At 69.7% G+C, this 114,601-nt stretch carries 94 protein-coding genes and 1 other RNA gene; 53 read left to right on the top strand and 42 right to left on the bottom strand.

Annotated features, from left to right (window positions below; all coding sequences use genetic code 11):
- Positions 1–238: 238 nt before the first annotated feature.
- On the top strand, positions 239–886 hold the full coding sequence (locus CSC64_RS00475; protein ID WP_162433354.1) for a response regulator: 648 nt from the start codon (positions 239–241) through the stop codon (positions 884–886).
- A 113-nt stretch (positions 887–999) separates the two neighbouring features.
- Here the strand turns inward: CSC64_RS00475 and CSC64_RS00470 are convergent, their stop codons facing one another.
- Positions 1,000–4,173, bottom strand: coding sequence for an Rne/Rng family ribonuclease (locus CSC64_RS00470; RefSeq protein WP_162433353.1), 3,174 nt, complete (start codon positions 4,171–4,173; stop codon positions 1,000–1,002).
- Between the two features lie 432 nt (positions 4,174–4,605).
- Here CSC64_RS00470 and CSC64_RS00465 point away from each other — a divergent pair, with 432 nt between their 5' ends.
- On the top strand, positions 4,606–5,574 hold the full coding sequence (locus CSC64_RS00465) for an RluA family pseudouridine synthase (protein ID WP_162433352.1): 969 nt from the start codon (positions 4,606–4,608) through the stop codon (positions 5,572–5,574).
- 139 nt (positions 5,575–5,713) lie between these two features.
- Here CSC64_RS00465 and zupT read toward each other — a convergent pair whose 3' ends face one another.
- From zupT to CSC64_RS00450, 3 genes are read right to left on the bottom strand one after another with little or no spacing between them, the layout of a single operon-like run.
- The gene (zupT, locus tag CSC64_RS00460; RefSeq protein WP_162433351.1) at positions 5,714–6,523 is read right to left on the bottom strand and encodes a zinc transporter ZupT; all 810 of its coding nucleotides are present in this window, start codon (positions 6,521–6,523) and stop codon (positions 5,714–5,716) included.
- Positions 6,524–6,551: 28 nt separating this feature from the next.
- Positions 6,552–6,974, bottom strand: a complete 423-nt coding sequence (locus CSC64_RS00455; protein ID WP_162433350.1) for an energy transducer TonB — start codon at positions 6,972–6,974, stop codon at positions 6,552–6,554.
- Positions 6,971–7,321 (bottom strand): 4a-hydroxytetrahydrobiopterin dehydratase, encoded by a 351-nt coding sequence (locus CSC64_RS00450; RefSeq protein ID WP_162433349.1) that lies wholly within the window; start codon positions 7,319–7,321, stop codon positions 6,971–6,973. The genes CSC64_RS00455 and CSC64_RS00450 overlap by 4 nt, the downstream gene beginning before the upstream one ends.
- 78 nt (positions 7,322–7,399) lie before the next feature.
- Between CSC64_RS00450 and CSC64_RS00445 the strand changes: the two genes are divergently transcribed.
- The 6 genes from CSC64_RS00445 to CSC64_RS00420 all read left to right on the top strand — a co-directional run bounded on the left by CSC64_RS00445 (position 7,400) and on the right by CSC64_RS00420 (position 16,111).
- A complete protein-coding gene (locus CSC64_RS00445; RefSeq protein WP_162433348.1) occupies positions 7,400–7,996 on the top strand; it encodes an NfuA family Fe-S biogenesis protein in 597 nt (198 codons plus the stop codon).
- Between the two features lie 13 nt (positions 7,997–8,009).
- Complete coding sequence (locus CSC64_RS00440; protein WP_162433347.1) at positions 8,010–9,776, top strand: hypothetical protein; 1,767 nt, start codon at positions 8,010–8,012, stop codon at positions 9,774–9,776.
- Positions 9,777–9,820: 44 nt separating this feature from the next.
- Positions 9,821–10,949 (top strand): peptide chain release factor 2 gene (gene prfB / locus CSC64_RS00435; RefSeq protein WP_202922291.1). Its coding sequence is split into 2 segments (ribosomal slippage): positions 9,821–9,895 and positions 9,897–10,949, totalling 1,128 coding nucleotides; the frame shifts between segments, so codons are not numbered across the junction.
- A gap of 135 nt (positions 10,950–11,084) precedes the next feature.
- Positions 11,085–12,614 carry a lysine--tRNA ligase gene (lysS, locus tag CSC64_RS00430; RefSeq protein ID WP_162433346.1) on the top strand — a complete coding sequence of 510 codons (1,530 nt, stop codon included), beginning with the start codon at positions 11,085–11,087 and terminating at the stop codon, positions 12,612–12,614.
- Positions 12,615–12,855: 241 nt separating this feature from the next.
- Positions 12,856–13,923: a cyclic di-GMP phosphodiesterase response regulator RpfG gene (gene rpfG / locus CSC64_RS00425; protein ID WP_274381596.1), complete on the top strand. Its 1,068-nt coding sequence runs from the start codon at positions 12,856–12,858 to the stop codon at positions 13,921–13,923.
- Positions 13,916–16,111 (top strand): ATP-binding protein, encoded by a 2,196-nt coding sequence (locus CSC64_RS00420; RefSeq protein WP_162433344.1) that lies wholly within the window; start codon positions 13,916–13,918, stop codon positions 16,109–16,111. The genes rpfG and CSC64_RS00420 overlap by 8 nt, the downstream gene beginning before the upstream one ends.
- A 45-nt stretch (positions 16,112–16,156) precedes the next feature.
- Here the strand turns inward: CSC64_RS00420 and CSC64_RS00415 are convergent, their stop codons facing one another.
- Positions 16,157–17,857: a long-chain fatty acid--CoA ligase gene (locus CSC64_RS00415; protein WP_162433343.1), complete on the bottom strand. Its 1,701-nt coding sequence runs from the start codon at positions 17,855–17,857 to the stop codon at positions 16,157–16,159.
- Positions 17,858–18,018: 161 nt separating this feature from the next.
- On the opposite strand from CSC64_RS00415, the gene CSC64_RS00410 reads away from it, so the two are divergent.
- Positions 18,019–18,423 (top strand): nuclear transport factor 2 family protein, encoded by a 405-nt coding sequence (locus tag CSC64_RS00410; protein WP_238389689.1) that lies wholly within the window; start codon positions 18,019–18,021, stop codon positions 18,421–18,423.
- Between the two features lie 64 nt (positions 18,424–18,487).
- Here CSC64_RS00410 and acnA read toward each other — a convergent pair whose 3' ends face one another.
- Positions 18,488–21,241 carry an aconitate hydratase AcnA gene (acnA, locus tag CSC64_RS00405; RefSeq protein WP_162433342.1) on the bottom strand — a complete coding sequence of 918 codons (2,754 nt, stop codon included), beginning with the start codon at positions 21,239–21,241 and terminating at the stop codon, positions 18,488–18,490.
- A 247-nt stretch (positions 21,242–21,488) separates the two neighbouring features.
- Here acnA and CSC64_RS00400 point away from each other — a divergent pair, with 247 nt between their 5' ends.
- The 5 genes from CSC64_RS00400 (at position 21,489) to CSC64_RS00380 (ending at position 26,166) form a co-directional block, all read left to right on the top strand.
- Positions 21,489–21,785 carry an AbrB/MazE/SpoVT family DNA-binding domain-containing protein gene (locus tag CSC64_RS00400; protein ID WP_162433341.1) on the top strand — a complete coding sequence of 99 codons (297 nt, stop codon included), beginning with the start codon at positions 21,489–21,491 and terminating at the stop codon, positions 21,783–21,785.
- Positions 21,782–22,189 carry a type II toxin-antitoxin system VapC family toxin gene (locus tag CSC64_RS00395; RefSeq protein ID WP_162433340.1) on the top strand — a complete coding sequence of 136 codons (408 nt, stop codon included), beginning with the start codon at positions 21,782–21,784 and terminating at the stop codon, positions 22,187–22,189. The genes CSC64_RS00400 and CSC64_RS00395 overlap by 4 nt, the downstream gene beginning before the upstream one ends.
- Before the next feature lie 39 nt (positions 22,190–22,228).
- Positions 22,229–24,832 carry a bifunctional aconitate hydratase 2/2-methylisocitrate dehydratase gene (gene acnB, locus CSC64_RS00390; protein WP_162433339.1) on the top strand — a complete coding sequence of 868 codons (2,604 nt, stop codon included), beginning with the start codon at positions 22,229–22,231 and terminating at the stop codon, positions 24,830–24,832.
- A 233-nt stretch (positions 24,833–25,065) separates the two neighbouring features.
- Positions 25,066–25,329, top strand: a complete 264-nt coding sequence (locus CSC64_RS00385; RefSeq protein WP_162433338.1) for a hypothetical protein — start codon at positions 25,066–25,068, stop codon at positions 25,327–25,329.
- Positions 25,330–25,482: 153 nt separating this feature from the next.
- Positions 25,483–26,166 (top strand): murein L,D-transpeptidase, encoded by a 684-nt coding sequence (locus tag CSC64_RS00380; RefSeq protein WP_162433449.1) that lies wholly within the window; start codon positions 25,483–25,485, stop codon positions 26,164–26,166.
- 22 nt (positions 26,167–26,188) lie between these two features.
- On the opposite strand, the gene CSC64_RS13860 is transcribed toward CSC64_RS00380, so the two are convergent.
- The 10 genes from CSC64_RS13860 to asnS all read right to left on the bottom strand — a co-directional run bounded on the left by CSC64_RS13860 (position 26,189) and on the right by asnS (position 37,197).
- Positions 26,189–28,849 carry an N-acetylmuramidase domain-containing protein gene (locus tag CSC64_RS13860; RefSeq protein WP_202922290.1) on the bottom strand — a complete coding sequence of 887 codons (2,661 nt, stop codon included), beginning with the start codon at positions 28,847–28,849 and terminating at the stop codon, positions 26,189–26,191.
- A gap of 88 nt (positions 28,850–28,937) precedes the next feature.
- On the bottom strand, positions 28,938–29,624 hold the full coding sequence (locus tag CSC64_RS00370) for a DUF2461 domain-containing protein (protein WP_162433337.1): 687 nt from the start codon (positions 29,622–29,624) through the stop codon (positions 28,938–28,940).
- Positions 29,621–31,060: an exodeoxyribonuclease I gene (gene sbcB, locus CSC64_RS00365; RefSeq protein ID WP_162433336.1), complete on the bottom strand. Its 1,440-nt coding sequence runs from the start codon at positions 31,058–31,060 to the stop codon at positions 29,621–29,623. The genes CSC64_RS00370 and sbcB overlap by 4 nt, the downstream gene beginning before the upstream one ends.
- A 52-nt stretch (positions 31,061–31,112) precedes the next feature.
- Positions 31,113–32,507, bottom strand: a complete 1,395-nt coding sequence (locus tag CSC64_RS00360) for an FAD-dependent oxidoreductase (RefSeq protein ID WP_238389688.1) — start codon at positions 32,505–32,507, stop codon at positions 31,113–31,115.
- Complete coding sequence (kynU, locus tag CSC64_RS00355) at positions 32,497–33,765, bottom strand: kynureninase (protein ID WP_162433334.1); 1,269 nt, start codon at positions 33,763–33,765, stop codon at positions 32,497–32,499. Before kynU ends, CSC64_RS00360 begins: the two co-directional genes overlap by 11 nt.
- Positions 33,766–33,805: 40 nt before the next feature.
- Entirely contained in the window at positions 33,806–34,369 is a 564-nt protein-coding gene (locus tag CSC64_RS00350; protein ID WP_162433333.1) for a 3-hydroxyanthranilate 3,4-dioxygenase, read from the bottom strand.
- A gap of 46 nt (positions 34,370–34,415) precedes the next feature.
- Positions 34,416–35,081, bottom strand: coding sequence for a carbonate dehydratase (can, locus tag CSC64_RS00345; protein WP_162433332.1), 666 nt, complete (start codon positions 35,079–35,081; stop codon positions 34,416–34,418).
- Positions 35,082–35,193: 112 nt separating this feature from the next.
- Positions 35,194–35,490 (bottom strand): hypothetical protein, encoded by a 297-nt coding sequence (locus tag CSC64_RS00340; RefSeq protein ID WP_162433331.1) that lies wholly within the window; start codon positions 35,488–35,490, stop codon positions 35,194–35,196.
- Positions 35,487–35,789, bottom strand: coding sequence for a hypothetical protein (locus tag CSC64_RS00335; RefSeq protein WP_162433330.1), 303 nt, complete (start codon positions 35,787–35,789; stop codon positions 35,487–35,489). The genes CSC64_RS00340 and CSC64_RS00335 overlap by 4 nt, the downstream gene beginning before the upstream one ends.
- Positions 35,790–35,796: 7 nt before the next feature.
- The gene (asnS, locus tag CSC64_RS00330; RefSeq protein WP_162433329.1) at positions 35,797–37,197 is read right to left on the bottom strand and encodes an asparagine--tRNA ligase; all 1,401 of its coding nucleotides are present in this window, start codon (positions 37,195–37,197) and stop codon (positions 35,797–35,799) included.
- A 167-nt stretch (positions 37,198–37,364) separates the two neighbouring features.
- Between asnS and CSC64_RS00325 the strand changes: the two genes are divergently transcribed.
- The 9 genes from CSC64_RS00325 to ssrA all read left to right on the top strand — a co-directional run bounded on the left by CSC64_RS00325 (position 37,365) and on the right by ssrA (position 44,652).
- Positions 37,365–37,697, top strand: a complete 333-nt coding sequence (locus CSC64_RS00325; protein ID WP_162433328.1) for a HesB/IscA family protein — start codon at positions 37,365–37,367, stop codon at positions 37,695–37,697.
- A gap of 177 nt (positions 37,698–37,874) precedes the next feature.
- Entirely contained in the window at positions 37,875–39,671 is a 1,797-nt protein-coding gene (locus CSC64_RS00320) for a DUF885 domain-containing protein (RefSeq protein ID WP_162433327.1), read from the top strand.
- Positions 39,672–39,907: 236 nt separating this feature from the next.
- The gene (gene rpsF / locus CSC64_RS00315) at positions 39,908–40,336 is read left to right on the top strand and encodes a 30S ribosomal protein S6 (protein ID WP_162433326.1); all 429 of its coding nucleotides are present in this window, start codon (positions 39,908–39,910) and stop codon (positions 40,334–40,336) included.
- A gap of 11 nt (positions 40,337–40,347) precedes the next feature.
- Positions 40,348–40,578: a 30S ribosomal protein S18 gene (gene rpsR, locus CSC64_RS00310; RefSeq protein WP_052633502.1), complete on the top strand. Its 231-nt coding sequence runs from the start codon at positions 40,348–40,350 to the stop codon at positions 40,576–40,578.
- Positions 40,579–40,741: 163 nt separating this feature from the next.
- Positions 40,742–41,191 (top strand): 50S ribosomal protein L9, encoded by a 450-nt coding sequence (gene rplI, locus CSC64_RS00305; RefSeq protein ID WP_162433325.1) that lies wholly within the window; start codon positions 40,742–40,744, stop codon positions 41,189–41,191.
- 253 nt (positions 41,192–41,444) lie between these two features.
- Positions 41,445–42,842 (top strand): replicative DNA helicase, encoded by a 1,398-nt coding sequence (locus tag CSC64_RS00300; protein WP_162433448.1) that lies wholly within the window; start codon positions 41,445–41,447, stop codon positions 42,840–42,842.
- 126 nt (positions 42,843–42,968) lie between these two features.
- A complete protein-coding gene (locus tag CSC64_RS00295) occupies positions 42,969–43,661 on the top strand; it encodes a YiaD family glycine zipper/OmpA-like lipoprotein (RefSeq protein ID WP_162433324.1) in 693 nt (230 codons plus the stop codon).
- A 13-nt stretch (positions 43,662–43,674) separates the two neighbouring features.
- Entirely contained in the window at positions 43,675–44,157 is a 483-nt protein-coding gene (locus CSC64_RS00290) for an MgtC/SapB family protein (RefSeq protein WP_162433323.1), read from the top strand.
- Positions 44,158–44,298: 141 nt separating this feature from the next.
- Positions 44,299–44,652, top strand: a transfer-messenger RNA (tmRNA) gene (gene ssrA, locus CSC64_RS00285).
- A 206-nt stretch (positions 44,653–44,858) separates the two neighbouring features.
- On the opposite strand, the gene CSC64_RS00280 is transcribed toward ssrA, so the two are convergent.
- Positions 44,859–45,899: an AraC family transcriptional regulator gene (locus tag CSC64_RS00280; protein ID WP_162433322.1), complete on the bottom strand. Its 1,041-nt coding sequence runs from the start codon at positions 45,897–45,899 to the stop codon at positions 44,859–44,861.
- 152 nt (positions 45,900–46,051) lie between these two features.
- On the opposite strand from CSC64_RS00280, the gene CSC64_RS00275 reads away from it, so the two are divergent.
- From CSC64_RS00275 to CSC64_RS00245, 7 genes are read left to right on the top strand one after another with little or no spacing between them, the layout of a single operon-like run.
- Entirely contained in the window at positions 46,052–47,032 is a 981-nt protein-coding gene (locus CSC64_RS00275; RefSeq protein WP_162433321.1) for a quinone oxidoreductase family protein, read from the top strand.
- Between the two features lie 11 nt (positions 47,033–47,043).
- Positions 47,044–47,892 (top strand): TauD/TfdA dioxygenase family protein, encoded by an 849-nt coding sequence (locus CSC64_RS00270; RefSeq protein WP_162433320.1) that lies wholly within the window; start codon positions 47,044–47,046, stop codon positions 47,890–47,892.
- 40 nt (positions 47,893–47,932) lie between these two features.
- The gene (locus tag CSC64_RS00265; protein ID WP_162433319.1) at positions 47,933–48,988 is read left to right on the top strand and encodes a beta-keto acid cleavage family enzyme; all 1,056 of its coding nucleotides are present in this window, start codon (positions 47,933–47,935) and stop codon (positions 48,986–48,988) included.
- A 27-nt stretch (positions 48,989–49,015) separates the two neighbouring features.
- Positions 49,016–50,341: an MFS transporter gene (locus CSC64_RS00260; RefSeq protein ID WP_162433318.1), complete on the top strand. Its 1,326-nt coding sequence runs from the start codon at positions 49,016–49,018 to the stop codon at positions 50,339–50,341.
- Positions 50,338–50,997 carry a DsbA family oxidoreductase gene (locus tag CSC64_RS00255; protein WP_162433317.1) on the top strand — a complete coding sequence of 220 codons (660 nt, stop codon included), beginning with the start codon at positions 50,338–50,340 and terminating at the stop codon, positions 50,995–50,997. The genes CSC64_RS00260 and CSC64_RS00255 overlap by 4 nt, the downstream gene beginning before the upstream one ends.
- Complete coding sequence (locus CSC64_RS00250) at positions 50,994–51,989, top strand: YeiH family protein (protein WP_162433316.1); 996 nt, start codon at positions 50,994–50,996, stop codon at positions 51,987–51,989. The genes CSC64_RS00255 and CSC64_RS00250 overlap by 4 nt, the downstream gene beginning before the upstream one ends.
- 34 nt (positions 51,990–52,023) lie before the next feature.
- Positions 52,024–52,587: an RBBP9/YdeN family alpha/beta hydrolase gene (locus CSC64_RS00245; RefSeq protein ID WP_162433315.1), complete on the top strand. Its 564-nt coding sequence runs from the start codon at positions 52,024–52,026 to the stop codon at positions 52,585–52,587.
- Between the two features lie 69 nt (positions 52,588–52,656).
- Here the strand turns inward: CSC64_RS00245 and CSC64_RS00240 are convergent, their stop codons facing one another.
- The 7 genes from CSC64_RS00240 to smpB form a co-directional block, all read right to left on the bottom strand.
- Complete coding sequence (locus tag CSC64_RS00240; protein ID WP_162433314.1) at positions 52,657–54,294, bottom strand: 3-(methylthio)propionyl-CoA ligase; 1,638 nt, start codon at positions 54,292–54,294, stop codon at positions 52,657–52,659.
- Between the two features lies 1 nt (position 54,295).
- Complete coding sequence (locus tag CSC64_RS00235; protein ID WP_238389687.1) at positions 54,296–56,704, bottom strand: efflux RND transporter permease subunit; 2,409 nt, start codon at positions 56,702–56,704, stop codon at positions 54,296–54,298.
- A 24-nt stretch (positions 56,705–56,728) separates the two neighbouring features.
- Entirely contained in the window at positions 56,729–57,832 is a 1,104-nt protein-coding gene (locus CSC64_RS00230; protein WP_162433313.1) for a WD40/YVTN/BNR-like repeat-containing protein, read from the bottom strand.
- 82 nt (positions 57,833–57,914) lie between these two features.
- Positions 57,915–59,273, bottom strand: a complete 1,359-nt coding sequence (locus tag CSC64_RS00225; RefSeq protein WP_162433312.1) for a DUF1329 domain-containing protein — start codon at positions 59,271–59,273, stop codon at positions 57,915–57,917.
- Positions 59,274–59,305: 32 nt separating this feature from the next.
- Positions 59,306–61,180: a DUF1302 domain-containing protein gene (locus CSC64_RS00220; protein WP_202922289.1), complete on the bottom strand. Its 1,875-nt coding sequence runs from the start codon at positions 61,178–61,180 to the stop codon at positions 59,306–59,308.
- Positions 61,181–61,573: 393 nt separating this feature from the next.
- Positions 61,574–63,811, bottom strand: coding sequence for a patatin-like phospholipase family protein (locus CSC64_RS00215; RefSeq protein ID WP_238389686.1), 2,238 nt, complete (start codon positions 63,809–63,811; stop codon positions 61,574–61,576).
- Positions 63,812–64,017: 206 nt separating this feature from the next.
- Complete coding sequence (gene smpB / locus CSC64_RS00210) at positions 64,018–64,533, bottom strand: SsrA-binding protein SmpB (protein WP_162433310.1); 516 nt, start codon at positions 64,531–64,533, stop codon at positions 64,018–64,020.
- A 46-nt stretch (positions 64,534–64,579) separates the two neighbouring features.
- Between smpB and CSC64_RS00205 the strand changes: the two genes are divergently transcribed.
- Together CSC64_RS00205 and CSC64_RS00200 are read left to right on the top strand one after the other, a co-directional pair.
- Positions 64,580–65,008 (top strand): type II toxin-antitoxin system RatA family toxin, encoded by a 429-nt coding sequence (locus CSC64_RS00205; RefSeq protein ID WP_162433309.1) that lies wholly within the window; start codon positions 64,580–64,582, stop codon positions 65,006–65,008.
- Positions 65,005–65,277 carry an RnfH family protein gene (locus CSC64_RS00200; protein WP_162433308.1) on the top strand — a complete coding sequence of 91 codons (273 nt, stop codon included), beginning with the start codon at positions 65,005–65,007 and terminating at the stop codon, positions 65,275–65,277. Before CSC64_RS00205 ends, CSC64_RS00200 begins: the two co-directional genes overlap by 4 nt.
- Positions 65,278–65,283: 6 nt before the next feature.
- On the opposite strand, the gene CSC64_RS00195 is transcribed toward CSC64_RS00200, so the two are convergent.
- Positions 65,284–65,688, bottom strand: coding sequence for an outer membrane protein assembly factor BamE (locus tag CSC64_RS00195; RefSeq protein WP_162433307.1), 405 nt, complete (start codon positions 65,686–65,688; stop codon positions 65,284–65,286).
- Between the two features lie 142 nt (positions 65,689–65,830).
- On the opposite strand from CSC64_RS00195, the gene fur reads away from it, so the two are divergent.
- Positions 65,831–66,241 carry a ferric iron uptake transcriptional regulator gene (gene fur / locus CSC64_RS00190; protein WP_162433306.1) on the top strand — a complete coding sequence of 137 codons (411 nt, stop codon included), beginning with the start codon at positions 65,831–65,833 and terminating at the stop codon, positions 66,239–66,241.
- Positions 66,242–66,397: 156 nt separating this feature from the next.
- On the opposite strand, the gene recN is transcribed toward fur, so the two are convergent.
- Positions 66,398–68,122: a DNA repair protein RecN gene (gene recN, locus CSC64_RS00185; RefSeq protein ID WP_162433305.1), complete on the bottom strand. Its 1,725-nt coding sequence runs from the start codon at positions 68,120–68,122 to the stop codon at positions 66,398–66,400.
- Between the two features lie 216 nt (positions 68,123–68,338).
- Between recN and hrcA the strand changes: the two genes are divergently transcribed.
- From hrcA to CSC64_RS00155, 6 genes are all read left to right on the top strand, one after another.
- A complete protein-coding gene (hrcA, locus tag CSC64_RS00180; protein WP_162433304.1) occupies positions 68,339–69,391 on the top strand; it encodes a heat-inducible transcriptional repressor HrcA in 1,053 nt (350 codons plus the stop codon).
- 93 nt (positions 69,392–69,484) lie between these two features.
- Positions 69,485–69,991, top strand: a complete 507-nt coding sequence (grpE, locus tag CSC64_RS00175; RefSeq protein WP_162433303.1) for a nucleotide exchange factor GrpE — start codon at positions 69,485–69,487, stop codon at positions 69,989–69,991.
- Positions 69,992–70,131: 140 nt separating this feature from the next.
- Positions 70,132–72,060 (top strand): molecular chaperone DnaK, encoded by a 1,929-nt coding sequence (gene dnaK, locus CSC64_RS00170; RefSeq protein ID WP_162433302.1) that lies wholly within the window; start codon positions 70,132–70,134, stop codon positions 72,058–72,060.
- A gap of 107 nt (positions 72,061–72,167) precedes the next feature.
- On the top strand, positions 72,168–73,292 hold the full coding sequence (gene dnaJ, locus CSC64_RS00165; protein ID WP_162433301.1) for a molecular chaperone DnaJ: 1,125 nt from the start codon (positions 72,168–72,170) through the stop codon (positions 73,290–73,292).
- Positions 73,293–73,391: 99 nt separating this feature from the next.
- A complete protein-coding gene (gene pdxY, locus CSC64_RS00160; RefSeq protein ID WP_162433300.1) occupies positions 73,392–74,300 on the top strand; it encodes a pyridoxal kinase in 909 nt (302 codons plus the stop codon).
- Positions 74,297–75,454, top strand: a complete 1,158-nt coding sequence (locus tag CSC64_RS00155; RefSeq protein ID WP_425501632.1) for a prephenate dehydrogenase — start codon at positions 74,297–74,299, stop codon at positions 75,452–75,454. Before pdxY ends, CSC64_RS00155 begins: the two co-directional genes overlap by 4 nt.
- Positions 75,455–75,520: 66 nt before the next feature.
- Here the strand turns inward: CSC64_RS00155 and CSC64_RS00150 are convergent, their stop codons facing one another.
- Positions 75,521–75,709, bottom strand: a complete 189-nt coding sequence (locus tag CSC64_RS00150; RefSeq protein ID WP_162433299.1) for a hypothetical protein — start codon at positions 75,707–75,709, stop codon at positions 75,521–75,523.
- Positions 75,710–75,865: 156 nt separating this feature from the next.
- Here CSC64_RS00150 and CSC64_RS00145 point away from each other — a divergent pair, with 156 nt between their 5' ends.
- Together CSC64_RS00145 and CSC64_RS00140 are read left to right on the top strand one after the other, a co-directional pair.
- Positions 75,866–77,065 carry an aminotransferase-like domain-containing protein gene (locus CSC64_RS00145; protein WP_162433298.1) on the top strand — a complete coding sequence of 400 codons (1,200 nt, stop codon included), beginning with the start codon at positions 75,866–75,868 and terminating at the stop codon, positions 77,063–77,065.
- A 32-nt stretch (positions 77,066–77,097) separates the two neighbouring features.
- Positions 77,098–77,799: an MOSC domain-containing protein gene (locus tag CSC64_RS00140; protein ID WP_162433297.1), complete on the top strand. Its 702-nt coding sequence runs from the start codon at positions 77,098–77,100 to the stop codon at positions 77,797–77,799.
- A gap of 160 nt (positions 77,800–77,959) precedes the next feature.
- Here CSC64_RS00140 and CSC64_RS00135 read toward each other — a convergent pair whose 3' ends face one another.
- From CSC64_RS00135 to CSC64_RS00120, 4 genes are all read right to left on the bottom strand, one after another.
- Entirely contained in the window at positions 77,960–80,515 is a 2,556-nt protein-coding gene (locus CSC64_RS00135; RefSeq protein ID WP_162433296.1) for a sensor domain-containing protein, read from the bottom strand.
- A complete protein-coding gene (locus CSC64_RS00130; RefSeq protein WP_162433295.1) occupies positions 80,512–81,405 on the bottom strand; it encodes a hydroxymethylglutaryl-CoA lyase in 894 nt (297 codons plus the stop codon). The genes CSC64_RS00135 and CSC64_RS00130 overlap by 4 nt, the downstream gene beginning before the upstream one ends.
- Positions 81,402–83,453 carry an acetyl/propionyl/methylcrotonyl-CoA carboxylase subunit alpha gene (locus CSC64_RS00125; RefSeq protein WP_162433294.1) on the bottom strand — a complete coding sequence of 684 codons (2,052 nt, stop codon included), beginning with the start codon at positions 83,451–83,453 and terminating at the stop codon, positions 81,402–81,404. The genes CSC64_RS00130 and CSC64_RS00125 overlap by 4 nt, the downstream gene beginning before the upstream one ends.
- An 87-nt stretch (positions 83,454–83,540) precedes the next feature.
- A complete protein-coding gene (locus tag CSC64_RS00120) occupies positions 83,541–84,329 on the bottom strand; it encodes an enoyl-CoA hydratase-related protein (RefSeq protein ID WP_162433293.1) in 789 nt (262 codons plus the stop codon).
- Between the two features lie 148 nt (positions 84,330–84,477).
- On the opposite strand from CSC64_RS00120, the gene CSC64_RS00115 reads away from it, so the two are divergent.
- Genes CSC64_RS00115 through CSC64_RS00105 form a run of 3 tightly spaced genes read left to right on the top strand, consistent with a single transcriptional unit; the run spans position 84,478 to position 86,867 of the window.
- Positions 84,478–84,744 (top strand): FeoA family protein, encoded by a 267-nt coding sequence (locus CSC64_RS00115; protein WP_162433444.1) that lies wholly within the window; start codon positions 84,478–84,480, stop codon positions 84,742–84,744.
- Positions 84,741–86,600 (top strand): ferrous iron transporter B, encoded by a 1,860-nt coding sequence (feoB, locus tag CSC64_RS00110; RefSeq protein ID WP_162433292.1) that lies wholly within the window; start codon positions 84,741–84,743, stop codon positions 86,598–86,600. The genes CSC64_RS00115 and feoB overlap by 4 nt, the downstream gene beginning before the upstream one ends.
- An 18-nt stretch (positions 86,601–86,618) precedes the next feature.
- A complete protein-coding gene (locus CSC64_RS00105) occupies positions 86,619–86,867 on the top strand; it encodes a DUF6587 family protein (RefSeq protein ID WP_162433443.1) in 249 nt (82 codons plus the stop codon).
- A 145-nt stretch (positions 86,868–87,012) separates the two neighbouring features.
- Here CSC64_RS00105 and CSC64_RS00100 read toward each other — a convergent pair whose 3' ends face one another.
- From CSC64_RS00100 to CSC64_RS00080, 5 genes are all read right to left on the bottom strand, one after another.
- A complete protein-coding gene (locus CSC64_RS00100; RefSeq protein ID WP_162433291.1) occupies positions 87,013–88,389 on the bottom strand; it encodes a family 8 glycosyl hydrolase in 1,377 nt (458 codons plus the stop codon).
- A 6-nt stretch (positions 88,390–88,395) separates the two neighbouring features.
- Positions 88,396–89,172, bottom strand: coding sequence for an SDR family NAD(P)-dependent oxidoreductase (locus CSC64_RS00095; protein WP_162433290.1), 777 nt, complete (start codon positions 89,170–89,172; stop codon positions 88,396–88,398).
- Positions 89,173–89,236: 64 nt separating this feature from the next.
- Entirely contained in the window at positions 89,237–90,844 is a 1,608-nt protein-coding gene (locus tag CSC64_RS00090; RefSeq protein ID WP_162433289.1) for a carboxyl transferase domain-containing protein, read from the bottom strand.
- A 153-nt stretch (positions 90,845–90,997) separates the two neighbouring features.
- Positions 90,998–91,351, bottom strand: coding sequence for a hypothetical protein (locus CSC64_RS00085; protein WP_162433288.1), 354 nt, complete (start codon positions 91,349–91,351; stop codon positions 90,998–91,000).
- A gap of 124 nt (positions 91,352–91,475) precedes the next feature.
- A complete protein-coding gene (locus CSC64_RS00080) occupies positions 91,476–92,651 on the bottom strand; it encodes a thiolase family protein (RefSeq protein WP_162433287.1) in 1,176 nt (391 codons plus the stop codon).
- Positions 92,652–92,849: 198 nt separating this feature from the next.
- On the opposite strand from CSC64_RS00080, the gene CSC64_RS00075 reads away from it, so the two are divergent.
- Positions 92,850–95,666, top strand: a complete 2,817-nt coding sequence (locus CSC64_RS00075; protein WP_162433286.1) for a S8 family serine peptidase — start codon at positions 92,850–92,852, stop codon at positions 95,664–95,666.
- A 180-nt stretch (positions 95,667–95,846) separates the two neighbouring features.
- Here CSC64_RS00075 and CSC64_RS00070 read toward each other — a convergent pair whose 3' ends face one another.
- Positions 95,847–97,019: an acyl-CoA dehydrogenase family protein gene (locus tag CSC64_RS00070; RefSeq protein ID WP_162433285.1), complete on the bottom strand. Its 1,173-nt coding sequence runs from the start codon at positions 97,017–97,019 to the stop codon at positions 95,847–95,849.
- Positions 97,020–97,106: 87 nt separating this feature from the next.
- Positions 97,107–98,207: a Glu/Leu/Phe/Val family dehydrogenase gene (locus CSC64_RS00065; RefSeq protein ID WP_162433284.1), complete on the bottom strand. Its 1,101-nt coding sequence runs from the start codon at positions 98,205–98,207 to the stop codon at positions 97,107–97,109.
- Between the two features lie 459 nt (positions 98,208–98,666).
- On the opposite strand from CSC64_RS00065, the gene CSC64_RS00060 reads away from it, so the two are divergent.
- Genes CSC64_RS00060 through CSC64_RS00050 form a run of 3 tightly spaced genes read left to right on the top strand, consistent with a single transcriptional unit; the run spans position 98,667 to position 105,078 of the window.
- Positions 98,667–102,278, top strand: coding sequence for a methylmalonyl-CoA mutase family protein (locus tag CSC64_RS00060; RefSeq protein WP_162433283.1), 3,612 nt, complete (start codon positions 98,667–98,669; stop codon positions 102,276–102,278).
- 18 nt (positions 102,279–102,296) lie between these two features.
- On the top strand, positions 102,297–104,081 hold the full coding sequence (locus CSC64_RS00055; protein ID WP_162433282.1) for an ATP-dependent nuclease: 1,785 nt from the start codon (positions 102,297–102,299) through the stop codon (positions 104,079–104,081).
- Positions 104,074–105,078 (top strand): DNA cytosine methyltransferase, encoded by a 1,005-nt coding sequence (locus tag CSC64_RS00050; RefSeq protein ID WP_162433281.1) that lies wholly within the window; start codon positions 104,074–104,076, stop codon positions 105,076–105,078. The genes CSC64_RS00055 and CSC64_RS00050 overlap by 8 nt, the downstream gene beginning before the upstream one ends.
- Before the next feature lie 254 nt (positions 105,079–105,332).
- On the opposite strand, the gene CSC64_RS00045 is transcribed toward CSC64_RS00050, so the two are convergent.
- Together CSC64_RS00045 and CSC64_RS00040 are read right to left on the bottom strand one after the other, a co-directional pair.
- Positions 105,333–106,622 carry a restriction endonuclease gene (locus CSC64_RS00045; RefSeq protein WP_238389685.1) on the bottom strand — a complete coding sequence of 430 codons (1,290 nt, stop codon included), beginning with the start codon at positions 106,620–106,622 and terminating at the stop codon, positions 105,333–105,335.
- Between the two features lie 141 nt (positions 106,623–106,763).
- Positions 106,764–107,153: a hypothetical protein gene (locus CSC64_RS00040; protein WP_162433280.1), complete on the bottom strand. Its 390-nt coding sequence runs from the start codon at positions 107,151–107,153 to the stop codon at positions 106,764–106,766.
- Between the two features lie 139 nt (positions 107,154–107,292).
- Between CSC64_RS00040 and CSC64_RS00035 the strand changes: the two genes are divergently transcribed.
- Positions 107,293–108,606 (top strand): aminotransferase class V-fold PLP-dependent enzyme, encoded by a 1,314-nt coding sequence (locus tag CSC64_RS00035; protein ID WP_202922288.1) that lies wholly within the window; start codon positions 107,293–107,295, stop codon positions 108,604–108,606.
- 23 nt (positions 108,607–108,629) lie between these two features.
- Here the strand turns inward: CSC64_RS00035 and CSC64_RS00030 are convergent, their stop codons facing one another.
- Complete coding sequence (locus CSC64_RS00030) at positions 108,630–109,061, bottom strand: VOC family protein (protein ID WP_162433279.1); 432 nt, start codon at positions 109,059–109,061, stop codon at positions 108,630–108,632.
- Positions 109,062–109,261: 200 nt separating this feature from the next.
- Here CSC64_RS00030 and CSC64_RS00025 point away from each other — a divergent pair, with 200 nt between their 5' ends.
- The 4 genes from CSC64_RS00025 to CSC64_RS00010 all read left to right on the top strand — a co-directional run bounded on the left by CSC64_RS00025 (position 109,262) and on the right by CSC64_RS00010 (position 112,475).
- Positions 109,262–109,423: a Cif family virulence factor gene (locus CSC64_RS00025; RefSeq protein ID WP_162433278.1), complete on the top strand. Its 162-nt coding sequence runs from the start codon at positions 109,262–109,264 to the stop codon at positions 109,421–109,423.
- A 104-nt stretch (positions 109,424–109,527) separates the two neighbouring features.
- Positions 109,528–109,818: a HigA family addiction module antitoxin gene (locus CSC64_RS00020; RefSeq protein ID WP_162433440.1), complete on the top strand. Its 291-nt coding sequence runs from the start codon at positions 109,528–109,530 to the stop codon at positions 109,816–109,818.
- 11 nt (positions 109,819–109,829) lie between these two features.
- Positions 109,830–110,804, top strand: a complete 975-nt coding sequence (locus CSC64_RS00015; RefSeq protein WP_238389684.1) for a DUF4344 domain-containing metallopeptidase — start codon at positions 109,830–109,832, stop codon at positions 110,802–110,804.
- Between the two features lie 93 nt (positions 110,805–110,897).
- On the top strand, positions 110,898–112,475 hold the full coding sequence (locus CSC64_RS00010; RefSeq protein ID WP_162433277.1) for a M20/M25/M40 family metallo-hydrolase: 1,578 nt from the start codon (positions 110,898–110,900) through the stop codon (positions 112,473–112,475).
- A gap of 91 nt (positions 112,476–112,566) precedes the next feature.
- On the opposite strand, the gene CSC64_RS00005 is transcribed toward CSC64_RS00010, so the two are convergent.
- Positions 112,567–114,438 carry an acyl CoA:acetate/3-ketoacid CoA transferase gene (locus CSC64_RS00005; RefSeq protein ID WP_162433276.1) on the bottom strand — a complete coding sequence of 624 codons (1,872 nt, stop codon included), beginning with the start codon at positions 114,436–114,438 and terminating at the stop codon, positions 112,567–112,569.
- Between the last annotated feature and the right edge of the window lie 163 nt (positions 114,439–114,601).

Genomic DNA, 114,601 nt, shown 5'->3' with positions numbered 1-114,601 from the left:
CTCGGTTGGGAGAACTAAGAAGAGGCGCGGACATAGCCTGGCCGACCGAGCCTTTCTCCGTCATCCCCGGGATCGGTACGGGCCCCGGAGCCCTGCGGACTGCAAGCGCTTCTGTACGGATCGCTGCCAGTGTTGCTTGCAGGCGGCCAAAACGGCCGTTTTGGCGCCGTTGGCGGCTTGCTGCTGCCTGTGGCGCTCGCTAGTCTGCCGCGCAGGGGAGGCATACCGAGGGAGTGGCATGACCATCCGAGTTTTCCTGGTGGACGACCATGCGCTGGTGCGTGCCGGCCTGCGCATGATCCTGTCGGTGGAGACCGACATCGAAGTGCTGGGTGAGGCGGAGAGCGGCGAGGATGCCCTGCCGCTGATCCGCAGGCTCAGGCCGGACGTGGTCCTGTGCGACCTGCACCTGCCCGGGATCAGCGGGCTGGAGGTGACCGAGCGCATCGTCCGCAGCCAGCTCGACTGCAAGGTGGTGATCGTGTCCGTGCTCGAGGACGGGCCGCTGCCCAAACGCCTGCTCGACGTCGGCGCGCACGCCTACGTCGGCAAGGGCGGCGATGCCCGCGAACTGCTCAACGCGGTGCGCGACGCGGCGCGCGGCAAGCGTTACCTCGGCACCAGCATTGCCCAGAACATGGCGCTGGCCAGCGTGGTCGGCGAGCGTTCGCCGTTCGACCTGCTGTCGCCGCGCGAACTTGAAGTGGCGATGCTGCTGGTGCAGGGCCTGCGCCAGGATGCGATCGCCAAGCGCCTGAGCCTGAGCGCGAAGACCATCAACACGCACAAGTCGCGCCTGTTCGAGAAGATCGGCGTGCAGGACAGCATCGCGCTGGCGCGCCTGGCGACGCGCTACGGGCTGATGGATCCGGGGAGTGCGCTCTAGCTTCCGGCGGGCTGTTCTTCCGGCTGCTGGAGGCGAAAACACGAAAAGCGGGGCAAGCCCCGCTTTTCGTGTCGTTTTCCTCCCCCCGCGCAGTGCGGGGGGAGGTGCCATGGTCAGGCGTGCCGGCGCGGTTCGGCGTCGTCGTCCGTGGCAGTCTCGCCATCATCAGCAGCGGTCGCATCGGCTTCTGCCGCGTCGGCCGCTGGCGGCAGCGCGTCGAACAGGCTGCGGGTGGTGGTGAACGGCGGCACCGGTGCGGCGGACGGACCGGCGTCGGTCGCAGTCGTGGCATCGGCCGTCGCGGTGGTGTCTTCGCCTGCGTCGGCGGCTTCTGCCACCGGCTCGACCAGCTTGACGGCGTCGACCGCTGCGACGGTGACAGTCTCGACCGGCTTGGCCTGGACCGCCGTGACGGCGGTGGCCTCGACCGGCTTCGTGGCTTCCGCTGCGGCCGTGGCGGCTTCGACCGCGCTGGCCGGCTCGGCGACCACCGCCGGCTCGCCGGCGCTGGCCTGCACGGCGGCAGCGGCCGGTTGCAGCGTCGCGGTTTCTTCCAGCGTCACCACCGCCGGCTCCACTTCGGGCGAAGGCGCCGCGCGGGGCGCGTCGATCGCAGTGGCGGCGGCGGCCGGCTGCGGCGCCGGCGCAGCTGGTGCCGGTGCGGCTTCCGCGGTGCGGGCGACGGGTGCCGGCACGGCTTCGACCGGCGCGGTTTCCGGCGCGGCGGCGGCAGCCGGCGTGGCCTGCTCCTGCGACGCCTGGTCCTGCCTGGCCTGTTCCGGCGCGGCGATGTCGTCGAAGTCGAACTCCGGCTGGTCGCGGGTGGCCTGCGGGGCGTTGGCAACGGTCACGGGCGCTTCGTCGGCTTCATCGAAGTCGCCTGCATCGGCATTGCCGGCCTCGTCGACGCCCTCGGCCAGCACGCCGGCGGCTTCGCCACCGCGACGGCGGCGACGGCCACCACGGCGACCGCGGCGACGGCGGCTGCCGCCTTCGCCGGTGCCTTCCTCGCCCGGAGCCGGCGCGGCGCCGGCTTCGGTGGACGCGTCCACGACCGTGCCTGCCGCAGCGACATCATCGGCCACGGGTGCGACCGGTGCGGCCGCGGCCACGGCGACCGCAGTCGTCGCGGCGATCGCGTTCTCGGCATCGGCGGGAGCCTGCGGCGCGCGTGCGGCTTCCTCGTTGCGCGGCCGCGACGCAGCCTGCGGCTGCGTGGCCTTGGCTGCGGTTTCGGTCGCGACGGATTCGCCGCCGGTCTTCGGCTGCCGTGGCTGCTTCGGCTGTTGGCGGCCGCCGGCCTGCTGCGACTGGCCGCTGCCCTGGCCCGGCTTCTGCTGCTGGCGCTCCTGCTTCTGCGACGGCTGCTGTTGGCCGTTGCCGCCCTTGCCCTGCTGCGCGTTGCCACCGCGCTGCTTCTGCTGCGCGTCGCGGTTGCCTTGGCCCTGCTGCTTGCCATCGCGGCGACCGCCGCGGTCGTTGCGGTCGTTGCGGTTGCCGCGGCCTTCGTTCTGCTGCGGGCGCTGCGGTGCCGGCGCGGCGGGGGCTTCACCGGTGCCGAACAGGCGCTTGAAGAAACCGACCACGCCACCGGAAGCCGGTGCGGCCGCGGCCGCACGCGGGGCAGCGGCGGGCGCGCCGGCCACCGGCGCCGGCGCTTCCTCGCGCCCCTCGCGCACCGGGGGCGGGCGCGGCGGGGCCACGCGGGTGACCGCCGGCGGCGGCGGGATGTTGAGCTGGGCCTTGGTCAGCGCGTGCACCGGCAGCTTGCGGGGGGTGCCGCGCTGGTAGCTGGGCTTGCCGCTTTCCTCGCCCAGTTCGTTCTCGCGCAGGCGGGTGACTTCGTAGGGCGGGGTCTGCAACTGCTCGTCGGCGACGATGATGATCGGGGCGTCGTGGCGGGGCTCGCTCTCGCGCCGCGCGCCGCGCTTCTCGTTGAGCAGGAAGTTGGCGATCTCCACCGGGGCCTGGACCAGCACCTGCCCGGTGTTCTCCTTCATCGCGTGCTCCTCGGCGACGCGGATGATGGACAGCGACAGCGACTCGACGCTGCGCATGCGGCCGTGGCCCTCGCAGCGCGGGCAGACGATCTGGCTGGATTCGCCCAGGCTGGCGCGGAGGCGCTGGCGGCTCATCTCCATCAGGCCGAAGCGCGAGATGCGGCCCAGCTGCACGCGGGCGCGGTCGTACTTGAGCGAACCCTGCAGGCGGTCCTCGACCGCGCGCTGGTGCTTGGACGAGGACATGTCGATGAAGTCGATCACCACCAGGCCGCCCAGGTCGCGCAGGCGCAGCTGGCGGGCCACTTCCTCGGCCGCCTCCAGGTTGGTGTGGAACGCGGTCTCCTCGATGTCGCCGCCCTTGGTGGCGCGCGCGGAGTTGACGTCGATCGCGGTCAGCGCCTCGGTCTGGTCGATCACCAGCGCGCCGCCGGAAGGCAGGCGGATGGTGCGCTCGTAGGCGTTCTCGATCTGCGACTCGATCTGGAAGCGGTTGAACAGCGGGATGTCGTCCTTGTAGTGCTTCAGCTTGCGCAGCGTCTGCGGCATCACCTGTTCCATGAACTGGCGTGCGTCCTGGTACATCTCCTCGGTGTCGACCAGGATTTCGCCGATGTCGGCGCGCAGGTAGTCGCGCAGGGCGCGGATGATCAGCCGCGACTCCTGGTAGATCAGGAACGGCGCCGGCTTGCTCAGCGCGGCCTCGGCGATCGCGCGCCAGGTGGCCAGCAGGTAGTCCAGGTCCCACTGCAGCTCTTCGGCGTCGCGGCCGACGCCGGCGGTGCGGATGATCACGCCCATGTCGTCGGGGATGTTCAGCGCGTCCATCGCGCGCTTGAGCTCGGCCCGGTCCTCGCCCTCGATCCGGCGCGAGACGCCGCCGGCCGACGGCGAGTTGGGCATCAGCACCATGTAGCGGCCGGCCAGCGAGATGAACGTGGTCAGGGCCGCGCCCTTGTTGCCGCGCTCGTCCTTGTCGACCTGGACGACCACTTCCTGGCCTTCGCGCAGCAGTTCGCGGATGCCGGCCTTGTTCGGGTCGACGCCGCTCTGGAAGTAGTCGCGGGAGATCTCCTTCAGCGGCAGGAAGCCGTGGCGCTCGGCGCCGTATTCGACGAAGGCCGCTTCGAGGGAGGGTTCGAGCCGGGTGATGCGGCCCTTGTAGATGTTGGACTTCTTCTGTTCCTTCGACGGCTGTTCGATGTCGATGTCGTACAGGGTCTGGCCGTCGACGATGGCCACGCGCAGTTCTTCGGCCTGCGTGGCATTGATCAGCATTCGCTTCATTGTGGCGTTCCTCGCGCGCTCTACCGCGCGGAACGCCGGGCGTTCGCTCTCTGGAATCCCGGCCGGCCTGCCGTGCACGGGGGTGCGGGGGCAGGGGCGGGTTTCGCCGTCCGTTCGCGCAGGCGCGTCGGGACGGATCCTGGTTTCCAGCGCTGCAACACCACGGCGGACCGCGGGAGCGCTTTGCTGTGTTTCTTGGAATGGTGGTGCGGGGCCGGCGGCCTGGGCCGCGCGGGACATGTTCAGCATCCGGTGCTCTGACCCACCGGGCCATGGCCGGGTCTGCCTGCAAGCCGCTAACATGGCCGCTCCGGGAGCGGTGGCCGCGCACTGTGCCGGGATCGCGGGAAGCCCGGGCTTTCGGCCCTGCAGCTTCTTCCAGCGGAATCAAACCCTTACATCGCCGGCCGAGTCTAGCAGAATTCATTCCCCATGACCCCATCCCCCCCGGAGGCCCCGGCCCGGGCCGGCGCACGCACCGTAAAGGTGCCGGACGACCGCGACGGCCAGCGCCTGGACAATTTCCTGCTGGGCCAGCTCAAGGGCGCCCCGCGCAGCCTGGTCTACAAGCTGGTGCGCAGCGGCCAGGTCCGGGTCAACGGCGGCCGGGCCAAGGCCGAGCGCAAGCTGGCCGCCGGGGACGAGGTGCGGATCCCGCCGCTGCGGCTGGAGGGCGAGGCCGAGCGGGGCACCCCGGCGCCGGGCCTGCTGCAGCGGATCGAGGCGGCGATCGTGTTCGAGGACGCGCGCCTGCTGGCGCTGGACAAGCCCTCCGGCGTGGCCAGCCATGGCGGCAGCGGCATCTCCTTCGGCGCGATCGAGACCCTGCGCGCGCTGCGCCCGGGGCAGACTCTGGAACTGGCGCACCGGCTGGACCGGGATACCTCGGGGGTGCTGGTGGTGGCCAAGAAGCGCTCGGCGCTGGCCGAACTGCAGGCGCTGATGCGCGAGGGCGGGGCGGGCGGCGGCATCCGCAAGACCTACCTGGCGCTGCTCACCGGTCGCATGCCCGACGGCACGATGAGCGTGGACGCGCCGCTGCCCGTGGGCCTGCGCCAGGGCGGGGAGCGGCACGTGCAGGTGGACCCGGCCGGCAAGCCGTCGCTGAGCCACTTCAGGATGCTGGAGCGTCGCGGCGGGCAGTCCTACTGCGAGGTGCGGATCGACACCGGCCGTACCCACCAGATCCGGGTGCATGCGCAGCACATCGGCCATGCGCTGGCCGGCGACGACAAGTACGGCGACCCGGAGGCCAACCGCCGGCTGCGCGACAAGGCCGGGCTGCGACGGTTGTTCCTGCACGCGGCCTCGCTGGAGTTCGCGCTGGACGACGGCCGCACGCCCTACGCGATCAGCGCCCCGCTGGCACCGGAACTGCGCGACGTGCTCGACCGGTTGTAGGAGCCCACTTCAGGGGGCGACCCGACATCGCCGGAAGGCGCCGCATTCAACGCGTCTTCTCCGGAGAGGGCGCTGTTGAATGCCGTTTCTCCGAACCGCCTCGGGTCGCCCCCTGAAGTGGGCTCCTACAGGGGGCGGGTCACCACTTGAACAGGACCAGGCTCAGGGCCAGCACGCCCATGCCGCTGACCAGGCCGTAGACGGTTTCGTGGCCCTTGGCGTAGCGCTTGGCCGCGGGCAGCAGTTCGTCGATGGCGAGGAACACCATTACCCCGGCGATGACGCCGAACACGGTGCCGAACACGGCCTCGTTGAGGTAGCGCGCGAGCAGGCCGTAGCCGATGATCGCGCCCACCGGTTCGGCCAGGCCCGACAGCAGGCTGGCGACGAAGGCATAGCCCTTGTTGTGGGTGGCGTAGTAGACCGGCACCGCGATCGCGATGCCTTCGGGAATGTTGTGGATCGCGATGGCGAACGCCAGCGGCAGGCCCACCGCCGGGTTCTCCAGCGTGGCGAAGAACGTCGCCAGGCCCTCGGGGAAGTTGTGCGCGGTGATCGCCACCGCGGTCATCAGGCCGACCCGGCGGATGTATTCGCGGTTGTGCTCGCGCAGCGCCGGGTCGTCGGCGGTCAGGGTGTCGTGCGGGTTGGGCACCAGCATGTCGATCACCATGATCAGCAGCAGCCCGGCCAGGAACGCGAACGTGGCATAAGTGAAGCCCAGCCGCGGATCGAACGCGTTCGAGAACGAGACCACCGACTTGGTGAAGATCTCGGTCAGCGACACGTACACCATCGCGCCGCCGGCGAAGGCCAGGCCGAAGGCGAGCAGGCGCGGGTTCGGCCCCCTGGCGAAGATCACCAGCAGGCTGCCCAGGCCGGTGGCCAGGCCTGCGGCCAGGGTCACGCCGAGCGCGACCAGGACCGCGGAAGTGGAGGGTTCGATCATGCCGTGCTCTCGTCCCTGAGCGCTGGCGTCAGTCCGCCGGGGCGCGGCCCGCGTCCAGCGCGAAGCAGCTGTCCGGGCGCACCGGCGGCGGGGTGAAGCTCACCGGCACCTGGATGGCCTGCGCCACCGGCTCACCGGCGCGAGTCGCAGGCCGGAACTTCCAGCCCTGCACCGCGTCGTGGGCGAGCTGGTCGAGCTGTTCGTTGCCACTGCCGCGCACCAGGGTGATGGCCGTCGGCGTGCCTTCGATGCCCACCTCCACGCCGAGCACGGTCTGGCCGCCAATGCCGGCGCAGGCCAGTTCCAGCGGGTACTGCGGCGGAGGCGTGTCGATCGCGGCGACCGCGGTCGGAGCCGGCACCGGTTCGGCCGGTGTCGCCGGACCGCCGCAGGCGGCGAGCGCGGCGGCAAGGACGGAGAGGGAGAGCAGGGCGGTGGAATGCCGGTTCATGGGCGGTCCTCCAGCAGGGCTGCGGCGCGTGCCGCGCAGATGAAGTCGTTTTCGCTCAGGCCGCCGACATCGTGGGTCGAGAAGCGCACCACGCAGCGGTCGTAGTGCACGCCCAGGTCCGGATGGTGGTCTTCCTGGTGAGCGATCCAGGCCAGCGCGTTCACGAAGGCCATCGTCCGGTGGTAGTCCTTGAAACGGAAGGTGCGCACCAGTGCGCGGCCTTCCTCGGCCAGCTCCCAGCCGGGGACCTGCGGCAGCAGTTCCGCCACGCGCGCCTGGCCCAGGCGGTGTTCGTGGCCCTTGCGCGGCAGGCAGTGGGCCTGCGCCAGCGGGATGAGGTCGGACATGGGGCCTCCGTCTTGCGTGGCTGAACGGCCCGGCGGCCTGTTGCAGGGCGCGCGCCGGGACGCGGCTAGAATACCCGCATGATCAACATCTCCGACAGCGCGCAGGCGCACTTCCGCAAACTGGTCGAACGCGAGGCCATTCCCGGCCTGGGCGTGCGCCTGAGCGCGGTGGAACCGGGCACGCCGCGCGCCGACGCGCGGCTGGAGTTCGCCGAACCGGCGGAACTGGCCGGCGACGAATGGGCGGTGGACTGCGAAGGCTTCACCCTGTACGTGGCCGCCGCCAGCGTGGCCTGGCTCGACGGCGCGGAAATCGACTACGTCTACCAGGGCGCCGGCGCGCAGCTGACCATCCGCGCGCCGAAGATCAAGGGCGAGGCCCCGGCCGAGTCCGCCTCGATGGTCGAGCGCGTGCGCTGGGTGATGGACAACGAGATCAACCCGCAGCTGGCCTCGCATGGCGGCCGCGCGACGGTGCAGGAAGTGTCGGCCGAAGGCGTGGTGCTGTTGCGCTTCGGCGGTGGCTGCCACGGTTGTGGCATGGCCGACGTGACCCTGAAGCAGGGCATCGAGAAGACCCTGATCGCGCGCGTGCCGGGGGTGACCGCGGTGCGCGACGCCACCGACCACGACACCGGCGAGGCGCCGTACATGCCGCGCGGCCGCGCAGGCTGACACGGCGCAGCCGGTGACGCGCGCGGCGGAAATCGTCCAGGCGCTGATCGCGCGCGCACCGCCGCGTACTCCGGTCGAACGCAGTACCGGCATGCCCTACGGCTGGGCGCTGTGGCTGCGCGCGCAGCCGCAGCCGCAGGCGCATCCGCATGCCTCGCCCGGCGCGCTGGTCGAGGTGGTCGCGCAGCGCCCGCCGGCGCCGGTCCCGCGCGGCGAGGAACTGGCGACATGGCCGGCGTTCTTCTCCCTGTTCCGCCAGGGCTGGCTGCCGCCACCGGCCGACGAGCTGCCGCTGCGGGTCGGCCCGCGCGTGGGCAGCGTGGTCCTGCACCTGCTGTTCGTCGCGTTCCTGGCCTGGGTGGCGTGGATGCAGTCGCTGGCGCGGCCGCCGCTGCCGGAAGCCGGTGGTGGCGGCGAACGCATCGAGGTCGGCTTCATCGGCGCCGGCGATCCGGGTACGCCGCGTGCCGCGGAGGAGGGGCCGCCTTCCGACGCGCCGGCAGGCGAGCCGGCGCCGCCGGCCGCTCCGGCGCCCCCTGCGCAGGCGGACGTGGAAGGCGCCAGCGCGGCCATGCCGGAGGTGCCGCCGCTGCCGCAGGTGGAGCCGGCCCCTGCCGCACCGCAGCTGCCTGCACCGGCGCTGCCCGAGGTGGCGGTGCGCGAGGTGCCCGAACCGGTGCAGGAGCCGCAGCCGCCGGCCGAGCAGCCGGTCCAGGTCACCGAAGTCGAGCAGCCGACGATCGACTACGTGCTGCCGCCGACCACGCCGCGCGAACTGCAACCGGTGCGCACGCCGGTGGAGCCGCAGCTGCGCGAGCGCGAAGTGGCCGTGGTCCAGGCGCCGGTGGTCGCCGCACCGCAGGCGCGCCCGGTCGACGTGCCGCTGCGCCAGCCACGCGAGGTCGAGCTGCGCACGCGCGAGGTCGACGAACCCTTGCCGCAGGTCGAAGTCAGGCCGGTCGCAGTGCAGGCGCCGCAGGTGGTGCCACGCCTTCCCGGCGCGCCGGAAACCAGCGTGCGCCAGCGCGAGGTGGCGATGCCGTCGCCACCGTCGCCCGAACCTCCGGGCGCGGCAACGGCCACGCAGCCGTCCACGACGGCGGGTGTGGCGCCGTCGCCCACGCCGGCCACCGGCCAGGCGGGTGCGGCCAGCGCCGCGGCCGGCAGCACCGCCGGGGCGGCGCCGACGGCTACCCCCGGCGTCGCTCCGGGTGCGTCCGCGACCCGTCCAGGCACGGGCAGTGGCTGGGAAAGCCCGCGCACTGGCGACGACTGGGGTCAGGCGGCCAGCGGCGATCGCCGTCCCGGTGGCGCGTCGGGCCTGTTCGACGAGGAAGGCCGCGTTCGCCTGCCCGGCGATGGCAGTGGCACCGGTCCCGGCGCCGGCCCGGGTACCCGCAGCGGCGATCCGGGCGAGGGCGTGGCCGGGCGCGGGGCACCGGGCGGCGACAACGACGACTGGACCCGGGCACGGCTGGCCGAGTCGGGAACCTGGCTCAAGCGGCCGCCCTACGACTACGAACCCACCAGCCTGGACCGCTACTGGGTGCCGAACGAATCGCTGCTGGCCGACTGGGTGCGCAAGGGCATCAAGTCGGTGGCGATCCCGATCCCGGGGACCAGCAAGAAGATCGACTGCGTGATCTCTCTGCTGCAGCTCGGTGGCGGCTGCGGCATCAGCGATCCCAACCTCAACGAGCAGCCAACCGACGGCCGTCCGCCACCGGACGTGCCGTTCAAGCCCGAACTGCAGGAGGACAACGGCAGCGTCAGGCCTTGATCCTGCTAGAATCTGCGGCCGTTTTCAGCCTTGTCGCTCCCGCCATGATCGAGCTCAATCCCGTCCGCCAGCGCATCGCCGACCTCACCGGCCGGGTGGTCTCGCTCCGGGGGTATCTTTGACTACGACGCAAAGAAAGAGCGTCTGGAAGAAGTAAACCGCGAACTGGAACTGCCCAACGTCTGGGACGATCCGGAACGCGCCCAGGGCCTGGGCCGCGAGCGCTCCCTGCTCGAGAAGACCGTCGGTGGCATCGCCTCGGTGCTGGAGGGCCTGGAAGGCTCGACCGAGCTGCTGGAGCTGGCCGAAAGCGAGCAGGACGAGGACACCGCGCTGGCCGTGGTCGCCGATGTCGACCGCTTCGAGAAGCAGATCGAGGCGCTGGAGTTCCAGCGCATGTTCTCCGGCAGGATGGATGCGTCCAACGCCTTCGTCGATATCCAGGCCGGCGCCGGCGGCACCGAGGCCCAGGACTGGGCCGAGATCCTGCTGCGCATGTACCTGCGCTGGTGCGAGTCGCGCGGCTGGAAGACCGAGCTGATGGAAGCCAGCGGCGGCGACGTCGCCGGGATCAAGTCGGCCACGCTGCGGGTGGAGGGCGATTTCGCCTACGGCTGGCTCAAGACCGAGACCGGCGTGCACCGGCTGGTGCGCAAGTCGCCGTTCGACTCGGACAACCGCCGCCACACCAGCTTCACCTCGGTGTTCGTGTCGCCGGAAGTCGACGACAACATCGACATCGAGATCAACCCGGCCGACCTGAAGACCGACGTCTACCGCTCCTCGGGCGCGGGCGGCCAGCATGTCAACAAGACCGAGTCCGCGGTGCGCATCACCCACGTGCCTAGCGGCATTGTCGTCGCCTGCCAGACCGGCCGCAGCCAGCACCAGAACCGCGACAACGCGATGAAGATGCTGGCGGCCAAGCTGTACGAGCTGGAGATCCAGAAGCGCAATGCCGAACGCGACGCGGTCGAAGCGACCAAGTCCGACATCGGCTGGGGCAGCCAGATCCGCAACTACGTGCTCGACCAGAGCCGGATCAAGGACCTGCGCACCGGGATCGAGCGCAGCGACACGCAGAAGGTGCTCGATGGCGACCTGGACGAGTTCGTCGAGGCCAGCCTGAAGGCGGGGCTGGAGGCTGGCGCGAAACGGTCCGACGCGGCGTGATGCGCGGGCGGCCGCCAGGCCGTCGCGCGCCGGGCCCCGCGTCCGCATCCTCCCCGAGCAGATGCCCGGTGCCGTCGAAGCGGACACCGGGATACCCTTGAATCCCACGCGCGGCTCCCGCGTCCTGCCGACACCATGACCCAGCCCACCGAATCCGCTGCCCTGACCGCGCCCGTCGATGAGAACCACCTGATCGCCGAGCGCCGCGCCAAGCTCGCCGCGCTGCGTGCGCAGGGCGTAGCCTTCCCCAACGACTTCAAGCGCGCCGATTACGCCGGCGACCTGCAGGCGGAATTCGCCGACGCGGAGAAGTGGACCGGCGAGGCGCTTGAAGCGCTGCCGCGCACCGTCGCCATCGCCGGCCGGCTGATGGCCAAGCGGGTGATGGGCAAGGCCAGCTTTGCCCAGGTCATGGACGAATCGGGCAGGATCCAGCTGTTCCTGCAGTCCAATGCGCTGGGCGAGGCCTACGAGGCGTTCAAGTCGTTCGACGTCGGCGACATCGTCGCGGTCGAGGGCGGGCTGACCCGGACCCGCACCGGCGAGCTGTCGGTCAAGGCCACTTCGCTGCGCCTGCTGGTCAAGTCGCTGCGGCCGCTGCCGGACAAGTGGCACGGCCTGTCCGACGTGGAGCAGCGCTACCGCCAGCGCTACGTCGACCTGATCGTCACCCCCGAGGCGCGCGAGGTCTTCGTCAAGCGCTCGAAGATCATCCGTGCCATGCGCGAATGGCTCGATACGCGCCGCTTCCTGGAAGTGGAGACGCCGATGATGCATTACATCCCCGGCGGCGCCACGGCCAAGCCCTTCACCACGCACCACAACGCGCTGGACCTGCAGCTGTATCTGCGCGTGGCCCCGGAGCTGTACCTCAAGCGCCTGGTGGTCGGCGGCCTGGAGCGGGTCTACGAGATCAACCGCAACTTCCGCAACGAGGGCGTGTCCACCCGGCACAACCCTGAATTCACGATGCTGGAGCTGTACGAGGCCTACGCCACCTACCACGAGGTCATGGACCTGACCGAGAACGTGATCCGCGACACCGCGCAGTCGGTGCTCGGCACCACCGCGGTGGAGTGGGACGGCCAGCAGATCGACCTGGGCCCGCGGTTCCGCCGCTGGCGCATGGACGAGGCGGTGCGCCACCACAATCCGGAGATCTCCGCGGCCGACTGCACCGACCGCGAGGCGCTGCTGCGCCACTGCGAGCGGCTGCAGATCCGGGTCAAGCCGTCGTACGGGTGGGGCAAGCTGCTGCTGGAGGTGTTCGAGGCCACGGTCGAGCACACCCTGGTGCAGCCGACCTTCATCACCGACCACCCGGTGGAAGTGTCGCCGCTGGCGCGCGCCTCGGACACCGAGCCGGGCTATACCGACCGCTTCGAGCTGTTCATCAACGGCAAGGAGATCGCCAACGGCTTCTCCGAGCTCAACGACCCGGAGGACCAGGCCGCGCGCTTCCAGGCCCAGGTCGAGGCCAAGGAGGGTGGCGACGACGAGGCGATGCATTTCGACGCCGACTACATCCGCGCGCTCGAGTACGGCATGGCGCCCACCGGCGGCCTGGGCATCGGCATCGACCGGCTGGTGATGCTGCTGACCGGCAGCACCTCGATCCGCGACGTGCTGCTGTTCCCCTACATGCGGCCCGAGCAGGCCGGCTGAGGCCGGTACCGGTAGGGCGGGGCGGAGCCCGGTGCTACGGGGCAGGGCGCCATTTCCTGCGCTGCGTCACTGTTTCCGGGCCTGCAGGGGGCGGCGCTGGCATGGTCCCTGCGTCCTTTACCGGCAGAAGCAGGGCCGAATGCCCTGCGATCCGGGAAGGACGAGGGCCATGGCTGCGGGCACGGGCGACAACGCGCTATCCTGCCGACTCGTCACTACGGCGGAACGGGGCGAAGAATTCGTGGATATCGTCATCGTCGACGATCAGGCGTCTGCGCGCACGATGCTGCGCCACATCATCGAGGACATCACCTCCGAGCTGGCCGTGCACGACTTCGGCGATGCGCGACAGGCGCTGGCCTGGTGCGATGCCAACCCCACCGACCTGCTGCTGCTCGACTACCGCATGCCGGGGATGGACGGGCTGGAGTTCGCCCGCCGTTTCCGCCGCCTGCCCAAGCACCGCGACATCCCGATCATCCTGATCACCGTGGTCGGCGACGAACCGGTGCGCCAGGCCGCGCTGGAAGCCGGGGTGATCGACTTCCTGGTCAAGCCCGTGCGCCCGCGCGAACTGCGCGCGCGCTGCCACAACCTGCTGCAGCTGCGCCAGCAGTCCGAGACGGTGAAGCAGCGCGCGCTGTCGCTGGAGCAGCGGCTGCTGTCGAGCATGCACGAGGTCGAGGAGCGCGAGCGGGAGACGCTGTCGCGGCTGGCGCGGGCGATCGAGTTCCGCGACGCCGGCACCAGTGCCTATCTGGAGCGCATGTCGCGCGTGGCCGGCCTGATCGCCGAAGGTCTGGGTCTGGCCGAGGAAGAGGTGCGCACCATCGAGATGGCCGCGCCGCTGCACGACATCGGCAAGATCGCCATCCCCGACGCGGTGCTGATGAAGCCCGGCAAGCTGGACGAGTCGGAGATGTCGGTGATGCGGCGGCACCCGCGCATCGGCCACGAGCTGCTCAGCGGCAGCCAGAACCGCTTCATCCAGGCCGGCGCGCTGATTGCGCTGCGCCACCACGAACGCTACGACGGCAGCGGCTATCCCGACGGCCTGGCAGGCGAGGCGATCCCGCTGGAAGCACGGATCGTGGCCGTGGCCGACGTGTTCGACGCGCTGATCTCGCCGCGCCCGTACAAGGAGGCGTGGACCGTGGAAGCGGCCCTGGCCTACCTGTGCGCGCAGCGCGGGCGCCTGTTCGATCCGGCCTGCGTCGATGCGCTGCTGCGCGGCCGCGAGCGCCTGCAGCAGATCTGCGAGCAGTGCTCGATCGCGCCGGCACGCCCCGGGGGACTGGGCCATGGCTGAGGCCTGGACCCGGCTGCGCGGACGGCTGGCGCAACGGCCCGACAGCGAGCATGCCCAGGGCCTGCTGCGGATCGGCCTGGTGCTGCTGGTGCTGGCCTACCTGCTGCTGCCGTCGACCCGCGAAGGCGTCGATCCGGCGCGGTACGCCACCACGGTATGGATCGTGCTGGCCGGCCTGACGGTTGGCCTGGCCCTGTTCGCCGCGTTGCTGGTCTCCCCGGGGCGTTCGCACGCGCGCCGGCTGCTGGGCATGGTCGCCGACTACGGCCTGATGGCTGCGGCGATGACCAGCCTCGCCGGGTCCCTGGCCTGGGTCTACGTGCTGATGCTCGTGGTGACGGTGGGCAACGGCCTGCGCTACGGCACGCGCTATCTGGGGCTGGCGGTGGCCATGGCCCTGGCCAGCTTCGGCAGCGTGCTGTGGCTGGGCGACTACTGGGCCCAGAACCGCGCCCTGGGCATCGGCCTGCTGGCCGGCCTGGCCGCGGTGCCGGTGTACATGGCGGTGCTGCTGCGGCAGCTCACCCGCGCCACTGCCGAGGCGCGCCGCGCCAGCGAGGCCAAGAGCCTGTTCCTGGCCAACATGAGCCATGAACTGCGCACGCCGCTCAACGGCCTGGCGGGGATGTCCGAACTGCTCGCCGACACGCGCCTGGACCGGGAGCAGCGCGAGTACGTGGCCACCCTGCAGGCCTCTTCGCGCACGCTGATGGCGCTGGTCGAGGACGTGCTCGACATCTCGGTGATCGAAGCGGGCAAGGTCCGCCTGCACTCCGGGGATTTCTCGCCGCGCGAGCTGGTGGCCGGGATCGGCCTGGTGATGCAGGGCCAGGCCCGCGCGCGCAACCTGGACTACCTGGTGGTGGTGGCCGACGAGGTGCCGGAGACGGTCAGCGGCGATGCCGGGCACTTGCGCCAGGTGCTGCTGAACCTGGTCGGCAACGCGGTCAAGTTCACCGAGCAGGGCCGTGTGCGCATCGACGTGTCGGTGCTGGACGAGCCCGCGGACGCCGCGCACGTGCGCCTGCGCTTCGCCGTCTCCGATACCGGCATCGGCGTGCCGGCGCGGATGGCCGGGCGCCTGTTCGATCCGTTCGAGCAGGACGACGCCGGCATGGCCCGCCGCTACGGCGGCACCGGCCTGGGCACGTCCATCGCCAGGGGGCTGACCGAGGCGATGGGCGGGCGGATCGGCTACGACAGCAGGGAGGGGCAGGGCAGCTGTTTCTGGATCGAGGTGCCGTTCGCGCGCGTCGATCCCGCCAGCCAGCCGCCGCTGCCGGCGCCGGTGGCCGACGAAGCCGGCGCTGCCGCTGCGCACGATGCCGGCGACAACGTGATCGCTTTCGGCGATCCGCTGCTGCGCCACCGTGCGCGGGTGCGCAGCATGCGCCTGCTGGTCGCCGACGACAACGAGGACAACCGCGCGGTGCTGCAGCGGCTGCTGCAGAAGGCCGGGCACCGCGCCACCTGCGTGGAAGGCGGCGAACAGGCGCTGGAGGCGCTGGCGGCCACCGACTACGACGCGGTGATCGCCGACCTGCACATGCCCGGGGTGAGCGGCCTGGAGCTGATGCGCCGGGTGCGCGGCGCCCAGGGCGGCAGGCGCATGCGCTTGCCGGTGGTGATCCTCAGTGCGGACGCGACGCCGGAGTCCAGGCAGCGTTGCGAGCGCGCCGGTGCGTTCGCGTTCCTGGTCAAGCCGGCCGCGGTCGGGCGGCTGCTGGAAACGCTGTCCGAACTGGCCGCGCTGCGCGACCGCCAGGCCGGCGGCGGGGCGCCGGCGCCCGCCGCGGCCACGCACGTCGCCGCCGGCGTGCTCGACGCCTCGGTGCTGGACGAACTGGCGGCGATGGGCATGGGCGCGACCTTCGAACGTGAGTTCATCGCCCACTGCCTCGCCGACGCCGACGGCTGCATCGGCGCCATGTCGCACGCGGCCGAGGCCGCCGACTGGGCGCGGTTGCGCGACCACGCGCATGCGATCAAGGGCGTGGCCGCCAACCTGGGCCTCGTGCGGGTCGCCGAGCTGGGCAGTGGACTGATGCGCCTGGCCGACTGGCAGGTGCGCAACGAATGGCGCCAGCGCCTGGCCATGCTCAACGCTGCACTGACCCAGGGCCGCGAGGCGCTGGATGCGCGCCTGGCGGCGCGCGGTGTCCGCGACGGCGGCGGCGAGCCGGGCTGAAGCCGGAACGGACGGGCAGGGCCCGTCCGCCCGGCGGTCAGCCGGTCAGTGCGCGGCGCCCTGGCCGGCGGCCAGCTCGGCGTCGCGCAGTTCCTTGCGCAGGATCTTGCCGACGTTGGTCTTCGGCAGCTCGGTGCGGAACTCGATCTGGCGCGGCTGCTTGTAGCCGGTGAGCGCCTCGCGGCAGAACGCCTTGATCTGCTCGGCGGTCAGCGCCGGGTCCTTCTTCACCACGAACAGCTTCACCGCCTCGCCGGAACGCTCGTCCGGCACGCCGATCGCGGCCACTTCCAGCACCCCGGGCATCGCCGCGACCACGTCCTCGACTTCGTTCGGGTACACGTTGAAGCCGGAGACCAGGATCATGTCCTTCTTGCGGTCGACGATGTAGACGAAGCCCTTTTCGTCGATCCGGGCCATGTCGCCGGTGTGCAGCCAGCCGTCGCCGTCGATCACCTTGGCGGTCTCCTCAGGCTTCTGCCAGTAGCCCTTCATCACCTGCGGGCCCTTGACGCACAGCTCGCCGATCTCGCCGGTGGGCAGTTCGTTGCCGTCGTCGTCCTTGACGCAGACCGTGGTGGACGGGATCGGCAGGCCGATCGAGCCGTTGAACTCGGCGATGTCCAGCGGATTGATGCACGCGGCCGGCGAGGTCTCGGTCAGGCCGTAGGCTTCCACCAGGGTAACGCCGGTGACCTTCTTCCACTTCTCGGCCACCGCGCGCTGCACGGCCATGCCGCCGCCGAGGGTGAACTTGAGCGTGGAGAAGTCCACCTCGTCGAAGCCCGGGGTGTTGAGCAGGCCGTTGAACAGGGTGTTGACGCCGGTGATCGCGGTGAAGCCCGAGCCCTTGAGCTCCTTGACGAAGCCCGGCATGTCGCGCGGGTTGGTGATCAGGTGGTTGAGCCCGCCCAGTTCCATGAAGACCAGGCAGTTCGCCGTCAGCGCGAAGATGTGGTACAGCGGCAGCGCGGTGATGATCACTTCCTTGCCCGGCTCCAGCACTTCGGCGCCGAGCCAGGCCGAGGCCTGCTGCATGTTCGCCACCAGGTTGCGGTGGGTGAGCATCGCGCCCTTGGCCACGCCGGTGGTGCCGCCGGTGTACTGCAGGAAGGCGATGTCGCCCGGATCGATGTCGACCTGGGGCAGGGTGTGGTTCTTGCCGGCGGCCAGCGCGTCGCGGAAGCGCACCGCGCCGGGGATGTCGTAGTCCGGCACCATCTTCTTGACGTACTTGAGCACGAAGTTGACGATCGCGCCCTTGGGGAAGCCGACCAGGTCGCCCAGGCCGGTGGTGATGACCTGCTTGAGCGGGGTGTCGACCAGCACTTCCTGCACGGTGCGGCCGAAGTTGTCGACGACCACGATCGCGGCCGCACCGGCATCCACCAGCTGGTGCCTGAGCTCGCGCGCGGTGTAGAGCGGGTTGACGTTGACCACGGTCATGCCGGCGCGCAGCACGCCGAAGATCGCGATCGGGTACTGCAGGCAGTTGGGCATCATGATCGCCACGCGATCGCCCTTCTTCAGGCCCAGCTCGCCGAGCAGGTACGCGGCGAACTGTTCGCTCGCCGCGTCGATCTCGGCGTAGGTCATGGTCTTGCCGAAGTTGCGGTACGCGGGGCGCCCAGCGTATTTCTTCACCGATGAGGCGAACACCGCGGAGATGGAGCGGTACTCGTCCGGGTCGATGTCGGCAGGCACGCCTTCTGGATAGCTCTGCAGCCAGGGTCGATCCGGATTCATCAGTGCCTCCCTCCCGAGGTGGTCAGTGTCGTGGTACCGCCGGCAGGCTCGCAATCCTCCGGCGTCGATGTGAGCATACCGTTCCGGATGGAAAAGGCGAAGCGATGATGCAGTGCTGGACGCAGCGGCGACGGATTTGGTGGGCCACGGCGGCCCTGGCGATGGCGCTTTCGCTGCTGGCGCTGACGGCATGCTCGCGCACGCCGCCGGAACAGCGCCTGCGCGAGCGGATCGGGCAGATGCAGGCGGCGCTGGAGCAGCGCCAGGCGCGCGGCTTCATGGAGGGCGTGGCCGAGGACTTCGCCGGCAACGGTGGAATGGATCGTGCTGCGTTGCAGCAAATGGTGCGCGCGCAGGTACTGGCCAATGCCGACATCGGGGTGGTCCTGGGCCCGGCGGAGATCGAACTGCAGGGCGACCGCGCCACGGTGCGCTTCACCGCGATGGCCACCGGCGGTGGTGGCCGCCTGGTGCCGGATCGCGCGGGTGGCTGGAAGGTCACCAGCGGCTGGCGCGACGAGGATGGGCAGTGGCTGCTCCATTACGCGGAGTGGGAGCGGTTGTAGCGGTGGTTTGGTCGCCAGGGAACGGGTGGCGGCGTCGAGGATGCCGCCGCCACCAGGCCGTCGCCTACGCCGCCTTCCGCGCCGCCAGCTGCCGCAGCACGTACTGCAGCAGGCCGCCGTGGCGGAAGTACTCCACTTCCTTCGGCGTCAGCAGCAGCACGTGTGCCTGGAAGCGGACCTCGCGGCCGTCGGCCTTGCGCGCGACCACCGTGGCCTGCTTGCTGGCGCCGTCGGCCAGGCCGGTGACGTCGTAGGTCTCGGTGCCGTCCAGTCCCAGGCCCTGCGCGTTCTGGCCCTCGACGAACTGCAGCGGCAGCACGCCCATGCCGACCAGGTTGGAGCGGTGGATGCGCTCGAAGCTCTCGGCGATCACCGCCTTGACCCCGAGCAGGTTGGTGCCCTTGGCCGCCCAGTCGCGCGAGGAACCGGTGCCGTACTCCTGGCCGGCGATCACCACCAGCGGGGTGCCGGTGGCCTTGTACTTCATCGCCGCGTCGTAGATCGACATCTTCTCCGGCGGGGTACTGCCGAAGTACAGGGTGTTGCCGCCTTCCTCGCCGCCGAAGAACAGGTTCTTGATCCGGATGTTGGCGAAGGTGCCGCGCACCATCACGTCGTCGTTGCCGCGGCGGCTGCCGTAGCTGTTGAAGTCCGGCGGCTGCACCCCGCGCGACTGCAGGAAGCGGCCCGCCGGCGAGTCCTTCTTGATGTTCCCGGCCGGGGAGATGTGGTCGGTGGTGATCGAATCGCCGAACAGGCCCAGCACGCGCGCGCCGTGGATGTCGTCGATGCCGCCCACGGCCATGGTCATGCCGTCGAAGTAGGGCGGGTTCTTGATGTAGGTGGAAGCATCATCCCAGGCGTAGAGGTCGCCGTCGGGCGACTCGATCGTGTTCCAGCGGGTATCGCCCTTGAACACGTCGGCGTAGTTCTGCTTGAACATCTCCGGGCCGATGGTCGCGGCGATGACGTCGCCGATCTCCTTGGTCGTCGGCCAGATGTCGCGCAGGTACACCGGCTTGCCGTCGCTGCCGGTGCCCAGCGGCTCGGTGGACAGGTCGATGTCGGTGGTGCCGGCCAGGGCGTACGCCACCACCAGCGGCGGCGAGGCCAGGTAGTTCATCTTCACTTCGGGGTGGATGCGGCCCTCGAAGTTGCGGTTGCCGGACAGCACCGAGGTCACCACCAGGTCGCCTGCCGCGATCCCGGCGCTGACTTCCAGCGGCAGCGGGCCGGAGTTGCCGATGCAGGTGGTGCAGCCGTAGCCGACCACGTAGAAGCCGACCTTCTCCAGCTCGGCCAGCAGCCCGGCCTTCTCCAGGTAGTCGGTGACCACGCGCGAACCCGGGCCCAGCGAGGTCTTCACCCACGGCTGGCGGTTGAGCCCGCGGGCGGCGGCGTTGCGTGCCAGCAGGCCGGCGCCGACCATCACCGCCGGGTTGGAGGTGTTGGTGCAGGAGGTGATCGCGGCGATCACCACCGCGCCGTCCCTGAGCCGCACCGACTGGCCATCGATCTCGACATGGGCCACGCCCTTCTTCAGGCCGTCGTTGCCGACCGCCGCCGCGCCGCCCTCGGCGATGAAGTCGGCCACCTCCGGGCTGCGCCGGTCGCGCGCGGCCGCCAGCGGGGCGACCGCCTCGCGGTAGGCCTGCTTCATGTCGCGCAGCAGGACCCGGTCCTGCGGGCGCTTGGGGCCGGCGAGCGAGGGCTGCACCGTGCCCATGTCCAGTTCCAGGGTGCTGCTGTACTGCGCGGGCGCGCTGCCGGGCTCGTGCCACAGGCCCTGCGCCTTCGCGTAGGCCTCCACCAGCGCGATCTGTTCCTCGCTGCGGCCGGACAGGCGCAGGTAGGTCAGCGACTCGGCATCGATCGGGAAGATGCCGCAGGTGGCGCCGTACTCCGGCGCCATGTTGCCGATCGTGGCGCGGTCGGCCAGCGGCAGGTGCTGCAGGCCGTCGCCATGGAATTCGACGAACTTCCCGACCACCCCGTGCTGGCGCAGCATCTGGGTGACGGTGAGCACCAGGTCGGTGGCGGTGGCGCCCTCGGGCAGTTTGCCGGTCAGCTTGAAGCCGACCACCTGCGGGATCAGCATCGACGAGGGCTGGCCCAGCATCGCCGCCTCGGCCTCGATCCCGCCCACGCCCCAGCCCAGCACGCCGATGCCGTTGATCATCGTGGTGTGCGAGTCGGTGCCGAACACGGTGTCCGGATAGGCCCAGGCCTGGCCGTCCCGGTCGGCGGTCATCACCACCCGTGCCAGGTTCTCCAGGTTCACCTGGTGGACGATGCCGGTGTTGGGCGGCACCACCTTGAAATCGTCGAAGGCCTTCTGGCCCCAGCGCAGGAAGGCGTAGCGCTCGCGGTTGCGCTCGAACTCGATGCGGCCGTTGATGTCCAGCGCGTCGGCGCGGCCGAACGCATCCACCTGCACCGAGTGGTCGATCACCAGCTCGGAGGGGATCTGCGGGTTGATCTGGCTGGCGTTGCCGCCGAGCTTGACCACCGCGTCGCGCATCGCCGCCAGGTCGACCACGCAGGGCACGCCGGTGAAGTCCTGCAGGACCACGCGCGCCGGCATGAAGGCGATCTCGGTGTCCGGTTCGGCCTTCGGGTCCCAGCTGGCGACCGCTTCGATATGCGCGGGCAGCACGGTGGCCCCGTCCTCGTGCCGGGGCAGGTTCTCCAGCAGGATCTTCATCGAATAGGGCAGGCGGGCCAGGTCGAAGCGCTGGCCGAGCTTGGGCAGGCTGGCGTAGGCGTAGCTCTTGCCGCCGCCGTCCAGTTGGCTGCGGGTGGCGAAGGAATCGCGCATGGGGCGGGCTCCTGTGGCTGTGCGCCGCCAGTCCCGGCGGCGTGGAGGGATGGGCGTACCGGCAGGCCGGTCATTGTCCCCGTCATTCGATGACAGGGCCGTCACGCTGGCAACCCGTCTTCGGGGAAGGTACCGGCCGGGCGGGCCGCCGGGCCGGGCCATTGTGGCCCGGAAACCGCCATGCAGGTTTGAGTATGCATGGAAAAGTACGTATCATTGCGTCATACCGTCCACGGAGGAGCGCCCCATGGAAGCCACCGTCGCCGAACGCGGCCAGATCACCCTGCCCAAGGCCGTGCGCGATGCCCTGGGCCTGACCAAGGGCAGCGTGCTCAAGGTCGAGCTGGATGGCGGCCGCATCATCCTGCGCAAGGACGTGAGCGAGGCGCTGCGCAAGGTGCGCGGCAGCGTCAGGCTGGCCGAGGGATTCACCAGCACCGACGAGGCCATGCGCGCCATCCGCGGCCGCGCCCCCGGCGACCCGCTGGAGCCGTTCGAGGTGCTGCGCGATCCGTCCGACTGGAAGCCGGAAGGCCGCAAGTGATCGCACTCGATTCCAACGTCCTGATCGACCTGCTGACCGGCGACAGCACCTTCGCCGAGTCGTCGGAAGCCTGCATCGGCGAGGCCCTGGCGCACGACGACGTGGTCGTCTGCGAAGCGGTGGTGGCCGAGGTGCAGGCCATGCTCGACACCACCGACAACCTCATGGACATGCTCTCGCCGCTGGGCATCCGCTACGAACCGCTGTCGGAGACGGCGGCCATGCGCGCCGGCCACATGGGCCAGCGCTTCCGCGCCCGCGGCGGCAAGCGCGAGCGCGTGGTCGCCGATTTCCTGGTCGGCGCGCACGCGCTGCTGCAGTGCGACGCCCTGATCACCCGCGACGCCGGCTTTTTCCGCGACTACTACAAGGGCCTGAAGGTCATCGTCCCCAAGGCCACCTGAGCAAGCCGTCATTTCCTGTTTTTCCTCCGGAGAACCCCCATGCTGGAAGCCTACCGCCACCACGCCGCCGAACGCGCCGCGCTCGGGATCCCGCCGCTGCCGCTGTCGGCACAGCAGACCGCCGACCTGGTCGAGCTGCTGAAGAACCCGCCGGCAGGCGAGGGACAGTTCCTGGTCGACCTGCTCACCCACCGCGTGCCGGCGGGCGTGGACGATGCTGCCAAGGTCAAGGCTTCGTACCTGGCCGCGCTGGCTTTCGGCAGCGAGACCAATGCGCTGATCAGCCGCGAGCGCGCCACCGAACTGCTGGGCACCATGCTCGGCGGCTACAACGTGCACCCGCTGATCGAGCTGCTCGACGACGCCCAGGTCGGCGCCATCGCCGCCGACGGCCTGAAGAACACCCTGCTGGTGTTCGACCAGTTCCACGACGTCGAGGAGAAGGCGCGCTCCGGCAGTATGCCCGGCAACGCCAACGCGCAGGCCGTGCTGAAGAGCTGGGCCGAGGCCGAGTGGTTCACCAGCCGCCCGGAAGTGCCGCAGTCGCTGACCATCACCGTGTTCAAGGTGCCCGGCGAGACCAACACCGACGACCTGTCGCCGGCGCCCGACGCCACCACCCGCCCGGACATCCCGCTGCACGCACTGGCGATGCTGAAGAACAAGCGCGCCGACGCCCCGTTCGTGCCGGAAGAGGACGGCAAGCGCGGCCCGGTCGCCGAAATCCTCGCCCTCAAGGACAAGGGCCACCTGGTCGCCTACGTCGGCGACGTGGTCGGCACCGGTTCCTCGCGCAAGTCGGCCACCAACAGCGTGCTGTGGTTCACCGGCGAGGACATCCCGTTCATCCCGAACAAGCGCTTCGGCGGCGTCTGCCTGGGCTCCAAGATTGCCCCGATCTTCTACAACACCATGGAAGACGCCGGCGCCCTGCCGATCGAGCTGGACGTGTCGCAGATGAACCACGGCGACGTGGTCGAGCTGCAGCCGTACGCCGGCAAGGCGATCAAGGACGGGCAGGTGATCGCCGAGTTCCAGGTCAAGTCCGACGTTCTGTTCGACGAAGTGCGCGCCGGCGGCCGCATCCCGCTGATCATCGGCCGCGGCCTGACCGCCAAGGCGCGCGAATCGCTGGGCCTGCCGGCCTCGGACCTGTTCCGCCTGCCGCAGCAGCCGGCCGATTCCGGCAAGGGCTTCTCGCTGGCGCAGAAGATGGTCGGCCGCGCCTGCGGCCTGGCCGAGGGCCAGGGCGTGCGCCCGGGCACCTACTGCGAGCCGAAGATGACCTCGGTCGGTTCCCAGGACACCACCGGCCCGATGACCCGCGACGAGCTGAAGGACCTGGCCTGCCTGGGCTTCAGCGCCGACCTGGTGATGCAGTCGTTCTGCCATACCGCCGCGTACCCGAAGCCGGTGGATGTGAAGACCCACCACACCCTGCCGGAGTTCATCTCCACCCGCGGCGGCATCTCGCTGCGCCCGGGCGACGGCGTGATCCACAGCTGGCTCAACCGCATGCTGCTGCCCGACACCGTCGGCACCGGCGGCGACTCGCACACCCGCTTCCCGGTGGGCATCTCGTTCCCGGCCGGCTCGGGCCTGGTCGCCTTCGCCGCGGCCACCGGCGTGATGCCGCTGGACATGCCGGAGAGCGTGCTGGTGCGCTTCAAGGGCCAGATGCAGCCGGGCGTGACCCTGCGCGACCTGGTCAACGCGATCCCGTACTACGCGCTCAAGGCGGGCCTGCTGACCGTGGCCAAGCAGGGCAAGAAGAACATCTTCTCCGGCCGCATCCTCGAGATCGAGGGCCTGCCGCAGCTGAAGGTGGAGCAGGCGTTCGAGCTGTCCGACGCCTCGGCCGAGCGCTCGGCCGCCGGCTGCACCGTGCGCCTGGACAAGGAACCGATCATCGAATACCTCACCAGCAACATCACCCTGCTGAAGTGGATGATCGCCGAAGGCTACGCCGACCCGCGCTCGCTCGCCCGCCGCATCGCCAAGATGGAAGCGTGGCTGGCCAACCCGCAGTTGCTGGAGCCCGATGCCGACGCCGAGTACGCCGCGGTCATCGAGATCGACCTGGCCGACGTGCACGAGCCGCTGCTGGCCTGCCCGAACGACCCGGACGACGTGAAGACCCTGTCCGACGTGGCCGGCACCAAGATCGACGAGGTCTTCATCGGTTCGTGCATGACCAACATCGGCCACTTCCGCGCCGCGGCCAAGCTGCTGGAAGGCAAGCGCGACATCCCCACGCGCCTGTGGGTCGCGCCGCCGACCAAGATGGACGCCTCGGAGCTGACCAAGGAAGGCCATTACGGCACCTTCGGCACCGCCGGCGCGCGCATGGAGATGCCGGGCTGCTCGCTGTGCATGGGCAACCAGGCGCAGGTGCGCGAGGGCGCCACGGTGTTCTCGACCTCCACCCGCAACTTCCCCAACCGCCTGGGCCGCAACTCCAACGTCTTCCTGGGCTCGGCCGAGCTGGCCGCGATCTGCTCGCGCCTGGGCAGGATCCCGACCAAGGCCGAGTACATGGCCGACATCGGCGTGATCAACGAGAAGGGCGAGGAGATCTACCGCTACATGAACTTCGACCAGATCGAGGAATACCAGGACGTGGCGAAGACCGTGGCGGCCTGAGCCGGGGGTAGCGCGTCAGCAGGAATGCCCGGCAATGCCGGGCATTCATGTTTGTGATGACTGTGCGAATGCCACGGTTGCCGTGGGGACCGACGGATCCAGGCCGCAACTCCCGCAAGTTGCCGCGCCTTCACACTCCGCCAACGTACTTCAATGTCAGCTGAAGGCGGGTCATTGCCCCGGCTGAAAGGCCGCTATATTTCCCAGGTCCCAAACGAAGGAGGATTGGAATCATGACCAGACAACATCTGACAACGGCGCGTACGCTCGGAGTGGCGATCGTCGTCGCCCTGGGCCTTGCCAGTTGCGCGACCTATGACGACGACTTTGCAAGGATCAATTCGCGCCTCGACCAGCTCGACACGCAGGTGCAGGGTGCGGCCCGGAGCGCCGAGTCGGCCAACCAGTCCGCGCAGCAGGCCAACCAGCGGCTGGACCAGCTGGAAAGCCGCGTCCAGCAGCTTGAATCGGCACCGCGCCGCTCGCCGCGAGGCTAGTTACTCCTGCACGATCTGTAACGAGTGGTTTGAACCCGGGATCCGGTGGCCTTTGCTGGCCACCGGCGTCCTTTTTTGCCCTGACTCTTTGTTGTGAGGAACCGTCCTATCCGTACGTGCATATTTCCTGCGTTCCGCGCCGCTGGCTGCGCGCTGGTGCTGGCGTTCGCGGGCATCGGCGTGGCCAGTGCCGGGGATGATGCCGCCGCGCAAAAGCCAGTCGCCGTCGATCAACTGCCGGAAGGCCAGGAAGTATCCGACACGGTGATCGCCCTGGCGGGCTGGGTTGTCGCTGCCAGGGACAGCGAAGGCTATCCGTTCGCGGTCATGGACAAGGCCGCCGCCCAGGTCCTGGTGTTCGGCGGCGATGGCCGGCTTCGCGGTGCGGCACCCGCGCTGTTCGGCTCGGCGATCGGCGACCATACGGCCCCGGGCATCGCCGGCCTTGCGCTTCGCGAGATCCCGGGCCGGGATCGCACCACGCCGGCCGGTCGCTTCATCGGCGGATTCGGCCCATCGATCGACGCTGGGCGCGTCCTGTGGGTGGACTACGACTCGTCGGTCTCCCTCCATCCCACGGCTACCGGCGTCCCCTCCGAGAAGCGCGCCGAGCGCCTTGCATCGCCTTCGCCGGACGACAACCGCATCTCCCACGGCTGCATCAACGTTTCGCCCGGGTTCTACGAGCAGGTCATCCAGCCGACGTTCGAGCGGGGCGGGGTGTTCTACATCCTGCCGGAAACGGCATCGCTGGCGGAGACCTTCCCGGAGTTCGCGCAAAGTCGCGTGACTGCGGAACGCAAGAACGGGAAACGCGCGCAGTCCGCCCGCCGGTAAAGGAGCAGGGAAAACCGGCTCCTCACGCCTTCCGTATCAGGTCGAACACCAGCCGCTGCAGCGCCTTGTCGTCGTCCAGGCTGCCGTGGGTGGTCGCTTCCAGCGGGCGGCGGGTGCCGCCCTCCAGCATGCCGGCGCTGGGCAGGCGGGCGATGTCCGAGCCGGGGCTGGATACCGCCATCATCTGCGCGCCCCAGGCCATGGTCGCGCGCGCCGGCACCAGGTCGCGCTCCAGGCCCAGCAGCGGCGTTTCCTTGCGATCCTCGAACGAGCGCGAGACCAGGTAGAGCAGGGAGTGGCCGTAGGGCTTGCAGGTCGGGTCGGCGCGCTCGGCCGCGTCGCTCAGGTGCGCGACCAGCAACTTGGTGCCGGTCCTGAGCACGGCCTTGCCCAGGGTGCGGTCGAATTCGTCCACCCGCACCGCCGGCGCCAGCAGGCTCACCGAGCGCAGGTCGAAGCCGGCGGCGATCGCCGCCGCGCCCAGGTGCGAATGCAGGATGCCGCCGGCCGAGTGCCCGACCAGGTGCAGGCGGAGCTTCGGCAGCCCGTATTCCTTCGCTTTGGCCTTGTAGAGGTCGAACAGCAGCCGCACGCCCGAGTCCGGGTTGGAGCTGATCTTCGCCGCGTTCTCCTTCATCTCGTTCCACAGCGGCCGTCCCAGCGGGCGGGCGATGCCTTCCACGCGCTGGTTCCACCATTCCTTCCAGCGGTCCTTGAACTTCTGCATCGCCCCGGAGGCGCGCGCCTCGTCGCGTGACAGCTTGTCCTCGATCAGGTTGGTGATGGTCTTCATCGCGCCGGTCTCCCACATCAGGAACACCGGGAAGATCTTCTCGTCGTAGAGCTTGGGCACCCACAGCCGCGCCGATTCGGCGGCCGCCTCCTCGTTGTTGAGCCCGCCGTGGGCGTAGATCGCCACGTCCACCGCCTGGTTGGCCTTGATCCCCCACTTGGCACAGGCCTGGGCCAGGTGGATGCGCAGCAGCGCGTCGACGTCGCCGGGCTGGGTGCGGAACTGGCCGCGCTGGCTCAGGCGGCCGTTGTTCTCCATGTTGACGATGAACGGCGACAGCTCGTGCGCGGCCAGCACCGGGTTGCCGGAGACCACGCCCTTGCCGCTGGCGTCGGTGCGCAGCGAGGTGGCGTCGGCGATGGCCTCGTGCTCGGCAGTGACCACGCCCAGCTGCGCCACCCAGCAGTCCATCGCGTTGTCCAGCCAGTCGCCGTAGCGCAGCACGGCCAGGCCGCCCTTGCCCCAGGCCGGGCCCCAGGAGTTGTGGACGATGAAGCCTTCGCGGGTGTAGCCGACGATGGCGATGGCGTGGCCGCCGTCGGGGTTGCCGGTCTTGCGCTTGATCGCCGGCAGCGCGTCCGGATCCTCCGGGCGCGGCACCGCCTCGTCGAGCAGCAGCGCGTCCCAGCCCGAATGGGTGAACACGCTGGCGTACAGGGCGCCGACCTGGTCCAGGGCCACGTGCATGTCGCGCAGCGAGTGCGGGTCGATGCGGTAGTAGGCGCCGAGCGGGCGCTTGATCGCATCGGTCCACCAGTCGTCTTCCGGGCGCGGGCGCGCTTCCGGCATCTCCACCTTCGGCCACAGCCGCGCACTGCTGGCGCCGTGGCGCAGCCAGCCCTTGAGCGCGCCGCGCAGCGAGGAGCCGGTGTCGGCCTCGGGGCCGGCGTCGTCGTCGTTTTCGGCCCATTCGTCGTAGCGGCGGGCCATGCTGTAGAGCATGTGCGGCGAGATCGCCTCGACGTGGCGGCCGGCGCGCACCAGCAGGTATTCGATCACCACCGCAAGGGCGTAGCCGGTGCAGGCGCTGGTGGTGCCCTGGTCCAGGACCGGGCGCACGTCGGGCGGGTAGCGCACGTCGCGCGGGGCCGAGGACACCGGCGGCTGGTATTCCCAGTCGCGCAGGTCCACCGCGTCCGGGCGCACGTTGAACACGCGGCTGCTGCGCTTGCGGGTGGTGCCGGCGGCGGTCTGTTCCAGCATCTCCAGCGGCGCCAGTTGCGGGCGCCCGGGGGCGACCAGGCGGCGCGGCGAGGGCGCGCGCGTGCCGGCGCGGCGGCGGCCGCCGGCAGCGGGCGGGCCGGCGTGGCGGGCGTAGGCCTCGGCGAGCTTGCTGTCGTAGTCGTTCCGGGCGTAGGCCGGGCCGTTGTAGAGGCGGGCGAAGCGGGCCCAGTCGCGGCGGCGCAACGCCGGCAGCAGCGGCGAGCCGGGCCGGCCGAGCAGGTTGGCGAAGGCTTCCAGCTGGCCCTCCGCACCGGAGGCATGGGCCTCGACGAAGCGGCCGACGCTGTCGTGGCCGCACAGCGCGTAGTTGAAGCCCATGATCTGGAACGCGCCCCAGCTGGCCGCCTGCATCGCCGCGGCCGGGTCCAGCTCGGCGGCCTTGTCCAGCCGCTTCCATTCGCCGGCCAGCGAACCGGAATACTTGCTGCGGTCCCACTTCGGATGGCTCAGGCCCGGGTGGCTGGCGCCGTAGCGGCCGGCGGTGAGGCGGTGGAAGACGTGGCCTTCGAACAGGATCCTGGGTCGCGCATCGGGCACGGGCAGGAAACCGCCGCCGCTCGATTCGACTTCGGCCACCGCCCTGAGCGCGGCCTCCTCGACCTGCAGCCGGGTAGCCAGCTGCTTCCACATCGCATCGCCTATCGTGCGCTTCGATTCCGCGTCCATGCCTCACGCTCCTTCGCTGGGGAACAACGGGGGACAACGCAGGCCGCCGCCGGTGCGGGCCAACGCGGCCCGCGGCGCGGCCATGGCTTCAGAACTCCAGGTCCAGTGCCGCGCAGAGATAGTCGACGAACGGGGCCAGCGCAAGCAGGTCGGCTTCCACCTGCCTGCGCAGCCGCGGCCCGGTCATGGTGGCGTCGTCCAGCGGGCGCAGCAAGGCCCAGTTGCGGTGCTTGAGGTCGTCGATGAATTCGAAGTCGGCCGGGAAGCCGCGCGGCGGCCGCACCATGACCTCACTGTCGTCCAGGGCGAAGCGGCGGCGCAGTTTCGGATCGTGCGCGGTGCGCTTCCAGCCGCCGGGATTGTCGAGGATGAACTGGCGCACCTTGCGCTGGGTATGGGTTTCCGGATGCCACAGGCCAGCGCCGACGAAGCTGTTGCCCGGCTGCAGGTGCAGGTAGAACGAAGGCGCGGCCACTTCGCGCCGGCGCTCGTGGAACAGGCGCGCGCCCTGCCAGGGCTTGTACGGCGACTTGTCGTTGGAATAGCGCGTGTCGCGATGGATGCGGAACAGCGAGCCGCCGACCGGGCGCGGATCGGCGCGATAGTGCGGGCTGATCGCCGCCAGCGCCGGCTGCAGGTCGGCGATCAGGCGCAGGAACGGCTGGCGCACCTGTACTTCGTATTCCTGGCGGTGGGCGTCGAACCAGTCCTTGTTGTTGTGCCGGGCCACGCCGCGGAGGAACTTGAACGCGGCGTCGCCGAAATAGCTGCTCATAGCGTGTCCTGCAGTTCCCGGCCCCACTGGTCGAGGTGGTCGAGCAGGACCTGTTTGCCACCGTCGCCGGCATGGCGGGCGCGCAGCGCGGCGATTTCGGCGAAATAGCCGGTGAAGCCGTATTCGGACAGGCCGCTGTCGTCGCCGAGGCGGTGGCGGCGGTAGTCGTCCCAGCGTTCGCGTTCGGAAGGCGCGAGCGTGTCCGGCCAGTTGCGGGCGCGGTAGCGGAACAGCAGTTCCGGCAGGCGCGCATCGCGGAAGTCGAAGGCGCGCGTGCCCAGTTGCGCCGGCGCGGTGGAGCGCACCTGCGCGCACAGGCGCTTGTCGCCGTCGCCGATGAAGCCGGAGTAGATCGAGCCGTCGACGTCCTCCTCGCCGCGTTCGCGTGCGCCGGCGAAGACCTGGCGCGCCTTCTCGGCCAGCGCCGGGCCGTGCGCGCGCAGGGTTCCGGCGCGGGCCTGCAGCGCGTCCGCATCCAGGCCCAGGCGCTGGAAATCGGCCTCGCGCAGGTGCGCCCATGGCACCAGCATCGGCGAGCGGTTCAGGTGTACTTCCTTCAGCGGCACCCGGGCCACGCCCGGCGGCAGGTCGGCGGCCGGCGTGTAGAGGCGGTCGGCGATGTCCCCGGCGTCCTGTTCCAGCAATGCGTCGGGATCGCCGTCCAGGTCGAACACGATCACCCGGTTCGGGATCGACGGATGCACCGCGAGCGGCAGCACCATCGCCGCGCACATCCGGCTGGCCGGATAGCGCTGGGAAACGTGCAGCACCGGCTGCATGGCGAATGTGTCCAGCAGGCCGGCGGCGTGGCGCTTGTCGCGCAGCTTCAGCGTGTAGTCCCACAGCCGCGGCTGGGCGCGCTTGAACAGCCGGGCCAGGCCGATGGTGGCGTACACGTCGGACAGCGCCTCGTGCGCGTCGCCCTCGCGCACGTCGTTGGCCAGGGCCAGGTGTTCGAGCTTGAACGAGGTGGCGCCGTCCTCGCGCTTCGGCCACGCGATCCCGTCCGGGCGCAGGGCATGGGCCAGGCGCAGCACGTCGAGCAGGTCCCAGCGCGAGTTGCCACCGCGCCACTCGCGTTCGTAGGGATCGAAGAAGTTGCGGAACAGGGCATGTCGCACGAACTCGTCGTCGAAGCGCAGCGAGTTGTAGCCCAGGGTGCAGGTGCCCGGGCGCGCCATCTCCTCGACGATGCGTGCGGCCGCTTCGGCTTCGGCCAGCCCTTCGCGCAGCGCGAGCTGCGGGGCGATACCGGTGATCAGGGTGGCGACGGGCGAGGGCAGCAGGTCGTTGGCCGGCTGTACGAACAGGCTGACCGGCTCTTCGACCTGGTTGAGCTGCGCGTCGGTGCGCACCGCGGCGAACTGGGCGATGCGGCTGCGGCGCGGGTCGGCGCCGAAGGTCTCCAGGTCGTAGAACAGGAAGCTGTCGCTCATGCCGGCATTGGAGACGTTGCGGGGCGGCGGGGCAAGCCCCGCTGCTTCCCCGTCACCCGGCCCCTTCCAGCACAGGCAGGCGGGCTTCCACCACCTGCGCCAGCGTCTCCCAGTCGATGCCGGCCAGGTCGCGGCGCCCGCGCGTGGCCAGGACCAGGATGCCACGCTGGATCTCGCTGCGTTCCAGCGCCACCGCGTACGGGATGCGCATGAAGGTGACCATCGTGTAGTGCGGGACGAAGCGCCGCGGGTGGCGCTCCTGCAGCGCCCGTTCGAGCTCCCGCTGGAGCAGGAAGTCCGGGTCGTCGACCAGGTCGCGCATCTCGATGTAGTTTTCCAGCGCCATGGCCTGGATTGCGGCGGCATCCGGCCTGCGTTCGGCCTCGAACGCGGCGAAGGCCGCCGCCAGCGTCGGCTGCCGGTCCATCGCATCGGCCAGCGCCACGCAGTCCTCGAACGCGCAGTTCATGCCCTGGCCGTGGAACGGCACCATCGCATGGGCCGCGTCGCCCAGCAGCACCGCGCGGCCGCCCAGGTGCCAGCGGTCCAGGTACAGGGTGCCGAGCAGGCCGGGCGGGTGGTGCTCCCAGTCCTGCTCCAGGCCAGGGATCAGCGGCAGCGCGTCGGCGAAATCGCGTTCGAACAGCGCGCGCACCTCCGGCCCGCTGCGCACGCTGGCGAAACTGGGATCCGTGCTGCCCGGCGCGGCGTGGTTGGGCAGGAACAGGGTCACGGTGAAGGTGCGTTCGTCGTTGGGGAGAGCAATGCACATGTAGCGGCCGCGCGGCCAGATGTGCAGCGCATGGGGTTCGATCAGCCAGCCGCCGTCCGCGCCCGGCGGGATGGTCAGTTCCTTGTAGGAATGGTCGAGGAACTCGGTGCGTTCGCCGAAACCGGCCTTGCGCACCATCTCGCCGCGCAGCGCCGAACCGGCGCCATCGCTGCCGATCAGCACGTCGAAGCGGATGTCGTGCGGCTGGTCGTCGCGGTCGTCGATCAGGCGCGCGTAGCCGGCGTCGAAATCCACCGTGTGCAGGCGGCGGTGGAAATGGACCGTGGCGCCCGCGCGCTCTGCCGCCTCCAGCAGGTCGATGTTGAGGTCGGCGCGGTGCACCGACCAGATCACCTCGGAATCGTCGCGGCCGTAGCGCTGCAGCTGCACGGAGCCGTCCAGGCCATGGACCATGCGGCCGCGCATCATCACCGCCTTGCGCATCACCACGTCCTCGAGCCCGGCCGCACGCAGCGCATGGCGCCCGCGTTCGGCCAGCGCCAGGTTGATCGAGCGCCCGGACTCGTAGCCCTTGATCCGCGGGTCGCCGCGGCGCTCGTAGACGTCGACCTTCCACCCGCGCCGCGAAAGCAGGATCGCCAGCAGCGACCCGGCCAGCCCGGCACCGATCAGGGTCAGTTCGCGTCGTGCCGGCGCGGCCGGTTCAGACCCCACGCCAGTGCTCCACTTCCTCGACGAAGCGCAGCACGTCGGCATAGCGGTTGTAGAGCGGGGCGGGGGCGATGCGGATCACGTCCGGCTCGCGCCAGTCGCCGAGGATGCCGGTGTCGCGCAGGTAGTCGAACAGTTCGCGGCCACGCTCGCGGCCGCCGGCCACGCGCAGCGACAGCTGCGCGCCGCGCCGCGCCGGCTCGGCCGGGGGGATGATCTCCAGCGTGCCGGCCAGGCGCTGGCGGATCAGCGCGTCGAGGAACCCGGTGATCTTCTCCGACTTGGCGCGCAGCCCGGCCATGCCGCCGGCGCGGTCGAACTGCTCCAGCGAGGCGCGCAGCGGCGCCAGTGCCAGCACCGGCGGGGTGGGCAGCTGCCAGCCCTCGGCGCCGGCGGCGGGCACGAACTCCGGCGCCATGCGGAAACGGGGGGCGGCGTCATGCCCCCACCAGCCCGCCATCCGCGGCAGCCCGGACCGGCCATGGCGCTCGTGCACGAAGCAGCCGGCGACCGCACCCGGACCGGCGTTGACGTACTTGTAGTGGCACCACACCGCGAAGTCGGCGCCGCTGTCGTGCAGCGCCAGCGGCAGGTTGCCGACCGCGTGGGCCAGGTCGAAGCCGGCCACCGCGCCCTGCGCGTGGGCCAGGCGCGTGATTTCCGCCAGGTCGAACGCCTGCCCGGTGCGGTACTGCACGCCCGGCCACAGCACCAGCGCCAGGCGTGGGCCATGCTCGGCGATGGCACGCTCCAGCGCGGCCATCGAGATCGTGCCGCCGGGCTCGTCGGCCTGCACTTCCACCAGCGCGGTGGCCGGATCCAGCCCATGCAGGCGGATCTGCGATTCGACCGCATGCCGGTCCGAAGGAAAGGCACCTTCCTCGATCAGGACCACCGTGCGTCCGGCGGCAGGGCGGTAGAAGCTGGCCAGCATGAGGTGCAGGTTCACCGTCAGCGTGTTCATCGCCACCACTTCGCCCGGCAGCGCGCCGACCAGGCGCGCCAGCGGCTCGCGCACCAGCGCGGGGGAGTTCATCCCGCCGGTGGCGCCGGTGAAGTGGCCCTCGACCGCTTCGCCGGCCCACTTGTCCAGCACCTCGAGCACGTGCGCGCGCGCGCCGCGTGGCTGCAGGCCGAGGGAGTTGCCGACGAAGTAGACCTGCTCGCGGTCGCGGTGCTTCGGGACCAGGAATTCGTTGCGGAACGGACGCAGCGGATCGGCGGCGTCGAGGGTGAGGGCGTGGGTGCGTGCCTGGGTCATGTCGAAGAAGGATGGGTGCGACGGGAGTGGCGGAGGCCGCTCAGGTGAAGTCGGCCAGCGAGCCGGGCTGCGCCTCGTAGCGCGCCGGTCGCGGGTTCAGGTGCCCGCAGTGGCGGCAGGTGCGGTGTTCGACCGAGGCATAGAAGCGGTCGAACACCGGCGGGAAGTCCTGCTCGATGTCGCGCAGGTGGAAGAATTCCGCGTACAGCCTGTGGTTGCACTGTTCGCAGTACCAGAGCAGGCCGTCGTCCTCGTGCGCCAGGCGCCGGCGCTCGACCACCAGGCCGACGCTGCCGGGCATGCGCTGCGGTGAGTGCGGCACGCGCGGCGGCAGCAGGAAGATCTCGCCGGCGCGGATCGGGATGTCGCGCAGCTGGCCCGGGCCGCCGTCCGGATGCTCCTGGATCCGCAGCACCATCTCACCTTCGAGCTGGTAGAACCACTCCGGGCCTTCGTCCCAGTGGAAGTCGGTGCGCGCGTTCGGGCCGCCGACGACCATGACGATGAAGTCGCCGTCGTAGATGCACTTGTTGCCCACCGGCGGCTTGAGCAGGTGCCGGTGTTCCTCGATCCAGGCCTGCAGGTTGAGCGGGGCGGGCAGCATGGCGGTTCCTGCGTGGATGCCGCGGGCGGCGGCGGGGTGGGGCGCTTCAGCGGTTCTCGCGGTCCTGGCGGATGCGTTCCAGTGCGGTGCGGTACTTGCCGGGCAGGCAGCCGGGCGAATCGATGTCCACGCCCAGGTGGTGAACGCGCCCGTCCTTGAGGCTGTAGACCCAGCCGTGCACGGTCAGTTCCTGGCCGCGCGCCCACGCGTCCAGGACGATGTTGGTGTGGCAGACGTTGACCACCTGCTCGAGCACGTTCAGCTCGCACAGGCGGTCGTGCTGCAGTTCCAGGCCGCCGGACTGCTGCAGGCATTCCTCGTGGTGCTCGGCCACGTCGGCGACGTGGCGGATCCAGTTGTCGACCAGGCCCAGGCGCAGTTTCGTCAGGCCGGCGTAGACGCCGCCGCAGCCGTAGTGGCCCACCACCAGGATGTGCCTGACCTTGAGCACGTCGACCGCGAACTGGATCACCGACAGGCAGTTGAGGTCGGTGTGGACCACGACGTTGGCGACGTTGCGGTGGACGAACACCTCGCCCGGCGCCATGTCGATGATCTGGTTGGCCGGTACCCGCGAGTCGGAGCAGCCGATCCACAGGTACTGCGGGGCCTGCTGTCGCGACAGGCGCGAGAAGAATTCCGGATCCTCCGCGCGCACGCGCTCGGACCAGGCATGGTTGCGGCGGATGAGGTCGTTCAGTTCGTCGGCCATGCCGGCATTATCACAGACATGGGTGCGGTTTCCGCGTGCCGGTGCGCATGCGGGCCGGCACGTCGTGACGACGATGGCGGGCCCGGCCGGCGGCGCGGTGCTGCCGGGGAGCTCAGGCCCGGCGGCCGAGGCTCACCGTCATCAGCCCGACCAGGGCGGCGTCGCTGGCCGCGCGCGGCGGGGCGACCTCGTCCAGCGAGAAGCCGCGCTCCAGCGCATCCTCCTCGTCGACGCCGTCGAACTCGACGAAGCCGGCATCGAGCAGCATCGAGCGCGCGGTGTCCTCGCTGTCGTAGGCGTGCAGGTTGCCGTCGTGGTCCAGCACCTCGGCGGTGCCGGCCTCGCGTTCGCGCAGGCGCGCCCAGTGCAGGGTGCGGCCGAGGGTGGCGATCCACCAGGAATCTTTCATGCGACCTCCGCGACCAGCCAGAGCAGCCCCGCCAGCAGCAGGGAAACGATCACCGTCAGCAGCGCGATCCGGGCCGGAGTGGCCAGGCCGCTGAGCGAACGGTCGGGAATGGAACGGTAGCCACCGCCCAGCAGCCAGCGCAGCGCGGCCGGGCTGGCGAAGGCGCCGGCGCCGAAATCGGCCGCGCTGCCGCCGTGGCGGTCGCGCACGTGGATCAGGGTCAGCGGCCAGAAGATCACGAAGGCGCTGGCCCCGGCGATGGCCACGCCGACGAAGCACAGGGCGAAGAACAGGATCATGACGTCCCTAGAACTCCGCGCTGCCCGGCGCGCGCGGGTAGGCGATCGCGTCGCGGATGTTGGACAGCCCGCACACGTACACCACCAGCCGCTCGAAGCCCAGGCCGAAGCCGGCGTGCGGCACGCCGCCGTAGCGGCGGAAGTCGCGGTACCACTGGTAGTGCTCCGGATCCAGGCCGAACTGGGCCATGCGCGCGTCGAGCACGTCCAGGCGCTCCTCGCGCTGGCTGCCGCCGATGATCTCGCCGATGCCCGGCGCCAGCACGTCCATCGCCGCCACGGTGCGGCCGTCGTCGTTCAGGCGCATGTAGAACGCCTTGATGTGCTCGGGGTAGTTCATCACCACCACCGGGCGGCCGACGTGCTCTTCGGTCAGCCAGCGCTCGTGCTCGGTCTGCAGGTCCAGGCCCCATTCGACCGGGAACTCGAACTTCTTCCCGGCCTTCTGCAGCAGGGCGATCGCCTCGCTGTAGTCGATCCGCTCGAACGGTGCGTTGACGAAGCCTTCCAGCCGGGGGACCGCGTCCTTCTGCACGCGTTCGGCGATGAAGGCCATGTCGTCGGCGCGCTCGGCCAGCACCGCGCGGAACAGGTACTTGAGGAAGTCCTCGGCCAGGTCGGCGTCGGCGGCCAGGTCGGCGAAGGCGATCTCCGGCTCGATCATCCAGAACTCGGCCAGGTGCCGGGTGGTGTTGGAGTTCTCGGCGCGGAAGGTCGGGCCGAAGGTGTAGACCTTGCTCAGCGCCAGCGCATAGCCCTCGACGTTGAGCTGGCCGGAGACGGTGAGGAAGGTCTCCTTGCCGAAGAAGTCGCGCGAGAAGTCCACCGCGCCGTCCTTGCCGCGCGGCAGGTTGGCCAGGTCCAGGGTGGAGACGCGGAACATCTGCCCGGCGCCCTCGGCGTCGGAGGTGGTGATGATCGGGGTGCTGATCCAGTAGAAGCCGCGCTCGTGGAAGAAGCGGTGCACGGCCATGGACAGGCAGTGGCGGATGCGGGTGACCGCTCCGAACAGGTTGGTGCGCGGGCGCAGGTGGGCGACCTCGCGCAGGAATTCCAGCGAGTGCGCCTTGGGCTGGATCGGGTAGGTCTCCGGATCCTCGACCCAGCCGACCACCTCGACCGACGAGGCCTGGATCTCGAACGCCTGGCCCTGGCCCTGCGAGGCGACCAGGGTGCCGGTGGCGACCACCGAGCAGCCGGCGGTCAGGTGCTTCACCTCGGTTTCGTAGTTGGGCAGGGCGGCCGGGGCCACCACCTGGATCGGGGCGAAGCAGGAACCGTCGCTGACGTTGACGAAGCTCAGCCCGGCCTTGGAGTCGCGCCGGGTGCGCACCCAGCCGCGGACGGTGACCTCGCCGCCGGCGGGGATCCTGCCCGCGAGCGCATGTTCGACGCTGACCACCGTCATGGCTTGAATCCTTGTGTCGTGGAGCCCATCTGTGAGGGCGGAAGTGTAGCGGCTGCGAGCGCGCGGGTGCGAGGCGCCGCACCGCAGCGTCCCGGTTCCAACGCCAATGACGGCGGCGGCGGGACGGCCGGCGGGCCTATAATCGCGCTGTTATCCAGGAGGTACCGATGGCCGTGACCCTGACCCCCCTTGCCCTGGAGCGCGTGCAGCGCTTCCTGCAGCGCGACCCGGGCGCGCTGGGCCTGCGCCTGGGCGTGGAGCGCACCGGCTGCTCCGGCTGGGGCCACGTCGCCGACCTGGCCCGCGACCGCCGCGACGGCGACGCGGTGTTCGAACAGGAAGGCGTGCGCATCTTCGTCGACGCGCAGAGCCTGCCGCTGGTGGATGGCACCCGGATCGACTTCGCCCGCCAGGGCCTGAGCGAGGGCTTCGTGTTCGACAACCCCAACGCCACCGCCGAATGCGGCTGTGGCGAGAGTTTCACCACCGGGCCGGGCTGAGCCCGGCTGTCCGGACGGGGCGGCCGGGACCGTTCCATCACGTCCGCGCGGTCCGTGGCAGACCGCCATCAGCCAGAACCCCGTCGTCCCGGCTTGACCAGACATTCGTCAGTGAAAAGCCGCCGGGACGATGGGGTACGCGCTAGGCTTGGGTTTTGCCGCCCCCCCGGAGATCCCATGCGCCGCACCCTCCTGGCCGCCGCCCTGGCCGCCTGCTGCTTCCCCGCCATTGCCGCGCCTGCCGCCGGCGAACCGGTCGTGGCCCCGGACAATGCCGCCGCCACCGCGCTGCACCGGCTGTTCGACAGCGAGTGGGAGCGGGGCCTGCGCGAGTCGCCGGAGAATGCGGCCTACCAGGGCGACCACCGCTACGACGACCGCTGGAGCGACATGAGCCTGGCCGCGATCGAACGCCGCGAGGCCGCCGACCGCGACGCGCTGGCCGCGCTGAAGCGGATCGACCGCGCCGCGCTGTCGCCGGCCGACAGGCTCGACTACGACACCTTCGCCTGGCTGCAGGAGCGGGCGGTGGCGCGGCAGCAGTTCCGCGAGTACCTGCAGCCGGTCGGCCACCAGGGCGGGGTGCAGACCGCCGACGGCATCGCCGAGCTGCTGCCGTTCGCCAGCGAGCAGGACTACCGCAACTGGATCGCGCGCCTGGATGCGTTGCCGGTGCTGCTGGAGCAGACCACCGCGCTGATGCAGGCCGGCGTGGCCGCCGGCCGCATGCCGCCGAAGGTGCTGATGCAGCGCGTGCCCGGGCAGATCGCCGCGCAGGTGGTCGACGATCCGGCCGCCAGTCCGTTCTACAAGCCGTTCCTGAAGATGCCCGATTCGATCCCGGCCGCCGTGCAGGAGGCGCTGCGCGGCCAGGCCCGCGAGGCGATCGCCGGCAAGGTGGTGCCGGCCTACCGCGAATTCGGCCGGTTCTTCGACCACGACTACCTGCCGCATGCGCGCGACAGCATCGCCGCCAGCGACCTGCCCGGTGGCCCGGCGTACTACGACTTCCTCGCCGGCTGGTACACCACCACCGAACTGACCGCAGAGCAGATCCACGGCATCGGCCTGCAGGAGGTGGCGCGGATCCGCGCGGAGATGGAGAAGGTCCGCGAGGAAGTCGGCTTCAAGGGCGACCTGCACGCGTTCTTCCAGCACCTGCGCACCGACCCGAAGTTCTTCTACAAGGAGCCGGGCGAGCTGCTGGAGGGCTACCAGGCCCTGTCCAAGCGCATCGATCCGGAGCTGGTGAAGGTGTTCCGCACCATTCCGCGCCTGCCGTACGGCGTGCGCCCGATCCCGGACAACATCGCCCCGGACACCACCACCGCCTACTACCAGCCCGGCGCGGTCGACGGCAGCCGCGCCGGCTTCTATTACGTCAACCTCTACCGGCCCGAGGTGCGGCCGAAGTGGGAGATGCTGGCGCTGTCGCTGCACGAGGCCGTGCCTGGCCACCACTTCCAGTTCGCCCGCGGCGCCGAACTGCCGGACCTGCCGATGTTCCGCCGCACCGCCTATTTCGTCGCCTACGGCGAGGGCTGGGGCCTGTACGCCGAGCGCCTGGGCTACGACATGGGCCTGTACGACGATCCCTACGACCGCATGGGCCAGCTGGCCTACGACATGTGGCGGGCGGTGCGGCTGGTGGTCGACACCGGCATGCACGCCAAGGGCTGGAGCCGGCAGCAGGCGATCGATTTCTTCATGGACAACTCGCCCAAGACCGAACAGGACGTGGTCAACGAGATCGACCGCTACATCGCCTGGCCGGGCCAGGCCCTGGCCTACAAGATCGGCCAGCTGCGGATCTCGGCGCTGCGCGAGGAGGCGGCCCGCGAACTGGGCCCGGCGTTCGACGTGCGCGACTTCCACGATGCGGTGCTGAACACCGGCTCGGTGCCGCTGGAGACCCTGGAGGCGCATATCCGGACCTGGATCGCCGCACGCAAGCAGGGGAAATCGCCGAAATAAACTCTTGAATATCATATAGATGTAGAAGCTATGTGATATTTTGCATTGCATCCGGCGCGGCGCGAGTGGCAGACGCGCTGCCGCCCCGGATCGCCCGGTTTGCACCCGGCGGTCCAGGGCTGCATAATTTTCGGCTCCCTGCGCCCGCGTGCGCCCGGGAGACCTTGCCCCACCGCTTCCATCCGGTCGACGGGGGGCTGCCAGGCCCGCAAGGGCCGCATCCACGAGGAAAGACAATGCGTCATTACGAAGTCGTGTTCCTGGTCCATCCGGACCAGAGCGAGCAGGTGCCCGCGATGATCGAGCGCTACAAGGCGCTGATCGAAGGCACCAGCGGCACCATCCACCGCCTGGAAGACTGGGGCCGCCGCCAGCTGGCGTACCCGATCCAGAACCTGGTCAAGGCCCACTACGTCCTGTTCAACATCGAGGCCACCCAGGCCGCGATCGACGAGCTGGTCGAGACCTTCCGCTTCAACGACGCGATCCTGCGCCACCTGGTCATCCGCCGCGATGGCCCGGATACCGAGCAGTCGCTGATCATGAAGAGCAAGGACGAGAAGGGCGACAAGCCCGAGCGTGGCGAGCGTCGCCGCCGCGACGAGGAAGGCGAGGGCAACACCGCCTCCAACGACACCGACGGCGACAACGCCGAAGCCGCCTGAGGAGTAACGACATGTCCAAGTTCTTCCGCCGCCGCAAGTTCTGCAAGTTCACCGCCGAGGGTGTCAAGGAGATCGACTACAAGGATCTCAACACCCTGCGCCAGTACCTGACCGAGAACGGCAAGATCGTCCCGAGCCGCGTCACCGGCACCAAGTCGCGTTACCAGCGCCAGCTGTCGACCGCGATCAAGCGCGCCCGTTTCCTGGCCCTGATCCCGTACACCGACAACCACGATGTTTGATCCGAGTCCCTCGGAAGAGCCCGCACATCCATGTGCGGACTTTTCACGAAAGGCATCGGGTTACAAACGTAGCTGTTGATTCATTACGTCCAATCCGGACAGCAATCGTTGCGGCGCCCCGGTTTCCCCGGCTGGCGTCGCTAACGGATAGAGGAGCAATACGATGGAACTGATCCTTCTGCAGAAGGTCACCAACCTGGGCAACCTGGGCGACAAGGTCAGCGTGAAGCCGGGCTACGGCCGCAACTTCCTGGTCCCGCAGGGCAAGGCCGTGCCGGCCACCGCCGCCAACGTGGCCGAGTTCGAGGCCAAGCGCGCCGAGTACGAAGCCAAGGCCAAGGCCCAGCTCGACGGCGCCAGCGCGCGCCTGGCCCAGCTGGAAGGCGCCAGCGTCACGGTCACGGCCAACGCCTCGACCGAAGGCAAGCTGTACGGCTCGGTCGGCCCGCGCGACATCGCCGAGGCCTTCACCGCCGCCGGCCTGCCGCTGGAGAAGAGCGAAGTGGTGATGGGCGAAGGCCCGATCCGCCACGTCGGCGAGTTCGACGTGCTCGTGCACCTGCACGCCGACGTCGAGACCACGGTCAAGGTCGTGGTCGTGCCGGAAGCCTGATCGGCCCCGGGAGCAAGCTGTACCGGAGGGCGCCGCAGGGCGCCCTCCGCTTTTTGGCAGAAGGCCACCTCATCTCAGCCGGTGATATTCACCGGTTGTACACAGGGCATGCACAGGTCCGGCACAAGGCCGGCACAGAACTGTCTGCAACGCACGTGTGCCTGAGGCGACTAGGATGGCCAACCCGGTTCCGTTCCCGGTGGCGCAGGCGCTTACCGCCTTCGCCACCCGCCCGCAGGAGTCCACCACCCCGATGTCCGCCCGTCCCGGCTTCCGCAACGACCGCGGCGACGCCCGCATCGAACAGCTCCGGGTGCCGCCGCATTCGGTCGAGGCCGAGCAGGCGGTGCTGGGCGGGCTGATGCTCGCCCCGGAGTCCTACGATTCGGTCGGCGACGTGCTGGTGGAGAACGATTTCTACCGCCGCGACCACCAGCTGATCTACCGCGCCATCCGCGAACTGGCCGAGAAGAGCCGGCCGTTCGACGCGGTGACCCTGGGCGAGTGGTTCGATTCGCAGGGCTTCTCCGAACAGATCGGCGGCGGCGCCTACCTGGTCGAGCTGGCCACGACCACGCCCTCGGCGGCCAACATCCGCGCCTACGCCGAAATCGTCCGCGACAAGGCGGTGCTGCGCCAGCTGATCGAGGTCGGCACCGGCATCGTCAACGACGGCTTCCAGACCGAAGGCCGCGACAGCGCCGCGCTGCTGGCCAAGGCCGAGCAGGAGGTGTTCGCGATCGCCGAGGCCGGTTCGCGCGGCCGCCAGGACTTCACTCCGGTCAACCGCGCCCTGCACGAGGCCTTCGAGGTCCTGCAGACCCGGTTCCAGAGCGGCGGCGGCGTCACCGGCCTGTCCACCGGCTACAACGAATTCGACGAGATGACCGCCGGCCTGCAGCCGACCGACCTGATCATCCTCGCCGCGCGCCCGTCGATGGGCAAGACCACCCTGGCGCTGAACATGGCCGAGTTCGCGGCGATGAAGTCGAAGAAGCCGGTGGCGGTGTTCTCGATGGAAATGTCGGCCTCGCAGCTGGCCCTGCGCCTGATCTCCTCGCTGGGCCGGGTCAACGCCACCCGCCTGCGCACCGGCCAGCTCGAGGACGAGGACTGGAGCCGGGTGACCAGCGCGATCAAGATGCTGCGCGACGTCAAGATCTTCATCGACGACACCCCGGCGCTGTCGCCGGACGTGCTGCGCTCCAAGGCGCGCCGGCTCAAGCGCGAGCACGGCCTGGGCCTGATCGTGATCGACTACCTGCAGCTGATGCAGGTGCCGGGCAACAGCGAGAACCGCGCCACCGAGATCTCCGAGATCAGCCGTTCGCTCAAGGCCCTGGCCAAGGAGCTCAACGTGCCGGTGATCGCCCTGTCCCAGCTCAACCGCTCGCTGGAAACGCGCACCGACAAGCGCCCGGTGATGGCCGACCTGCGCGAATCGGGCGCCATCGAGCAGGACGCGGACGTGATCGTGTTCATCTACCGCGACGATTACTACAACCGCGAGAACTCGCCGGACAAGGGCCTGGCCGAGGTCATCATCGGCAAGCAGCGTAACGGCCCGACCGGTTCGGTGAAGCTGAAGTTCTTCGGCGAGTACACCCGCTTCGACAACCTCAGCCACGACGCGGTCGGCGTGTTCGAGTAGCGCCGGGTCGCTGGCCGGGCGCGGCCAGGGAGGCATGGCGGCCGACTACCCGCCGCTCACGATGGCGGGATTACCATGGAGCCGCCCCGGCCGACCGGCCGGTCGTCCCTGCACAGGAGCGTGACCATGATCCGCAAGCCGACCCTTGCCCGTGCCATCTGCGTACCCGCAACCGCCGCGCTGGTCGCGGTGCTGGCCGCCGCCGGTTGCCAGACCACCGATCCGGTCACCGGGCAGACCCAGCAGAACCGCACCGGTACCGGCGCCCTGATCGGCGCCGGCATCGGCGTGGCCGCTGGCCTGCTCACCGGCAACAGTGCGGTGGAGCGGCGCCAGCACGCCCTGATCGGCGCCGGCCTCGGCGCGCTTACCGGCGGGGCGGTGGGCAACTACCAGGACCGCCAGCAGGCGGCGCTGCGCGAGAAGCTGCAGGGCACCGGCGTGGAGGTCGACCGCAAGGGCGACAACATCACCCTGAACATGCCGGGCAACGTCACCTTCGCCTTCAACAGCGCCAACCTCGACCCGCAGTTCTACCCGGTGCTCAACGACGTGGCCGGCGTGCTGCGCGAGTACAACCAGACCGTGGTCGAGGTCGCCGGGCATACCGACAACATCGGCAGCGAAGCGGTCAACCAGCGCCTGTCCGAACAGCGCGCCAGCGCCGTGGCCCAGTACCTGGCCGCGCAGGGCGTGGACCAGCAGCGCCTGATCACCGTCGGCGGCGGCTTCCGCTACCCGATCGCCAGCAACGACACCGAGGCCGGCCGCGCGGCCAACCGCCGGGTCGAGATCACCCTGGTGCCGGTGCAGTCCTGACCGGGCCGCGGCGATGGACTGGGCCGCCGAGCTGCGCATCCTGCCGGACGTCCTGTACGCGATGGCGCTCGGCGGCGCCATCGGCTACGAGCGCGAACTCAAGGACCGGCCGGCGGGATTCCGCACGCACATGCTGGTGGCCGGCACCGCCGCGCTGCTGCTGGGCCTGAGCCGGATGGTGCTGGAAGACGCGCACTACGCCGGCGCCGGCCTGCGGATCGACCCGCTGCGGCTGGTGGAGGCGGTGGTGGCCGGCATTTCCTTCATCGGCGCCGGCACCATCTTCGCCAGCCGCGGCGGCCACGGGGTCGAAGGCATCACGACTGCCGCCTCGCTGCTGGCCGTGGCCTCGATCGGGATCACCGTCGGCTTCGGTTACCACGTGCTGGCGCTGGCGGTCACCTTGCTCACGCTGCTGGTGCGGACCGTGCTGCGCTGGGTCGAAGGCCGCAAGGCCGGTGCAGCGAAGGGCGGGGCGGGGGCAGGACGGGATTAGGGCATCCGCCGCGCGGTGGGCGGAAGTGCCTGCCGTGCCGGCATGAACGGATGCCCTCCTGCCGTGGCCTGCGCCTTGAAGCGGGGCAGGGGCGCCCCTACACTGGTCCTGTCTGGCGAGATGGCTTCGCCCGAAGTTTCCGGGGGTGTCCTGGTTTCGACGGGGGTCGCGAAATCGACTGGCGCATGCCGAGGGGGCAGCTTTCCTCGTTAATCCAGCGGCAAAACTCTAGTTGCCAACGACGACAACTACGCTCTCGCCGCTTAAGGCGTAGCCCCGAACCCACTTGTGCCTGTGCTCGTGGATGTAGGGTCATTATCACGGGATCGCCGGAGGTGGTTGCCTGTCAGCCTCCGTCCAAAACAAAGCAGGCTGGTCCCTGGGTGCGCTTCGCACGCCGTGCTGCCACGGGACGAGATCCAACGGTGAGCTAAGCATGTAGTGCCGGAGATGGAGTGCCTTCGGACGGCGGTTCGACTCCGCCCACCTCCACCAATCAACCGTCCAGTGGCGGCCAAGAAGGACCCAAAACCCCTGGGAAATCAGGGGTTTTTTCTTGTCCTGCGTGCGAAGTGATCCGATGGGGGGTGAGAACCGGCGGCAACTGGCGGTAGCTCTGGCGGCAAGTCCAATGGCAGCGCGGGTTCCGGCCTTTTCTCCGTCCAGCCCAGGCCCATCCCGGTTATCGCATGCCGGGGCGCTTATGACTTGCCGTGCCCGGAGGGTTGGCCTGTCGGCCCGCGCGCCTGGAATTCCTTGCGCCACGTCCGCGGCGCCTTGCCGAATTCGCCGCTGAACCAGCGCGAGAAGGAGCTGGGCGAGGAGAATCCCAGCAGGCGGCCCACCGCATGCAGCGAGTACTGCCGGTTCTCCATGTAGCGCAGCGCCAGGTCGGTGCGGACCGAGTTCAGCGCGTTGGAGAAGGTCTCGCCGGCTTCCTCGAGCCGGCGTTGCAGCGTGCGCACGTTCATGCCGCGGCCGCTGGCCACCTGTTCGATGGTCGCCTGGCCCATCGGCATCAGGATGTAGAGGTCCTTGCGCACCTCGGTGGTGATGGAGTTGCGCGTCGGCGCCGGCAGCGCTTCCACCAGGCGCTTGACGTGGCGGGCCATCACCGGATCGGCGGAGGGGTTGGGGAACTTCAGGTCGCCGGCATCGCAGACGATGCCGTTGAACTCGCAGTCGAACTCGATGGCGCAGCGGAACACCCGCCGGGGCACCACCAGGTTGGCGGGCGCGCCATGGGTGAAGTTCATGCTGTGCGGTCTCCAGTGCTGGCCCAGCATGAAGCCGCACAGGCGATACAGGGCGCCCAGCGCCAGTTCGATGGCCTGGCGCGAGGCGGTGCCCGCATCCGGCACGAATTCCTCGCGGATGACCACGGTCCGGCCGCGGTCCTCGAAGTGGATGGCCAGCAGTTCGTTGAGCAGGTGCCGGTACTTCATCGTGGTGACCAGCGCGTCGCGCAGGGTCGGCTGGTGGATCAGCAACAGGCTGACCACGCCGAAGTCCGACAGCTGCCGCGACTCGGCCATGCGCAGGCCGAAGGTGTCGCAGCCGCTCTTCAGCGCCGACTCCTCCAGCAGGCGCACGGCGGCGGCGGCCGGGATGCGCCGCTCGGGGTCGGCCAGCATGGTCCGGCTCAGCCCGACCGCGTGCAGCAGCGGCTGCGGGTTGAGGCCGAGCTGCTGGGCGACCTCGAAATAGTTCTTCAGCGTCGCGGCGCGGATCAGGCTGCTCACAGGGTGTTTCCTACGGCGTGCGCCTGTCATGAAATGACAAGTCATTATCGCCGTTTGGCAAGAGTTGTACACCCCTCCTGCCTATAGTCCAAGGCGTCCGGCTCCTTCTGGGGCCATCCGTTTCCCCCGATCAGAGGCTCCAGAACGCTGCCATGGCCCATGCGGTTCGATTCCAGAAGACGGGTGGCCCGGAGGTCCTGCGCTATGAGGCCGTCGAGGTCGGCGAGCCGGGTCCGGGCGAGGTGCGGCTGCACCATGTCGCGGTCGGCCTGAACTACGCCGACACCTACTTCCGCAACGGCACCTATCCGATCCCGCTGCCGGCGGGCATCGGCGTCGAGGCGGCGGGCGTGGTGCAGGCGGTCGGCCCGGGCGTCGACCAGGTCGCCGTCGGCGACCGGGTGACCTACACCGGCTTCGTCAACACCCTGGGCGCCTACAGCACCGAGCGCCTGGTGCCGGCCGCGCCGCTGATCAGGCTGCCCGAGGCCATCGGCTACGAGACCGCCGCGGCGATGACCATGCGCGGCCTGACCTCGGCCTACCTGATGCGCCGGATCCATCCGTTCAAGGCCGGCGACTCGATCCTGTTGCATGCCGCCGCCGGCGGCGTCGGCCTGATCGTCTCGCAGTGGGCCAGGCTGCTGGGCCTGACCGTGATCGGCACCGTCTCGACCGAGGCCAAGGCCGAACTGGCCCTGGCGCACGGCTGCGACCACGTCATCAACTACAGCCACGAGGACGTCGCCGCGCGCGTGCGCGAACTGACCGGCGGCGAGGGCGTGTCGGTGGTGTTCGACAGCGTCGGCAAGGACACCTTCGAGGCCTCGCTGAACTCGCTCAGGCGCCGCGGCCTGATGGTCTGCGTCGGCACCGCATCGGGCCCGATCCCGCCGTTCAATCCGCAGCTGCTGGCGATGAAGGGTTCGTTGTACCTGACCCGCCCGGCGCTGGCCGATTACATCGCCGATCCGGCCGAGAAGGCCGAACTGGCCGCCGAACTGTTCGAGCACGTCGGCACCGGCCGCATCCGCATCGAGATCAACCAGCGCTACGCGCTCGAGGACGCGGTGCAGGCGCATCGCGACCTGGAGTCGCGCAAGACCACCGGTTCGTCGATCTTCGTCATCTGAGGGAGCCTGCCATGCGCGTCGAACGACTCACCTGCGCCATCGGCGCCGAACTGTCCGGCATCGACCTGGCCGACGCCGTGCACGACGACGGCCTGTTCGAGGAACTGCGCGCGCTGCTGCTTCGGCACCGGGTGCTGTTCCTGCGCGACCAGCGCATCAGCCGGGCCGAGCACGTGGCCTTCGCCCGCCGCTTCGGTGAGCTGGAGGACCACCCGGTGGCGGGCAGCGACCCGGAACATCCGGGCCTGGTGCGCATCTACAAGTCGCCCGAGCAGCCCAACGACCGCTACGAGAACGCCTGGCACACCGACGCCACCTGGCGCGTGGCGCCACCGTTCGGCTGCGTGTTGCGCTGCGTCGAGTGCCCGCCGGCCGGCGGCGACACCATGTGGGCGAACATGGCGCTGGCCTACGAGAAGCTGCCCGAACACGTCAAGCAGCAGATCGCCGGCCTGCGCGCCCGGCACAGCATCGAAGCCACTTTCGGCGCCGCCATGCCGATCGAGAAGCGCCTCGCGCTGAAGGCGCAGTTCCCGGACGCCGAACACCCGGTGGTGCGCACGCACCCGGACACCGGCGAGAAGATCCTGTTCGTCAACGCCTTCACCACCCACTTCACCAACTTCCACACGCCGGACCGCGTGCGCTACGGGCAGGACTACACCGCCGGCTCGCAGCAGCTGCTGCAGTACCTGATCAGCCAGGCGCAGATCCCCGAGTACCAGGTGCGCTGGCGCTGGACGCCGGACAGCGTCGCCATCTGGGACAACCGCAGCACCCAGCACTACGCGGTGATGGACTACCCGCCCTGCCACCGCAAGATGGAACGGGCCGGGATCATCGGCGACGTGCCGTACTGACCCGCACGACCGCCCTGCAGAGCCCCTCACGGAGAAGACCATGAATTTCCTCGATGGATCGTTGTTCCCCGAGAACCAGCAGAAGCTGGTGATCACCGTCGCCCCGTACGGCCCGGAGTGGATGCCGTCCGACTTCCCGGAAGACATCCCGGTGACGATGGAGGAGCACATCCAGAAGGCGGTCGACTGCTACAACGCCGGCGCCACGGTGCTGCACCTGCACGTGCGCGAGCTCGACGGCAAGGGTTCCAAGCGTCTGTCCATGTTCAACGAGCTGCTGGCCGGCATCCGCGCCCGCGTGCCGGACATGATCCTGCAGGTCGGCGGCTCGATCTCGTTCGCGCCGGAAGGCGACGGCGAGGTGGCCAAGTGGCTGTCCGACGATACCCGGCACATGCTGGCCGAACTGACCCCGGCGCCGGACCAGGTCACCATCGCCATCAACACCAACCAGATGAACGTGGTCGAGCAGATGTGCGAGGCCGACGTCGCCGGCACCAGCCTGGGCACGCCGGAGGGCTACCGCGCCTACCGCGAGATGACCATCCCGGCCGGCCCGGAATGGGTCGAGGAGCACATCCGCCGGCTGTCGGCCAACGGCATCCAGACCCACTTCCAGCTCGCCAACATCACCCAGCTGGAGACGGTCGAGCGCATGATGCGCAAGGGCACCTGCAACGTGCCGCTGATCCTGACATGGGTCGCGATCGGCGGCGGGTTCGACGCGCCCAACATCTACAACCTGGCCAATTTCGTCCGCGCCTGCCCGGACGGTTCGGTGCTGACGCTGGAGTCCTCGATGCTCAACGTGCTGCCGCTGAACATGATGGCGATCGCGATGGGCCTGCACGTGCGCTGCGGCAACGAGGACAACATCTGGACCCAGCGCCGCGACCGCAAGATGGGCAGCGTCGAGCAGGTCGAGCAGCTGGTGCGGATCGCGAAGGAGTTCGGCCGCGAGGTCGCCACCGCCGCCGAGGCCCGCGAGATCTACCGGATCGGCACCTTCTACCAGGATGCCGAGCAGACCCTGGCGGCGAACGGCTTCGCGCCGAACCGCCGGCCGTTCTGGAAGGGCGTTCCCACGCCCGCCTGAGCCACGATCCACCACCGGCAGCACGACATGGCGTACCACTCCCTCCCGGACCTCGGCGACGACGATCCCGGCGCGCGCATCCCGCGCCGCTACGCCTGGGTCGTGTTCGCGCTGACCTTCGGCCTGCTGCTGTCGGACTACATGTCCCGGCAGGTGCTGAACGCGGTGTTCCCGCTGATCAAGGTGGAGTGGGCGCTGACCGACGCGCGCCTGGGCCTGCTGAGCGGCATCGTCGCCCTGATGGTGGGACTGCTGACTTTTCCGCTGTCGCTGCTGGCCGACCGCTTCGGCCGGGTGAAGAGCCTGGCGATCATGGCCACCGTCTGGAGCCTGGCCACGCTCGCCTGCGCCGTGGCGCAGAACTTTCCGCAGATGCTGGCGGCGCGTTTCATGGTCGGCGTCGGCGAGGCGGCCTACGGCAGCGTCGGCATCGCGGTGGTGCTGTCGGTGTTTCCCAAGCACATGCGGGCGACGCTGACTGGCGCTTTCATGGCTGGCGGCATGTTCGGTTCGGTGCTGGGCATGGCCCTGGGCGGCGCCATCGCCGCCAGCATGGGCTGGCGCTGGGCCTTCGCGGCCATGGCCCTGTTCGGCCTGATGCTGGCGCTGGCCTATCCGATCGTCGTCCGCGAGAAGCGCATCGCGCCGACACCGCCGGCCGGCGAAACCGCTCCGGTCGCCACGGCGCCGGCGGCCAAGGTGCCGCTGAGCCACCTGGTCAACAGCCGCTCGGTGCTCGGGGCCTACATCGGCAGCGGCCTGCAGCTGTTCGTGGGCGGCACCGTCATCGTCTGGATTCCCAGCTACCTCAACCGCTATTACGCGATGGCGACCGATGCCGCCGGCGGCGTCGCGGCGATGATCGTGCTGTCCGCAGGCCTGGGCATGATCGTCTGCGGCATGCTCAGCGACCGCCTGTGCCGGAACGGACCCGAGCGCAAGTTCGGCCTGGCGATCGGCTACAGCCTGGGCAGCTGCCTGTTCCTGTCGCTGGCCTTCGCCCTGCCGCACGGCACCCCGCAGCTGCTGATGATCGCCCTGGGCATGTTCCTGGCGGCCGGCACCAGCGGGCCCGCCGGGGCCATGGTCGCCAACCTCACGCCGCTGCCGATCCACGGCACCGCCTTCGCCATGCTGACCCTGGTGAACAATCTGCTGGGACTGGCCGCCGGACCGCTGGTCACCGGCCTGCTCGCCGATGCCTTCGGCCTGGCGACGGCGTTCCAGCTGGTGCCCCTGGTCAGCCTGGCCGCGGCCACGGTGTTCTGGTTCGCCAAGCAGCATTACCTGGTCGACGTCCAGCGCGTGGGACATCCGCGCGGCCTGCACACCGGTAGGGAGGCGTCGGCTTGAGCGGCGGCAACCGGCTCACGATCGGCATCGATTTCGATCTGGTCTGTCCGTGGTGCTTCATCGGCAAGCGCCAGCTCGATCGTGCGCGCGACCAGTTCGCACGGCAGCACCCCGAGGTCGACGTGGTGGCGGTGTGGCATCCGGTCCAGTTGTTGCCCGACGTGCCGAAACAGGGGCTGCCCTTCGCCGAGTTCTACGAGCGGCGCCTGGGCTCGCCGGAAGCGGTGCGGCAACGGCAGCAGCAGGTCGTGCGGGCGGCCCGCGGTGCCGGCCTCGACATAGACCTGGCCCGGATCGAGCGGATGCCCAATACGGGCCGGGCGCATGGACTGCTGCGCCGGGTCGCGCGCCTGGGCGAGCCTGACCTGCATGAAGCGTTGCTCGAACGTCTCTTCGCCGCCTACTTCCAGCGTGGCGAGGACATCGGCGATGCCGCGACGTTGCTTCGGCTGGCGGGGGAGGTTGGCGTGCCGGTGGACCGGATCGCCGATGCCGCGCCCGGTGCCGCCGTGGCTCCGGCCGGGCGTGCCGCCACCGGCGTGCCCCATTTCGTGTTCAACCAGCGCCTGGCCCTGTCCGGCGCGCAGGATGCCGCCATCCTGGTTGCGGCCATGCGCCGGGCGATACTGGTGCCGGCTCCGCCCGCCGCCGCATGAACCGGTGGCGGACATCCGCCGGGCGCTATCTGCCCGGCCTGCTGGCCAGCGTCGTCGTCGCCATCGCCGCGCGTTCGCTGGCCAGCCAGTACGATGCGCCGGTGATGCTGTTCGCGTTGCTGCTCGGCATGGCGATGAACTTCCTGTCGGCGGACGGCCCCTGCAAGCCGGGCATCGACCTGGCCGCGCGCGGCGTGTTGCGCCTGGGCGTGGCCCTGCTCGGTACGCGCATCACCCTCGAGCAGATCGCCGCCCTGGGCTGGCATCCGGTGCTGGTGGTGGTGGTCTCGGTCGTGGCCACCATCGTGGTGTCGATGCTGGTGGCGCGCGCGATGGGCTTCAACGTCCTGTTCGGGCTGCTGTCCGGCGGCGCGACCGCCATCTGCGGGGCGTCCGCGGCGCTGGCGCTGGCCGCGGCCCTGCCGGCGCATCCGGGCAAGGAGCGCGCGACGCTGTTCACCGTCATCGGCGTCTCGGCGCTGTCGACCGCGGCGATGATCGTCTACCCGGTGATCGTGCGCGCCCTCGGGCTGGACCCGATCGATGCGGGTGTGTTCATCGGCGGCACGATCCACGATGTCGCCCAGGTGGTCGGCGCGGGTTACAGCCTGTCGCACGAGATCGGCGACACCGCCACCGTGGTGAAGCTGCTTCGCGTGGCCATGCTGCTGCCGGTCATCCTCGTGGCGGTCATGATCACCCGTACACGCGGCGGCCACGACAGCGGCGAACGCCCGCCCTTGCTGCCCTGGTTCGCGGTGGCCTTCTTCGGCCTGGCCGTGCTCGGCAGCCTCGGCGTGATCCCGGCGCCCCTGCAGCAGTTCGGCAGCAACCTGTCGACCTGGTGCCTGGTCACGGCGATCGCGGCACTGGGCATGAAGATCCAGATCAGGGAGCTGACCAGGGTCGGCATCAAGCCGGTGCTGCTGATGCTCGGCGAGACCGCGTTCCTCGCGGCCCTGGTGCTGGGGCTGCTGTGGCTGGGGGTCTGATCCCCCGGCATTCCGTTGTGAACAGGGATATTCCATGACCGGCGACACCACCGTCCTCATCGTTCCCGGCCTGCGCGACCACGTGCCGGAGCACTGGCAGACCCTGCTGGCGGCCAGGCTGCCCCGGGTGCGCACCGTGCCGCCGCTGGAGCAGGACAGGCTCTCCCGCGCCGTGCGCGTCGATGCGCTGGACCGGGCGCTGTCCGCGATCAGCGGTCCGGTCATCCTCGTCGCGCACAGCGCGGGGGTGATGATGGTCGCGCACTGGGCGCGGCTGCACGGACCGGCTCGGCCGATCAAGGGAGCGCTGCTGGCGACTCCGGCCGACGTGGAGAGCCCGTTCCCGGCCGGCTACCCGACGACGGAGCAACTGGAAGAGCACGGCTGGTTGCCGATCCCGCGCGGTCCGCTACCGTTCCCGAGCGTGGTCGCGGCCAGCCGCAACGACCCGCTGTGCGCGTTCACGCGGGCGCAGGCGCTGGCGCAGGACTGGGGCAGCGGGCTCGTGGATCTCGGCGAGGTCGGCCATCTCAACCCGGCGGCCGGTTTCGGCGAGTGGCCGCAAGCGCTGGAACTGATCGCCCGGCTCGATCGCTGAGGCCAGTCGCGGCTAGGACACCGATGCACCGCATCAAGGCCGAAGCGCGGCGCGCTCCGGCCTGGCGGCTCAGGCGTCGGCGAACCGGTAGTCGCGGAACTGCTCGCGCAGCGCCGTCTTGAGCAGCTTGCCGGTCGCGGTGTGGGGCAGTTCGCGCACGAACAGCACGTCGTCGGGCAGCCACCACTTGGCGACGCGACCATCGAGGTAGTGCAGCACCGACTCGCGCTCCAACACCTGGCCGGGCTTGACCACCAGCAGCAGCAGCGGCCGCTCCTGCCACTTCGGGTGCGCGATCCCGATCACGGCGGCTTCGGCGACCAGCGGGTGCCCCATGGCCGCGTTCTCGATGGCGATCGAGGAGATCCATTCGCCGCCGGACTTGATCACGTCCTTGGAGCGGTCGGTGATGTGCATGTAGCCATCCGGATCGATGGTCGCCACGTCGCCGGTATCGAACCAGCCCTCGTCGTCCAGGATCGGGCCGCCTTCGTCGCGGTAGTAGGCGCGCGCGACCCAGGGTCCGCGGATCTTCAGGTGGCCGGCCGCCTGGCCGTCGTGCGGCAGGGCCCGGCCCTCGTCGTCGGTCAGCTTCAGGCGGACGCCGAACACGGCGCGGCCCTGCTTGGCCTGCACCTGCAGCCGCTGTTCCAGGGGCAGGGCCCGGTGCTCCGGCAACAGGTTGCAGACCGTGCCGACCGGCGAGGTTTCGGTCATGCCCCAGGCGTGCACGACGAAGGCGCCGAAGTCCCGTTCGAACGCCTCGGCCATCGACCGCGGCGCCGCGGCGCCGCCGATCACGACCCGGCGCAGCGCCAGTTCGGTGGCCGGCTCCAGGCCCGCGGCCGAGACGTGCTGCAGCAGCATCAGCCACACCGTCGGCACGCCCAGTGCCAGCGTGACCTGTTCGTCGCGCAGCAACGCATAGACGCTGGCGCCGTCCAGGGCCGGACCGGGCAGCACCAGCCTGGCGCCGCTCATCGCGGCCGCGTAGGGCATGCTCCAGGCGTTGACATGGAACATCGGCACGACCAGCAGCGCGGTATCGTCGCGGGAAACCGCAAGGCTGTCGACGGTGCAGGCGCCGAAGGCGTGCAGCACGGTCGAGCGGTGCGAATACAGCACGCCCTTGGGCTTGCCGGTGGTGCCCGAGGTGTAGCACAGCGAGGCGGCCGCGCGCTCGTCCAGGTCGGGCCAGGCGTAATCGTCCGATTGCGCCGCCAGCAGGTCCTCGTAGCACAGCAATCCCGGGATCGAGGACTCGGGCATGTGCGCACGGTCGGTCATCAGCACGAAGGCGCGCACGCTTTCCAGTTGCGGCGCCAGCTTTTCCACCAGCGGAACGAAGCTCAGGTCGAAGCACAGAACGCTGTCTTCGGCGTGGTTGACGATGTACTCGAGCTGCTCGGGGAACAGGCGCGGGTTGAGCGTGTGCAGCACGGCGCCCATGCCCGACACGCCGAAGTACAGCTCCATGTGCCGGTAGCCGTTCCAGGCCAGGGTCGCGACCCGGTCGCCCGGCCGCACGCCGAGCGCGGTGAGGGCGTTGGCGGCCTGTTTCGAGCGCCGGTGGACGTCGCGCCAGGTGCAGCGGTGGACCGGGCCTTCGACCGTGCGCGAGACGATCCCGGCGCCGGGATGGGCGGCCACGGCATGCTCGATCAGCGACGAGACCAGCAGCGGGTGTTCCTGCATCAGACCGAGCATGTCAGACCTCCACCTTGCGCAACAGGAAATGCGAGAGCGCCGGAATGAGCACCAGGGCACCGATCATGTTCCACAGGAACATGAAGGTGAGCAGGATGCCCATGTCGGCCTGGAACTTGATCGGCGAGAACGTCCAGGTGACGACGCCCGCCGCCAGGGTGACGCCGACCAGGGCGACGACCTTGCCGGTGAACATCACCGCATGCCGGTAGGCGGCTGCCAGCGGCGCGCCGGCCCGCTGCTGGGCCAGCTGCACGCTGAGCAGGTACAGCGCGTAGTCGACGCCGATGCCGGCGCCGAGCGCGATCACCGGCAGGGTCGCCACCTTGACGCCGATGCCGAGCCCGACCATCAGCGCCTCGCACAGGATCGAGGTCAGCATCAGTGGCAGCACCGCCACGACCACCGCGCGCCAGCTGCGGAAGGCGACGAAGCACAGCAATCCCACCGCGCCGTACACGTACAGCAGCATCAGGCGGCTGGCGCGGCCGACCACCTCGTTGGTCGCGGCCTCGATGCCGGCAGAGCCGGCCGCCAGCTTGAAGGTCACGTCCGCGTCGTTGTGCTTGGCGGCGAAGTCTTCGGCGATGGCGGCCACCCGCTTGAGCGAGGCCGCCTTGTGGTCGGAGAGGTAGGCGATCACCGGCAGCACCGAGCATTCGGTGTTGAACAGATCAGGGTTCAGCACCGTGGCCTGCTGGCCCGAATAGTTGATCACGCCCTGGTTGCGGTTGAGCGTGAGCCACTTCGGGTTGCCTTCGAACGAGCCGGCGGTGATGTTGCGCACCGCGTCGGCCAGCGACACCGTGGTCTGCACCGACGGATCCTGCTGCAGCGCCCAGCCCAGGCGGTCGGCCTGGACCAGGGTCTTGTAGTTGAGGCAGGCATCGTCCGGCGTCTGCACGATCACCGCGAACAGGTCGCTCGACAGGGCGTAGTTCGTGGTGATGTAGGCGTTGTCCCGGTTGTAGCGCGAGTCCTTGCGCAGCTCGGGCGCGCCCGGGTCCAGGTCGCCGATCTGCAGGCCGCGGCTGACCCACAGGCCGCCGGCCGCCAGCACCACCGCGCAGCCGATCGCACCCAGCGCCCAGCGCCGTTCGGTGAAGCGGACGAGCAGGTTCCAGACCGCGCCCAGGCCGCGGCCGCGCGCCTGTTCGGTGTCCTCGCGCAGGCTGCGCGCCGCCGCCGCCGGGCTGACGCCGGTGTAGGACAGCAGCACCGGCAGCAGGATCAGGTTGGTGAACACCAGCACGCCGACGCCGATGCTGGCGGTCAGCGCCAGCTCCTTGATCACCGGGATGTCGATCACCATCAGCACCGCGAAACCGACCACGTCGGCGAGCAGCGCGGTCAGGCCGGCCAGGAACAGGCGGCGGAAGGTGTAGCGGGCGGCGACCAGTCGGTGGGTGCCGCGGCCGATGTCCTGCATGATGCCGTTCATCTTCTGCGCACCGTGGCTGACGCCGATGGCGAAGATCAGGAACGGCACCAGCACCGAGAAGGGATCGAGCTCGAAGCCGAACAGCTGCACCAGGCCCAGCTGCCAGGACACGGCGATCACCGAACAGGCGACCACCAGCAGGGTGCTGCGCACGCAGCGGGTGTACAGGAAGATGATCAGCCCGGCGATCACGGCTGCGGCCAGGAAGAAGCTGGCGACCTTGACCAGGCCTTCGATCAGGTCGCCGACCAGCTTGGCGAAGCCGATCACGTGGATCTTCGTCTTGCCGTCGCTGCCGTCCTCGTACCTGGCGCGGATGCGCTGTTCGAGTTCCTGCGAGAACGCGTGGTAGTCCAGCCGCTGGCCCGTGTCCGGGTTGGTCTCGAGCAGGGGCACGAACACCATGCTCGAACGGAAGTCGTTGGCCACCAGGTTGCCGACGATGTTGGCGCGGCGGATGTTGAGCTTGAGCGCGTCCACGGAAGCGGGCGAGCCGTCGTAGTTGTCGGGCATCACCGGCCCGCCGACGAAGCCTTCCTCGTTGACCTCGCTCCAGCGCACGGCCGGCGTCCAGATCGACTTCATCCAGGCGCGATCGACGTCGCGCATCAGGAACAGCTCGTCGTTGACCTGCTTGAGGACTTCCAGGTACTCCGGGTCGAAGATGTCGCCGTCGACGTTCTCGACCACCACGCGCACCGAATTGCCCAGGCCGCGCAGGCTGCCGCGGTTCTCCAGGTAGTTCTTCACGTATTCGTGGCCGTGCGGGATCATCTTCTCGAAGCCGGCGTTGATCGTCAGCTTCGTGGCCTGGAAGCCGAGCAGCAGGGTCAGCAGCAGGCAGGCGAAGACGATCCAGCGCCGGTGGTTGAAGATCGCGCGCTCGAAGAAGTGGCCCGAGTGGTGGTCGAAGTCCTCGATGGAGCGGACGACCGGCATCTCGTCGGGCAGGGGGTGGGACGTGTTCAAGCGGAATCCTTGCGGGCGAGCGGGTTACTGCGGATCGATGCGGGGCGGCAGGCGTTCGACGCGCACGCCGCGCAGGCCGCTCAGGAGCACGGTGTCGCCGGAGGCGGCGATGCCGGCGTAGGACATCGGCGCTTGCAGCGCGAGCCGGCGGAAGCTCGCGCCGTCGTCGTCGCTGACCAGGACGTCGCCGGCCTGCGAGCACAGCAGCAGGCGGCCATCGGCCAGTACCTGGCCGCCGGTGATCGAGGCGGTGACGCCGGTGGGCGCCGCTTCCCAGGTCTGGCCGCCGTCGAGCGAGCGGTAGGCGGTGCCGCGCAGGCCGTAGGCGAGCACCAGGCCGGGTTTGGCCAGCAGGCCGAACCAGCTGCCGTCGTAGGGCGTCTGCAGCGCGACGAAGCGGCCCGTGGCGGCATCCAGGCGCAGGGCCAGGCCCAGTTCGCCGGCGATGTACACGCCGTCTTCGCTGCCGCGGATGCCGTACAGGTGGTAGAAGCCTTCGTTCTGCGTGCGCTCGACCCACGGTTCCCAGGTCTTGCCGCCATCGCGGGTATGGAAGATCAGGTTGTAGGCGCCGACGATGAAACCCTGTTGCGGATCGGCGAACCAGACGTCGAGGAAGGGCAGGCTCGGCCCCTCCGCCGCCGCGCGCTCGGCCTCGGCCTTCAGCGATTCGGACACGGACGGGTCGGTGCCGGCGGGCAGCTTGGCGACATGCTCGAGCACGAGCGCATTGGCGCGGCGGCCGTCCAGTTGCACTTCCCAGGAAGCGCCGCCGTCACGGGTGTGCAGCACCACGCCCTCGTGGCCCACCGCCCAGCCCAGCTTCGCATCGACGAAGAACAGCGAAGTCAGGTCGGCGCTGACCGGGACGGTGGCCTGTCGCCAGGTCGCACCATCGTCGTCCGAATACACGACGTGGCCGCGTGCACCGGCGGCGACCAGGCGTCGGCCGGCGAAGGCGCTGGCCTGCAGCAGCCGCTGCATGGCCAGCGTACTGTGCCCGGCGGGCTGGTCGAGGACATCGACGAAACGCACTTCCGGTGCGGAGTGTGCGGCGAACAGCGTCGCCACGCCGAGCAGGGCGGCCAGTCCGGACGGGACGGCCAGGCGTCGGGCAGTGGAATTCATGAGCGGTGTATGTCCAGCAGTGGGGCTGCCCGGGTGCGGCACTCCGGCGGCGGCTCGCCGCCGGAGTCCCGGGCGTCAGGGTTCAGCGGATGCCGGCACCGGCCAGGGAGTCGGGCGACCACTGGTTGGCCGGCAGCGGGTCGGTGTAGGTCACGCCGTCGTATGGGCCCATCAGGAAGCTGACGTTGTAGACGCCCGAGGTCAGGTCGTAGAACACCTGGGTTTCGGCGTTCGGCGTCTTCGCGTCGTAGCTCGGGGCCATGTGCGCGAAGGAGGCGCGGTACAGCTGGCCGCTGGCGTCGTACTGGTCGGCCGACAGCGCAGTCCAGCTGTCCTCGTCCAGGTAGAAGGTGCGGCGGGCGTAGATGTGGCGCTTGCCGGTCTTCAGCGTGGCCTCCACGACCCAGACGCGATGCAGCTCCCAGCGCACCAGGTCCGGATTGAGGAAGTGCGGCGTGGTCACTTCGGCGGCCTTCTTGTGCGTGGTCAGCCGGTAGGTGTTGTACGGGACCAGCATTTCCTTCTTGCCGACCAGCTTGAAGTCGAAGCGGTCCATCGCGCCGTTGAAGATCCACGAATCGTCGTAGGTCGCCGAGCCGGCGGTGCCCGGGTTCGGGGTGTCGTAGGAGATGTCGGGCGCGAGCTTGACCCGGCGCTGGCCCGGCAGGTACAGCCAGGCGCGGCGCGGCCGCGCGAGCGGGTTGACCACGTCGACCGCCATCAGCGCCTCGCCGGCGCGGCGGGCCGGGGCGTTGTAGAAGATCTTGGTGCGGAAGTAGACGTCGGTTTCCGCGGCCGGCTGGGTGTTCTTCGGGTCGTAGTACGGGTATTCGACGAACAGCTTGCCGCTGGTGGCCAGCGCCGGCCTGCCGGAGGCGTCCACGTTCCAGTTGTCGTAGCGGAAGTTGCTGGCGACGCCGACATAGCGCAGCAGGTGGTTCCACATCGCCTCGTGGCCGTCCTTCGGGATCGGGAACGGGTAGCCGCCGATGGCGCCGGAAATGCCCAGGCCGCCGTTGCTGGTGCTGGCGCGGGTCGCGTTCGCCGCGGTGGCGTCCAGCACGCGGTCGGGCAGGGCCACCGTGCGGTGGGTCGGATACACGTCGATGCGGTAGTTCGGGTACTTCTTCAGCAGTGCCCGTGCGCCCACCGTCAGCTGCGCCTCGTACTGCGCCATGTTCCTGGAGGTGATGGTCAGTCGCGGCTTTTCGCCGGCGAAGGGGTCGGGACGGATCGTGCTGCCGGGCTTGAAGCTCGCAGGCGGCTTGGTCAGGCCGCCGGTATAGGCCGGGATGGTGCCGTCGGCATTGCCGGCGGCCTCGGCGCCGATGCGGGTCAGGTTCTTGCCCAACTGCCGGGCCTGCTCGGGGTTGACCGCCGCCTGGGCGGTGCCGAGGGCGACCAGCAGCGCGCCGGCCAGGAACGTCTTGGCGTATTTCATTGAGTACTCCTGATGGGATGCCTGGACGTCGGTCACAGGGTGGTCTTGAAGGTCAGGACCACGAAACCACGGTCGGTGAGCAGCGAGTTGGCGCCGCCGCTGGAGGTGATCGCTCCGAGCTGATTGGTGGTGAAGTCGCCCAGGAAGTCCACGTACTTGAGATCGAAGCGGTACCTCGACCGCAGGTCGAGCGCCAGGCCGACGGAATAGCTGCCGGCGCCCTCGTTGCCGCCCAGCAGCACGGCGGAATTGCCGCTCAGGCCGCGGGAGAAGCTGATCGGCGCCGACAGGTCGGCGCCCGGGAAGACCTGGTACGTGGTCGGCGTGAAGTTGATCGCCAGGCCGTAGAAGTCCTTGGTCACCTTGTCGGCCGGGGTCACCGGGGTACCGGCGGGACCGACGACCATGTAGTCGTTGCGGCCCTTGAACACCGCGGCGCCGGAAGTGACGTCGCTCCAGTGGCTCCAGGTCAGCTCGACGATCAGGTTGGCCGAATCCCACAGCGGCGTCTCGCCGAACGTGGTGAAGCTGTTGAGCACGCCGTGCCAGGTATTGCCGCGCGCACCGCCGGTCTCGCCGTCTCCCGGCGGCGCGAACAGGGCGCCCGGCGGCATCAGCGGGGCGAACGCGGCGAACGAGGCGGGCAGCACGCTCACGGTGTCGCTGAGCAGCGGCATGTTGTCGCGGTAGTTCAGGTCGGCGCCGATGCTGGTGCCCCACATGTTCTTGGACAGGCTCAGGCCGTAGATCTTGATGTCGCCGGCATAGGCCGCGGCGTAGCGGCCGATGGTGCCGCGCAGGATCTCGGGCACGGTCGCCGCGTCCGGATTGATGTAGCAGGTGGTCGCGTTCAGCATTACCCGGCCCAGGGCGCTGCACACCGCCGCCGGTGTGTTCGGCCGCACGGCCGGGGTGGCGTTGCCCTGCGGCAGGATGTCGGTGGTGACGCGGTAGTACGCGCCGAGCGTGCCGTCGAGCCAAGCCGGACTCCAGCGCGTGGACAGGCCCCAGTCGCCGGTCGTGTCCGGATCGGCGTCGGTGCCGCGGACCAGGCGGTTGATGCCCCACGGGTTGGCCGGGGTCACCGCCGCGGGTCCGAAGATGAAGGACTCGCCGCCGCGCAGCAGGTGGTCGTTGAAGCCGAGGAAGGAGCCGGCCTCGGGGATGCGCGCCTGTTCCCAGTCGAAGAAGAACTGGCCGGCGAAGGAGAGTTCGGGCGTGACCTGGAGCTGGGCCGACAGCGCTTCGCGCGGCAGGAACAGTTCCTTGGTTTCGGTGCCCGGCACGGAGAACAGCTTGCCCAGGTCCAGCGCCGACTGGCCGTAGCTCAGGCTGTGCACCGGGCTGAGCATGGCCTCGCCCCAGAACACGGTGTGGCGGCCGAGCTTGACGTTGAGCGGCATGCCGCCCATGTCGAGCTTGGCGAACACGAAGGCGTCGAGCAGTTCCCCCGCCGGACCGTGGAAGTACTTGTCGGTCGCCTCGCTCAGGCCCACCGCGGGCTGGCCGTTCTCCAGGTGGTTGGAGGTGGCCGGGCTGCCCCGGTCCAGGTTGGCGTAGGCGGCGTCGTACCAGCCGGCGGCGCTGACGCGGAAGCCCAGGCGGTCCTGCCAGACCAGGTCGAACTCGCTCAGCAGGTCCAGGCGCTGGGACACCGTGCCCCGGCCGAAATTGCGGTTGCCGTCGTCGAAGTTCGGGCTGGCCAGGATCGCGGGATCCTCGTCCTCGACGCGGTTGGCCAGGTTGACGCGGAAGGTGTTGTCCCAGCGCAGGACCAGGTCCGGGTTGCTGGTCTTGATCTCGGCCGCTCCGGCGCTGCCGGTGGCGGCCAGCGCCGCCAGGATCATGGTGCCGAGCAGGTGTTTCGACGTGTTCGGGAACGCCTTTCTGTTGCGCGATGACTTCACTAATCACCCTCCCAGGTGCTTCTAGCCGAGCCTCCTGGAACCGCCGTTCTGTCGCGACGGATTCAGGGTTCAAAAGCCCCTTGCGGGGGCCGTATGCGATCGACTATAGGGACGAAGGGAGCTGCAGTTCTTGCCAAACGGCGATAACAACTTGCCATTTCATGACAGAGGGGTGGCCGGGAGATATGCCTTCGCGCGGGGGTACCTGGCCCGGCGGCGGGCGCTCCTCCATCGCCGCGGTGGCGGCCCGGAAGGCAGGGATCTCTCCCGCCCTCTGGGTGACTTGCCGGGGCTTTCAGGGGGAGAGGCGGCCGGTTCGAGTTGGCCGCGTCCGTTCCCGGCCTCGATCCGGGTCCGGATGGAGGGCAGCCCGGCGGCGGCGGGCCCGCGCGCTCAGAACGGCTTGCCGATCTCCAGGAACAGCACGCCGTTCCCGCCCTCGCGCATGCCGTAGCCGAACAGCATCGGCCCGATCCATGAGTCGAAGCCGATGTAGAGGCTGCCGTTGAAGATGCCGTCGCTCCAGTCCATGTCGCGGCGCAGGTCCCAGGCGTTGCCGTACTCGAAGGTGGAGCCGACCACCGCCGAGCGGCCGAAGACTTCCGCCAGCTGGTAGCTGTAGCCGAGCATCACCACCGCGTAGTTCTGGCCGACCAGCTCGTTGTAGCGGAAGCCGACCAGGCGCCCGCGCCCGCCCATGCTGTGGCGCTCGTACAGCGGCAGGGTGCCGGACAGGGTGGACTGGTAGCTGGCGCCGTACTGGATGGCGTGGCGGCCGAACGGGGTGGCGCCGAGCACGTCGAGCCCGGCCTCTTCGAAATCGGCCTCGCCGCCCAGCCAGCCGGCGGTGCCGCGGTAGTCCAGCCGCGCCCAGTAGCCCCTGCGCGGGAAGTACAGGCTGTCGAGCCGGTCGATGGAGACGAAGCCGAACCAGGCGCCGGTGCCGACCTCGATGTCCGGCAGCGCCGGGTCGCCGACGTCCAGGCCCGCGCGGCTTTCGCTGCGCTCGATGCCGAGCTCGGCCGCGCCGTACAGGCCGAAGGTGCGTCCCAGGCTGGCGCGCGCGCCGCCGACCCACGAGTCGTAGGTGGCGATGCGGTCCCCGACGTCGTTGAAGTACGGCATGCTGCGGTTCTGCACGCCGAGGCGGCTGTAGAAGTACCAGCGCGCCTGCGGGTCGAACGGATGGTAGTACTCGCCCTGCAGGCCAGGTTCGCTGCCCAGTGCCAGCAGCACCCGCGCCTCGGCGCCGTACGGGGTCACCGGTGCGCGCAGCAGGCCCACGCGCAGGCTGGATTCATAGGTGCCGCTGAAGTCGGTCTCCAGGCGGAAGCCGGCCTGGATGTAGTTGGGGCCCTGCGGCTTCTCGCGCGCCTTGAACACCACGCCGGTGCGGCCGTCTTCCTCCACCACCTCGTAGGTGACGCTGGCGAACGTGCCCTGGCTGTAGGCGCGCAGCGTGGCCTCTTCCAGCTCGTCCGGATCCACCGGGCGGCCGACTGGCACGTCGACGATCGCCTTGAGTACCTCGTCGTCGTAGCGGCTGTCGTTCTCCAGCCGGACGAACTCGACCACCGGCGTCGGTGGCGCCTTGAACGGCGCCGGCGGTGCGCCGCGGTAGCGCGGCAGGCCGGCCAGGCTGGAGGTCGCCGCCTCGGCCGCCTCGGCGCCGATCAGCAGCGCTTCCTTGGCCTTGGCGAAATCGCCGGTGGTCACCTCGGTGCCCAGCTCGGGCACGATCAGTACATCGTGCTCGGCCAGCTTCGCGGTCGACGTGCGGGTGTTGCCGACGGTGAGCATGCCGGTCAGCTGCGAGATCACCTGCAGCATGCTGGCGTCGGCATCGAGCTTGGTCAGTGGCGTGCCCACGTCCACGGCGATGACGATGTCGGCGCCCATCCGGCGCACGGTGTCGACCGGTACCTGTTCGGCGATGCCGCCGTCGATCAGCACGCGGCCGTCGATCTGCACCGGCTGGAAGATGCCCGGCAGCGACATCGAGGCGCGCATCGCCTCGGCCAGGCTGCCGCTGCCCAGCTCCACCGATTCGCCGGTGTTGAGGTCGGTGCCGGTGGCGCGGAACGGGATCGGCAGCTTGTCGAAATCGGTGACCGTGCTGACCGCCAGGGTCTTGCGTTCGAACATGGCCAGGATCCGCTCGCCCTGCAGCATGCCCGGGCTGACCTCGAGCTTGCCCTTGCCCAGGCCGACGCCGAGCGTGGCCACGCCGTCGCGGTCGTCCTGCTTGCGCCGGTAGGAGCGCTCCTCGCGCGGGATGCTGTCGTCGAACAGGCGCTTCCAGTCCGTCTCCAGGACCAGCGCTTCCATGTCCTCGATCGGTACCCCGGCCGCGTACAGGCCGCCGACCAGCGAGCCCATGCTGGTGCCGGCGATGCAGTCGACCGGGATCTTCAGCTCTTCGAGCTTGCGCAGCACGCTGATGTGGGCCACGCCGCGCGCGCCGCCGCCGCCCAGGGCCAGGCCGATGCGCGGCCGCGAGGTGTCGCCGTCGCGTTGCGGGCAGGACTGGCCGGGAGGAGTCGCAGCCCAGGCCTGGGCAAGGGAACTGCCGCAGAGCAGGAGGAGGAACAGGCAGATGGAACGGGAACGGACTGGGAGCGGGTTCCGCACGCGGTGGATCCTGGATGGTCTGGGTGTGTGGTCCGGCAGCGCCGATGCCGGGCCCTTCGGGCCGGATGCGGCAGAGCTTATGCCGCCGGCGCCGTCATGGAAACGGGACCTTGGGCCCATGTGCCGCCGATGGTCCGGAACGAACGGATGCCGGCGGGCAGGGCAGCCGCGGGCGCATCCGGCACCGGTGCCGGCCGACGGCGGCCTCAGGCGTCCTTGTTGTGCCGGCGCATCGCGCGCTGCTTCTCGCGCTGCCAGTCGCGCTCCTTGGCCGTATCGCGCTTGTCGTGCTCCTTCTTGCCCTTGGCCAGGGCGATCTCGAGCTTGACCTTGCCCTTGCTCCAGTACATCGCGGTGGGCACCAGGGTGTAGCCGTCGCGCTCGACCCGGCCGACCAGCTTGTCGATCTCGTGCCGGTGCAGCAGCAGTTTGCGGGTGCGGCGGTCGTTGGCGACGACGTGGGTCGACGCCTGGATCAGCGGGGTGATCTGGGCGCCGATCAGGTAGATCTCGCCGTCCTCGATGTAGGCATAGCCGTCAGTCAGGTTGGCGCGGCCGGCGCGGATCGACTTCACTTCCCAGCCCTGCAGGGCAAGGCCGGCCTCGAAGCGGTCGACCAGGTGGTATTCGTGGCGTGCGCGCTTGTTCAGGGCGATGGTGCGGTTGGCCGGTTCGGCCTTGGCCTTGCCCTTTGCCTTATCATGGGCCGGTTGCTTGTTCATCCCGCCATTGTCGCCCAATCCGGGCGTCCGGACACTTCACCGCCGCATGCCCAGCATCCACCGCAGCGCCCTGGTCGAGCACTCGGCCGCGCGCATGTTCGACCTGGTCAACGACGTGGCCGCCTATCCGCGGCGTTTCGCCTGGTGCGAGCAGGCGCAGGTGCTGGAAGCGGACGAGGCCCGCATGCTGGCCCGGCTGGACCTGGGGCTGGGTTCGCTGCGCACCTGGTTCACCACCGAGAACCTGCTCGAGCGCCCGCACCGGATCGACATGCAGCTGCGCGACGGGCCGTTCCGCCGGCTGCACGGGGTGTGGACCTTCCACGTACTGGACGAGTCCTCGTGCAAGGTCTCGCTGACCCTGGACTTCGAACCGCATTCGCGGCTGCTGGCGCCGGTGCTCGCGCTGGGCTTCCAGGGCCTGGCCGACCGCATGGTCGACGACTTCGTGCGCGTGGCCGACCGCGGCGGATGAGCGCGCTGCGGGTCAGGGTGGTGCTGGCCTGGCCGCACCGTTTCCTCGAGCGCGAACTGGTGCTGGACGCCGGCGCCACCGTGGCCGACGCGGTCCGCCATGCGGCGCTGGGCCACGACGGGGAGGTGGCGGGCTATGCGGTGTTCGGCAACGCGGCGGACGCGTCGACGCCGCTGCGCGACGGCGACCGGGTGGAACTGCTCAGGCCGCTGCAGGCCGATCCGAAGGACGCGCGGCGCCGGCGCGCGGCGCGCCAGCGCGGTGGCTGAGCCGGTTCAGCGGCGGCCCTTCTTGTCCTTGTCGCGGGCCAGGTTCGGGCCGAACTTGCGGATCGAACCCTGCGCCAGCTCCAGGTCCTGCTCGGGGAAGTAGTCGCCTTCCCAGCGCACCAGGGTGTCGTTCTCGAAGTGCAGGGTCAGGGTCTTGCCCTCGACGGTGCCGCGGCGGTTGGTGCGCTCGGTGGCCGAATAGTCCCAGCGCTGCGCGTGGAACGGATCGGCGATCGACGGCGTGCCCAGCAGACCGGCGACCTGCTGCTTGCTCAGCCCGGGCTTGAGCTGGTCCACCGCTTCCTTCTCCATCAGGTTGCCCTGGTAGATCGGCTGCTTGTAGAGCACGCCGCAACCGGCGACGGCGAGCGAAAGAGGGGCGATCAGCAGCAGGCGGCGGAAGCTGGGCATTGCGGGCACACGGGACGGAAAGTGGTCCGATGATACACTCCCGGCACGCCGGGAAACCGGTTGCAGCGGCGCTGGCGGTAAACCCGCGGTTCACGCGGGGCGGCTGGCCGGCCACTGCAGGAATGCGTCCACAGGAGAGGCCATGGAAACGTCGAACGACCTGCGCCGCGTCGGCCTGAAGGTCACTCATCCGCGCATGCGCATCCTCGAACTGCTGGAGGAAAAGCAGCCCCAGCACCACCTCACCGCGGAGGACATCTACCGGCGCCTGCTCGACAACGGCGACGAGATCGGCCTGGCCACGGTCTACCGCGTGCTGACCCAGTTCGAGGCCGCCGGGCTGGTGATCAAGCACAACTTCGAAGGCGGCCAGGCGATGTACGAACTGGACCGCGGCGGCCACCACGACCACATGGTGGACGTGGACACCGGCAAGATCATCGAGTTCGAAAGCCCGGAGATCGAGAAGCTGCAGCGCGAGATCGCCACCAGGCACGGCTACGAGCTGGAGGAGCACTCGCTGGTCCTGTACGTGCGCAAGAAGCGGCGCTGACTGCCGGCGCTTTTTGTAGGAGCCCGCATGAGGGCGACCACGCGGCGGCAGGTCACGCGGCGTTCGACGCGACGCCTTGGAGATGCCGCGTTGAACGCTGTCTCCGGACGCGCCATCGGGTCGCCCTCATGCGGGCTCCTACAGGGGGCGTGACGTTCAGCCTGCGGCTGCGCGCCGCGTCCGTCGGGTCGTTGCGGGCGCAGGTGCGTCGGCGGCGGCCGCCTCGTCGAGCAGCCGGCGCGCCGCGGCGTGCGCTTCGGCGCCCACTTCCACCCCGCCCAGCATCCGCGCCAGTTCGCGTTCGCGGCCGGCGTCGTCGAGCCGTTCCACCGCGCTGCGGGTGATGCCCTCCCCCGGCGCCTTGCTGACCCGGTAGTGGGCGTGGCCCTGCGCGGCGACCTGCGGCAGGTGCGTCACGCACAGCACCTGGCGCGCACCGCCCAGCGCGCGCAGCTTGCGGCCGACGATCTGCGCCACCGCGCCGCCGATGCCTGAATCGACCTCGTCGAAGACCATGGTCGGCACCGCGTCAGAACCCAGCGCGGCGACTTCGATGGCCAGCGAGATGCGCGACAGTTCGCCGCCGGAGGCGACCTTGCGTAGTGGCCGTGGTGGCTGGCCGGCGTTGGCCGCGACCAGGAACTCCACGCGCTCGGCGCCGTTGGGATCGGGACGCTCGCCGCCGACCGGTTCCAGTTCGACCAGGAAGCGGCCGCCGCCCATGCCCAGTTCGTCGATCAGGGCGGTGGTGGCGGTGGACAGCGCCTCGCCAGCGGCCAGGCGGGTGGCGCTGAGGGCGGCGGCGGCGGTGCGCCAGGCGACCGCGGCGTCGGCGATCTCGCCATCGAGCCGGTCCAGGCGTTCGCCGGCACCGCGCAGGCGTTCCAGTTCGATGGCGATGCCGTCGCGGTGGGTGGCCAGGTCGGCCGGGGCCAGGCGGTGCTTGCGGGCCAGGTCGTGGACCCGGCCCAGGCGGCGCTCGAGTTCGTCCATGCGCGCCGGATCCAGTTCCAGGTCGTCGCGGATGCGGCCGACCAGAGCCAGCGCTTCTTCGACCTGCACGCCGGCGCCCTCGAGCAGGACGTCGGCTTCGGCCAGGCGCGGTTCGTGCTCCGCGGCCCGGGCCAGGCCGGCACGCACCTGCTGCAGCTGGCGGGCCAGCGATGGAGCTTCGTCGCCGCCGAGGCGGGCGAAGGCGTCGTCGCAGGCGGCGATCAGGCCGGCGGCATTGGCCTGGCGGCGATGGGCCACGGCCAGGGGTTCCAGCGCCGCCGGATCCAGGGCCTCGCGTTCCCGTTCGGCCAGCTGGTGCTGCAGCCAGCCGATCCGGTCGGAGACATCGCCCTGCGCCTGCAGCGCGTCGCGCTCGGCCAGCAGCGCCTGCCAGGCGGCCGCGGCGGCGCGCACCGCGGCGCGTTCGGCCTCGTTGCCGGCGTGGCCGTCGAGCAGGGCCAGCTGGCTGGCGCGCGATAGCAGCGACTGGTGTTCGTGCTGGCCGTGGATCTCGACCAGCAGGCCGGCCAGTTCGCCGAGCTGGGCCAGGGTCACCGGGCGGCCGTTGATCCAGGCGCGCGAACCGCCGTCGGCGCGCAGGATCCGGCGCAGCTGGCACTGGCCGTCCTCGTCCAGTTCATGGTCGCGCAGCCAGTCGCGCGCGGCCGGAGTGCCGGCCAGGTCGAAATCGGCGGCCAGTTCGGCGCGCTCGCTGCCGTGGCGGACCACGCCGCTGTCGGCGCGCAGCCCGGACAGGAAGCCCAGTGCGTCCACCAGCAGCGACTTGCCGGCACCGGTCTCGCCGGAGATCACGGTCATGCCGGGGCCGAACTCCAGTTCGGTGGCGCGGACGACGGCGAAGTCCTTCAGGGCGAGGTGGGTCAGCATGGGCGCATTGTAGGAGGGCGGAGGCGCACGTGGATGCTGCGCGGCTGTAGTCGCATGCCGCGCGACGGGCTAGGGAAGGACGAAGCCCCCCTCCGTCGTCCCGGCGCATGCCGGGACGACGGAGGGGGGCTCGATCGGCGGGCCGCATGCGCACCGCAGTACGCCGCCTGCACGCGCGCGCTTGCGGTGCGGCGGCATGATGGCTATCTATTCGGCATGACCGTGCCCGCGAAGCCGCCGCTCGACCCCCGCGCCCGCCAGTTGCTGCGTACCCTGATCGGCCGCTACATCCACGATGGCGAACCGGTCGGCTCGCAGACCCTGGCCCGCCATGCCGGCCTGGACGTGAGCCCGGCCACGATCCGCAACATCCTCGCCGACCTGGAGGACAGCGGCCTGCTCAGCTCGCCGCACACTTCGGCCGGGCGGGTGCCGACCGTGCAGGGCTACCGGGTGTTCGTCGACAGCCTGCTGCAGGTGAAGTCGCTGGGCGAGCGCGAGCTGGCGCGGTTGCGCGCCGAACTGACCGCCGGCGCCGGCAGCACCCAGGCCCTGCTCGGCAATGCGTCGGAACTGCTGTCGGCGATGACCCATTTCGTCGGCGTCGTGGGTGCGCCGCGGCGCGGCCAGTTCGCCTTCCGCCAGATCGACTTCGTGCCGCTGGGCGGGCGCCGCGTGCTGGCGATCGTGGTGTTCGCCGACGGCGAAGTACAGAACCGGGTGATCGAGCCGCAGCGTGCGTTCGAACCGGCCGAGCTGGAGAAGGTCGCCAACTACCTCAACGCGCACTGCGCCGGGCGCCCGCTGGCGCAGATCCGCGCGACCCTGCTGCACGAGCTGCGCCAGGCCCGCGACGAGATGGAGCAGCTGCTGGCGCAGTCGGTGGAACTGGCCGAGCAGGCGCTGGAGCCGCCCGGCGACGACATGGTCCTGGCCGGGCAGACCCGGCTGATGGGCCTGCAGGACCTGTCCGACGTGGAGCGGCTGCGCGAGCTGTTCGAGGCCTTCGCCCGCAAGCGCGAGATCCTGCAACTGCTCGAACGCACCCAGCGCGCGCCGGGCGTGCGCATCTTCATCGGCGAGGAAACCGGACTGGCGCCGCTGGACGGGGTCTCGCTGGTCACCGCGCCCTACGGCGCCGGTGGCCAGGTGCTGGGCGTGCTCGGCGTGATCGGGCCGACGCGGATGGCCTATGACCGGGTCATCCCGGTGGTGCAGGCCGCCGCCGACGTGCTGGGCGCGGCACTGCAGCCGCCGGGCGAGGGCTGAGCCGCTCTCCGATCGGGGCTCTTGAATCGCTGCGGGGCGATCCCCATTGGGTCGGGGATGGGCGGCCGGGAGCGCCGCCACGGAGCCGACCTGATGACCGAAGAACCCACCCCGATCCCCGGCGACGAAGCCAGCCTGGAGGCGCAGCTGCGCGACGAGATCGAGGCCCTGCGCGGCGAGCTTGAACAGCTGCGCGCCGATTCGCTGCGCGAGCGCGCCGACCTTGAGAACCAGCGCAAGCGAGTGGCCCGCGACATCGAGCAGGCCCGCCGCTTCGCCAACGAACGCCTGCTGGGCGAGATGCTGCCGGTATTCGACAGCCTCGACGCCGGCCTGGCGGCCGCCGCTGCCCAGGAAGGGCCGCTGAAGGACGGGCTGGAGCTGACCTATCGCCAGCTGCTGAAGGTGGCCGCCGACAATGGCCTGGCCGTGGTCGACCCGGCCGGCCAGCCGTTCGACCCCGAGCACCACCAGGCCATCAGCCAGGCCGATCCGGGCCAGGCCGCGCCGGGCAGCGTGCTGCAGGTGTTCCAGAAGGGCTACCTGCTCAACGACCGCCTGCTGCGCCCGGCGCTGGTGGTGGTCGCCCGCCACGACTGAAACGCCGGCCTGAACAGCGCCGGGCCCGGCATCGGGCCTGGCCACCGCGACGGCCACTTGAACGGCGCCGGCGCGACCCTATCTAGCGAACAGGGCCCGGCGTCATGGGGGCCAGCCAAATTCCCGAGGGAGCACACGCAATGAGCAAGATCATCGGCATCGACCTGGGCACGACCAACTCGTGCGTCGCGATCATGGACGGCGGCAAGGCCCGCGTGATCGAGAACGCCGAAGGCGACCGCACCACGCCTTCGATCGTCGCCTACACCAAGGACGGCGAAGTCCTGGTCGGCGCGCCGGCCAAGCGCCAGGCGGTCACCAACCCGAAGAACACATTCTACGCGGTCAAGCGCCTGATCGGCCGCAAGTTCACCGACGCCGAGGTCAAGAAGGACCTGGACCTGGTGCCGTACGGCATCGTCGCCCACGACAACGGCGACGCCTGGGTGGAAGCCAGCGACGGCCGCCGGATGGCGCCGCAGGAGATCTCGGCCAAGACCCGGGAGAAGCTGAAGAAGACCGCCGAGGCCTTCCTTGGCGAGAGCGTGACCGAAGCGGTGATCACCGTGCCGGCGTACTTCAACGACAGCCAGCGCCAGGCGACCAAGGACGCCGGCCGCATCGCCGGCCTGGACGTCAAGCGCATCATCAACGAGCCCACCGCCGCGGCGCTGGCCTACGGCCTGGACAAGGCCGGCGGCGACCGCAAGATCGTGGTCTACGACCTGGGCGGCGGCACCTTCGACGTGTCGATCATCGAGATCGCCTCGGTCGACGGCGAGAAGCAGTTCGAGGTGCTGGCCACCAACGGCGACACCTTCCTCGGCGGCGAGGACTTCGACGCGCGCGTCATCGACTACCTGGTCGAGGAGTTCCAGAAGGACCAGGGTATCGACCTGCGCAAGGACCCGCTGGCCCTGCAGCGCCTGAAGGACGCGGCCGAGCGCGCCAAGATCGAGCTGTCGAGCGCGCAGCAGACCGAGGTCAACCTGCCGTACATCACCGCCGACGCGTCGGGTCCGAAGCACCTGACCATCAAGCTGACCCGGGCCAAGCTCGAGGCGCTGGTCGACGACCTGGTGAAGAAGACCATCGAGCCGTGCCGCACCGCGCTGAAGGACGCCGGCCTGCGCGCCAGCGACATCGGCGAGGTGATCCTGGTCGGCGGCCAGACCCGCATGCCCAAGGTGCAGGCGGCGGTGGCCGAGTTTTTCGGCAAGGAGCCGCGCAAGGACGTCAATCCGGACGAGGCCGTGGCCCTGGGCGCAGCGGTGCAGGGCGGCGTGCTGGCCGGCGACGTCAAGGACGTGCTGCTGCTGGACGTGACCCCGCTGTCGCTGGGCATCGAGACCCTGGGTGGCGTGTTCACCAAGATCATCGAGAAGAACACCACCATCCCGACCAAGGCCTCGCAGACCTTCAGCACCGCCGAGGACAACCAGTCCGCGGTGACGGTGCACGTGCTGCAGGGCGAGCGCGAGCAGGCCCGCTTCAACAAGTCGCTGGCCAAGTTCGACCTCACCGGCATTGATGCGGCGCCGCGCGGCATGCCGCAGGTGGAGGTGTCGTTCGACATCGACGCCAACGGCATCGTCCACGTGACCGCCAAGGACAAGAAGACCGGCAAGGAGCAGAAGGTCGAGATCAAGGCCGGTTCGGGCCTGTCGGACGACGAGATCCAGCGGATGGTCGCCGATGCCGAGGCGCACCGCGAGGACGACCGCAAGTTCCACGAGCTGGTGCAGGCGCGCAACCAGGCCGACGGCCTGGTCCACGCCACCCGCAGCGCGATCACCGAGCATGGCAGCAAGGTGCCGGGCGACGTGATCGGCCGCGTGGAGACGGCGATCGCCGACCTGGAGACCGCGCTCAAGGGCGACGACAAGGGCCAGATCGAGGCGAAGTCCAAGGCGCTGGAAGAGGCCGGGCAGTCGCTGTACGCGGCCGCGGCCGCCGCCGCGCAGGGCGAGGCCGGCGCTGCCGGTGGCGCTCCGGGTACGGGCGGCGCGGCGCAGGACGACGTGGTCGACGCCGAGTTCACCGAAGTCAAGGACGACGACAGCAAGTAAGGCCGCGACGGCGCCCCGGCGCCGGCGGCCCATGCAGCCCGCGCCATCCCCCAGGTGGCGCGGGCTGTCGCATGAAAGTCCCATGGAAACAGCCCGATGAAAGCCCGATGAGCAAGCGCGACTACTACGAAGTGCTGGGCGTGGCCCGCAATGCCGGCGACGACGAACTGAAGAAGGCCTATCGCCGCTGCGCGATGAAGCACCACCCGGACCGCAACCCGGGCGACGCCGCCGCCGAGGCCGCGTTCAAGGAGTGCAAGGAGGCCTATGAAGTCCTGTCCGATTCCGGCAAGCGCCGCGCCTACGACGCGCACGGCCACGCCGCGTTCGAGCACGGCATGGGCGGTGGCGGCGGGCCGCAGCCGGACATGGGCGACATCTTCGGCGACATCTTCGGTTCGATCTTCGGCGGCGCCGGCGGCCCGCGCGCGGCGCGGCGCGGCGCCGACATCGGCTACGTGATGGAGCTGGACCTGGAAGAGGCCGTCGCCGGCATCGAGAAGCGGATCGAGATCCCGACCCTGGCCGAATGCGGCCCCTGCAAGGGCAGCGGTTCGGAGGACGGCAAGGTCGAGTCCTGCAACACCTGCCACGGCCGCGGCCAGGTCCGTTTCCAGCGCGGCATCTTCACCATGCAGCAGGCCTGCCCGGAATGCGGCGGCCGCGGCCAGGTGGTGCGCAACCCGTGCAAGGAATGCCACGGCGCCGGCCGCATCGAGGACGAGAAGGTCCTGTCGGTGAAGATCCCCGCCGGCGTGGACAGCGGCGACCGCATCCGCCTGCAGGGCGAGGGCGAGGCCGGCCCGCCGGGTACGCCACCGGGCGACCTGTACGTGGAAGTCCGCGTGCGCGAGCACGACATCTTCCGCCGCGACGGCGACGACCTGCACTGCGAAGTGCCGATCCGCATTTCCCAGGCCGCGCTCGGCGACATCGTCAACGTGCCCACGCTCGACGGCGAGGCCGAGATCCGCATCCCCGTCGAGACCCAGGCCGGCAAGGTGTTCCGCCTGCGCGGCAAGGGCGTGCGCTCGGTGCGCAGCCGCAGTGCCGGCGACCTGTACTGCCGCGTGGTGGTGGAGACCCCGGTCAACCTCACCGCCGAGCAGCGCGAGCTGCTGGAGAAGTTCGAGGCCACCTTCAGCGGCGAGGAGGGGCGCCGGCATTCGCCGCGTTCGGCCACCTTCCTCGACGGGGTGAAGTCGTTCTGGGGCCGGATGACCTCGTCCTGAGCCGGCGGGGGCCGGCACATTTCCGTTGCAGCTGAAACGCTGCGCGCCGGCGCACGGGCCGCGCGCTAGCATGCGGGGCCCTTTCCCACGGCCGAGCCGATGAGCGACGCGCTGCACAGCCACCTGGTCCACGAACGCGGCAACCGCCCGCGCGGGCCGTCGCCGGTGGACCTGGTATCGGTGCAGTCGCAGCTGGCCTACGGCTATGCCGGCAACAGCGCCGCGGTGCCGGTGCTGCGCATGCTCGGGGTGCGCGTGGCCGAGGTGCCGACCACGCTGCTCAGCAACACGCCCTTCTATCCGACCCTGCGCGGCCGCGTGCTGCCGGCCGACTGGCTGGCCGACCTGCTGCGCGGGCTGGACGAACGCGGGGTCACCGCGCGCGCGCCGCTGCTGCTGTCCGGCTACTTCGGCAGCGTCGCCAACGGCGAGGCTTTCGCCGACTGGCTGGAGGCGCACCACCGCGCCGGCGCCGCGCCGCGCTACCTGCTCGACCCGGTGATCGGCGACACCCACACCGGGGCCTACGTCGAGCCCGGGCTGGAGGCGGTGTTCGCGCAGCGCCTGCTGCCGCTGGCGTGGATGGCCGCGCCCAACGCCTTCGAGCTGGAACGCCTCGCCGGCCAGCCCGCGCTGCGTGAAGCCGATGCGCTGCGGGCGGCACGCACCCTGCTTGGACGCGGCCCCGAGTGGGTGCTCGCGCACAGCGTGGCGGGCACGGACGACGACCTGGTCACCCTGCTGGTGGGGCGCGACGGCGCCTGGCGCCTGCGCTCGCCGCGGCTGGAGGTGGACGTGGCCGGCACCGGCGACGTGCTCTGCGCGCTGCTGGCCGCCTTCCTGCTGCGCGGCGAAACCCCGGTGCGCGCCGCCGAGCGCGCCCTGGCGGGGGTGCATGCGGCACTGGAATCGACTTTGGCCCAGGGCTGGGAGGAACTGGACGTGCAGGCGGCCGCGGCCGCGGCGCTGGCCGACGGCCCGGCGCGTTCCCCGGCGGTGGCGCTGTGAACGCGCCGGCACGCCTGCAGGACGCCACGCCGCCCGTGCCGCCGCCGGCCGAACCGGTGATCGGCCTGGTCGGCAGCGCCGGCGCCTACGGGGTGTGGCTGCGGTGCTTCTTCGAGCAGCGCATGGGCCTGCGCGTGCTCGGCCACGACCCGGCCGACCCGGCCAGCGATGCGCCCGAGGCGCTGCTCGGGCAGGCCGACGTGCTGGTGTTCGCCGCGCCGATCCGGCACACCGCGGCGCTGATCGCGCACTACGTGGCGCAGTCGGCCGGGCGCGAGCGCGGCCGGCTGTGGCTGGACATCACCTCGCTCAAGCAGGCGCCGGTGGCGGCGATGCTGCAATCGCAGGCCGAGGTGGTCGGCCTGCATCCGATGACCGCGCCACTGAAGACGCCCACGCTCAAGGGCCGGGTGGTGGTGGTGTGCGAGGAACGCCTCGACGCCTGGCGGCCCTGGCTGCAGCGGCTGCTCGATGCGCTGCAGGGCGAATACGTGCGCACCACGCCCGCCCACCACGACCGGGTCATGGCCGTGGTCCAGGCGATGGTCCATGCCGCGCACCTGGGCCAGGCGGGGGTGCTGCGCAGCTTCGCCGGCGAACTGGGAGGGCCGGAAGCGCTGCTGCCGTACCGTTCGACCGCGTTCGAGATGGACACCGCGGTGATCGCGCGGATCCTGTCGCTGAACCCGCAGATCTACGAGGACATCCAGTTCGGCAATCCGCACAGCGGCGAGGTGCTGGCACGGCTGGGCGCGGAGATCGCGCGCCTGCAGGCGCTGGTGGCGCGCGGCGACGAGGGCGCGCGGGTGGAGTTCCGTGAACATTTCCTCGCGGCCAACCGCGCGCAGTGGGGCGAGGTGGCGGAGGAGGGCAGCTATACCTTCGAACGCGTCGGCTACCTGCTGGCCGACCTCACCGAGACCCGGTGCCTGAGCGTGCACCTGCCGGAGGACCGCGCCGGTTCGCTGCGCGCGCTGCTGCACGTGTTCGAGGAACACGGCATCAGCCTGTCCTCGATCCACTCCTCGCGCACGCCGGCCGGCGAGGTGCATTTCCGCATCGGCTTCGACGCCGGCGCCGACGTGGACACGCTGCGCGCGGCGGCCGAGGCGATCGACCGCAGCGGGGTGGGGCGGGTGCTGGAGCGGCCGTGAGGGTAGAGCCGGGCTTGCCCGGCTGCGGGGCCTTGCAGGTGTGCAGCGGGGCAAGCCCCGCTCTACTCAGTCGGCGGTCAGGACCAGGGTGGAATCGGCGTTGGTGTAGCGGTCGTCGTGGCGCTGCAGGCGCTGGCCGTCGGCCAGTTCGTAGCGCAGCGCCGGCTTGCCGTCGGGGCCGTGCGCGTCGTGGAACTCGATGATGATGTAGGGGTTGCCATCGTTGCCGGTGGCGGGGAACTGGCGGAAGGACATGCCTGGCCTCCTTCGGGTGGCTGCGCGTTCGCGTGGACGGTTCCGATTATTGGCCCGGCGGCTTAAACAACCGTTTCCACGGCGTGAAGTTTCCATGTGCGGCCGGGCCCGCGAGGCGCGGGGGCAGGCCTGCGCCCGGGCCGGTACAATGGGCCCATGACTACCCAATACACCCTGTCCCGTCGCGCCCAGGCGCTCACCAGTTCGGCCATCCGCGAGATCCTCAAGGTCACCGAGCGCCCCGAGGTCATTTCCTTCGCCGGCGGCCTGCCGTCCCCGGCCACCTTCCCGGTCGAGCGCATGCACCAGGCCACCGAGAAGGTGCTGCGCGAGGCCCCGCACGCGGCGCTGCAGTACGGCCCGACCGAAGGCTTCACGCCGCTGCGCGAGTGGATCGCCGAGCGCCTGAGCCGTGGCGGTGCGCGGATCCCGGCCTCGCGCGTGCTGATCACCACCGGTTCGCAGCAGGCCCTGGACCTGCTGGGCAAGGTGCTGATCGACGAAGGCAGCAAGGTGCTGGTGGAAACCCCGAGCTACCTCGGCGCGCTGCAGGCGTTCTCGCTGTTCGCGCCGCAGTTCGGTTCGCTGCCCAGCGACGAGCAGGGCATCGTCACCGACGCGCTGACCCCCGAGCAGCTGGCGGGCGCCCGCTTCCTGTACTGCCTGCCCAACTTCCAGAACCCGACCGGGCGGCGCATGCCGCTGGAGCGGCGCAAGGCGCTGGTCGCGCTGGCTGACGCGGCCGGGGTGCCGCTGGTGGAGGACGACCCGTACGGCGAGCTGTCCTACGGCGGCGAGGCGCTGCCGAGCCTGCTGTCGATGAATCCGGACGGCGTGATCTACATGGGCTCGTTCTCCAAGGTGCTGGCCCCGGGCCTGCGCCTGGGCTATGTGGTGGCGCCCGAGGAAGTGCTGGCGAAGATGATCCAGGCCAAGCAGGCCGCCGACCTGCATACGCCGTCGTTCTCGCAGCGGATCGTGTACGAGACGGTGCAGGACGGTTTCATCGACCGCCACATCCCCGAGATCCGCACCCTGTATGCGGCGCAGTGCCGGCACATGCTGGCCGCGCTGGAGCGCGAATTCCCGGCCGGGGTGACCTGGAACCGTCCCGCGGGCGGCATGTTCATCTGGGTCGACCTGCCCGAGGGCGTGGACAGCGGCAAGCTGCTGGCCAAGGCGGTGGAGCGCAACGTGGCCTTCGTCCCCGGCGCGCCGTTCTACGCGGTGGAGCCGAAGACCAATACCCTGCGCCTGTCCTTCGTCACCGTGCCGGGCGAGAAGATCGATGCCGGCGTGAAGGTGCTCGGCGAACTGCTGAAGGCCGAGATCGCCGCGTTGCCGAAGGCGGGCTGAAGCCCGGCGCGGCTGCGCCCCGGGCGATCACGATGGCCGTGCGCGTGCTCGCCCGGATCGATGCGGTGCTGACCGGCAAGGCGGTGGCCTACACCCGCCCGGACAGCCGCAGCGCGATCGCCAAGCAGCCGGTGGCCGGCGCGGTGGCCATCGGCGCCGAAGGCCTGCAAGGCGACGAGCAGGGCGACCGCCGCGTGCACGGCGGGCCGGACAAGGCCGTCCACCACTACGCGCGCGAACACTACGTCGCCTGGCGTGGCGAGATCGGTGCGCATCCGCTGCTGGGAGCGCCGGGCGCGTTCGGCGAGAACATCAGCAGCACCGGGGTGACCGAGGCCGACCTGTGCCTGGGCGACCGCCTGCGCCTGGGCAGCGCGGTGGTCGAGCTGGCCCAGGGACGCCAGCCGTGCTGGAAACTTTCCGACCGCTTCGGCATCGCCGACATGGCGCGGCGGGTGCAGGACAGCGGGCGCAGCGGCTGGTACTACCGCGTGCTCGAGCCCGGTACCGTGCAGGCCGGCGACGATCTGGTGCTGCTCGAGCGCCCGCATCCGCAATGGCCGCTGCCGCGGCTGGCCGAGCTGCTCTACCGCCGCACCCTGGACCGCGCCGAACTGCTCGCCGCGCTGGAACTGCCGCTGGTGCCGTCATGGCGCACGCTGTTCCAGCGCCGCCTGGAACAGGATCGGACGGAAGCGTGGGACAACCGCCTGTCCGGCCCCTCCGTCCCCTGACGGCCTTCCTGTAGGAGCCCACTTCAGGGGGCGACCCGAAAGCGCCGGATCGAAGCGACATCCCACGCGATCGCACCGGAGGGTGCGCGTTGACCGCGGCGCCTCCGGGCGGCATCGGGTCGCCCCCTGAAGTGGGCTCCTACAGGGAGCGCGGCGCGGATCAGGCGCCCTGGCTGGTGGCGATGCGGTGGGCCAGTTCGTCGGGGGGCAGGCCGGGGGCGAAGAGGAAGCCCTGGCCGACGGGGACGCCGAGCTCCAGCAGGAAGCGCCGCTGCGCCTCCAGTTCCACGCCCTCGGCGACCAGGCCCAGGCCCAGGCTGCGTGCGATCGCGCTCACCGCCTCGCACACGGCCACGTCCGAGCGGTTCTCCGGCACGCCCTCGACGAACAGCTGGCTCAGCTTGAGCCCGTGGATCGGCAGCCGGCGCAGGTAGTTGAGTGCGCTGTAGCCCTCGCCGAAGTCGTCGATGGTCAGTACCACGCCCATCCGCCGCAGCTCGGCGAAGGTGCGCAGGGTCGCCGGTGCATCCTCGATCAGCACCCGTTCGGTGAACTCCAGCTCCAGCGCCGAGCCGGGCAGGTCGAATTCGCGCAGGGTCTCGCCGACCTTCACCGCCAGGTCCTCGGCGACGAACTGGCGGTAAGACACGTTGATCGCCACGCGCACGACGCCCAGCCCCTGCTCGCGCCACTCGCGCACCTGGCGGCAGGCCTCGCGCAGCACCCAGTCGCCGATGCGGACGATGTCGCCGGTGGTTTCGGCGTGGCTGATGAACAGGTCCGGGCGCAGTTCGCCCAGCTGGTGGCTCTGCCAGCGGATCAGCGCTTCGGCGGCGACGATCTGGCCGTGGCGCAGGTCCACCTGCGGCTGGTACACGAGGCGGAACTCGGCGTTGTCCAGCGCGCGCCGCAGCTGGGTCTCGATCTGCAGCCGGTCCTGCTGCTTCTGCGCCAGGTCCGGGGTGAACACCTGCCAGCCGTTGCGGCTGCGGCGCTTGCAGTCGTACATGGCGATGTCGGCGCTCTGGATCAGCTGCTGTGGCCGGGTGCCGTCGGCCGGGGCGTACGCGATGCCGATGCTGGCGCTGACCGTGAACTCGTCCTCACCGAACAGGAACGGGGGCACCAGCGACTGCAGGATCGCCTCGGCCAGGTGCGGCGCCTGTTCCGGGTCGTTGCCGTCGCACAGGACCAGGAACTCGTCGCCGCCGAAGCGGGCGAGCAGGCCTTCGGTGCCGATGGCGTGGGCGATGCGCTGGCCGGTGCGCACCAGCAGGTCGTCGCCGGCACCGTGGCCGAGCACGTCGTTGACCGTCTTGAAACGGTCCAGGTCGATGTACAGCACCGCCACCGCGGCCTGCGCCGGTTCGCGCAGGCGCGCGTCCAGTTCGCCCAGGATCGCATCGCGGTTGAGGATGCCGGTGAGCGGGTCGGTGCGCGCCTGGATGCGCAGGGTCTCCTCGGCCTGCTTGCGCTCGGTGATGTCCTGCAGGGTACCGGCGATGCGCGGCGAGACATGGTTGCCGGGCTCGACCTCGCCGATGATCCGGATCCAGAAACTGTGCCCGTCGCCGCGCTGGCCCTGCAGTTCCAGGTCGAATGGCGAGCGCCGGGCGAAGGCGTCTTCCAGCGCCTCGTCGAGCAGGTGGCGGTCGCGCGGGCGCAGCCGCTCCATCAGTTCGTCCATGCCGCGCCGGCCCGGTTCCAGGTCGATGATGCGCGAGGCCTCGCCGGTCAGGTACAGGCGCTGGCGGCCGCGGTCCCACTCCCAGCCGCCGATGTGGGCCAGCGACTGGGCGCGGTCGAACAGGGTGCTGTCGCGCTTGAGCTCGGTGATGTCGCTGAACAGCACGAACACGTGGTCGGCTTCGTCGCGCCCGGACGAGAACACCGGCACCGTCGTCGCCGAGATCCAGACCATGCGGTCGCTGGGCAGGTGGTGCAGGCCGATGGTGGTGCTGGGGATGATCTGGCCGGTGGCCAGCGAACGCTGGGTCGGCCATTGGTCTTCGCTCAACACGCGTCCGTGTTCGTCGACGATGGTCCATTCGCGCGGTTGCGCATGCACGTCGGTTTCCACGCCCGGGCCGAGGATGCGGTGCGCGGCCGGATTGGCCGAGAGCAGGTTCAGCTGGCGGTCCAGCAGCAGCACGCCCTTGTCGATCGACTCCATCAGCAGGCGGTAGCGCGACTCGGCCTGCCAGCGGCTGCTCAGGTCGCGTGCCACCGCCACGATGCAGCGCCGTCCGCCGTGCCGGAAGCCGGCCGAATGCACTTCCACCGGGAAGCGGCTGCCGTCGCCACGCATGTTGGTGACTTCGATGACGTAGGTCTCGCCGCGGTTGAGCGTTTCCCAGACCGGCATCAGGTGGTCCGGTGGCAGGTCCGGATTGAGCACCTCGATCGGCTGGCCGACGATTTCCTCGCGCGGTCGGTGGTAGGCGCGGATGCCGGCCTTGTTGAGGTCCAGGACGATGCCGGTCTCGCTGAGGATGCTGACCGGGTCGGGCACCGCGTCGAACAGGGCGTGGTAGCGCAGGCGCGCCGACTCGCCCTCGGCCAGGGCCTGGTGCAGGGTGTCGTGGGCCTGCTGCAGCAGGCGGCGCATGCCAGGCGCCAGCGACGGATCGCGCAGGGCCGCGGCCAGTGCGGCCAAAACCGCCTCCGGTTCCACGCCCTGCGTGGACCCGGAGACGCCCTGGCCGGCGGCGCTCATGCGGCCGCCAGGGCCCGCCCGACCTTGCTGCCGGTGTCCCGGCCCAGGCGCGATGCCAGCCAGCGGCCGGTCGCGGCCAGCGCCTCCAGGTCGATCCCCGTTTCGATCCCCATGCCGTGCAGCATATACACCAGGTCCTCGCTGGCAACATTGCCGCTGGCGCCCTTGGCGTAGGGACAGCCGCCGGTCCCGGCCACGGCCGCGTCGGCCACGCGCACGCCGGCTTCGACGCAGGCGGCGACGTTGGCCAGGGCCTGGCCCCAGGTGTCGTGGAAATGCACGGCCAGCGCAGCCATGGGCACTTCGGTGGCGACCGCGTCCAGCATCGCCCGCGCCTTCAGCGGCGTGCCCACGCCGATGGTGTCGCCCAGCGAGACCTCGTAGCAGCCCAGCGCGTGCAGGCGCGCAGCCACGCGGACCACGTCGGCCAGTGGCACCTGGCCCTGGTAGGGACAGCCGAGCACGGTGGAGACGTAGCCGCGCACGCGCACGCCGTCCTGCCGCGCCTGCGCCAGCACCGGTGCGAAGCGTTCGATCGACTCGTCGATGGAGGCGTTGATGTTGCGCCGGTTGAAGGCCTCGGACGCGGCGGTGAACACCGCCACCTCGTCGGCGCCGGCGGCGCGGGCACGTTCGTAGCCCTGCAGGTTGGGCACCAGCACCGGATAGGACACGCCGGGACGGCGCTGGATGCCGGCCATCACCTCGGCCGCGTCGGCCAGCTGCGGCACCCACTTCGGGCTGACGAAGCTGGTCGCCTCGATGCTGCGCAGGCCGGTGGCCGAGAGCCGGTCGACCAGCGCGATCTTGTCGGCGGTGGCGACCATCGCCGCTTCGTTCTGCAGGCCGTCGCGCGGGGCGACCTCGACGATGCGGACGAAGTCGCTCATGCCTGCTCCTCCGCCGTGCCTGGCGCCGTGCCTGCCGCCGCGCCGTCCGGCGGCGGCGCGACCACCGCCAGCACCGCGTCGGCCTCGACGAAATCGCCGGCCACCGCCCGCAGTTCGGAGACGATGCCGTCGCGCGGTGCCTTGACCGTCAGCTCCATCTTCATCGCCTCCATCACTAGCAGCTCGGCGCCGGCAACCACGGCCTGGCCGGCGCTGGCCTTCACCAGTACCACCCGGCCGGGCATCGGCGCCAGCACCCGGCCGTCGCCCGCGCCGCCGCCGGTGCCTTCGCCGCGCTCGGCCGGCAGCAGGCGCAGCTGCGCGCGGCGGTGGCCGTCGTGCAGTTCGAGCAGGTCGCCTTCCATGAAGACCGCCAGCCTGTGCCCCTGACCGTCGATACGCAGGTCGAGCAGGCCGTCGGCCAGGCGCGCGCCGGCCACCGCATGGCTGGCCTCGGCCACGGCCACCTGCCAGTCGCCGCCATGGCCGCGGGCGTGGAGTTCGTGCACCTGGCCGCCGGCCTGCAGGCGCGGCCGCCGTGGCGCGCGGCCGTGCAGGCGCCAGCCGTCGGCGACCGCCCACGGCGAAGCCGGGTCGCCGCTGCCGCGGGCCGAGCCGGCCTCGCGGGCCTGTGCGCGCAGGAGCAGGGCGGTGCCGGCGGCCGCCAGCAGCGGGGAGGGCAGTGCCGCACCGGTATCCAGGAATTCGTCCAGGTGCCGGTCCAGGTAGCCGGTGTCGATCCGGCCCTCGACCACGGCCGGATGCCGCGCCAGCGCCTCGAGGAAGGCGAGGTTGGTCTTCGTGCCGGCGACATGGCAGCGGGCCAGCGCCGCGCGCAGCCGCGACAGCGCGCGCGGGCGGTCGGCGTCGTGGACGATGAGCTTGGCGATCATCGGGTCGTAGAACACGGTGACCGTGTCGCCGGCCTCCACTCCCGCATCGACCCGCACCCGCGGCGACGGCGCCGGCAGTTCCAGCGCGCGCAGGGTGCCGGAGGCGGGCAGGAAGCCGGCGTCGGGGTCTTCGGCGTACAGCCGCACTTCGATCGCATGGCCTTCCTGCGGCACCTGTTCCTGCCGCAGCGGCAGCGGCTCGCCGGCGGCCACGCGCAGCTGCCATTCGACCAGGTCCAGGCCGGTGACCATCTCGGTGACCGGGTGTTCGACCTGCAGCCGGGTGTTGATCTCCATGAAATAGAAGTTGCCGTCGGCGTCGACGATGAACTCCACCGTGCCGGCGTTGACGTAGCCGATCGCGCGCGCGGCGGCGACCGCGGCCTGGCCCATGGCCGCGCGCAGCTCCGGGGTGAGGAACGGCGAGGGCGATTCCTCCAGCACCTTCTGGTAGCGGCGCTGGGCCGAGCATTCGCGCTCGTTGAGGTGGATCACCTCGCCATGCGCATCGCCGAACACCTGGATCTCGATGTGCCGCGGGGTGGCCACGTAGCGTTCCAGCAGCACGCGGTCGCGGCCGAAGGCGTTGCGCGCCTCGCGTTGGCAGCTCTCAAGCGCCGGCACGAAATCATCCAGGCGGTGGACCACGCGCATGCCCTTGCCGCCGCCGCCGTGGGCGGCCTTGACCATCAGCGGAAAGCCCGTCCGCGCGGCCTCGCGCGAGAGCGTGGCCAGGCTCTGGTCCTCGCCGTTGTAGCCGGGCACCACCGGCCCCCCGGCCGTGGCCATCAGTTGCTTGGCGCCGGCCTTGCTGCCCATGCGCCGCATCGATTCCGCGCGCGGGCCGATGAACACCAGCCCGGCCGCGGCCACCGCCTCGGCGAAATCCGCGTTCTCGGACAGGAAGCCGTAGCCGGGATGGATGGCCTGGGCGCCGCTGCGCACCGCCGCCTCGATCACCGCCTCGCCGCGCAGGTAGCTGTCTGCGGGTGCGTTGCCGCCGATGCGGTGCGCTTCGTCGGCCAGGCGCACGTGCAGCGCGTTGGCGTCGGCGTCGGAATATACCGCCACGCTGGCGATGCCCAGCCGGCGGCAGCTGCGGATGATGCGGCAGGCGATTTCGCCGCGGTTGGCGATGAGGATCTTCTCGAACATGGGGTCCTGGAAGTCGGGCCGGGAGGCGTCAGGCCGGGAGCACGGGCGTGCCGCGGCACAGGCGGGCGAAGCGTGCGGGCATGGGGTTCATTCCCCGGGTGCCCAGGCCGGGGCGCGCTTTTCGAGGAAGGCGCCGATGCCTTCCTGGCCTTCCGCGGACACCCGCAGGCGCGCGATCAGGTCGGCGTTGGCCCGGTCGCAGGCCGCGGCCTCGCCCGGGTGCGCCGCTTGACGCACCAGCGCCTTGGCCAGCCCCGCCGCGTTCGGCGCGGCGCGGCACAGCAGCGCGCCCTGCGCGGCCACCGCCGCATCCAGCGCGTCGGCGGGCACGACCTCGTGCAGCAGGCCTATGCCCAGCGCGGCACCGGCGTCGAACATCTGCGCCGTGGCGAACCAGCGCCGCGCCTGGCGTGGCCCGATCGCGGCGACCACATAGGGCGAAATCACCGCCGGCAGCAGGCCCAGCCGGCTTTCGGTCAGGCCGAAGCGCGCCTGCGGGGTGCCGATGGCGATGTCGCAACAGGCCACCAGGCCCACGCCGCCGCCGAAGGCCGGTCCGTGCACCCGGGCGATGGTCGGCCGCGGCAGTTCGTCCAGGGTGCGCATCAGCCGCGCCAGGGCCAGGGCGTCGGTGCGGTTCTCGTCCTCGCTGGCGGCGGCCATGCCGCGCATCCACTGCAGGTCGGCGCCGGCGGAGAAGGAGGCGCCTTCGCCCTCCAGCACCACCACGCGGACACCGGGGTCGGCGCCGGCGGCCTCCAGCGCTGCGGTGAGCGCGGCGATCAGCGCGGCGTCGAAGGCGTTGTGCAGCTGCGGCCGGTTCAGGCGCAGGCGCAGCACCGGCCCGGCGCGTTCGGTCAGCAGCGGTTCGGCCATGGTCGGTCCCGATGGATCAAGGCCATGGATGATAGCCGCCGGCACGGCATCGACCATGACGCAGCGCGGCGCGCGCCCGGCCCCGGCCGTGCCGGGAATGGTACAATTGAGAACAATTCTTGATAAGCCAGACCGCCTGATGCCCCCCGTGACGCTGTCCGAGCTGCCGCCACGCACCCCCGTCACCGTCGAGTCCGTAGAGGACCACCAGCCCAACGACGCCATCGCCCGCCGCCTGCGCGAGCTGGGCTTCGTTGCCGGGGAGCAGGTCGAGGTCGTCGCCAGGGGGCCGTTCGGCGCCGAGCCGCTGCTGGTCCAGGTCGGCTATACGCGCTTCGCCCTGCGCCGCAGCGAGGCGGCGCGGGTGCGGGTGGCGGGCATTCGGGTGACGGGCATGCGGGAGGCGACGACATGAGCGCCGCCACCGACACCTTGCGCCTGGCCCTGCTGGGCAACCCGAATTCGGGCAAGACCGCGTTGTTCAACCAGCTCACCGGCAGCCGGCAGAAGGTCGCCAACTACGCCGGCGTGACCGTCGAGCGCAAGGAAGGCCGGCTGCACTCGCCGTCCGGGCGCAGCTACGCGGTGCTCGACCTGCCCGGTGCCTACAGCCTCAAGCCTGCCAGCCTGGACGAGGCGATCACCCGCGACCTGTGCCGCGGCTTCTACCCGGGCGAAGCGGCCCCGGACGTGCTGGTGTGCGTGGTCGATGCCACCAACCTGCGCCTGCACCTGCGCTTCGTGCTGGAAGTGCGGCAGATGGGCAAGCCGATGATCGTGGCGCTGAACATGAGCGACGCGGCGGCGCGGCGCGGCATCGCCATCGACCGCGAAGCGCTGGAGCGCGAGCTCGGCGTGCCGGTGGTGGAGACGGTGGCGGGGCGCCACCACGGCGCGCGCGCGCTGGTCGAGGGCATCGACCAGCTGGCCGCGCACCTGCATGCGCCCGGGGTGCAACTGGCCGACGATGCCGACCTGCACGCCGAGACCCGGCGCCTGCTCGCTGCCACGGTGTCGATGCCCACGCGCACGGCGAAGGTCGACGACGCCCTGGACCGCTGGCTGCTGCATCCGCTGTTCGGGCTGCTGACCCTGGCGGTGGTGATGTTCCTGATCTTCCAGGCCGTCTACGCCTGGGCCACGCCGATGATGGACCTGATCGAAGCCGGCACCGCCGCGCTCGGCGAATGGGTGGGCTCGCGCATGGCCGAGGGCCCGCTGGCCAGCCTGCTGGTGGACGGCATCATCGCCGGCCTGGGCGGGGTGATCGTGTTCCTGCCGCAGATCCTGATCCTGTTCGCCTTCATCCTGGCGCTGGAGGAATCGGGCTACCTGCCGCGCGCGGCGTTCCTGCTCGACCGGCTGATGGCCGGCGCCGGCCTGTCCGGGCGCTCGTTCATCCCGTTGCTGTCCAGCTTCGCCTGCGCGATCCCGGGGATCATGGCCACGCGCAGCATCCAGGACCCGCGCGACCGCCTGGCCACGATCCTGGTGGCGCCGCTGATGACCTGCTCGGCGCGGCTGCCGGTGTATGCGCTGCTGATCGGCGCCTTCATTCCCTCGCGCGAGGTCTGGGGCGGGTTCAACCTGCAGGGGCTGGTGCTGTTCGGGCTGTACATGGCCGGCATCCTCAGCGCGCTGGCGGTGTCGTGGGTGATGAAGAAGTGGCGCCGCGACAAGGGCGAGCACCCGCTGATGCTGGAGCTGCCCTCGTACCGCCTGCCCAACCTGCGCGACCTGGGGATCGGCCTGTACGAGCGCGGCATGATCTTCCTCAAGCGCGTGGGCGGGATCATCTTCGCCCTGACCGTGCTGCTGTGGGTGCTGCTGTCGTTCCCGGCCGCGCCGGCCGACGCGACGATGCCGGCGATCGACTACAGCTTCGCCGGCCGCATCGGCCACGCGCTGGCGGTGGTGTTCGCGCCGCTGGGCTTCAACTGGCAGATCTGCATCGCGCTGATCCCCGGCCTGGCCGCGCGCGAAGTGGCGGTGTCCTCGCTGGCCACCGTCTACGCGCTGTCGGCCGCCGACGACGAGGCCGCTACCCTGGCGCTGACGCCATTGATCCAGGACGGCTGGTCGCTGGCCACCGGCCTGTCGCTGCTGGTGTGGTTCATCTACGCACCGCAGTGCATCGCCACCTGGGCGGCGATCAAGCGCGAGACCGGCTCGTGGAAGACGATGGCGATTGCCGCCGGCTACCTGTTCGCGCTGGCCTACCTGGCTTCGCTGCTGACCTACCAGGTCGCGGTGCGGCTGGGGGCGGGCTAGGGGAGCGCGGCCGTGCCGATGTGGCTGCAGTACGCGATCGTCGGCGCGATAGTGATCGTGGCGCTGTGGGTCTTCGCGAAGAAGCAGCTGCCGGGCACGCTGCGCAAGGCGCGGCTGGCGCTGGCCGCACCGCTGGTGCGCGAAGGCAGGCCGGCGTGGATGCGTGCGCTGGCGCGCCGGATCGCGCCCCCGGGCCGCGGCAGCGCCACCCTGGCCTGTGGCGGCTGCGACAACGACAGCTGCGACCCCGGGCCGAAGCAGCACTGATCCGTCGCCGGGCTCCCTGTAGGAGCCCACTTCAGGGGGCGACGCGGGCGCAGGAAGAAGCTGTGTTCAACGCATCGCCTCCGGAACCGCCGCCTTGAGCGACGCTGCATTCCGGTCATCCCGGGTCGCCCCCTGAAGTGGGCTCCTACAAGGGCGCCGCATCGGCCACGGGGGCCGCAGCTGCCGGTGGCGTCGCATCCGCCGGCAGCCAGGCGCGGAACTTGCCGCTGCAGTGGAGCAGGGCCATCATGTACAGCATCCCGTCGTAGTAGCGGTGCTGCCCTTCCGGCACCGGCAGTTCCCACAGCGCGCGCACGAAATCCAGCCGGCGCGGATGGTCGGCGGCGAGGCTGGCGACCGCGTTTGTCGCCACCAGCCCGGTGGCCTGGCCGCCGCCCAGCGGCGTGCCGTCGAGCGTGTACAGGCTCTGGTAGCCGGCCATCCCCTGCGATGCGAAGAACGCCTGCAGCCGGTTGCTCATCTCCACCTGGCGCGGGTCGCGCGCCCACCACGACCAGTCCACCGACCAGTTCATCGCGCTGCGCCAGGCGTCGTAGCGGAAGTCCACCGCTTCCGGTCGCCACGGCGCGGCCCATGGCGTGCCGTCGAAGTTGCCGTAGTCGGGCGTGAGCGCAGTGTCCGGGTGCGCGGCCTTCGCGAAATAGTCGCGGCTGGCCTGCGCGGCTTCCTTCCAGAACGCCCGGTCGGCCTGCGGCCCGACCCGCGCCCAGACCTCGTAGAAAGCGGGCAGGTGGTAGGAGGCGTCGGTGTGCGCGGCACTCACCAGGTCCGGCGTGAAGCGAACCATCTTCGCCTCATGGTCGAACAGGTTGCCTGCGGCCATCTCGCCGCGTGCGGTCGGCCCGGTGATCCGCTGCCGGTGCAGTACGTCGCCGAGCAGGCGGTCGGCGTGGGCGCGGTAGTCGTACAGGCCTTCGCCATCGCCCCAGCGCTGCGCGGCGAAGTACAGCGCGGTGATGAAGTACTCCTCGCCGTCGGGCGCGGGCATTTCGTCGTTGGCCACGCCGTCGGTGCGCACCGACCAGGCGAAGTAGCCCAGCGCCGGGTGCGCCGGATCGACCTGGTACATGTGGGCCATCGCCCAGTTCCAGATCGCGTCGAACTCGCGCTTCCGGTCCATCTGCACCGCGATCATCATGCCGTAGGACATGCCTTCCGAGCGCACGTCGCCGCTGTTGACGTCGTGGATGTAGGCCATGGGGCCGTGTGCATTGCTGCCGGTCTCGTAGTAGACCAGCTGTTCCTTCGCATCACCGTGGAACAGCTGCGCGAACGCGGCCTGCAGCCGCGCGTCGACCTCCTCGCGCGGGTAGCCGGCTTCGACGAACAGGTCCGGATAGCGGCCGCTGGCGACCGCTCCCGCCGGCGTTTGCGCCGCTCCCGCCGTCGCTGCATCGGTGGCCCGTTGTGCTTCGGTCGCCGGGCGCGCGCAGGCAGCCAGCGCCAGGACCAGGAGCAGCGCGGCGGAGCGACGGAGGGTGTGGAACGGGCGGATGGCCATGCGAATTCAACGCATCCCCTTGTGTTGCCCACCATCGATCGGCACGCACGCGCCGGTCACCCACTGCGCGCGCGGCGAGGCCAGGAACACGGCCACGTCGGCGATCTCCTGCAGCGTGCCCATCCGGCCCCAGGGGATGCTGCCGCGCACCGCCTCGTAGCGCGGCGGGTCCTGCCGGCGCACCTGGTCCCAGAGCCCGCCGTCGAACTCGACCGAGCCGGGCGCGATGGCATTGGCGCGGATCCGGTCCGGCCCGTGGAAGATCGACAGCTTCTTGGCGTAGGCGATCAGCGCGGCCTTGGCCGAGGCGTAGCCGAAATCCGGCCCCGGGCTGGCCTCCAGCCCGGAGATCGACGCCACCAGCACGATGCTGCCGCCACCGGCGGCCTTCATCCACGGGATCACCTGGTCGCAGGCGCGCGCGGCGGCCATCACGTCCAGCTTCAGGCTGGCCTCGAAATCGGCCAGCGACGGCCCCAGCGCCAGCGCCGAGGCGTTGTGGACCAGCACGTCGACGCCGCCGAAGGCCTGGCGCACGCCGTCGAGGAAGTCGGCCAGCGACGCGGCCTCGCCCAGGTCGCAGGGGCGCACGTGCACGCGCCGGCCATGCGCCTGCAGGGCGGTCTCGACCTCGTTGAGCGCACCCTTGCCACGAGCGTCGGCGCCACGCGCGCACACCGCCACGTCGGCGCCCTCGGCCGCCAGCCCCAGCGCGATCGCGCGGCCGATGCCGCGGCTGCCGCCGAGCACCACGCAGCGCTTGCCTTGCAGTTGCAGGTCCATCGATTCCCCTCCAGGCCGATGCGGTGGCGAGTGTGCCGGTCGCGGCGTGGCCGCGTGCGCTGCACTACATCCGGAACACGCCGAAGCGCGCCGGCTCGATCGGCGCATTGAGCGAGGCCGACAGCGCCAGCCCCAGCACCCGGCGCGTGTCGGCCGGATCGATGATGCCGTCGTCCCACAGCCGCGCGGTGGCGTACCACGGGCTGCCCTGGTGCTCGTACTGCTCGCGCACCGGCGCCTTGAACGCTTCCTCTTCCTCCGCGCTCCACTGGCCGCCGCCGGCCTCGATGCCGTCGCGACGCACCGTGGCCAGCACGCTGGCGGCCTGTTCGCCGCCCATCACGCTGATCCGCGCGTTCGGCCACATCCACAGGAAGCGCGCCCCGTAGGCGCGCCCGCACATGGCGTAGTTGCCGGCGCCGAAGCTGCCGCCGATGACCACGGTGAACTTGGGCACGCTCGAGCAGGCCACCGCGGTGACCATCTTCGCTCCGTCCCTGGCGATGCCGGCGTTCTCGTACTTCCTGCCGACCATGAAGCCGGTGATGTTCTGCAGGAACACCAGCGGGATCCCGCGCTGGTTGCACAGCTCGATGAAGTGCGCGCCCTTGAGCGCGCTCTCGGAGAACAGGATGCCGTTGTTGGCGACGATCCCGACCGGATAGCCGTGCAGGTGGGCGAAGCCGGTGACCAGGGTCTTGCCGTAGCGCGCCTTGAATTCCTCGAACTCGCTGCCGTCCACCAGCCGCGCGATCACCTCGCGGATGTCGAACGGGCGGCGGGTGTCGACCGGGACGATACCGTACAGCTCTTCGGCCGGGTACAGCGGCTCGCACGGCTCGCGCACGGCCACCGGCACCACCTTCCTGCGGTTGAAGTGGCCGACGATGCCGCGCGCGATTTGCAGCGCGTGGGCGTCATCCTCGGCGTAGTGGTCGGCCACGCCGGACACGGACGTGTGCACGTCGGCGCCGCCCAGCGACTCGGCATCGACCACCTCGCCGGTGGCCGCCTTCACCAGCGGCGGGCCGCCGAGGAAGATCGTGCCCTGATTCTTCACGATCACCGACTCGTCGCACATCGCCGGTACGTAGGCGCCGCCGGCGGTGCAGCTGCCCATCACCACCGCCACCTGCGGGATGTTGTCCGCGCTCAGCCGCGCCTGGTTGTAGAAGATCCGGCCGAAATGCTCGCGATCCGGGAACACCTCGTCCTGCAGCGGCAGGAAGGCGCCGCCGGAGTCGACCAGGTAGATGCAGGGCAGGTTGTTCTCGCGCGCGATCTCCTGAGCGCGCAGGTGCTTCTTCACCGTCATCGGGAAGTAGGTGCCGCCCTTGACCGTGGCGTCGTTGGCCACGACCACCACTTCCTGGCCCATCACCCGGCCGATGCCGCAGACCATCCCGGCCGCGGGCGCGGCGGCGTCGTACATCTCCTCGGCCGCCAGCGGGGCGATCTCCAGGAACGGCGAACCGGGGTCGAGGAGGGCATCGATGCGCTCGCGGGCCAGCAGCTTGCCGCGCTCGGTGTGGCGTTGCCGCGCCTTCTCGCCGCCGCCGTCGGCGGCACGCCGCAGGCGGCGCTCCAGCTCTTGGGCGAGCTGGCGGTGGTGGGCGGCATGGGCGGCGAACTCGGGCGAGCGCGAGTCAAGCTGGCTGCGGAGGGCGGGCATGGGCATCCTGGGGTGTTGGTGCCCGAAGGATACGGCAGCGGCCGCGATGCGCCTTCTGGCGGCGCAGCAAGTGCGGCCGGGCGGGAGAGCCAGGCAAAGAAAAAGCCGCCGGTTTCCCGGCGGCTTTCCCTGTACAACTGGAAGGTCAGCAGATTACTGCTTGACTTCTTCCTTGGCTTCCTCGGCAGCGTCCTTGGCCTGCTCGGCGACGTCCTGGGCGGCGTCGGCGGTGGCGGCGGCAGCGTCGGCGGCGGCGTCGGTCACGGCGCCAGCGGCATCGGCCGCGGCATCGGCGGCGGTGTCGGCAGCAGCAGCGGCGGCGTCGGCGGCGCCCTGGGCGGCGTCGGCGGTCTCGGCACCGGCGGCAGCGGCCGAATCGGCGGCAGCCTGGGCCTCGGCGGCGGCGGCGTCAGCGGCGGCGGCGGCGTCGGCAGCCTGCTCCTGCTTCGAGCACGCGGCCAGGGCCAGACCCAGGGCCAGGGCGATCAGCAGCTTGTTGATGCTCATGATTGGATGTTCCTCGTCGTTAGTTTGGGCAACGCGCCATTGCGCGCCGGCAACATGATGACAAGCCGGAGTCAGCTGTCAAGCGCCGGTTTGGTCATGTTCTTCAAAGGCAGGTGAAAAACGGTTACACCACCTCGACCGCGATCGCGGTGGCTTCGCCGCCGCCGATGCACAGCGCGGCGACCCCCTTCTTCAGGCCCCGCTTGCGCAGGGCATTGACCAGGGTGACCACCAGGCGGGCGCCGGAGGCACCGATCGGATGGCCCAGGGCGCAGGCGCCCCCGTTGACGTTGACCTTGGCATGGGGAATGCCCAAGTCCTTGATCGGCGCCATCGCGACCACGGCGAAGGCTTCGTTGATCTCGAACAGGTCCACGTCCGCGACCGACCAGCCGACCTTGTCGAGCAGGGTGCTGATCGCGCCGACCGGGGCGGTGGTGAACCACTCCGGCTGGTGCGAGAAGGTCTGGTGGCCGACGATCTTCGCCAGCGGCTGCACACCGCGCTTGGCGGCCTCCGCGGACGACATCAGCACGGTGGCCGCCGCGCCGTCGGAGATGGAGGAGGAGCTGGCGGCGGTGACGCTGCCGTCCTTCTTGAACGCCGGCTTCAGCGTGGGGATCTTGGCCACGTCCGACCTGCCGGGCTGCTCGTCGCTGGCGTACTCGACCTCGCCCTTGCGGGTGGCGACCTTGACCGGGACGATCTCGCCGTCGAATGCGCCGCCGGCCTGCGCCGCCTGGGCGCGCTTGACCGACTCGATCGCGAACGCATCCTGCTCCTCGCGGGTGAAGCCGTACTTGGCCACGGTGGCCTCGGCGAACACGCCCATGGCCTGGCCGTCATACGGGCTGGTCAGGCCGTCCCAGGCCATGTGGTCGACCGCCTGGAAGCCGCCGTAGCGGTTGCCGGTGCGCGAGTTGGGGATCAGGTGCGGTGCGTTGGTCATCGACTCCATGCCGCCGGCGACGACGATGCTGGCCGAACCGGCCTTGATCAGGTCGTGGCCGAGCATGATCGCCTTCATGCCCGAGCCGCAGACCTTGTTGATGGTGGTGGCGCCGGCGCTGGTGGGCAGGCCGGCGGCCAGCGCGGCCTGGCGCGCGGGGGCCTGGCCGAGGTTGGCCGGCAGCACGCAGCCCATGATCACCTCCGACACGTCGGCGGCGGCGATGCCGGACTGCTCCAGGGCGGCGGCGATGGCGGTCGCGCCCAGGGTCGGGGTCGGCACGCCGGTGAACTGGCCGAGGAAGGAGCCGATGGCGGTGCGCTTGGCGGCGGCGATGACGATGTCGGACATGGGACTGGACCTCGCGTGGGGAACCCCGATTATCGCGGCGCCGGCACCGGTGTGCCACCGTCCGCGCGGGCAGGCGACAGCCCGGGCCCGATTGCGGTATAGAACCGGGTCAACGGGAAATCCGGGCGGCGGGCGCCGGAAACCGAGCAAATGGGTGATCCGATGCACATTCTGGGCAGGGGGGCGGCGGGTGCCGGCATGGCACGGTCGCTGCTGGCGGTGGCGATCGTGGGCGCATTGGCGACGGGCCTGGCCGCGTGCGGCGGTGGAAACAGCAAGTCGACCCCGCCGGTGGCGCCGACCTCACCCCCGACTTCGCCGCCCACCACCTCTCCGCCGCCGCTGGTCCAGCCGCCCACCGACGCGCACCTGACCCTGACCCATGCCACCGCCGCCGAGCGCCAGGGCTACACCGGCGCCGGCTACCGCATCGGCGTGATCGACAGCGGCGTCAACCGCAACCATCCGGCGCTGGCCGGGCGCGTGCTGGCGAACCTGAACTACGTCAACACCAGCACCAACGACATGAGCGTGGACGACAAGGTCGGCCACGGCACTACCGTTGCCCAGCTTGCCGCCGGCGCGGCGCTGGGCACCTGGCCCGGCGGCGTGGCCCCGGGCGCGTCGATCCTTTCGGCGCGCATCATCAACGACGAGCGGCCGACCGACGACGGCTCGGGGCAGGGCAACGAGGTCACCGGTGCGATCGGCATCAAGTCGATCAACCAGGACCTGGCCACACGCGGCATGCGGATCATGAACAACTCCTGGGGCGGGCTGTACTGGACCCGCACCAGCGCCACCGCCCCGATCGCCGACGAGTACCGCTTCTTCATCCAGGACTACGACGGGCTGGTGGTGTTCGCCACCGGCAACGAGAGCCGCGCCGACCCGACCAACATGGCCGCACTGCCGAGCCAGCCCGGTCCCGGCAACACCCTGCCGGCGGCGGACCTGGAGCAGGGCTGGCTCGCGGTCGCCGCCCTGGACACGTCCAACCCGACCGAGTTGATGTACTACTCCAACGCCTGCGGGCTGGCGATGAACTACTGCCTGGTGGCCCCGGGCACGGTGGTGTTCAGCGGCCACAACGATACGGCCGACAACATCACCTTCTATTACGGCAGCGGTACTTCGTACGCCGCGCCGCTGGTGTCCGGCGCGGCGGCGGTGCTGTGGGAGAAATTCCCGTACTTCAACAACGACCTGATCAGGCAGACCCTGCTGGGCAACGCCACCGACCTGGGCGACCCGGGGGTGGACGCGGTGTTCGGCTATGGCCTGCTCAACCTGGGCAAGGCCCTGGGTGGGCCGTCGCAGTTCAATTGGGGCGATGTCACCGTGGATTTTTCCGGCTCATCGACCTGGAGCAACGGGATCACCGGCGACGGCGGCCTGGTCAAGCGTGGCAGCGGCACGCTCACCCTGGGCAACGCCGGCCTCTACCTCGACTACCGCGGCGACACCCGGATCGAGGGTGGCACCCTGAGCATCCAGGGCGACCTGCATTATTCGGACGTCACCGTGGCCGCCGGCGGGCGCCTGGCCGGGACCACCTGGCTGGGCGCGGACCTGAGCAACGCCGGCGTGGTCCAGATCGACGACGCCAGCGCAGGCCGCGGCGGCTTCACTGTCGAGGGCAACTATGTGCAGAAGGCCGGTGGCCGGCTGTCGATGATCCTGGGCTACGGCCAACTGCTGGTCGACGGCACCGCGACGATCGAAGGCGGCGACGTCCACGTGTCCGGGGTGCGCAGCGGCTACGTCGCCCAGGCGCGCGAATACGTGCTGACCGCCGACGGCGGCCTCACCGGCCGCTTCAGCGGCGTGGGCGCGGCCTCGAGCATCTTCCTCGATGCCACCCTCGGCTACAGCGCCAACTCGGCGTGGATGGACATCACCCGCCTGGACGTCAGCGTCGCCGCGGCGAGCCTGGCCGACATCACTCCGGCCGCGATCGGTGCGGCGCAGCGGGTGGAGGCGGCCTTCGACGGGATCGACGCGCAGCAGGACGGCGGCCACGGCAGCATCGACGACGGCTTCATCCGCATCGCCGGGGATTTCCAGCAGATCACCCGCGCCGACACCGCGCGCGCCTCGCTGCGCAGCCTGTCCGGCGAAGTGCATGCGGCGGCGCTGGCGGCGACCTTCGACACGATGGACCTGGGCCGGCGCACGCTGTCCACGCGCTTCGACGCGCTGGCATCGGGCGGCCAGCGCACCGGTGCCTGGATGGAAGGCCTGGCCGGCAGCGGCTCGGCCGGCACCGGCGCCGATGCGCAGTACAGCGGCTGGCTGGCCGGGCAGGACTTCGCCGGGGACGGCGCCATCGCCGGCCTGGCCTTCGGCGAGACCCGCAGCGACAGCCGCTTCGACGGGCTGGTCGACCGCAGCCGCGAACGCCAGGCACAGGCGCAGCTGTACCTGGGCCGGCAGTGGGGGCAGGGCTACGTGCTGGGCCGCTTCGGCGCCGGCCAGTGGCAGCGGCAGATCGACCGGCAGTTACTGCTGGGCGCTTCCAGCTTCGGGCTGCACAGCGACTACGACGGCGATTTCAGCAGCGCCGGGCTGGAGGCGGGATACCGTTTCGACGCCGGTGGCGTCGCGCTGGTGCCGTACCTGGTCACCGAGCATGCGCGGGTGGCCAGCGACGGCTTCCGCGAGGCCGGCGCGGCCGGTTTCGGCCTGCGCAACGACGGCAACGTGGCCAGCCGTTCGCAGGCGATCGCCGGCCTGCGGCTGCAGCGTGCCTGGGGCGCGTTCGAGCTGGACGGCTATGCCGAATGGCAGCAGACCCTGGCCAGCGACGGACTGTCGCTGTCGGCCAGCTTCGTCGGCGTGGATGCGTGGTCGCCGCTGGCGGCGACCGATCCGGCGCTGTCGGGCGGGCTGTTCGGGGTGGCGGCACGGGCCTGGCTGACGCCGCGCTCGGCGCTGTCGTTCGGCTACGACCAGCGCTTCGGCCCGCGCGGCGACGCCGGCATGGCCTCGCTGCGCTACGCCGTCGGCTTCTGACCGGCGCCGCCGCTCCTCTGTAGGAGCCCACTTCAGGGGGCGACCCTACGCGGTAGGGAGGTGCCGCGTTCAACGTGGAACCTCCGGATGGATCTCGTTGAACGTGGCTGCGCCCATGCGTCTTCGGGTCGCCCCCTGAAGTGGGCTCCTACACGGGCGGCGGCGAGGAGGGCAGGTCGGTCAGGCCTTGCCTTCGAACAGTTCGCGGCCGATCAGCATGCGCCGGATCTCGTTGGTGCCGGCGCCGATGGCGTAGAGCTTGGCGTCGCGCAGGATCCGGCCGGTAGCAAACTCGTTGATGTAGCCGTTGCCGCCCAGCGACTGGATCGCTTCCAGCGCCACCTGCACCGCCGCCTCGGACGCGTGCAGCAGGCAGCCGGCCGCCGCCGCGCGCGAGGACAGCCCGGCGTCGAAATCGCGCGCGACCTGGTAGGCGAACGCGCGCGAGGACTGCAGCGCGGTGTACATGTCGGCCAGCTTGCCCTGCATCAGGCCGAAGGTGCCGATGGCCGCGTCGAACTGCCGGCGCTCGCGCACGTAGGGCAGGGCGATGTCGATGGCCGCCTGCATCAGCCCGATCGGGCCGCCGCTGAGCACCAGCCGCTCGGTGTCCAGGCCGCGCATCAGCACGCGCACGCCCTGGTTCACTTCGCCGAGCACGTTCGCCGCGGGGATCTCGCAGTCCTCGAACACCAGCTCGCAGGTGTTGGAACCGCGCATGCCCAGCTTGTCCAGCTTCTGCGCCGTGGAAAAACCCTTCATTCCGCGCTCGACGAGGAACGCGGTCATGCAGCGGCTGCCCGCCTCCTTGCCGGCGGTGCGCATGTACACGATCAGCACGTCGGCCTCGGGGCCGTTGGTGATCCACATCTTGCTGCCGTTGGCGACCCACGCGCCGTCGGTGCCCCGGTCCGGCACGAACTGCGCGGCGCAGCGCATCGAGCCGACCACGTCCGAACCGGCGCCCGGTTCGCTCATCGCCAGCGCGCCCTTCCATTCGCCGCTGCACAGCTTCGGCAGGTACTTCGCGCGCTGGGCGTCGTTGCCGTTGAGGTAGAGGTTGGACACGCACAGGTTGGAGTGCGCGCCGTAGCTCAGGCCGACCGAACCGGAAGCGCGCGAGATCTCCTCCATCGCCACCAGGTGGGCCAGGTAGCCCATGCCGCTGCCGCCGTACTGCGGATCCACGGTCATGCCCAGCAGGCCCAGCTCGCCCAGCTTGGGCCACAGGTCCTGCGGAAAGGCGTTTTCCTCGTCGATGGCCGCCGCCCGCGGCGCGATCTCCGCCTCGGCGAAGCGGCGCACGGCCTCGCGCAGGGCGTCGATTTCCTCTCCCAGCTGGAACGTTCGCATGGGGTCCCCTGATGGTTTCACATGAACCCATTGTAGGCCCGGCAGCGCCCGGGGACACGTGCGCCCGCAGCAAATCCCCCGGGTGCGTCAGCGCTCGCCGCGCAGGTGGTTCATCCGCGGACGGGTGCGGCCCAAGGGCAGTTTCAGCTTGCCGATCGCCTGCAGGCGCGCTTCGGCGATGCGGTCGGCGGCGTACTGCGGGCTGATGCCTTCGCGCTCGGACAGGTCGAAGATCCTGGCCACGTTGTAGTAGATGCTGCGGATCAGCCGCATCGCCCGCTCGCGGTTGTAGCCGTCGATCTCCAGCGACACGTTCATCACCCCGCCGGCGTTGACCGCATAGTCGGGCGCGTACAGGATGCCGCGCCGGTACAGCTCGTCGCCGACGGCATGGCTGGCCAGCTGGTTGTTGGCCGAGCCGCAGACGATCTTCACCTTCAGCCGCTCCAGGATGGCGGCATCGATCGCGCCCTCCATCGCGCAGGGCGCGAACACATCGGCGGCCACGTCGTAGATCTCGTCGGGCTTGACCGCCTCGACCCCGTACTCGGCCACCGCGCGCTCGACCAGCGTCGGGTCCAGGTCGGTGGCGTAGAGCTTGGCGCCGCGCTCCTTGAGCAGCTTCACCAGTTCCATGCCGATGTGGCCCAGGCCCTGCACCGCGATGCTGGTCTTGCCCACCTCCTCGTGGCCGAGCTTGCGCTGCAGCGAGGCCATCAGCCCCTGCAGGGTGCCGTAGGCGGTGAACGGGGCCGGGTCGCCGGAGCCGCCGTGCACCTGGTGCACGCCGGTGACGAACTCGGTCTCCAGGTAGATCTGCTCCATGTCGTTGACGTCGGTGCCCACGTCCTCGGCGGTGATGTAGCGCCCGCCCAGCGCCTCGACCTGGCGGCCGAAGGCGCGGAACAGCACCTCGGTCTTGGCCGTCTTCGGGTCGCCCAGGATCACCGCCTTGCCGCCGCCGATGTGGAGCCCGGCCAGCGCGTTCTTGTAGGTCATCGTCCGGCTCAGGCGCAGGACATCCCTTACGGCATCGGCCTCGTTGGCGTAGTGGCGCATGCGCACACCGCCCACGGCCGGGCCGAGCACGGTGTTGTGCACGGCGATGATCGCCTTCAGGCCCGCCTCGGGGTTGTTGCAGAAAACGACCTGTTCATGGCCGGAGGTGGCGAGGGTTTCGAAAAGCATCGGCTGGCTCCGCGTCGTGTCGCGCATGCGGCAGGTGGCGCGCGACAGTACCCTGTGGCTTGCCCGGCTCGCACCGGGTCCGGAAAACAAAAAAGCGACGTGGCCGGGGGGAGGGGGCATGCGTCGCGGGCGCCATTCTAACCCCAGCCCCGCGACCCGGCGCCCCCTGCGCCCGCGTACGGCTCACCCCGTCCCGCGCATCCCCTTGTAGGAGCCCACTTCAGGGGGCGACCTGGCAGGCGCCTGGCGTCGTCGCGGACAACGCGGGGCCCAGTGGAGCGCGCTGTTGAACACCGCATTGGCATGCGTTCGCGGGGTCGCCCCCTGAAGTGGGCTCCTACAGGGGGGCGTCGGCATGGAGCAGGCACGTCCCGCGGGAAGCCGGCTCCAGCGCACTGCTCGGTTTCCGGTGAAAGTACTAGAATCGGGATTCAAGTCCTTGATTCCAGCAGCGCCCGAATGAGCACCTCCGCCAGCCCGCGTTCCCCCGACACGACTCCGCAGGCGCAGCCCGACGCCACGCCGTTGCGCTTCGTCACCGCCGCCAGCCTGTTCGACGGCCACGACGCGGCGATCAACATCATGCGCCGGCTGATCCAGGCGCAGGGCGCCGAGGTCATCCACCTGGGCCACAACCGCAGCGTCGAGGACGTGGTCCGCGCCGCGCTGCAGGAGGACGCCGACGCCATCGCCCTGTCCAGCTACCAGGGCGGGCACGTCGAATACTTCAAGTACATGGTCGACATGCTGCGCGAGCGCGGCGCCGCGCACATCCGCGTGTTCGGCGGCGGCGGCGGCACGATCACCCCCGAAGAGATCCGCGAACTGGAGGCCTACGGCGTCGAGCGCATCTACCACCCCAACGACGGCATGAAGATGGGGCTGGTGGAGATGATCGAGGACGTCGTCGCCCGCGCCGGCGCGGCGCGGGATGGGCGCCTGGCGGCGCCGTCGGATGCTTCGGGTGCGCTGCCGAACGCCGGGATGCATGCGGGCGTCGGGTCGCCCATGAATGGGGCTCCTACAGAGGGCGAAATCGACATCGGACGAGTGCTCAGCGATATCGAAGACGGCGTATACGGCGACGCCGACCTGGCCAGGCTGCGCAAGCAATGGCAGCTCGCCGCCGGCCGCACCCCGGTCATCGGCATCACCGGCACCGGCGGCGCCGGCAAATCCTCGGTCACCGACGAACTGCTCAACCGCTTCCTGTCCAGCTTCCCGGCCATGCGCATCGCGGTGGTCTCGGTCGATCCGACCCGTCGCCGCAGCGGCGGCGCGCTGCTGGGCGACCGCATCCGCATGAACTCGCTGCGCAGCCACCGCGTCTACATGCGCTCGATGGCCACCCGCCGCCAGAACGTGGCCACCAACGCCGTGCTCAAGGACTGCATCGCCTACCTCAAGTCGCTGGCGTTCGACCTGGTGCTGGTGGAGACCGCCGGCATCGGCCAGTCCGACTCGGAGATCGTCGACCTGGTCGACTTCCCGATGTACGTGATGACCTCCGACTACGGCGCGGCCAGCCAGCTCGAGAAGATCGACATGCTCGACTACGCCGAGCTGATCGTGCTCAACAAGTACGACCGCCGCGGCGCCGAAGACGCCCTGCGCGACGTGCGCAAGCAGTGGAAGCGCAACCGCACCGCGTTCACGGTGAAGGATGAGGACATCCCGGTCTACCCGACGATTGCCTCCCAGTTCAACGACCCCGGCATCAGCTGGATGTTCGCCAACCTGTGCCGGCTGCTGCGGGAGAAGACCGGTGCAGGCGCAGGCGAGGGCAACCGTTGCGACTTCCAGCCGGTCATCGACACCTCGCTGAAGGAGCCGCGCGCCACCGTTCTGATCCCCGGCGCCCGCGTGCGCTACCTGGCCGAGATCGCCGAGCAGGGCAGGGGCATCAACCGCCGCATCGAGAGCGAGGCCGAAACCGCCAGCCGCGCCCAGTCCTACTGGGAGTCGCTGCGCGACCTGGGCGATGCGAAGCTGCCGGCCGCGCTCGCGCTGTACGACAGCGCCGACCTGCAGGGGGAGGGCGACCGCTCGCTGCTGACCCTGCGCCAGCGCTACAACGACGCCATCCAGTCGCTCTCCAGCGAATCCCTGCGCCAGCTGCGCGAATGGCCGCAGCGCCTGAAGTCCATCACCGACGACGTCACCGAATACCAGGTCCGCAACAAGACCATCCGCGTCGAGAACTACCGCGAATCCCTCAGCCACCAGAAAGTCCCCAAGATCGCCGCCCCCACCTATCGCAGCTGGGGCGAACTGCTGACCTTCCTCGGCAAGGAAAACCTCCCCGGCAGCTACCCCTACACCGGCGGCGTCTACCCGTACCGGCGCACCGGCGAAGACCCGATCCGCATGTTCGCCGGCGAAGGCACGCCCGAGCGCACCAACCGCCGCTTCCACTACCTGTCCGCCGGCCAGCCGGCCGCGCGCCTGTCCACCGCGTTCGACTCGGTCACCCTGTACGGCGAAGACCCGGCGCCGCGCCCGGACATCTACGGCAAGATCGGCAACTCCGGGGTCAACATCCCCACCCTGGACGACATGAAGAAGCTGTACTCCGGCTTCGACCTGTGCGCGCCGACCACCAGCGTGTCGATGACCATCAACGGCCCGGCACCGATCATCCTGGCGATGTTCATGAACACCGCCATCGACCAGCAGGTGGAGAAGTACCTCAAGGCCGACGAGACCCGCTGGGCGCAGGCGCGGAAGAAGATCGACGCCTTCTTCGAAGGCCGCGAGCGTCCGCGCTACCACGGCGACCTGCCGGCCGGAAACGACGGCCGGGGCCTGGGCCTGCTCGGCATCACCGGCGAGCAACTGCTCGATGCGGAGACCTACGCGAAGATCAAGGCCGAAACCCTGAAGACCGTGCGCGGCACCGTGCAGGCCGACATCCTCAAGGAAGACCAGGCCCAGAACACCTGCATCTTCAGCACCGAGTTCGCCCTGCGCATGATGGGCGACATCCAGCAGTACTTCGTCGACCACCAGGTCCGCAATTTCTATTCGGTGTCCATCTCCGGCTACCACATCGCCGAAGCCGGGGCGAACCCGATCAGCCAGCTCGCCTTCACCCTGAGCAATGGCTTCACCATCGTCGAGTACTACCTGGCGCGCGGCATGCACATCGACGATTTCGCGCCCAACCTGAGCTTCTTCTTCAGCAACGGCATGGACCCGGAGTACACCGTCATCGGCCGCGTCGCCCGCCGCATCTGGGCCCGCGCCATGCGCGAGCGCTACAGCGGCAACGAGCGCAGCCAGATGATGAAGTACCACATCCAGACCTCCGGCCGCTCCCTGCACGCGCAGGAGATCCAGTTCAACGACATCCGCACCACGCTGCAGGCCCTGTACGCCCTGTTCGACAACTGCAACAGCCTGCACACCAACGCCTACGACGAGGCCATCACCACGCCGACCGAAGAGAGCGTGCGCCGCGCGGTGGCGATCCAGATGATCATCAACAAGGAGCTGGGGCTGAACTTCTGCGAGAACCCTTGGCAGGGCAGCTTCGCCGTGGAGTACCTGACCGACCTGGTCGAGGAAGCGGTCTACAAGGAGTTCGAGGCCATCAGCGAGCGCGGCGGCGTGCTCGGCGCCATGGACACCATGTACCAGCGCGGCAAGATCCAGGAAGAGTCGCTGTACTACGAACACAAGAAGCACGACGGCTCGCTGCCGCTGGTGGGCGTCAACACCTTCCTGCCCCGGGAACACGGCGGCGAAGTGGCCACCGAGATCGAACTGATCCGCTCCACCGAGGCCGAGAAGGCTCAGCAGATCGCGAACGTCGCCGGCTGGCAGGCCAACCGCAACCGCCTGGCCCCGGAAGGGGAGACCATCACCGGCCACATCGCCGGCGCCGACGAATCAGGCAGCGGGCTGGCCGAAACCGTCCACGACGGCCACGGCCTGGCGTATCTTCAGGACACGGCGCGCAGGCGGGGGAACGTCTTTGCGGCGCTGGTGGATGCGGTCAAGACGCATAGCCTGGGGCAGATCAGCCATGCGTTGTATGACGTGGGTGGGGAGTATCGGCGGAATATGTGACGAAAAATCCGAGGATTGATGAAAAGTATCGGTGTCTTACTGAAGACAATCGGTGGATTCAAGCCTGGTGCGCCCCTTAAGGGGTACATCGGATCAATCCGATTTCCAAATTTTAAGAATATCGAGCCCGGCACGAAGATCGAATTCGACTTTCCTTTGACAGTGCTCGTTGGGCCGAATGGCAGCGGAAAGAGCTCCGTCCTTCATGCGCTGTATGGCGCTCCCGATAAGTATTCTATTCGCGATTTCTGGTTTTCGACTGAGCTCGACCCTATCGTGGAGGGCAAGGGTGGGGTATCAAGGTTCATCTACTCGCACTGGAATTATCATGTGGGTGGTTTCGTAGAAACACGAAAAGCACGAGTTCGGTCTGGAAGTAAGTTGGATTACTGGGAGCCGACGAAGATTGTTCTCGGCGACGACATGGCGCCGCTACCGGCGGCTCCTGCTGGCGGAGCCGCTTCTGATCGATGGCTGCCTGTTGATCGGTCAGTAGTACACATCAACTTCAAAGCAGAAATCAGCGCGTTTGACCGTTTTTTTTACTTCGAAACCGGCCAAACAAAAGAGGAAAAGCATGCGGCGATGCTACGAGAAGCTCGCCGGCTGAAACTTGTGATCGATGCGGGGCACAAGAGCTATCCGCTTTGGAATCGAGAGCGGGTTTTTGAGAATCGAAAACTCGACGCAGAAGAGATTAAGTGGGTAAGGCACATTTTGGGGCACCAGTACTCATCTGCAACTATCGTGCGGCATACGTTGTATCCAGGTTATCGTGGTCAAGATATTAGTGTGCTATTCGAGCGGCCCACACTTAAGTATTCCGAGGCATTCGCCGGAAGTGGTGAGGTCGCGGTTGTCAGTTCTGTCATCAAGCTGTTGTCGGCTGATAACCATGCTTTGGTTTTGCTTGATGAGCCAGAGACGTCGCTTCATCCGGGGGCGCAGCGGAGGTTCCTGCAGTTCCTGCTGCATTGCATAGCTGAAAAGAAGATGCAGGTCGTTATATCGACTCATTCAGGTGAGTTTCTTTGGGATTTGCCCGATCCGGCAATCAAGGTTCTTGAGGAGACCCCGAATGGGCGGGTTACCGTTGCCAATAGTTCCTCTGCTTTAGTCGCCTTCAATCGCCTTGGTTCAAAGTCGCCTGGCCGCATCCGCGTAATAGTCGAGGATGAGTTGGCGCGTAAGGTTGTGGATGTGGCGAAGCGTCGACTACCTGAAGGCGAGCGGGATATCATAGAGGCCGTTGTAGTGCCGGGCGGTGCTCCTATGATTCTTGGTCACTACGTTCCATCGGCGATGGTCGCCCGGGATGACACATTTGTCCTGCTGGACGGCGACCATGCATTCGGTTGTCCGTTGCCGGATATTTCCGCGCTCGCGCCTGCTGATGAATCAGATTTAGGTGATCTGATCAAGGCATGCATAGGCACCGAGCCATCACTGTACCTTGGCGGCGGAAAGGATCCTGCCTTAGCAGACAAGAAGATTTCTTCTCAGAAAAATTACGTCAAATGGGTTGATGAGAGGGTGAGGTTTCTTCCCGGGAGTGTTCCTGAGGAGATTGTTATACGTGCTGCTTTCCCGGATCTAGTTCAGTATTTGGACGGTAGTTCCGCTAAGGCAAAAAGTGTTCTTTACGAGAAAATTGAGGGTGACGTTCCGCATGCAAATGCAGGCCAGGTAATTGAGATCGCTGGATACGAACTATCCAAGCATGCGTCCGGGTGCGAAGACGTGACGAAGGTGGTTGACGCGCTTTCTTATTTCGTCGGTGTGTGGCGAGCTTCGCATGCGTAACGACCACTTGACTGCAATTGATCTGTTCTCCGGGTGTGGGGGGTTATCACTCGGATTGAAGATGGCCGGCTTCAAGGTGCTTGCGGCGATTGAGATCGATCGGCGAGCTTCTGAGACTTATCGCTTGAATCATCCTGACGTCCGCCTTTTCTCTGATGACATCAGGAGTGTGTCTGCAGCCGATATGGGCGAGAGCCTTGGATTGAAGCCCGGTGAACTTGGCCTCTTGGCGGGTTGTCCGCCGTGTCAAGGTTTTTCTAGGATTCGGACGAAGAATGGTGCGCGTGGAAATAGCGATCCCCGTAATGACCTGGCGCTCGCCTTCTTGGAGTTCGCGCAAATTCTTCGGCCAAAGAATCTTCTCCTCGAGAATGTTCCAGGGCTTAGGCGGCAAAGCATCTGGGTGACACTGAAGGCGGGGCTTGTGAAAGTGGGCTACCGGTTGGTTGAGGAGGTGGTTGATGCATCCGACTACGGCGTTCCCCAACGCCGAAAGAGATTGATCTTGCTCGGATCTCTCGATCGCGATCCCATCAAGCCAGATAGATGTTCGACTCGTCTCACCGTGGGCGATGCGCTATCGCAGGTCCCAATGGATGATGATCTTCATCTTCTTAGAGTTAATCACTCCGAGGGTGCAATGAGGATAATCCGTGCTGTACCCAAGAATGGGGGGAGTAGGTCAGATATTCCGGATGAGCTTACGTTGCCGTGCCACAGGCGCATAAATGGGTTCGGTGATGTCTATGGGCGGATGCAATGGGATAAACCTGCGCCTACGATCACAAGTGGTTGCCACAATCCATCAAAGGGTCGATTTGTTCACCCATTCGAAGATAGGGCCATCTCGCTGCGTGAGGCAGCTGTTCTTCAGGGATTTCCTGTTGAGTACAGGTTTCTGAAAAGTCATGGAAAAGAAGCTATAGCGCTGATGATTGGTAATGCTTTGCCGCCGCCGATGATATGTGCGCACGCAAGCGCTTTGCGGTCGAGCTAGTTTTTTAGGTCTACTAACGAGGGCGAATGGTTCCGGGCAGCGCGCGCTCCCTGATTGCGGCTGCGGGGCATATTTTGAAATCCATGCCTCAACTATTAGTCGATCTGCGTTTTCTCGGAGTGGTCCTAAAATTAGTTGAAGTTTTGCGAGCGCGGTGGCCGGTAGGGGTGGGTCGATATGTGCGAACCGGGTTAGGTCCACTTTCGCCGTGCCAAGGTGGAGTCCGTTACCAACATTGCACTCGTCCGGCGGCCTCAGTCCCAGAGCACTTCTTCTGGTCTCCGGCTACTTACCTGGGATTCGTAGTCCGCATCGATGTGTTCGAGGAACTTGTCCACGCTGTTGAATCCCGATGCCAGCTTGAGCTTGGTGACTTCATTGGCGAGGCCGGCACCATTCAGTAGAAGCACCGGGTATTGATCCTCGAACACCTCGCGTTGCACCGCCTCGGAAAAGAACGATGTGGTGACGTAGGCACCGACCCAGCCACGACGCAGTCGAGCGACCGTTCGGGCGATATGAACGCCTCCGGTGGGGGCATCGATCTTTTCGCATTTGGCCTGTCCCAAGACCACGAGCTTGGTCCGGGACAAGCCTTCGCCGATGTCGATGCGGCCGACGAAGTCCAGGCCGCCATCGCCGGTCCCACGGGTCAGCCAGCCACGGTGATAACTCGCGCCGGTACCGCGGATCATGGATTCGCAGGCCAAGCTGGCCAAGGCTTCGAACCGATGCCGCCGTGGTTCGTAGAATTTGTAGATCGTTTCCAGTGTTTTGCTGTTCTCCGAACCGGCCGGTGCCACTTGTCCCTTCCTGGGCAAGATGTGGTGTCGCGAGACTCGGCGACGAATGCGCTCGATCTCCGGGCTGCCGTATTTGATCCACTGCAGCCAAGCCTTCGGCGCCATGGCGTTGGCGGCGACGGCATCGAGGCTGGCGTCGCGGCGGTCTTTGATCCACATCATCGCTAGGCTCTCGTCTTCCTCGGTGAGCGAGAGGACGGCCAGATCGAAGAGGTAGTTGGTGAAGAACCCACCGTTCTTTTCCGAGTATTGGGTGACCCGATGCGCGCCAACGATGAGGGCAAGGCCCGCGAACTCCTTGATTCCTTTGCGCGGCGAACTGAAAAGAAGGATGGGGGCCGCCGAGGCGCGCTTGGTCTTGTCTGCTGAGGTGTGGAGTTCGAATTGCTTTAGAAGGGTCCGGTTACCGGGAGCAAGGCCGGGATCGACATCGGGCGTCTTGTTGTCGCCGAAATAACGAGCGAAGCCCTCGTCGGGAGAGAGGGTGTCATGCCATGGATTCTCGGCCGAACCGAGCTTATGTTCATTGCTCGACAACAAAATGACGGCCAGGCGCTCGCCATCGGGCGCCCGAGTCGGGCTGGGCGCGTTGATGCCCCGTTCGAGCTGCAGGCTTGGCGACCCGGGGTTGGAGACGATGTAATAGAAGTTCGGCAGGCCATCCACCTCAGAAGTATCGATCTGAGCGGGTTTTGGGTAGCGGTAGAGCTGGCCCATCCTGAATCGCTTCAACACGTTCATCATTCCCAATCTCCCCTCGGACTCGGACGGCAGCGCCGGAGGCTGCTCCGTGGCCGGGCTCCCCGAGTACCAGGTTACCCCGTGAGCAGGCAGGTGGGCAGGGTGTGTTCGTGGTGGTGGGCTTGGGCCTTATCTGCCGTCTTAGCAGTACGGTGACAGCCTGCAGTCCCACCGCCGCTTTGCCATCGAAAATAGTTTTCCGACCTCCTCCGCGGAAACCGTCTGTGTCGCGCTTTTGAGGTCGTCGTCAGTCGCCGGCCGCAATTCGAAGAACTCATGGAAGGCGTGGTCTAGATCCTCATCAGCGCCGCCGTACTCGGCGTTATGGCGACGCTGCAGTGCCGGAAGCTTGACCTGTTCGGCAACGAAGTAGAGCCCGCTATCGAGGGAATCGACAATCTGGGCCTGCATCGTAGGCGGGCAGGGGCCTTGCAGCAGGACCAAACCATGCGTCTTCCAGTTGGCGGCGTCGCGATAGAGGTACTCCAAGGCATGGAGCGGGACTGGCTTGGGATGGGTTTTCTTGGTCATAGCGCTATTCCGGCGGGTGGCCAGCGCACGTTGTCCTGGCTTTGTCTCAGCAGCGGAGACGGGCATTACCTGACCGCCCCCAGCCGCTCCCCACGTTGACCCACCATCGGCCCCACCGGGCCATGACGCGAGTTGGCCCATGCACATCACCCGACGCCGCTTGCTCGCGGCCCCGGCCGCCCTGTCCGCCGCCCTGTTGCCAGGCGGCCTGCTGGCCGCGCTGGAAGCGCAGACCCCGCCCATGGCGGACCTCTCCACCTGGGACGCGGTCCGTGCCCAGTTCGTGCTGGATCCGGAGTGGATGCACTTCGCCAGCTTCTTCATCGCCAGCCATCCGGCGCCGGTGCGCGCGGCGATCGAAGGCTACCGGCGTGCGATCGACCACAATCCCTTCGTTACCGTCGAGCACGGCATGTTCTCCGAAGGGGCGGACAACCTGCACGTGCAGGTGCAGGCCGAGGTCGCCGACTACCTGGGCGCGCGGCCGCAGGACGTGTGCCTGACCGGCAACACCACCACCGGCCTGGCGCTGGTGTACCAGGGGCTGCCGCTGCAGGCCGGCGACGAGGTGCTGTGCACCACCCACGACCACTACTCGCACCATGAGTCGATCCGGCTGGCCGTGGACCGCGCCGGCGCGGGCATGCGCATGATCCCGCTGTTCGCGGAGTCGGCGACGGCCACCACCGAGTCGATCATCGACGCGCTGCTCAAGGGCATCGGCCCGCGCACGCGGGTGGTGGGGCTGACCTGGGTGCATTCCAGCAGCGGCATCCGCCTGCCCATCCGCGAGATTGCTGCGGCGCTGCGTGCGCGCCCCGGGCCGCCGCTGCTGCTGGTGGTGGACGGCGTCCACGGCCTGGGCTCCACCGACGAGACCGTCGTGACGCTGGGCTGCGACTACTTCTGCGCCGGCACCCACAAGTGGATGTTCGCGCCGCGCGGTACCGGGCTGGTGTGGGCCAACGCAGAGAACTGGGCGCGCCTGCGGCCGCTGATCCCCAGCTTCACCGACCTCGACCAGTACCTCGCCTGGGAACAGCAGGTGCCGCCGGCCACGCCCACCACCGCCGACCGCATGAGCCCCGGGGGCTTCCACGCCTACGAGCACCAGTGGGCGGTCGCCGCGGCGTTCCGCATGCACCGGCAGATGGGGCGCGCACGGGTGGCCGCACGCATCCGCGAGCTCAACGACCAGTGCAAGGCCGGGCTGGCGGCCAACCCGAAGGTGAAGCTGCACACGCCGATGTCCGCCGCGCTGTCGGCGGGGCTGGTCGCGTTCGAGGTGGACGGCGTGGCGCCGGCGGAGGTGGTGAAGCAGTTGCTGGCGCGCAGGATCATCGCCAGCACCAGTCCCTACGCGATCACCTGGGCGCGGCTGGCGCCAAGCCTGGTCAACACCGCCGACGAGGTCGAGCGCGCGGTGCGTGCGGTGCGGGAGATTTCGGGGTAGGGCGCCGTGGACCCTTCGCCCGGTTAATTCGCGTCGGCAGGCGGGTTGGTGTTCACCATCCACGGCACGCCGAAGCGGTCGATCAGGTTGCCGTAGCCCGGCGACCAGAACGTCTGGCCGAAGGGCATGACCTGCTTTCCGCCTTCGGACAGTTGCTCGTACCAGCGCCGGGCTTCCTCCACGTCGTTGGTGTGGAGGCTGATGTCGAAGCCGCTCTTGGGCTTGTCGACGCCCGGGGCCCAGTCCACGTCCATGTCGGCGCCGATCAGCGCCTGGTCGCCGACCTCGAGCCAGGCATGCATCAGCCAGTCCTTGTACTGCTCGCCCACGGGCATGTCGACCGGCGCCCCGCTGTAGGGAAAGGCCGCGGTGATCTTGCCGCCAAGCACCTTGGCATAGAACTCGAACGCCTCGCGGCATTGGCCGCGGAAGCTGAGGCTGGTCACGATCTTCATGGGGTTTCTCCTTGGGGATTACCGCTGGGGCGCGAGCGGAGGACTATGCGATCTGGAGCGCCGGCTTGCCTGAACCGGGGACCTGGTGCGCCCGGCAGCGGTCGCCGTCCAGTGTGCCTGCTGTCGGGAACGCCATCTGCGCGGGCATATGGCCGCTCGGTGACGATGCCCGCGCCGCATGGGGTACCTACATCATCCGCATGGCCGACAAGGCCGGCGGAGCCGAGTTCTCCAGCACTGGCCGCTTCACCGATGTGCAGAAGAAGATCGATGGACGCTGGCTGTACGTGGTCGACCATCCCTCGGGCGATCCGCCCGCCAGGCCGGCGGCACCGGCCACGCAGGGGGCTTCCGGAAACTGACGCGTTTCGCCGGAATGCATCCGGTGCTGGTCTTGCCGGCGCGGTGCCGTGTCCGAAGGTTTGAAGCCCATGACGCGCAGCGTTATAGTCGCGCCGTGAGCCGATTGAAGACCCTGCCCAACATCCACCCTGGTGAAGTCCTGCAGGAGGAATTCCTGCAGCCGCTGGCGATCAGCCAGAACGCGCTGGCGCGGGCGATGGGCGTGCCGCCGCGGCGGATCAACGAGATCGTGCTGGGCAAGCGCAGCGTGACCGCCGACACCGCCGTGCGGCTGGCGGCGGCGCTGGGCACCAGCGAGCGCTTCTGGCTGGGCCTTCAGAACGACTACGACCTGGAGCAGGCGCGCCGTGCCCTGGGCGCGGCGGTGCGGCGGATCGAGCGGATCGCGGCCTGAGCGACGGCTGGATGACTTCGAAGACCTTTATCGCGGCCTTGCTGCTGGCGCTGGCAACGGCCATCTCCACCATCGCCGGCGCCGCATCGCGGCCCGCGGCAGCCGCCGACCGCGCGATGCCGCGCTCGGTGGTCCAGCCCAGGCCTGCGGCGGGCCAGCCGCGTGCGCACCCGGCGGTGCCTGCGTTCGAGTACGCCTACGCGCCGCCGGTCTCGCCGGGCCTGCAGGAGATCTACTGGCGCGTGCGCGACGCCGACCTGTGGCAGCAGCTGCCGGAGGTGCACGCGATCGACGGCATGTTCGCGCTGCCGCGGCGGCTGCGTTTCGTCACCGCCGAGTGCGGCGAGTTCGGTGCGTTCTACCGCCCCGGCGATGCCGAGGTGGTGCTGTGCTACGAGACGCTGCGCACGCTCTACGAGCGCGGGGTGGAGCACCAGCAGGCGCTGGGGCTGGGCGAGGACCATCCGCTGCGCTATGTGCGCGCCAACGTGCGTTTCATCGTGCTGCACGAGACCGGGCATGCGCTGGTGCACCTGCTGGACCTGCCGGTCACCGGCCGCCAGGAGGACGCGGTGGACCAGCTGGCGGGGATCCTGATGCTGCGCTTCGCCGGGCTGGACGAGACGCCGGAGGAGGTAACCGGCAACCTCGGCCTGGCCGCCAACTGGATGCTGTCGGACAGCACCGGTGCCTACAACCTGCAGGCCTATGCCGACGAGCACGCGCTGGCCGAGCAGCGCTTCTTCAACCTGCAGTGCCTGATCTATGGCACCGATCCGGACGGGTTCGCCGGCATGGTCGCCGTCGGCGACCTGACCGCGGCGCGGGCCATGGTCTGCCCGCGCGATACGCGCCGGGTCAGCCGTGCCTGGCTGCGGTTGCTGCTGCCGCACCTGGCGCCGGGCTACGAGGCATACGGGGACGAGGCGGCGCGCTACCTGGAGCGCAGCGGCCGGGAGGAACAGGCCGCACAGGTGGCCGGGTAGGCGTACTGCCTGCGGCGCGCGGCCGCGGTGGCAGCGGTGCCGGCACCGCCGCGACCGGTTAGCATCGGCCATCATCCGAGCCGGAGCGATCGCATGGACCTGTCCGTTCCCTCCCGCCGCCGTGCGGTTCCCGCCGGTCCGCTCCCTGCAACGCGCGGCCTGCTGAAGCCCCGCCTGGCGCTGCTCGGCCTGGCACTGCTCACCCTGCCGGTGCTGGCGCCGGCGGAGGAGCCGACGACCGAGCCGGCGGCCGGGCCCGACCTGGCCGCGATCGAACGCACCGTGGCCGCCCAGCACGACGTTTCGCTGAGGCGGTTGCGCGACTGGATCGCGCTGCCTTCCATCGCCGCCGAGGACCTCAACTCGCGCGAAGGCGCCAGGTACATGGCCAGGCTGGCGCGCGACGCCGGTTTCCAGCAGGTCGAGATCCTCGACACCGACGGCAAGCCCGGCGTGTTCGCCATCCTCGATGCGGGCGCGGAGAAGACGGTCGGCCTGTACTTCATGTACGACGTGAAGCAGTTCGATCCGGCCGAGTGGTCCTCGCCGCCGCTGGAGTCGCGGCTGGTCGAGCGGCCCGGCCTGGGCAAGGTGCTGATGGGGCGCGGCGCAGTGAACCAGAAGGGGCCGCAGGCGGCGTTCCTCGGCGCGCTGCACGCGATCCGCGAATCCGGGCAGCAGCTGCCGGTGAACCTGGTGCTGGTGGCCGAGGGCGAGGAGGAGATCGGTTCGCCGCACATCGGCCAGCTGGTGCACCGGCCGGAGGTGGAGGAGGCGCTGCGCGACACGGTCGGCGTGTTCATGCCCTACGCCGCGCAGGACTCCGACGGCAACGTGACCATTTCCCTCGGCGCCAAGGGTGTGATCGAGCTGGAGCTGGTCGCCAGTGGCGAGAAGTGGGGCAGGGGGCCGGAGAAGGACGTGCATTCCTCGCTCAAGGCCATGGTCGACAGCCCGGCCTGGCGGCTGGTGAAGGCGCTGGGCACGCTGGTCTCTGACGATGGCAACACCATCACCATCGATGGCTACCCGAAGGCGCCGCCGCTGGGCACCGAGCACCGGGTGATGATCGCCGCCGCCACCAGTGTGCGCAGCGAGGAGAAAGTCAAGGAGCAGCTGGGCGTGCCGCACTGGATCGACGACCTGTCCTGGCAGAAGGCCAACGAGCGGCTGGTGTCGCAGCCGACGGTGAACATCGAGGGCCTGGTCGCCGGCTACACCGGCCCCGGCGGCAAGACCGTGCTGCCCGGTCGCGCGGTGGCCAAGATGGACTTCCGCCTGGTGCCGGGGATGAAGAAGGACGATGCGGTCGCCGCGCTCAAGGCGCACCTGGAGAAGCGCGGCTACGGCGACATCGAGGTCAACGTCAGCGGCGGTTACGACAGCACCCAGACCGACGCCGGCGCGCCGCTGATCCAGGCCCAGCGCGCGGTGCTGGAACGCCGCGGCATCACGCCGCTGATGTGGCCGCGCAACGCCGGCTCGTACCCGGGCTTCGTCTTCACCGATGCGCCGCTGTCGCTGGCCGCCGGCCACTTCGGCCTGGGCCATGGCGGCGGCGCGCACGCGCCGGACGAGTACTACCTGATCGAATCGGAGAACCCGGCGGTGCAGGGCTACGACGGCGCGGTGATGTCGTTCGTGGAGTACCTGTACGAACTCGGAAAATAGCTGGCCCCCGTAGAGCCGGGCTTGCCCGGCTGCTTTGCGCGGAGACGCAACGTGACGGAGGGCTGCGGGGCAAGCCCCGCTCTACGGGTGGTCACTCCCCGTCCAGCCGGGCGCGCAGGAATCCGGTCGCGCTGTAGCGCGTCACCCGGGTGTAATGGTGCTGGACCAGGTCGTGGACCATGTCCACCCATTCGTCTTCCAGGTCGTCGGGCAGGCGGAAGTGGTCGTAGTTGACGATGGCGTGCACCCTGCGGTCCAGCGGCGCGACCAGGGCCTGCACCTGCTGATGGACGGCGTCGATATCGGCCTGGCTGCGGATGGTCATGTGCTCGAAGTCGATGTAGAGCGTGCCGGCCTGCGCATCCAGGCTGAAGCGCTGCGCCAGCGGGCGCTCCAGCAGGCGGTCGCGCAGGCCCAGCGGTTCTTCGCCCGACAGCGCCGGGTCCATCGTCCGCAGGTGGCCGGCGATGCGCGGGCGGAAGTCCATGTGCGCCAGGATGTCGCGCTCCAGGTCGATGCCCGGCGCGATCTCCAGCAGTTCCAGCCCTGACCCGTGCAGCCCGAACACGCAGCGCTCGGTGACGTAGAGCACCGGCTGGCCGCGGCGCAGCGCCTCGTGCGCGGAGAAGGTGCGGTGCTCGACCTGTTGCACGAACTTGCGCACCGCCGCCTCGCCGCTGCCTGCCTGGAAGCTGCCGACGAACACCAGCCGGCGCGCGTTCTGGCTGATGTTGATGAAGCCGCCGGCCCCGGCCAGGCGCGTGCCGAAGCGGCTGACGTTGATGTTGCCCTCGGCGTCGACCTGGGCCATGCCGAGCACGGCGATGTCCAGGCCGCCGCCGTCGTAGAAATCGAACTGGTAGGGCTGGTCGATCACTGCCTGGGCGTTGACCGCCGCGCCGAAGCTCAGGCCGCCGGCGGGAATGCCGCCGATGGTGCCCGGCTCGGTGGTGAGGGTGATCAGGTCGGTGATCCGTTCCTCGGCCACTACCGCGGCCACGCCCTCGGGCATGCCGATGCCGAGGTTGACGATGTCGTTGGGCCGCAGTTCCTGCGCGGCGCGGCGGGCGATGGTCTTGCGCGGGCCCGGCGACATCGGCGCGACGCTGGCCGCCGGCACGCGCAGTTCGGACGAGTAGGCCGGGTCGTAGGGCACGGCGAAGGTCTGCTGGTGGTACTCGGGCCGTTCGGCCAGCACCACCGCATCGACCAGGGTGCCGGGGATCTTGACCTGGCGCGGCGGCAGGCTGCCGTTCTCGGCGATGCGCTCGACCTGGGCGATGACGATGCCGCCGCTGTTGTGCGCGGCCATCGCGATCGACAGCGCTTCCAGGGTCAGCGCCTCGCGCTCCATGGTCAGGTTGCCGTCCAGGTCGGCGGTGGTGGCGCGGACCAGGGCGACGTGGACCGGGAAGGTGGGGTAGTAGAGGTAGTCCTCGCCGTCGATCTGCAGCAGCTTCACCCGTTCTTCGGTGGTGCGGGCGTTGAGGCGGCCGCCGCCGTGGCGCGGATCGACGAAAGTGCCCAGGCCCACCCGCGTGACCTGGCCGGGCTTGCCGGCGGCGATGTCGCGGAACAGGTGCGAGATCACCCCCTGCGGCAGGTTCCAGGCCTCGATGCGGTTGTCCACCGCCAGCTTCTGCAGGCCCGGCACCAGCCCCCAGTGGCCGCCGATCACGCGCGAAACAAGGCCTTCGTGGGCCAGGTGGTTGAGGCCGCGGCCGCGGCCGTCGCCCTGGCCGGCGGCGTAGACCAGGGTCAGGTCGCGCGGGTGGCCCTCGTCGAGGAAGCGCTGTTCCAGGGCGACGGCCAGGTTCTCCGGGAAGCCGATGCCGACGAAGCCGCCGGTAGCCACGGTGTCGCCGTCGCGGACCAGCCGCACCGCGTCGGCGGCGGAGACGCGCTTGCCCTGGTGGATCAGCGGAGGCACGGCCAGCGGCCGCGCATGATCTGGACTGGTCATCGTGTCACAGGCTCGGATGCCGGCGATGCCGGTGGCGCCAATACTACGTGCGCGGGCCTGGGGCTCCATCGGACCTTCGGGAAGGCGGCCGCACGCGCTACGATGCGCACCCCCCTCCATTGCGCGCCGTGATCCCCGCATGCGGGCCTGCAATCCCCACGAC

It is taken from the genome of Pseudoxanthomonas koreensis (assembly GCF_010093225.1).
Classification (GTDB): domain Bacteria; phylum Pseudomonadota; class Gammaproteobacteria; order Xanthomonadales; family Xanthomonadaceae; genus Pseudoxanthomonas; species Pseudoxanthomonas koreensis.
Note: the sequence above shows the minus strand (reverse complement) of the source record. Positions and strands in the feature narration are given on the sequence as shown.

Coding starts and splice junctions, on each gene's coding strand:
- CSC64_RS00475 (WP_162433354.1), top strand. CDS start 239: ATGACCATCCGAGTTTTCCTGGTGGACGACCATGCGCTGGTGCGTGCC.
- CSC64_RS00470 (WP_162433353.1), bottom strand. CDS start 4,173: ATGAAGCGAATGCTGATCAATGCCACGCAGGCCGAAGAACTGCGCGTG.
- CSC64_RS00465 (WP_162433352.1), top strand. CDS start 4,606: ATGACCCCATCCCCCCCGGAGGCCCCGGCCCGGGCCGGCGCACGCACC.
- zupT (WP_162433351.1), bottom strand. CDS start 6,523: ATGATCGAACCCTCCACTTCCGCGGTCCTGGTCGCGCTCGGCGTGACC.
- CSC64_RS00455 (WP_162433350.1), bottom strand. CDS start 6,974: ATGAACCGGCATTCCACCGCCCTGCTCTCCCTCTCCGTCCTTGCCGCC.
- CSC64_RS00450 (WP_162433349.1), bottom strand. CDS start 7,321: ATGTCCGACCTCATCCCGCTGGCGCAGGCCCACTGCCTGCCGCGCAAG.
- CSC64_RS00445 (WP_162433348.1), top strand. CDS start 7,400: ATGATCAACATCTCCGACAGCGCGCAGGCGCACTTCCGCAAACTGGTC.
- lysS (WP_162433346.1), top strand. CDS start 11,085: ATGACCCAGCCCACCGAATCCGCTGCCCTGACCGCGCCCGTCGATGAG.
- CSC64_RS00420 (WP_162433344.1), top strand. CDS start 13,916: ATGGCTGAGGCCTGGACCCGGCTGCGCGGACGGCTGGCGCAACGGCCC.
- CSC64_RS00415 (WP_162433343.1), bottom strand. CDS start 17,857: ATGAATCCGGATCGACCCTGGCTGCAGAGCTATCCAGAAGGCGTGCCT.
- CSC64_RS00410 (WP_238389689.1), top strand. CDS start 18,019: ATGGCGCTTTCGCTGCTGGCGCTGACGGCATGCTCGCGCACGCCGCCG.
- acnA (WP_162433342.1), bottom strand. CDS start 21,241: ATGCGCGATTCCTTCGCCACCCGCAGCCAACTGGACGGCGGCGGCAAG.
- CSC64_RS00400 (WP_162433341.1), top strand. CDS start 21,489: ATGGAAGCCACCGTCGCCGAACGCGGCCAGATCACCCTGCCCAAGGCC.
- acnB (WP_162433339.1), top strand. CDS start 22,229: ATGCTGGAAGCCTACCGCCACCACGCCGCCGAACGCGCCGCGCTCGGG.
- CSC64_RS00385 (WP_162433338.1), top strand. CDS start 25,066: ATGACCAGACAACATCTGACAACGGCGCGTACGCTCGGAGTGGCGATC.
- CSC64_RS13860 (WP_202922290.1), bottom strand. CDS start 28,849: ATGGACGCGGAATCGAAGCGCACGATAGGCGATGCGATGTGGAAGCAG.
- CSC64_RS00370 (WP_162433337.1), bottom strand. CDS start 29,624: ATGAGCAGCTATTTCGGCGACGCCGCGTTCAAGTTCCTCCGCGGCGTG.
- sbcB (WP_162433336.1), bottom strand. CDS start 31,060: ATGAGCGACAGCTTCCTGTTCTACGACCTGGAGACCTTCGGCGCCGAC.
- kynU (WP_162433334.1), bottom strand. CDS start 33,765: ATGACCCAGGCACGCACCCACGCCCTCACCCTCGACGCCGCCGATCCG.
- CSC64_RS00350 (WP_162433333.1), bottom strand. CDS start 34,369: ATGCTGCCCGCCCCGCTCAACCTGCAGGCCTGGATCGAGGAACACCGG.
- can (WP_162433332.1), bottom strand. CDS start 35,081: ATGGCCGACGAACTGAACGACCTCATCCGCCGCAACCATGCCTGGTCC.
- CSC64_RS00340 (WP_162433331.1), bottom strand. CDS start 35,490: ATGAAAGATTCCTGGTGGATCGCCACCCTCGGCCGCACCCTGCACTGG.
- CSC64_RS00335 (WP_162433330.1), bottom strand. CDS start 35,789: ATGATCCTGTTCTTCGCCCTGTGCTTCGTCGGCGTGGCCATCGCCGGG.
- asnS (WP_162433329.1), bottom strand. CDS start 37,197: ATGACGGTGGTCAGCGTCGAACATGCGCTCGCGGGCAGGATCCCCGCC.
- CSC64_RS00325 (WP_162433328.1), top strand. CDS start 37,365: ATGGCCGTGACCCTGACCCCCCTTGCCCTGGAGCGCGTGCAGCGCTTC.
- CSC64_RS00320 (WP_162433327.1), top strand. CDS start 37,875: ATGCGCCGCACCCTCCTGGCCGCCGCCCTGGCCGCCTGCTGCTTCCCC.
- rpsF (WP_162433326.1), top strand. CDS start 39,908: ATGCGTCATTACGAAGTCGTGTTCCTGGTCCATCCGGACCAGAGCGAG.
- rpsR (WP_052633502.1), top strand. CDS start 40,348: ATGTCCAAGTTCTTCCGCCGCCGCAAGTTCTGCAAGTTCACCGCCGAG.
- rplI (WP_162433325.1), top strand. CDS start 40,742: ATGGAACTGATCCTTCTGCAGAAGGTCACCAACCTGGGCAACCTGGGC.
- CSC64_RS00300 (WP_162433448.1), top strand. CDS start 41,445: ATGTCCGCCCGTCCCGGCTTCCGCAACGACCGCGGCGACGCCCGCATC.
- CSC64_RS00295 (WP_162433324.1), top strand. CDS start 42,969: ATGATCCGCAAGCCGACCCTTGCCCGTGCCATCTGCGTACCCGCAACC.
- CSC64_RS00290 (WP_162433323.1), top strand. CDS start 43,675: ATGGACTGGGCCGCCGAGCTGCGCATCCTGCCGGACGTCCTGTACGCG.
- CSC64_RS00275 (WP_162433321.1), top strand. CDS start 46,052: ATGGCCCATGCGGTTCGATTCCAGAAGACGGGTGGCCCGGAGGTCCTG.
- CSC64_RS00270 (WP_162433320.1), top strand. CDS start 47,044: ATGCGCGTCGAACGACTCACCTGCGCCATCGGCGCCGAACTGTCCGGC.
- CSC64_RS00265 (WP_162433319.1), top strand. CDS start 47,933: ATGAATTTCCTCGATGGATCGTTGTTCCCCGAGAACCAGCAGAAGCTG.
- CSC64_RS00260 (WP_162433318.1), top strand. CDS start 49,016: ATGGCGTACCACTCCCTCCCGGACCTCGGCGACGACGATCCCGGCGCG.
- CSC64_RS00250 (WP_162433316.1), top strand. CDS start 50,994: ATGAACCGGTGGCGGACATCCGCCGGGCGCTATCTGCCCGGCCTGCTG.
- CSC64_RS00245 (WP_162433315.1), top strand. CDS start 52,024: ATGACCGGCGACACCACCGTCCTCATCGTTCCCGGCCTGCGCGACCAC.
- CSC64_RS00240 (WP_162433314.1), bottom strand. CDS start 54,294: ATGCTCGGTCTGATGCAGGAACACCCGCTGCTGGTCTCGTCGCTGATC.
- CSC64_RS00230 (WP_162433313.1), bottom strand. CDS start 57,832: ATGAATTCCACTGCCCGACGCCTGGCCGTCCCGTCCGGACTGGCCGCC.
- CSC64_RS00225 (WP_162433312.1), bottom strand. CDS start 59,273: ATGAAATACGCCAAGACGTTCCTGGCCGGCGCGCTGCTGGTCGCCCTC.
- smpB (WP_162433310.1), bottom strand. CDS start 64,533: ATGAACAAGCAACCGGCCCATGATAAGGCAAAGGGCAAGGCCAAGGCC.
- CSC64_RS00205 (WP_162433309.1), top strand. CDS start 64,580: ATGCCCAGCATCCACCGCAGCGCCCTGGTCGAGCACTCGGCCGCGCGC.
- CSC64_RS00200 (WP_162433308.1), top strand. CDS start 65,005: ATGAGCGCGCTGCGGGTCAGGGTGGTGCTGGCCTGGCCGCACCGTTTC.
- CSC64_RS00195 (WP_162433307.1), bottom strand. CDS start 65,688: ATGCCCAGCTTCCGCCGCCTGCTGCTGATCGCCCCTCTTTCGCTCGCC.
- fur (WP_162433306.1), top strand. CDS start 65,831: ATGGAAACGTCGAACGACCTGCGCCGCGTCGGCCTGAAGGTCACTCAT.
- recN (WP_162433305.1), bottom strand. CDS start 68,122: ATGCTGACCCACCTCGCCCTGAAGGACTTCGCCGTCGTCCGCGCCACC.
- hrcA (WP_162433304.1), top strand. CDS start 68,339: ATGACCGTGCCCGCGAAGCCGCCGCTCGACCCCCGCGCCCGCCAGTTG.
- grpE (WP_162433303.1), top strand. CDS start 69,485: ATGACCGAAGAACCCACCCCGATCCCCGGCGACGAAGCCAGCCTGGAG.
- dnaK (WP_162433302.1), top strand. CDS start 70,132: ATGAGCAAGATCATCGGCATCGACCTGGGCACGACCAACTCGTGCGTC.
- dnaJ (WP_162433301.1), top strand. CDS start 72,168: ATGAGCAAGCGCGACTACTACGAAGTGCTGGGCGTGGCCCGCAATGCC.
- pdxY (WP_162433300.1), top strand. CDS start 73,392: ATGAGCGACGCGCTGCACAGCCACCTGGTCCACGAACGCGGCAACCGC.
- CSC64_RS00150 (WP_162433299.1), bottom strand. CDS start 75,709: ATGTCCTTCCGCCAGTTCCCCGCCACCGGCAACGATGGCAACCCCTAC.
- CSC64_RS00145 (WP_162433298.1), top strand. CDS start 75,866: ATGACTACCCAATACACCCTGTCCCGTCGCGCCCAGGCGCTCACCAGT.
- CSC64_RS00140 (WP_162433297.1), top strand. CDS start 77,098: ATGGCCGTGCGCGTGCTCGCCCGGATCGATGCGGTGCTGACCGGCAAG.
- CSC64_RS00135 (WP_162433296.1), bottom strand. CDS start 80,515: ATGAGCGCCGCCGGCCAGGGCGTCTCCGGGTCCACGCAGGGCGTGGAA.
- CSC64_RS00130 (WP_162433295.1), bottom strand. CDS start 81,405: ATGAGCGACTTCGTCCGCATCGTCGAGGTCGCCCCGCGCGACGGCCTG.
- CSC64_RS00125 (WP_162433294.1), bottom strand. CDS start 83,453: ATGTTCGAGAAGATCCTCATCGCCAACCGCGGCGAAATCGCCTGCCGC.
- CSC64_RS00120 (WP_162433293.1), bottom strand. CDS start 84,329: ATGGCCGAACCGCTGCTGACCGAACGCGCCGGGCCGGTGCTGCGCCTG.
- feoB (WP_162433292.1), top strand. CDS start 84,741: ATGAGCGCCGCCACCGACACCTTGCGCCTGGCCCTGCTGGGCAACCCG.
- CSC64_RS00105 (WP_162433443.1), top strand. CDS start 86,619: ATGTGGCTGCAGTACGCGATCGTCGGCGCGATAGTGATCGTGGCGCTG.
- CSC64_RS00100 (WP_162433291.1), bottom strand. CDS start 88,389: ATGGCCATCCGCCCGTTCCACACCCTCCGTCGCTCCGCCGCGCTGCTC.
- CSC64_RS00095 (WP_162433290.1), bottom strand. CDS start 89,172: ATGGACCTGCAACTGCAAGGCAAGCGCTGCGTGGTGCTCGGCGGCAGC.
- CSC64_RS00090 (WP_162433289.1), bottom strand. CDS start 90,844: ATGCCCGCCCTCCGCAGCCAGCTTGACTCGCGCTCGCCCGAGTTCGCC.
- CSC64_RS00085 (WP_162433288.1), bottom strand. CDS start 91,351: ATGAGCATCAACAAGCTGCTGATCGCCCTGGCCCTGGGTCTGGCCCTG.
- CSC64_RS00080 (WP_162433287.1), bottom strand. CDS start 92,651: ATGTCCGACATCGTCATCGCCGCCGCCAAGCGCACCGCCATCGGCTCC.
- CSC64_RS00075 (WP_162433286.1), top strand. CDS start 92,850: ATGGCACGGTCGCTGCTGGCGGTGGCGATCGTGGGCGCATTGGCGACG.
- CSC64_RS00070 (WP_162433285.1), bottom strand. CDS start 97,019: ATGCGAACGTTCCAGCTGGGAGAGGAAATCGACGCCCTGCGCGAGGCC.
- CSC64_RS00065 (WP_162433284.1), bottom strand. CDS start 98,207: ATGCTTTTCGAAACCCTCGCCACCTCCGGCCATGAACAGGTCGTTTTC.
- CSC64_RS00060 (WP_162433283.1), top strand. CDS start 98,667: ATGAGCACCTCCGCCAGCCCGCGTTCCCCCGACACGACTCCGCAGGCG.
- CSC64_RS00055 (WP_162433282.1), top strand. CDS start 102,297: ATGAAAAGTATCGGTGTCTTACTGAAGACAATCGGTGGATTCAAGCCT.
- CSC64_RS00050 (WP_162433281.1), top strand. CDS start 104,074: ATGCGTAACGACCACTTGACTGCAATTGATCTGTTCTCCGGGTGTGGG.
- CSC64_RS00045 (WP_238389685.1), bottom strand. CDS start 106,622: ATGAACGTGTTGAAGCGATTCAGGATGGGCCAGCTCTACCGCTACCCA.
- CSC64_RS00040 (WP_162433280.1), bottom strand. CDS start 107,153: ATGACCAAGAAAACCCATCCCAAGCCAGTCCCGCTCCATGCCTTGGAG.
- CSC64_RS00035 (WP_202922288.1), top strand. CDS start 107,293: ATGCACATCACCCGACGCCGCTTGCTCGCGGCCCCGGCCGCCCTGTCC.
- CSC64_RS00030 (WP_162433279.1), bottom strand. CDS start 109,061: ATGAAGATCGTGACCAGCCTCAGCTTCCGCGGCCAATGCCGCGAGGCG.
- CSC64_RS00025 (WP_162433278.1), top strand. CDS start 109,262: ATGGCCGACAAGGCCGGCGGAGCCGAGTTCTCCAGCACTGGCCGCTTC.
- CSC64_RS00015 (WP_238389684.1), top strand. CDS start 109,830: ATGACTTCGAAGACCTTTATCGCGGCCTTGCTGCTGGCGCTGGCAACG.
- CSC64_RS00010 (WP_162433277.1), top strand. CDS start 110,898: ATGGACCTGTCCGTTCCCTCCCGCCGCCGTGCGGTTCCCGCCGGTCCG.
- CSC64_RS00005 (WP_162433276.1), bottom strand. CDS start 114,438: ATGACCAGTCCAGATCATGCGCGGCCGCTGGCCGTGCCTCCGCTGATC.